A 109,329-nucleotide genomic window follows, 5' to 3' on the forward strand; every position below is an offset into this window, starting at 1 on the left:
CGCGGCCAGGGTGCCGGCGGCCAGCGCCACCCGCGAGGGGTCGGCGCCCTGGGCCTCCACCAGAGGCGGCAGCCCGGCCGGCGGATCGGCCGCCCGGGCGAGGATCTGCGCGCGCACCGCGGCGCTGCCGTCATGGCGCACGGCGATGGAACGGCAGCCGGCATTGGTCCGCACGTCGCGCACCCCGGCAATGTCGCGCACCGCCGCGGCGGCCTGCGCCAGCCGCCTTGGGCCGGCATCCAGCCGGAGCCGCAGGCGGCAGGGAACCTCATGGACGATGCGCAGCACGGGGCGTCTCAGCTCCCGGGGGCGGGGACGGGCGCGGCCTCGGCAGCGTCGGACGGGGGGGCCGCCGCGGGCTCGGCCGGCTCGGCCGCCCTGGCGGCGGCCACTTCCGCCTCGGCGTCGTGCAGGCGCTCCTTCAGTTCCTCCATGCTGCCCTGCAGCAGGGACCACACTTGGACCGCGGTGCGCATGAGGGTGCGCTGGGCGGTCTCGTTGGTGAGCAGATAGGCGGCACCGGCGCCGATGATGAGGCCCTTCACCAGCGAATCCGCGCCCGGGTGGCGGTGCCAGTTGGGGCCGCCGGGGGCCGGCTCTGCCGCGGGCTGGCCGGGGCCGAAGCCGGGAGGGGGCGCAAAGCCGGGGGGTGGGGGCGCGAAGCCCCAGCCGGGCGCGCCCATGGGGGCGTCGTAGGAGACCTGCGGCGCGGGGCCGGCGCCGTAGAAATGATAATGATAATGCTGGCCCCCTTCGGTGCCGTCCCGTTCGGACATGGCGCTCTTCCTCGTATCTGCGTGGTGTCGGCGGGCGCGGCCGTCAGGCCTGCGGCGGCGTTGCGGGGCCGGCGGCCGGCGTATCCGGCGTATCCGGCGCTTGGGGGCCGTGGCCCTTGCTGAAGATGTTGGAGACGGCGGAGCGCACGTCCGGCCGGTTCGCCAGCACCACGAGGCCGGCACCGATGGCGGCGCCTACCCAGAAATTGGAGCCGCTCGCCCGGGCGATGCGGGTGAAGTTGGAGAGGCTGAAGCCGTCGGTGAGCACGCCTTCCAGCACGTCCAGCGCGTCGATGCGTCTCTGGTAGCCCGGCCCGGCCCCGCCGGGGGGCCCACCAGGAGCACCGCCCGGGGGTGGACCCCAGCCGTTGGGCGCCCATTGATAGCCGGCCTGCTGGGGTCCGCTCTGGGTGGGGCCGCCCGGATACGGGCCGTAGGGACCCCATGGCGGGTTGGGATGGGACATGGTGGCTTCCTCGCAATCAATGGGCTGAAGGGGAGGTCAGGCGGCGTGGGCGGTGAGGATGCGCTCCACCTCCTCCGGCGTTCCGGCCAGCAGATGCTGCCAGTCCGCCGGCGGGATGAGCCGGGCGTCGTAGTCCACCACCACGCACAGGGCCGCGGCATTGACCCGGGTGGCGATGACGCCGCGGATGCGCCGCACCAGATCCACGAACGGCGCCGGGTCCACCTTCGGCAGGTGGGCGAGGGCCGCCATGTCGAGCCGCAGCCGGATGCGGCCGGGCACATGGTGGGCGATGCTCACGAAGCGCCGCAGATGAAGGAAGGGGGAGATGTCAGGAAGCATCGCCGCGGCCATCCGGTTCGCCCACCCATTCGTAGATTTCCGGCAACCGGCGCGCCATGGGGCAGCTGCAGCCGCCGGGAATGAAGCACACCCGCCGCTTGGCCCGCCACAGCTCCAGCCGGCTGCGGGCATTGCCCGGCGTGGTGGACAGGTTCACCGCGCGGTCTTCCACGCCGGCGCGGCGGTGGTGCGGCATATTCCGCCGCCCCGCTTTTATGTCGAAGAAGTTCAGCCGTGCCATCGCCGCTTCACAATGCCTCGTTCCCCCTGCGCCCCCCTGGGGAGGCCGGAGGAAAATGACTGTACGAAAACTTTGGCACAGCCTGGACAAGGCGAATTGATTCAGATCACGCTTGGCGCTCCATTGGAATAGGTTGAAATAGATACAAAATTGAACGATTCAAAAGCTATGGTGCGGCGGCCCGGTGGGCGACACCGTGTTCAGCGCGGGGCGCGCTCCCCGGGCGGCAGGCGCGGGGCGAGGGCGAGGAGGCCGTCGGCGAGGGCGCCGCGCCACACCAGATAGTCATGGCCGCCGGCATATTCGCCATAGCTCACGTCATAGCCGCGCGCCCGCAGCACGTCCCGCAGGTGGCGGGAGGTGTCGAGGATGCCGGCCGTGCCCATGTGCCCGGTTTCGAACCGGCCGGCGGACAGGTGGAAGCGCACGCCGGCCGGCGGGGTGCGCGCCACCAGCTCGGCCACATGCCCGGGCCCGTCGGCCGGCGCATCCGGCGCGCGCCACCAGAAGGAGCCGGACAGGGCCAGGGCATTGCCGAACACCTGCGGATGGCGCAGCGCCACGGTGGCGGCGGCCAGGCCGCCATAGCTCGATCCGGCGAGGATGGTGCGTCCCGCCGGCACGCCGGCGCCGGTCATCTGCCGGATGGCCGGCATCAGCTCGTCGGCGAGGAAATCGGCGAAGGCGTCGTTGCCCGGCAGCTCGCGCCCGCGTGTTTCGCCGTCGATGGGTGAGACGAACACCGCCAGCACCGGCGGCAGGCGGCGCTCCGCGATGAGGGCGTCCAGGATGGCGGGCGTGGGCACCTTCGACAGGTAGGCCGGCCCGTCGAACACCACCAGCAGCACCAGGTCCGGGTCGTGCGGGTCGAAGCCGGCGGGCCGGTAGAGGGTGATGGCGCGGCGGTTGCCGAGGCGGGCGCTGGCCATGGGAAAATGGGAGAGGCGGCCGGCCGGCGCCCCGCTCTCCCCCATCCCCGGCTGCACCGGGGCGCCGGACAGCACCAGCGTGGACTCTTGGCTGAAGGCGTCCGGCGCGTCGTCCGGCCAGGGGGCGCGGTTGAAGGGGTCGGCCTGGGCGGTGGCGAGGATGGCCATGCGCTGCGCGCGCGCCGTGCCGGCCACCTCGGGCACGTCCGGCGCCAGCCGGTAGGACAGCCGGGTGTCGCCGGGGATCAGGAAGCTGCGGAAGTAGGTGTCGCTGGTGCCCAGCCGCTGCAGCCATTCATGGTCGCCGGACGGGGCGCCGAGCAGGCGCACATTGTGCTGCGCGCCGCGGGCGAGGAAGGTGGCGAGCACCTACCCCGGCGGCGCGCCCGGCGGCGCCGGCTCGATCAGCGGCGTGCCGCGCCGGGCCATGTCCTGCCAGAAGGCATCAGTGGTGCAGCCGGCATCGAGGCTCAGCGCCAGCGCCGCCACCGCCGGGCTGAGGAGCGGGGCACCGGCGGCCTTCGGCTGTGCCGGCGCCGTCTGGGAGCGCAGGGACAGGCGGGCGGCCGCGTCCGGCTCCAGCGCGGTCACCACCAACTGCGCGCCCGGCGCCGGGGCGATGAAGCGGAAGGTGGCGCGGCCGGCAAGGTCCGCCTCCAGCCGCCGCAGGTGGCGGCCGCCGGCCTCCTTAAGGTCCAGGCGGAAGCGGCCGCGCGCCACCTCCATCTCCCCTTCCACATAGGCGCCGGGCGGGGCGGCGAGGGCAAGGTTCCGGCTGTCCCCGGCGGCGAGGCCCTCCACCGCCACCGGCGCGCCGGCGTCCTCCGGCGCAGCGTGGGTGGCGGTGGCGAGCACGGCGAGCCAGAGCAGCAAGGCGCGCAGCATCACCAGCTGTATTTGAGCGCTCCCGTTACCGAGAGGCCCTCCCCGTAGAAGCAGGCATAGGCATTGGCGCAGGAGGCCACATAGGTGAGGTTGCCGATATTCTTGGCATTGAGCTGGAGTTCCGCGCCCTTCATGCGGGTGTCGAGCACGCCGAGGTCGTATTTCAGCATGGCATCGAACAGAGTATAGGCCGGCACCTCGAAGGTGTTGGCATTGTTGCCCCAGCTGGTGCCGATATAGCGCACGCCGGCACCCAGGGTGAGGCCCTTCGCCATTCCGGTGTCGAAGGCGTAGGTGCCCCACAGGTTGGCCATGTTCTGGGGAATGCGCGAGGGCGTCTTGCCCCACTCGCTCGCCACGCCGGTCTCGGTGATGGTGGAATCGATGTAGGAATAGCTGGCGATCACCGAGAGGTTCTTGTTCACCTCGGCCCGGGCGGACAGCTCGAAGCCGCGATTGTGGATCTCGCCGATCTGCTGGTAGACATAGGTGCCGTAGGATGGAACATAGATGTTCTGCACCACATTCTGCTGCCAGATGTCGTAGAAGGCGGCGGTGAACAGCATTCGCGTGCCTTCGGGCGCGTATTTCACCCCCACCTCGAACTGCTCCGCGGTGGTGGGCTTGAACGGCGCCTCCCCGCTCGGCGGAGCATAGATGGCCGGCTCGAACGAGGTGGAATAGCTGGCATAGGGGGCAAGGCCGTTGGCGAAGCTATAGAGCGCGCCCACCCGGTAGGTGAAGGCGCTGTCGCTGTAGCCGGTGGCGCTCGGCCCCACATATTCGGTGATGGAGGTGTCGGCCCAGTCCTCGCGGATGCCGGCGATGATGTTGAGGTCGCCGATCTTCACCTGGTCCTGCAGGTAGACGCCGAGCTGGCCGGCGCTCAAGTCCTGGTCGGAATAGGGGCTGAGCACGAGGCTGTCGAAATTATAGCCGTAGATGGGGTTGGTGAGGCTGATGGTGGGCACGTCCGACCAATTGTAGCCCCAATTATACTCCCGCGTCCGGTAGCGATAGTCGAGGCCGGCCAGGATGGTGTGCTGGGCCGGGCCGGTGGCGATCTTGAATTCCGCCTGGTTGTCGTTGGTGAAGGTGCCCCAGGTATCGGTGCCGCCGGAGGCGGTGCGGTGGACGACGGTGTTGGCGCCGGTCTTGGGATCGGCGCTGGTCCAGCCCCAGGTCAGGGTCTTCTGGTCGATGTCCACCCAATAATAGCGCAGCTTCTGGCGCAGGGTCAGGGCGTCGCTGGCCTTGTGCTCGAATTCGTAGCCGATCCAGGCCTGGGTGCGCTCCTCGGTCTCGTAATTGGGATCGGAGACGAAGAAATCGCGCGGCACATAGCCATAGCCCTTGATGGGCCACACCGTGCCGGCGGCATCGAGGAAGTTGCGGTAGCCGAAGCTCGGCTCCCATTCGAAGCCGGAGAGGATGGTGAAGGTGGTGCTGTCGCTGGGCGCCCAGGTGAAGGAGGGGGCCACGGCGATGCCCTGCTGCTTGGCGAAATTCTCCTGCAGGTCGGTGGAAAGCCCGGTGCCGACGATGCGGAACGCCATGGTGTCGCTGCCGACGATGCGGTCCGCATAGTCGAACGAGCCCTGGAACATCATGTTGGTGCCGAGCGTCAGCTCCACCTCGCGCAGGGGCGTGAAGGTGGGCTTCTTGCTCACCATGTTGATGAGGCCGCCGGGATTGACCTGGCCGTAAAGCACCGAGGACGGCCCCGACAGAAGTTCCACCCGCTCCAGAAGGTAGGGATAGATCTTGGCATAGTCTTCGTTGCCGCCGACCAGCATGCCGTCAAGATAGCGCGGCACATAGGCGAAGCCGCGCACGATGGTTTCGTCGCGCACGTTGGAGGCGCCGCGATATTCGGAGAAGACGCCGGGGGTGTAGCGCAGCGCCTCGGCGACGGATTCGACCTGCTGGTCGTCCATCTGCTCGCGCGGCACCACAAAGATGGATTGCGGGGTCTCGGCGATGGGGGTGTCGGTCTTGGTGCCGGCGAGGCTCTGGCGGGCCACATAGCCCTCCACCGGGCCGTCGCCGCGCTCTTGCGTCGCCTCCACCTGCACCGTCGGCAGGGCCACACTGTCGCCGGCCTGCTGCGCGACGGCGGCATCGAGCGCGATGAAGCTGGCGGCACCGAGGAGCAGCGGGCGCAGAGCCCGGCGGAAGGGTGACGGGGAGAGGGAATGAAATGCCATCGCAATGCCTTCGAAATGCGCCGCGTCGCGCCTGCGCGCGCCAAACTTGACGGACTGGTCAATGTATAAGATTTAGTAGTGGACCCGTCGATGACGGGAGGCCGGGCTGAAACCGCAAATAGATTTGCGCAAACGGCGGCGTGGCGGGCCGGATGTTGTTTTTAATGCTAAGAGTTCTAAACTGTGGCTCTGGACATGGATATTCCACAGCATTTGTTCGTCGGCACGGTGGATGGCGAACCCAATTGCGCGCCGGATGCGTCCATCTATGAGATCTGGCCGAAATTCGTGGTCATGGTGCTGCTCCAGGGGGCGCAGCATTTCGTCATCGACGACAGCCCGTTCCGCGTGGATGCCGGCTGCGGGGAGGACAACCGCCCGGTGATGCTGGTGCTCAATGTCGCGCGGCACGCGCGGCTGCGCTTCGTCAACGACAGCCGCATTCCGCTGCGCAAGGTGATGATTTCCGCCCCCCATCCGTGGATGGCGTGGCTGATGCGCACCCGCGACGCCTCATCCTCGGCGCTGCGGGATTTCCTCTCCGGCCACCTCTCGCGCCTGAGCCTGCCGGTGAGCGGGCAGATCCGCCAGCTGGCCGAGCAGATCCTCGCGCCCCCGGCCACCATGGAAGGCGAGGTGCGCTCGCTCTACCGCAATTCGCGGGCGCTCGACATCATGTGCCTCGCCTGCATGGCCCTGTCCGAGCAGGTGGAGGAGGAGCCCCGCCGCCCGCTCCTCGCCAGCCGCCGCCGCAGCGAGAAGGTGCGCGACTTCCTGCTGGACAATCTCGACCGCACCTTGACCATCGAGGAGATCGCGGTGGCGGTGGGGGCGAGCGTGTCGTCGGTGCAGCGGCACTTCAAGGACCATTTCGGCATGACGGTGTTCGAGTTCATCCGCCGCGAGCGGCTGGCGCAGGCGTGCCTTTCGCTGGAGCAGGAGGGCGTCACCATCGCCCAGGCCGCCTATGCCGCCGGCTATGCGGACCCCGCCAATTTCACCGTGGCCTTCAAGCGGGTCTACGGGGTGCCCCCCAAGCTCAAGCGCCGGTAGGTCGCGCCTTCGGCGCTCAGGCGCCGGTAGGGGCACGTTCAGCGGTAGTAAGCGGCAAGCCGCATGCCCTCCACCTCGTGGATGGTGACCGCGAGCCCGTAGATGGCCGCCAGCACGTCCGCCTGCATGATGGCCTCCGGCGGGCCGTGGCGCACGATGCGGCCGTCCTTCATGGCGACGATGCGGTCGGCATGGCAGGAGGCGAAATTGATGTCGTGGATCACCACCACCACGGTCTTGCCCAGCTCGTCGGCGGCGCGGCGCAGCAGCCGCATGGTGGCGGCGGCGTGGGTCAGGTCCAGGGCGTTCAGCGGCTCGTCCAGCAGCAGGCAGTCGGTGTCCTGCGCCAGCACCATGGCGATGAAGGCGCGCTGGCGCTGGCCGCCGGACAATTCGTCGAGGAAGCGGTGGGCGAGCGGGCCGAGGTCCACATAGCCGATGGCCTGCGCCACCTTTTCGTGGTCGGCAGCGGTGAGCCGGCCGCGCGAATGGGGAAAGCGGCCGAACGCCACCAGTTCGCCCACCGTGAGGCGCGGGGTGAGGGCGTTGTTCTGCCGCAGGATGGCCATGCGCCGGGCCAGCACCTGCCCCGGCGCGCGCGACACGTCGAGCCCGCCCACATGCACCTGCCCGCTGTCCATGGGCAACAGCCGCGCCACGATGGACAGGAGCGTGGACTTGCCCGCCCCGTTGGGGCCGATGACGGCGGTGAGCCCGCCCGCCGGCAGGCTGAGCGACACGTCGTCCAGCACCCGGGTGGCGCCGTAGGATTTCGATACGTGGGCGATCTCGATCACGACCGGCCGTCCCTCAGAAGCAGCAGGATGAAGACGATGCCGCCGGCGAACTCGATGACCGCACCCAGCGTGCCGTCGAAGCCCAGCACGCGCTCCAGCACGGTCTGCCCGCCGGCCAGGCAGGTGACGGCGATGAGGATGGCGGCGGGCAAAGTGTGGCGGTGGCGCTCGCTGCCCACCACCAGATAGGCGAGGTTGGAGACGATGAGGCCGAAGAACAGCACCGGGCCGGCCAAAGCGGTGGACACCGCCACCAGCACGGCGATGACCGCCACCAGCAGCGTCACCATGCGCCGGTGGTCCACCCCGAGGTTCACCGCCTGCTCGCGCCCCAGCGCCAGCACGTCGAGGGTGGGGGCGAGGCGGAAGGCCAGGGCGCCGGCCGCCAGGATGACGGCGCCGGCGATGGGCAGGAGGGTGAGGTCGGCCATGTTGAAGCGGGCGAACAGCATGCCCTGCAGCACCGAGAAGGCGTTGGGATCGAGCACCCGCTGCAGGAAGCCGGAGAGGCTGCGGCACAGCACCCCGAACACCAGGCCGGACAGCACCACCAGGTGAAAGCCGTGCCGCCCGTCGAACAGCCAGCGGAACAGGGCCAGCGTCACCCCCGCCAGCGCCAGCGCCTCGCCGGCGAAGCGCAGCCGCGGGTCCAGCCCGGCCGCAGCGGTGCCCAGGGCGAAGACGAGGCCGGTCTGCACCGTCACGAACAGGGCGTCGAAGCCCATCACCGCGGGGGTGAGGATGCGGTTTTCGGTCAAGGTCTGGAACAGCACGGTGGAGATGGCCACCGCCGCCGCGGTGAGCACCAGGCCGGCGAGCTTGCCGCCGCGCAGGGAAAGGACGAAGCCCCAATGGCCCTTGGCGCCCACGGTCATGAAGGCGGCCATGGCGCACAAGGCCACCAGGGCGAGCAGGAGGAGGGCGCGGCCCGGCTGCCGCAGGCGCGGTTCAGCCAAGGCGGTAGCGCCGCCCGAGCAGAAGATTGAGGAACACCGCGCTGCCCACCACCCCGGCCACCGTGCCCACCGGGATTTCGTAAGGGTAGCGCACGAGGCGCCCGGCAATGTCGCAGACGAGCAGGAAGCCGGCGCCGGAAAGGGCGATCCACGGCAGGCTGCGGCGCAGGTTCTCGCCCATGATGAGGCCCACCACATTGGCCACGATGAGGCCGAGGAAGGGCACCGTGCCCGCCGTGGCGATGCAGGCCGCGGTGGCCAGCGACACGATGGCGAGGCCCAGCGCCACCACCTTTGCGTGGTCGAGCCCGAGGTTGCGGGCGAAGCCCTCACCGAGGCCGGCCACGGTGAAGCGGTCGGCCACCCCATAGGCGAGGCCGGCCAGAGCCACCGTGAGCCACAGCAGTTCGTAGCGCCCGCGCAGCACGCCGGAGAAATCGCCGGTGGTCCAGGCGGCGAGGGATTGCAGCAAATCGGCGCGATAGGCGATGAAGGTGGCGAGCGCCTCGATGACGCCGCCCAGCATGAGCCCCACCAGCGGCACCATGAGCGCGCCGCGCCAGGCGATGCGATCAATGAGCTTCAGGAACAGGAAGGTGGCGGCCAAAGCAAAGGCGGCGGCGGCCAGCATCTTGCCGATCACCGGCAGGCCGGGGGCCAGCAGCGTGACGGTGAGCAGGCCCAGCCCCGCCGCCTCCGCCGTGCCGGCCGTGGTGGGCTCCACGAAGCGGTTGCGCACCAGCATCTGCATCAGCGCCGCGCACACCCCCATGGACATGCCGGCGAACAGGATGGCGAGGGTGCGTGGCACCCGGCTGGCGAGCAGCAGCAGCAGCGCCTGCCGGTCCGTCCCTTCCGGCGCCGTCAGGGCGGCGAGGAGGGCGGACAGGCCCATCTCGCCCACGCCGATGAACAGGCTGGCACCGGCGACCAGAATGAGCCCGGCCAGCGCCAGGCCGAAGGCGGGGCCGAGGCCGCGCCCCGCCGCCCCGTCGCCGCTGCGATCCGCCATCTAGGGCGCCCGCCCGGCCTCGAAGGCCGCGGCGATCTCCTCGGTGACCAGCGGCAGCGCCGCCCCGCCGCCGCCGATGATGTACCAGCGCACCGCATCCACATAGAAGATGCGGCCGGCCCTGGCGGCGCGGGTGGCGGCGATGAGGTCGTTGTCCAGCGCCGCGCGCGCCGCCTCTCCGGCCCGGCCGACGGCGGCGTCGCGGTCGATGACGAACAGCCAGTCGGGATTGGTCTTCAGGATGAATTCGAAGGAGACGACTTCCCCGTGGGTGGCGGCCTTCACGTCGGCGATGGCCGGCTTCACCCCGAGGTCGTCATGAATCCAGCCGAAGCGCGAGCCCGGCCCGTAGGCGGTGACCTTGCCGCCGTTCACCATCACCACCAGCACGGTGCCGGCGGCCGGGGCATCCGCGCGCACCCGCGCCGCGGCGCCGTCCATATGGGCGAGGAGGGCGGCGGCCTGGGCCTGGCGGTCGAAGATGCGGCCGAGGGTTTCCACATTGCGCCGGGCGCCGGCGAGGAAGTCGGTGTCGGCAATGGTGAGGTCGATGGTGGGGGCGATGCGCGCAAGCTCGGCGCGCCGGACGGCGGAGCGGGCGCCGACGATGATGAGGTCGGGCGCGGCGGCGGCCACCGCCTCGTAATCGGGCTCGAACAGGGTGCCGATCTTCACATGGCGCGGGTCGCGGTATTTGGCGAGGTAATCGGGCAGGTTCGATCCGGGAACGCCGAGCACATCGACGCCGAGGGCGTCCAGCGTGTCGAGGGTGGTGGGGTCGAACACCAGCACCCGCCGCGGGGTGGCGGGCAAAGTGGTCTGCCCGCCGGCATGGGTGACGGTGACGGGGGCCGCCCCGGCGCCCGTCGCCAGCGCCGCGAGGGGGGCGAGCAGGGCGGCGAGCAGCAGGGCGCGCATGGCGGAGCGGAGCAGGGAGCCGCGCCCCGCGCCGCATCCCGCGGGCGGGAGACAAGCGGGCGGGTGATCTGCGGGCGGGTGATCCGCGGACGAGAGGTTGCAGCCGCCGCCGCGCCGGCTCTCAGGGTTGGTGTTCCTCAAGGTCATGTCCCGCAAGTCTGGAATTATTTCAATTAATATATTTCGAGATTGGGCTGGCGTGCCGTTTTCGCAAAGGATCTTGCTGTTTGCGCAAATATTTCATCTTCCCCGTCATGTAATTCACCATCCGGCAGCGGCGGGCGGCCGTCAAGCGTGCGGGGTGCGAAAAGCGGGCGCAGCGGGGCGGGGGGCACCGGCGGCGGGCACAGGCGCCCCCGGCCCGCGCCGGCCGGCTTCAGGCGGCCGTCAGGCCATCACCGGGGCGGCCGTCAGGCCATCACCAGGTGAGGGTCTTGGTGCCGTCCTGGAACAGGGCATTTCCGGTCAGCTCGGGATTGCCGATCTTGAGCCCGGGCAGGAGGTCCTCTTCCTTCACGCCGAACTGCTTCATGCACATGGGGCAGACCAGGATGGTGGCGCCGCTGGCCAGCAGCTCGGCGATGGTCTTCTGCTGCACGGCGAACGCCTCGGCATTGGCCTTGGACGCGGCGCGCACCGCCCGGTCATTCATGAACACCGTGAGCTGGTGGCCGCGCTTGTGCTGGTTGCCGCCGAAGGCGAAGGCCATGTTCACCCGGTGGCCGTCGTCGGATGTCAGGTTGATGAACAGGGGGTCGTTCGCGCCGGCCATGGCGGGCGCCAGGGGGGCAGCGAGAAGGCTGGCGCCAAGCGCGGCGGCCAGCAGGAAATGGCGCGGCTTCATCTGGATATCTCCTCTTTGGGGCGAGGGAACGCAAGGATGCCCGCGCCGTTACGCCCCCGGCGCGGGCCGTTGCGGGACCGCCGCCACCACCGGATGCGGCCGGTGCGCCCCCCTTCCGTCCGCGCTCTTTCTACAACCACGCCGCGGGAATGCGTTGATGTCCCGCAAAGGCGCAGGCTGGCGGATGCGCCGTTCACAGCGCGCCGGCTTTCCGCTAGACGGAAGCAGTGGCGCGCGGACGCCGGGCCGCGGCGCCGGTGCCGGAGGGGCCGGGGCGCCCGGGAGGTTTTCGACCCGTGAACGATCAGGTGAACCGCGATCAGGCGAAGCTCGTTCTGGCCTCCGGCTCTCCGCGCCGGCTCGCGCTCTTGAACCAGGCGGGCATCGAGCCCGACCTGTTGATGCCGGCCGACGTGGACGAAACGCCCGAGCGGGGCGAGCTGCCGCGCCGCCTCGCCCAGCGCCTTGCCGAGGAAAAGGGCAAGGTGGTGGCCAAGAGGGCGCGGGAGGCGGGGCTTTCCGCCTTTGTCCTCTCCGCCGACACGGTGGTGGCGGTGGGCCGGCGTATCCTGCCCAAGCCCGATCTGGTGGAGGAGGCGGAAGGCTGCCTGCGCCTGCTCTCCGGCCGCACTCACCGGGTCTATACCGGGGTCTGCCTGGTGGACCCCAAGGGCCGCGCCCACACCCGCCTGGTGGAAACCCGGGTGCGCTTCAAGCGCCTGTCGCGGGACGAGATGGCGGACTATCTGGCCTGCGGCGAGTGGCGCGGCAAGGCGGGGGGCTATGCCATCCAGGGCATCGCCGGCGCCTTCGTGGTGAAGCTGGTGGGCTCCTACTCCAATGTGGTGGGGCTGCCCCTGGCCGAATCCGTCGCCCTCCTGTCCGGCCAGGGCTACGACGTGCGCGCCGGCTGGGTGGAGCGGGCCGCATGAGCGAAGGTGATCCCAAGGCCCCGCCAGGCCCCCCCAACGCCCCCGCGGCCAAACCGTGCCCCATCTGCGGCAAGCCCCAGGTGGAGCGCTACCGCCCCTTCTGCTCCAAGCGCTGCGCCGACGTGGACCTCAACCGCTGGCTCAGCGGGGCCTATGCCATTCCGGTGGTGGCCGACGAGGACGAGGACGGCGACGGGGGACCGCAGGAGCGGTGAGGGCGGCCGGCGCCGCATGGCGCCCCCGCCCCCCGTTCCCGCCTTGACGCCCCCGTGGCGCCGCGCGACCTTGCCCGCATCAGTGGTGAGGAGCAGATCATGGCGGTGACGGAACGGGTGCCGGACAATCTTCCAGACTTCCGCACCGAGGCCTTCATCGACGGGGCCTTCGTGCCCGCCGCCTCGGGACGCACCTTCGCCACGGTGAACCCCGCCACCGGCAAGGTGCTGGCGCAGGTGGCCGCCTGCGATGAGGCGGACGTGGACCGGGCGGTGGCGGCGGCGCGCGCCGCCTTCGAGGATCGCCGCTGGGCCGGCCGGCGCCCGCTGGACCGCAAGCGCACCCTGCTGCGCTTCGCCGAGCTGATCCGCGCCCATGGCGAGGAACTGGCCCTCACCGAAACCCTCAACATGGGCAAGCCCATTGCCGACGCCCGGGCGGTGGACGTGCGGGCCACCGCCGACTGCTTCGCTTATTACGGCGAGTGCTGCGACAAGATCTATGGCGAGGTGGCGCCCACCACCTCGGACAATCTCGCCCTCATCCTGCGCGAGCCGCTGGGGGTGGTGGGCTGCGTGACGCCCTGGAACTTCCCCATGATCATGGCCGCCTGGAAGGTGGCGCCGGCGCTGGCCATGGGCAATTGCGTGGTGCTGAAGCCGGCGGAGGAATCCTGCCTCACCGCGCTGCGCCTCGCTGAGCTGGCCATGGAGGCGGGGCTGCCCGCCGGCGTGTTCAACGTGGTGCCGGGGCTGGGCACCGAGGCGGGCCGCGCCCTGGGCCTGCATATGGATGTGGACGCCCTCGCCTTCACCGGCTCCACCGAGGTGGGCAAGTATTTCCTGCGCTATTCCGCCGACAGCAACCTCAAGCGGGTGTCGCTGGAATGCGGCGGCAAGACCGCCTTCCTCGTGGCCCATGACGTGCCGGACCTCGACCAGGTGGCGCAGGCGGTGGCCGCGGGCATCTTCTTCAATCAGGGGGAGATGTGCACCGCCGCATCCCGCCTGCTGGTGGACCATCGCATCAAGGACGAATTGGTGGCCCGGGTGACGGCGCTGGCGCCGCGCTGGATGCCGGGCGATCCTTTGGACCCCGCATCCGCCGCCGGCGCGGTGGTGAGCCGCGAGCATCTGGGGCGCATCCTTTCCGCCATCGACCAGGGGCTGAAGGAAGGCGCGCGCCTCGTGGCCGGCGGCACGGCGGTGCACGAGGAGACCGGCGGCGCCTTCGTGGCGCCCACCGTGTTCGATGGGGTGGCGCCCGGATCGTCGCTGGCGCAGAAGGAGATCTTCGGCCCGGTGCTCTCGGTGATCGGCTTCGACGGGCTGGAGGAGGGCGTGGCCATCGCCAACGGCACCATCTACGGCCTCGGCGCCGCGGTGTGGAGCGCAGACCTTGCGGCAGCCCACAAGGTGGCGCGGCGCTTCAAGGCCGGCGTGGTCTATGTGAACTGCTTCGATGCCGACGACATCACCACCCCCTTCGGCGGCGTGAAGCAATCCGGCTTCGGCCGGGACAAGTCCCTGCACGCGCTGGAGAAATATTCGGACCTCAAGACCGTGTGGACGCGGCTTTAGAGCGCGATCCGATCAGCTTGCATCGCAAGCCGATCGGACAACGCGTTCTCTATCCTTAAGTCAGAGGGCGCGCCGTTCAGCCTGCAATGCCGCCGAACGGAGAACGCGTTCTCTCTCTTGGAATTGGAGCGCGGTTCGCCGCGAGCCCGCCGCTGGCGGCCCGCCGCTCAGGGGCGGGCGAGCAGCCAGACATGCTCGGTGGCCGCGCAGCGGCCCCGCAGTCCGCCCTCCACCGGCACGCTTTCCAGGAGCGACACCCCATAGGCCGCGTCATAAAGCGCGTGGGTGTCCCCGGGCGATATGGCGAAGGGCGGGCCTTCCACCTGGGACTGATCGTAATCGAAGCAGATCAGCAGCTGCGGGGCGGCGCCAGTGATGGCCACCAGGTGCGCGCCATAGCGGGCGCGCATGTGGCCGGGCAGGGCCACCAGGGCGGCCCGGTCATAGACCGCATCCACCGGGCCGAGGAGTTGCGGCGACAGGTCGAAGATATCGCCCGCGAAAATGTCGATGCCGGGGGCGCTGAAGCGGGTCAGGGACCCGGCCGGCGTGATGGCGGGGGCGATGTCCAGCTCCGCGAACAGCTGTTCCACCGCAATCCGGCTCAGCTCCGCGCCGGCCACCTGGAAGCCCTGGCCCAGCAGCCAGAAGATGTCCCGGGTCTTGCCGCACAGGGGAACGAAGACGCGCGCGCCGGGTGCCAGGCAGAGGCGCGCCACATGCTTCACCAGGAGGGCATTGGGCTTGCCCTCGTGAAAGCCGATCTGGTTGTTCTCCCACCGGCTGCGCCAGAAATCCGGTTCCATGCCTTCGCCTCTCCTGCGTGATCGGCGCGTGCTCTCACTTAAGGATAGAGAACGCGTTATCCGGTCAGCTTGCGATGCAAGCCGACCGGCGCGTGCTCTAGCAGATCCGCCGCGCCCGCGGTATCGCGCGCGGCGACGGGGCTGCGGGGAGGCAGGCAAGCGCGCGGGCCTTTGATATAAGGGGAGCGTGAGCCTGACCGGCTCTGAAGGAGCACCGCAATCGTGACATCGGCCCCCCTCTCCAATTCCACGGCCCACTGGCGCGCGCTGGACGCGGCCCACCACCTGCACCCCTTTTCCGACACCAAGGCGCTGAACGCCGAGGGGGTGCGGGTCATCACCCGGGCCGAGGGGGTTTATGTCTATGACAGCGAGGGCCACCGCATTCTCGACGGCATGTCGGGCCTGTGGTGCTCCCAGGTGGGGCACGGGCGGCGCGCCATCGTCGATGCCATCGCCCAGCAGCTCCACCAGCTGGACTATTACAACACCTTCTTCAAGACCACCCATCCCGGCGCCGCCGAGCTTTCCGCCGCCATCGCGCAGGTGGCGCCGGCGCACATGAACCATGTGTTCTTCACCTCCGGCGGGTCGGAGGCGGTGGATACGGTGCTGCGCATGGTGCGCCATTATTGGGCGGCGCTGGGGCGGCCGGAGAAGTCCATCTTCATCTCGCGCCGCAACGGCTACCACGGCTCCACCATGGGCGGCGCCTCGCTGGGCGGCATGGGCCCCATGCACGCCCAGGGCGGGCTGCCCATTCCCGGCATCATCCACGTGGCCCAGCCCTATTGGTGGGCCGAGGGCGGCGAGATGAGCCGCGAGGCGTTCGGCCTCCACGCCGCCGGCGAGGTGGCCCGCGCCATCGACGAGGCGGGGCCGGAAAACGTGGCCGCTTTCATCGGCGAGCCGATCCAGGGGGCGGGCGGCGTGGTGATTCCGCCGGCCAATTACTGGCCGGAGGTGGAGAAGATCTGCCGCGAGCGCGACGTTCTTCTGGTGTGCGACGAGGTGATCTGCGGCTTCGGCCGCACCGGCCGCTGGTTCGGCGCCGACTTCATGGGGGTGAAGCCGGACCTCATCACCTTCGCCAAGGGCGTGACCTCCGGCTACTTCCCCCTCGGCGGGGTGATCGTCGGCGATCATTTCGCCGAAGGCTTCATCGAGCATGGCGGCGACTTCAACCACGGCTTCACCTACAGCGGCCATCCCGGCGGCTGCGCGGCGGCGCTGGCCAACCTGAAGATCATGCACGAGGAACAGCTCGTGGACCGGGTGCGCACGGATATCGGCCCCTACCTCAAGGAGCGCTGGCTGAAGCTGGCCGAGCATCCGCTGGTGGGCGAGGCGCGCATGGAGGGGCTCATCGGCGCCATCGAGCTGACGCCGCAGAAGGCCAGCCGGGCGAAATTCGCGGCGGAGGAAGGCACGGTGGGCCTCATCTGCCGCGATTTCTCCTTCCGCGAGGGGCTGGTGATGCGCGCGGTGCGCGACGGCATGATCCTCGCCCCGCCCTTCACCCTCAGCCACGCGGAAGCCGACGAACTGGTGGCCATCGCCTGGCGGGTGCTGGACCTCACCTATGCCGAGCTGCACAGCCGCGGCCTGATGGTGCCGGTGCCGCGGGTGCCGGTTGATCGGTGAATCGCCCCCGCGCTCCCCGATAAAGAGTGCGGTCCGCCCATGCTGAAGCGCCGCGGCGATCCAGCATGGGCGGCCCAGGACAAGGTAGAGGGCGCCCCCCGCGCGCATCTGGCGGGGCGGCTCAGGCCACCGGCTTGCTGGCCTCGAAGCCGGGGCAGCGCAGGGCGAAGGCCTCGTACCACGCCACGAGGCCCGGCCGCCCCTCGCGCCACTTGCCTTCGAAGCGGAAGTCCAGCCAGCCGAGGGCGCAGCCCAAGGCGATCTCACCCACGGTGATGGGGCCGTCGCCCATGGGGGTTGCGGCTTCCAGCGCATCGAGGGCGCGGGTCATCTTCTGGGCCTGGTAGTCCAGCCACTTCGGCTCGTGCCGCTCGGCGGGGCGGAAGCGGGCTTCGTAGAGCACGAGGATGCCCGCATCCATCAGCCCGTCGGCCAGCGCCTCCAGCCGGACGGCGGCGATGCGCGCCCGGGGCTCGGCGGGAAGGATGCGGTCGCCGCCGGCCATATGGTCGAGATAGGCGAGGATCACCGGCGAATCGAACAGCACCTCGCCATCGTCGGTCAGCAGCGCCGGCACCTTGCCCAGCGGATTCTGGCGCCGCAGCGAATCGGACGGGTCCTGGGTGTCGGCGGGCTCGATGTCGAGCGTCTGGCCGAGGATGGCGGCGGCAAGGCGCACCTTGCGCACGAAGGGCGACGTGGGGGAGAAGCGCAGCAGCATGGGAGGTCCGGGGCAGGGAAGGAGCGTTTCTGGATAGCGCGCATCCGGCTGGGGCGAAAGCGGAAATCCCCCGCGTCTGCGCCGCCCGCGTGGCATCTGTATACCCTTTGCCGGCTTCAGTCGGCGGGCGTGAGCCGGCGCCGGCTTCAGCCGGCGGGAGTGAGCCGGCGCCGGCTTCAGCCGGCGGGAGTGAGCCATGAGACGCGGGCGCGGCCCTGCCCGTCGCGGGCGAGGATGGGGGCGAGGGCGTTCAGCACCGTGCGCAACTCGTCGGCCAGGGTGAAGGGCGGGTTCACGATGATGAGGCCCGAGCCCGACAGCACGTCCAGGCTGCGCACCGTGGCGAAATCCAGCTCCACCTTCAGGGTCTTGGGCAGGCCCAGGCGGGCGATGTCGCGGCGGAAGGCGTCCACCGCGCGCAGGTCCTTAATGGGATACCAGAGCATGAAGATGCCGGTGGCGAAGCGCAGGTAGGCGGCTTCCAGCCCGGCCACCATGCGCTGGAACTCCCCCGGCTCCTCGAACGGGGGGTCCACCAGCACCAGGCCGCGCCGCTCCCGCGGCGGCAGGTGGGCGGACAGCGCCTGCCAGCCGTCCTGCGCCAGGATCTTCACCCGCGCATCGGCGCCCACGCGCTTCTCCAGCTTGGCGCGCTCCTCCCGGTTCAGCTCGCAGAACAGGAAGCGGTCCTGCGGGCGCGACAGGGCCAGGGCGAGGGCCGGCGAGCCGGGATAGAGCTGGCGCCCCTCCGCCCGCAGCGTGCGGATGCAATCGAGATAGGGCGCAAGCAGCGCCGCCGCCGGGGCGGGCAGCTTGCCGGCCAGTTCGGCGGCCAGCACCGCCTCGATGCCGCCTTCCGCCTCTCCCGTGCGCTGGGCGCTGGCGCCCGCCAGATCGTAGAGGCCGGCGCCGGCGTGGGTGTCCAGCACGCGGAAGGGGGTGTCCTTGCGTCCCAGATAGGCCAGCACGCGGGCGAGCGCCGCATGCTTCATCACGTCGGCCGGATTGCCGGCGTGGAAGGCGTGGCGATAGTTCATCGGCGGGGTTCCGGCGTCACGGCGTCAGCGCGCGCCCCGCACCGGGGGCATCACCATGCGCGAGAGCCGGCAGGCGCGCCGGTCCACGTCCGGGCAGGCGCGGAATTCCAGTTCGCGGCTGAGGCAGACCCGCACTTCCGTAAGCCGCCGCCGGTCGCATTCCACCGACAACATGTCGGGGGCGAGGCCCGGATTGGCGGCGCGGAAGGCGGCCTCCACCTCCGCCGGGGCCACGGTGCGGTAGTCCATGAGGCGCACGAATTCCGGCGGCACCACCACCTTGTGCCGGGCGGCGCGCACCAGGCCGAAATAGCGCTCGGCCGAGAGGCCGGAGCAGGTGCCGTGCTTCTTCCATTCGTGGATCACGAGCCGCTTGCTCGGCATCACGTCCAGCATGTCGGACACGAGGCGGCCCGGCACGTAGGGGGCCGGGCGCTGGCAGCTCTGCGGGAAGCCGCGCTCATATTGCGGCCACAGGCCGTGCACCACGAAGGCATAGGGCCGGGCGACGCTGCACTGGGGCTCGTCGGCGGCGCCGGCGCCCTTGTCCTCGCAATAGGTGGGCGACCAGGAGAGGGCGAGCACGTAGAAATCGAACGCGCCCGGCTGGTCCTGCTGGGCGTGGGCCGGCGTGCCGGAAAGTGTCGCGGCGGCGGCCGCCAGAAGGACGGCAGCGGCGAAGAGGAAACCCCGGAGGCGTAGGAAGACCGCAGCCGCGCTCACGGACCGGCCATCTTGCAGGACGGCGCGTAGGCATAGTTGCGGTCGAGGCCGACCACGCACCATTCCACGCCCCAGCTTGCGCCGATGAAGCCGCCGTCCTCGATGATGGAATAATAGATGGCGCGCTTGCGCGCATCGTTGGTGTAGACGGTGCCGCGGCAATAGCGGCGCGGCTGGTATTCCGGCCCCCACGGACGGAAGGCGATCTCGTGCACCTTGTCGAATTCCGTGATGGAGAGGGTGGAATTCCAGAAGCGGCGCTCGGTTTCGGCGAAGCGGGAGGCGATGAGGTCCAGCGCCTGCTGCTCGTTACAGGCCGGCACCACGCCTGAATAGTTGGGGCCGGAGAGCCAGAAGTTCTTTTCCAGCAGGCTGGCGGCCACGGCGGGCGCGGCGGCGCCGAGGGACAGGAGGGCGGCGGCGGCCAGGCCGGCGAGCCCGGCCCTCTTCGCACTGCGGCGCGCCATGCCCGCTGCCTTCGCGCCCCGGGCGTTCACCCCCGCGTCCCGCGCACGATCCGCCATGATGCTCTCCACTCCCGCTGCGCCTGTCATGAAGCCTGTCATCAAGCCGGTCATGAGCAGGCGGTATTCCCGCCGGACGATGGGGCGCGCTTTCGGGCCGGTCAAGCGCAGCGGAGCCACACCTTGCCAGAAAATGAACAGCCGGCGGCAGGGGCGGGGCAGGGCCGGGGAGGGGAAGGGGGAGGGGAAGGGGAAGGGGCGCTTCCCCAAGGCGCGGCGGTGTCGGGCCGCAAGGTCTGCCCTCTTCCCAAAAGGTCTGCCCTCTTCCCAACCCTCCCCCGCAGGCGGGAGAGGGCTTTGGATGGTGCCGCGTTCACGCCAGCACCGCGAGGCTGGCGAGATCGAGGCTCGCCTCCGCCCGAGCCCCCTCCGCCCGAGCCCCCTCCGCGCGCAGGCTCCGCAGCGCCAGCACCAGCGCCCGCACCAGCGCCATATGGACGAACAGGGGAAGAAGGATCATCCGCACCGACACGGGCGCCTCCGCCGCCGCGCCTCCGCCCGGCCGGCGGCTCTGGGCGGAACCGCCGGCGCGCCGGTTCGTTCCCGCCCCAGCGGAGACATGCCATGAGCCAGCGCACGGACGCCGGAGCCGAACCCCGGCCCTCGCTTCAGGACCTGCGCCGCCGGGTGGATGCGGGACGCGCGCCGCGGCCGTTCTTCACCCGCATCTCCCAGGCGGTGGCCCGTCATGCGGGCAGGCCCGCCGCCTTCCTCGGCGCCGCGGCGGTGGTCCTGCTGTGGGCGGCGAGCGGCCCCGTGTTCGGCTTCGGCGATACCTGGCAGCTGGTCATCAACACCTCCACCGGCATCGTCACCTTCCTGATGGTGTTCCTGATCCAGAACAGCCAGAACCGCGACACCGCCGCCCTGCAGATCAAGCTCGACGAGCTGATCGCCCGCCTCGACGGCCCGCGCGAGGTGCTGCTGGACCTGGAGGATCTGGACGAGGAGACGCTGGAGCGCCTGCGCCTCCAATATGCCCTGCTGGCCGACGCCGCCCGGGCGGCGGGCGACGCGGGCACGCGGCCGGTTCCCGCCGCCGCGGCGCCGCAGGCGGGGGAGGCTCAGGCCGGCGGCAGCGGCGCCACCGCGAAGGCCGCGGGCGGCGCCCCGGCGCGGTAGCGGGCGATCATCTCCTCATAGGCCCGCTCCAGATGGCGGGCGTAGCGGTCGGTGTCGTAGAGCGGCGAGGCGGCGCGTGCCGCCGCAAGGCGCGCTCTGGCCGCGGCGAGGGCCTCAGGATCGCGGGCGAGGGCGATGGCGGTGGCCTCGAACGCCGCGGCATCGGCGGTGGCGAAGTCGGCAAGGCCCATCTGCGCCATCAGGCTCGCCGCCACCCGCGAGGCGAAGCTGCGGCCGGTTCGGGTCACCATGGGCACCCCCATGCGCAGGGCGTCGCTGGCGGTGGTGTGGGCGGTGTAGGGGAAGGTATCCAGGAAGAGGTCGGCGCGGGCGAGGCGGGCCAGGTGGTCCGCATGGGAGGCGATGGGCGCGAACACGAGGCGGGCGGGGTCCACCCCCCGCGCGGCGGCCTCCCGGCGCAGGTTGTCCGGCCCGCCCTCGCGCCCCGCCAGCATCCACAGCACCGAGCCGGGCACGGCGGCGACGATGCGCATGAAGGCGGAGAAGGTGTCCGGGTCGAGCTTCTCCGGCCCGTTGAAGCAGCAGAACACCACGCCCTCGTCCGGCAGGCCGCAGGCGGCGCGGGTGGGCAGCGGGCCGATGGCCGGGTCGGGGTCGTTGGGCTGGTAGGTGTCCGGCAGGTGGACGATCTTCTCGCTGAAGAAGCCGGCGTCGGCAAACGGCAGCACGGCGGCATCGGCCACCACATAATCGAAATAGGGCGCGCCGCTGGTGGAGGGATAGCCGAGATAGCTCACCTGCACCGGCGCCGGGCGGTGGGCGAAGGCGGCCATGCGCTCGCCCTTGGTGTGGCCCATGAGGTCGATGAAAATGTCGATGCCGAGCCCCGCCACCTCCCGGGCGATGGCCTCGGGGCTGGCCGTCTTTCGGTCGAGGAAGCGGTCCGCCGCCGCCTCCACCGCACGGCGCTGCGGCGAGCCGTCGTCGGGGCCGATGGAGATGGCGGTGACCTCGAACCGGGTGCGGTCGTGGCGCGCCAGCAGCCGGCCCACCAGATGCGTGGTGGCATGGGTGCGGAAATCGGCGGAGAGATAGGCGAGGCGGATCGGCCCGGTGGCGACGCGGCGGGCGGCGTGGTCGAACACGAGGGGGCGCGCCGGGGTCTTCTCCGCCGCCACCATGCGCCGGGCGGCGGCAAGGTGCAGGCCGGGCTCGTCCAGGGAGAGAACGAGGAAGGGCAGGGTGGGCGCGCTCTGGCCCATGGCGCCGGCGCGCAGGCCGGCGAGGAGGGCGGCGTGGTCGCGCCAGTCCCAGCGGGCGCGGCGGGCGGGAAACAGCAGGTTGGCGGCCAGGGGCAGGCCCTTGTCCAGGGCATAGGCCCGGTCCATGGCGGCGATGCAGTCCGCCTCCTGCCCCAGCGCGCCATAAGCGAGGGCGAGATTGTACCAGGCCTTGGCATCGGCCGGCCGGCGCGCCACCACCTGCCGGTAGAGGGTGATGGCCTCCGCCTCGCGGCCCTGCCGGGCGCGCACGATGCCCAGAAGGTGCAGCACCTCGGTCTGCTCCGGCGCCGCCTTCAGGATCTTGCGATAGGCGCGGGCCGCCGCCTCATACTGCTCGCGCAGCTGCAGCTGGTAGCCGTCCTGCAGCAGCCGCGCGAGGGCGGGGGGCAGGGGCGGCGGCATGTCGGGGGGCGGGGAGGCTGGCATGTGCGGCGTGCGGGGGCGCTCGGCCCGGCTCCTGAATGGGTTCGGCCTGCGGCAGGCGCCGCCGCCCGCCCCGCCCTCTAGAGCATTTCCCCGCTTCAGGGAATTGCCAAAGATGCCCCCGGCCGCCGGGTGGCCGGCGGGGGCTATTTTGGGCCGGGCGGACGATTCAGCGATCAAACCGCTTCAATTTCATCGGATCGCGCTCTAGTGGTTCGACCGCGCCAGATGGAACCCATCTGCCGCCGGCGGGTCGAACCACAAGCCTTTGATCTGGTGGATCAACTTTTCGAAACGGATGGGGACCATCCGTTTCGGTTGATCCACCAGGCAGGGGCACCCGCCCGAACGACCAGTGGAGGATCGCTTATGCCCATCTATGCCCTCGATGGCGTCGCCCCCGAGCTTCCCGCCTCCGGCAATTACTGGATCGCGCCGGATGCGGTGCTCATCGGCCGCGTCATCCTCAAGGAGGGGGCCAGCATCTGGTTCGGCAGCGTGCTGCGCGGCGACAACGAGCCCATCGTCGTGGGGGAGGGCTCGAACATCCAGGAAAACTGCGTGCTCCACACCGACCCCGGCTTTCCCATGACCCTGGGCTCGCACGTGACCGTGGGGCACATGGCGACGCTGCACGGCTGCACCGTGGGCGACAACAGCCTGATCGGCATGGGGGCCACGGTGCTCAACGGCGCCAACATCGCCGGCAGCTGCCTGGTGGGCTCCAAGGCGCTGGTGACCGAGGGCAAGGCGTTCGAGCCCTTCTCGCTCATCGTCGGCGCCCCGGCCAAGGTGGTGCGCCAGCTGGACGCGGAGACGACCGCCCGCCTGCGCGGCACGGCGGAGCATTACCAGCGCAATTTCCGGCGCTATGCCAAGGGGCTGGTGCGCATCGACTGATGCCGGCGGCACTTGGACGTGGCGCTTGGGCGCGGCACTTGGGCGCGGCACTTGGACGTGGCGCTTGGGCCGTTCGTCCGCCCGCGCGGCGCCGGAGCAAGGCCCTTTAGCCCGGCCAGGGACCGGGGCCGATGGCATGCGCCGGCCGCAAACGGAACGGGCCGGAATCGCGGCGGCGATCCCGGCCCCTCCCCGTCGTCCGCAGCGGACCGGCGATGTCCGCCCCGGAGCAGAAGCTGATTTCTCAAGGCCCGCCGGCCGGGCCGATGGCGCAGGCGCCTTCCGCCAGGTCTGGCTGCGCTTCAGCGCCCGCCGCCCACCACCGGCGGCACGGCGGTTTCCCCGAGGGAGACCCAGGCCGGGGGCGAAACCTGCGACTGGCGCTTCACGAAGCGGTAGCCGGTATCCTTCCAGGCGCGGATTTCGGTCTCCTGGTTGTCCAGCACCAGATCGCCCTTGTCGGTCACCACGGTGAGCACCGCGTGGCCGTCGCCGGCGTGGTCGCGCACCACGGTGATGAGCAGGACCGAGGTGGGCCAGCCCAGGTTGACGAGGCGGCGGCGCTTTTCCAGCACATAGTCTTCACAATCGCCGCGCCCGTCGTCGGGATAGGTCCAGCGCTCGGTCTCGCCGAAATGGTCGAGGTCGGTCTCGGGCTGGACGGCCTCGTTGACGATGCGGTTGATGCGCTCCAGCTCGGCGCTGCGCTGGGCATCGAGGCGCATGGAAAGGACGCCGCTGCCCATGGGGTCGCATTCCTGCGCATGGGCGGCGCAGAAGCGCACGAAGCCCATGGGGGCGGTGGTGTTGCGCCCGTCCTTCAGGTGGCGGGGGGCGAAGGCGGGAGACAGGTTGGCAAAGCGCGTCTCGCCGCGCGGGTCCTCGGCATGCGCGCCGGAGCCGCCGGCGGCCAGAAGCAGCAGGGCGGCAAGGGCGGACAGCAGGCGCGGGGACAGGGAGCGCGGCGACATGGCGGGGATCCGACCGGGGTTAATGAAAGGATAATGCCCGAAGACCGCCGCAATTGCGCCGTCAACCTTCTATTAACCTTAACGGGTGAGGTTCCAAAATACCTCCAGCGTGTGCGGCTTTTTGTCGGTGCCGCGCCCGCAGGTGATACCTTGACCGTGTCTATCCCGCAGACGGGTCATGTCCCGGTTTGAGAACGCGCCGGCCGCCCGGGCGCGGTGCGGAACCCTCTTTCGCCCGAAGCCGGATGTTTCCGGCTTCGGTGCCTTGAGCCCGATCGCGGCAACAGCCGCGTTCGGGCGGGGCAGGGCCGGGGAGGGGGAAGCGGTGCTTCCTTCCTTGCGCCGGAGCGAGGTGGCGAGGGCCTCCCCTCCACCGCAGGCGGGAGAGGGCGTTCCGGCTCTGCCTTGTTTTCACACCGGGACACGTCCCGCTTTTCCCTTGCCGCGCCGCACCGCTCTGCCTATGTGCAAAGCGTGCCCTATCGCTCTTCCTTTTCCGGCGCGCCGGATCGGCAGCCCGTCTTCAACGTGCCCGGCGCCGTCGCGGTGCTGGCGCTTGCGCTCGTGGGCATCCATGCCCTGCGCACCATCGTGCTTTCGGAAGATGCGGACCTGGAGCTGCTGCTCTATTTCGCCTTCATTCCGGCGCGCTACACCTTGCCGGACACCATCTTCTATTTGCCCGGCGGGTGGGGGCCGAAGGTGTGGTCCGTGGTCACCTACGGCCTGCTCCATGCCAATTGGATGCACCTCATCGTCAATCTGGTCTGGCTTCTGGCCTTCGGCACGCCGGTGGCGCGCCGTTTCGGTTCCGGCCGGTTCATCCTGTTCTGCGCGGTGACGGCGGCGGCGGGGGCGGGGGCGCATTATCTCAGCCATCCCGATGCGCTGGTGCCGCTCATCGGCGCCTCCGCCGCAGTGTCCGGCACCATGGCTGCCGCGGTGCGCTTCGCCTTCGCTCCGGGGGCGGCCCTGTCCGGCCATCGCTCGGTCTTCGCCGATCACCAGCCGGCCGGCTCGCTGCTGGAGAATTTCCGCGACGGGCGGGTGCTGGTGTTCGTGGGCGCCTGGTTCGCCCTCAACCTCCTGTTCGCCTTCGGTATTTCCCTGCCGGGGGCGGACGGCGCGGAAATCGCGTGGCAGGCCCATGTGGGCGGCTTCGTTGCCGGGCTGCTGCTGTTTTCCCTGTTCGATCCGGTGCCGCGCGGGCGCCCCGCCGTGCGGCCGGACTGACGCTGCGGCCGGGGCGCGGCCCGCAGAGGGCGACGCCCCCAGGCGCCCCGGCGGCCCCCTACAAGTTGCGCTCTTGCGTCGCACCGCGGTGCGGGTGATCATTCCCCTTCAGGAACTGTTCCAGACAAGGCCGGCCACATGCGAAGCCCGCCGCCTGGAGTGTAGCGAAGGGAGCGCATGCCTATGACCGTGAGCGTTATTCTCAATCAGAAGGGCAGGGAGATCGTCACGCTCCTGCCGGAGGCCCGCCTCGGCGACGCGGTGGCGAAGCTGGCGGAGAAGCGCATCGGCGCAATCGTGGTGGTGGATGCCGCAATGGCGGTGGAGGGCATCATCTCCGAGCGCGACGTGGTGCGCCTGCTCGGGGAGCGGGGCGTGAGCGCCCTCGACGAGCCGCTGAGCGCGGTGATGACCCATGCGGTGGTGACCTGCACCCCCGAGGAAACCATTCCCGTCATCATGGAGCGCATGACCCGCGGCCGCTTCCGCCACGTGCCCGTGGTGTCCGGCGACAAGCTGGCGGGCATCATCTCCATCGGCGACGTGGTGAAATTCCGCGTGGAGGAGATGGAGCGCGAGAGCGCCCAGCTGCGCGACTACATCATGTCGGCCTGACGATGTCCTCCGGCCGGCGGATGCCGGCCGGGGACAATGCCCGCCGCGAAGGGCGCCGGGCCTTTTCCCGCAGGACGGGACGAGCCCGTAGGCTCACGCCCCCGGCTGGCGCACCACGCGCAGGTAGGGCTTCACCGCCTTCCAGCCCTCGGGGAACTTCTCTTTCGCCGCCTCGTCGGAGAGCGAGGGAACGATGATCACGTCCTCCCCGTGCTTCCAGTCCACCGGGGTGGCCACGGAATGCCTGGCGGTGAGCTGCAGGCTGTCCACCACGCGCAGGATCTCGGAGAAATTGCGGCCGGTGGAGGCCGGGTAGGTGAGGCTGAGCTTGAGCTTCTTGTCCGGCCCGATGATGAACACGGAGCGCACGGTGAGGGTGTCGTTGGCGTTGGGGTGGATGAGGTCGTAGAGGTCGGACACCTTGCGGTCGGCGTCGGCGATCAGCGGGAAATTCAGGGTGGCGCCGGTGGCGTCCTTGATGTCGCCCACCCAGGCCGGGTGGTTGTCGATGCTGTCCACGGAAAGGCCGATCAGCTTCACGCCGCGGGCCTCGAACTCGCCCTTGAGGTGCGAGGCCTGGCCCAGCTCGGTGGTGCAGACGGGGGTGAAGTTCTTCGGGTGGGAGAACAGGATGCCCCAGCTGTCGCCGAGCCACTCATGGAACTTGATGGGGCCCTCGGTGGTCTGGGCCTCGAAATCGGGAACCACGTCGCCAAGTCGCAGGGTTGCCATGTGTCTCTCCAAATTTCACATAATAAACACGTCTATATGTTTATTATAACACATCATTCGTGCGCTTAAAGGCGATTCACGCGACCGCGGGGGCGCGCCCGTCCGCGCCCTTCAGTGCCGGCACAGGCGGTGCCGGTTCTTGATGCCGAAGCCGGCGAATCCGCTGAAGCTCTGGAAGCGCCGGGGCTCACACCACGGTGGTGCGGGCCACCTGCGGGCCCACCTCGAACACCCGCTTGTAGTGCTCGATCTCGGCGGGAGGACCCATGGCCTTGGTGGGATTGTCGGACAATTTTACCGCCGGCCGGCCGTTCGCCGACACCACCTTGCAGACGATGGAGATGGGGTCGAGCACCCCGTCGGGGGCCAGGCCACGGAAATCATTGGTCAAAAGCGTGCCCCAGCCGAACCCCAGGCGGATGCGCCCCTTGAAGGCATGGTGGATGCGCGCCACCTCGTCCGCATCCAGCCCGTCGGAGAAGATGGCCAGTTTCTCCCGCGGGTCCTGCCCGCGTGCCTGCCACCACGCAATGGCCTCCTCTCCCCCCGCCAGCGGCTCCTTGCTGTCGATGCGGATGCCGGTCCAGTGGGTGATCCAGTCGGGGGCATGGGCCAGGAAGCCGGAGGTGCCGTAGGTGTCCGGCAGGATGACGCGCAGGTTGCCGTCATAGTCTTCCTGCCAGTCCGCCAGCACCTGGTAGGGCGCCCAGCGCAGCTCCGGCTCGTTGCGCGCCAGGGCGGCGTAAACCATTGGCAGCTCATGGGCATTCGTGCCCGTGGCCTCCACCTCCCGGCGCATGGCGATGAGGCAGTTGGAGGTGCCGAGGAAGCCCTCGCCCAGCCCCTCCATCAGCGCCTGCACGCACCAGTCCTGCCACAGGAAGCCATGGCGCCGGCGGGTGCCGAAATCGGCAATGTTGATGGGCGCCAGGGTCTTCAGGAACTCCACCTTCTCCCACACCCGCGCCATGGCCCGGGCATAAAGGATCTGCAGCTCGAACTTTCCCATGTCCTTGAGTACAGCGCGCGAGCGCAGCTCGTTGATGATGGCCAGGGCGGGGATCTCCCACATGGTGGTTTCCACCCATGGCCCCTCGAATGTCAGTTCATACTGCCCGTCCCACTTCTCCAGATGGTAGGCGGGAAAGCGGAATGCTTCGAGCCAGGCCACATAGTCCGGCGAAAACATCTGCCGCTTGCCGTAGAACATGTTGCCGCGCAGCCATGTGCTTTCCCCCCGCGTCAGCGAGAGCGAGCGCACATGGTCCAGCTGCTCGCGCAGGGCACCCATGTCGATGATGTCGGCAAGGCGGATGCGGGTGGACCGGTTATGGATGCCGAAGGTGACGCGCGTCGCCCGGTGGCGGTTAAAAATCGTTTGTCCCATCAATAGTTTGTAAAAGTCCGTGTCGAGCACGGACCGCACGATGGGGTCGATCTTCCAAGTGTGGTTGTACACGCGCGTTGCGATGTCGGTCATTGGCGTCCAGGCGGAATCCCCGGTCGGGTGTCCCAAGTGGGCAACACGGCACCTCGTGCCCTGCGCCCCCACGGCCACCCCCGGAACAAGCGGGTCCCCAAGCCTATACCATCGTCGCAGGCAAACGCGATCGGCTCGCAGGTGTGGAATGATTATTTCTTCACGGGCATCAATGTCATTCCATTTCTTCCCATAGAAGCGAAAGCGGCCCGGGGCTATCCCATGTCCCACGACAATAAAAGCAAGGGGAGGAAGCCATGGCCCGCATGCGCGCCGTCGACGCCGCCGTCCGTGTTCTCGAGAAGGAAGGCATCCGCTGCGCCTTCGGGGTTCCCGGCGCGGCCATCAACCCGCTTTATTCCGCCCTGAAGGCGCGCGGCTCCATCCGCCATGTGCTGGCCCGCCACGTGGAAGGCGCCTCCCACATGGCGGAGGGCTACACCCGCGCCGTGGCCGGCAACATCGGCGTGTGCCTGGGCACCTCCGGCCCGGCCGGAACCGACATGATCACAGGGCTTTATTCCGCCTCGGCCGATTCCATCCCGATCCTGTGCGTCACCGGCCAGGCGCCGCGCGCCCGCCTCTACAAGGAGGATTTCCAGGCGGTGGACATCGAATCCATCGCCAAGCCGGTCACCAAGTGGGCGGTGACCGTGCGCGAGCCGGCCCTCGTGCCCATGGTGTTCCAGCAGGCGTTCCACGTCATGCGCTCGGGCCGCCCCGGGCCGGTGCTCATCGACCTGCCGCTGGACGTGCAGCTGGCCGAGATCGAGTTCGACGAGGACACCTACACTCCCCTGCCGGTCTACAAGCCGTCCGCCACCCGGGCGCAGATCGACAAGGCCATGGCGATGATCCTCGGCGCCGACCGGCCGCTGATCGTCGCCGGCGGCGGCATCATCAATGCCGATGCCTCTGATCTGCTGGTGGAATTTGCCGAGCTGACCGGCATCCCGGTCATCCCCACCCTGATGGGCTGGGGCACCATTCCCGACGACCATCCGCTGATGGCCGGCATGTGCGGCCTGCAGACCTCGCACCGCTACGGCAATGCGAACCTGCTCGCCTCCGACTTCGTGGTCGGCATCGGCAACCGCTGGGCCAACCGCCACACCGGATCGGTGGAGGTCTACACCCAGGGCCGCAGGTTCATCCATGTGGACATCGAGCCGACCCAGATCGGCCGGGTGTTCGGGCCGGACTTCGGCATCGTCTCCGACGCCAAGGCGGCGCTGGAATTGTTCGTCGCCGCCGCGCTCGAACTGAAGGCGGCGGGCAAGCTGCCCGACTGGACCCAATGGGCCGACGCATGCCTCGCCCGCAAGCAGACCATGCTGCGCAAGAGCCATTTCGACGCCGTGCCGCTGAAGCCCCAGCGGGTCTATGAGGAGATGAACGAGGCGCTGGGCCGGGACGTCACCTATGTCTCCACCATCGGCCTGTCGCAGATTGCCGGGGCGCAGTTCCTGCACGTCTACAATCCGCGCCACTGGATCAATTGCGGCCAGGCCGGCCCGCTGGGCTGGACCCTGCCGGCCGCTCTCGGCGTGCGCGCCGCGCGGCCCGACGCCAAGATCGTCGCGCTCTCGGGCGACTACGACTTCCAGTTCCTCATCGAGGAGCTGGCGGTGGGCGCCCAGCACAAGCTGCCCTACCTGCATGTGGTGGTGAACAATTCCTACCTCGGCCTCATCCGCCAGGCCCAGCGCGGCTTCGAGATGGACTACGAGGTGAGCCTTGCCTTCGACAACATCAATTCGGAGGACATCGGCGCCTATGGCGTGGACCATGTGGCGGTGGCCGAGGGCCTCGGCTGCAAGGCCATCCGGGTGCGCACGCCGAACGAGTTCAAGGACGCCTTCGCCAAGGCGGAGGCGCTGATGGCCGAGCACCAGGTCCCGGTGGTGCTGGAATTCATCCTGGAGCGGGTCACCAACATCGCCATGGGGCTGGAGATCGACAAGATCAATGAGTTCGAGGAGATCCTCGACATGCCCCTCGCGGAGGTCCGCGCCCTGGAGCCGGCGGAGTGATCCGCGGCCTCCCCTTCCGCTCATAACGATTTAAATTGCCCTGGATGCCCCGGCCCAGCCGGGGCATGACAGTGTGCCAACGACAACGGCTCAGCCCGCGGAGAGACGCATGCCCAAGTTCGCCGCCAACCTCACCATGCTGTGGAACGAGATGGATTTCCTCGACCGCTTCGACAAGGCGGCCCAGGCCGGGTTCACGGGTGTGGAATATCTTTTCCCCTATGCCTACGAGAAGGACGCGTTGGCCGAGAAGCTGGCCCGCAACAACCTCGTCCAGGCGCTGCACAACCTGCCGGCCGGCGACTGGGCGGCGGGCGAGCGCGGCATCGCCTGCCTGCCGGGCCGCGAGGGCGAGTTCCAGGACAGCGTGGCCAAAGGCATCGACTATGCGAAGGCCCTCGGCACCAAGGCCATCAACTGCCTTGCCGGCCTGACCCCCAAGGATGTGCCGGCCGAAAAGGTGCACGAGACGCTGGTGGCCAACCTGAAGTTCGCTGCAGCCGAACTGAAGAAGGCGCGCATTCCCTTTGTGGTGGAAGCCATCAACACCCGCGACATCCCCGGCTTCCATCTGCACAACACCAGGCAGACGCTCACCGTGCTGGATGAGGTCGGCGCCGACGACATCTTCTTCCAGTACGACATCTATCACATGCAGATCATGGAGGGGGATTTGACCCCCACCATCCGCGCCAATATTGCGCGCATCAAGCATATCCAGCTTGCCGACAATCCGGGCCGGGGCGAGCCGGGGACGGGGGAGATCAACTATCCCTTCCTGTTCGAGGCCATCGACGCCACCGGTTATGACGGCTGGATCGGCTGCGAATACAAGCCGAAGACCACCACGGACGAAGGCCTCGGCTGGTTTGCGCCCTACAAGGGCTGAGCGGCACAGCAAACAAGCTGGAACAGTCATCCCGGCCAAAACAACTCTTCAGGAGAAACGCACATGAACGTCGGTTTCATCGGCCTTGGCATCATGGGCACCCCCATGGCCGGCCACCTCATCGCCGCCGGCCACAGCCTGTTCGTCTATGACGTGTTCCGCATCCCGGAGGAACTGGTCGCCAAGGGTGCCACCGCCTGCGCCTCCTCCGCCGAGGTGGCGAAGAATGCCGAGGTGATCATCACCATGGTGCCGGACACCCCCCATGTGGAGGAGGCCCTGTTCGGCGCCGGCGGCGTGGCCGAGGGGCTCTGCGCGGGCAAGATCGTGGTGGACATGAGCTCCATCTCGCCGGTGGCCACCAAGGGTTTCGCCCAGAAGATCAATGCGCTGGGCTGCGATTATCTGGACGCCCCGGTCTCCGGCGGCGAGGTGGGCGCCAAGGCGGCGAGCCTCACCATCATGATCGGCGGGCCGGAAGGTGCGTTCGAGACGGTGAAGCCCCTGTTCGAGAAGATGGGCAAGAACATCACCCTCGTGGGCGGCAATGGCGACGGGCAGACCACCAAAGTCGCCAACCAGATCATCGTGGCCCTCACCATCGAGGCGGTGGGCGAGGCCCTGCTGTTCGCCTCGAAGGCCGGCGCCGACCCGGCCAAGGTGCGCCAGGCCCTCATGGGTGGCTTCGCTTCGTCCAAGATCCTGGAGGTGCACGGCGATCGCATGGTGAAGCGCACCTTCGATCCGGGCTTCCGCATCGAGCTGCACCAGAAGGACCTGAACCTTGCGCTGCAGAGCGCAAAGGCGCTGGGCGTGAGCCTGCCCAACACTGCCACCTGCCAGGAGCTGTTCAACGCCTGCGCCGCGCACGGCGGCTCCAAGTGGGATCACTCGGCTATGGTGAAGGCCCTGGAACTGCTCGCGAATCACGAGATCGCGTGACGCTGGCGGGCGGCGGCCGCCCCGCCGCCCGCCGCCTGCAGGCCGGGCACGGTTCGCCCGTCCCCTCCGGCCGATGCCGGTTCACTTTGACGCGACGTCGCGCCGGATGCCGGCCCGGCTTGAACAGCGGCCGCGCCGGCCGCGCCCGCGGGCCAGCGGCCCGGGAACGGGCATCCCTTGCTGCACACGCCGTGCGGCTGCGCGCCCCGACCGATGCCCGGCGGGCGAGACACAGGCGCCGCGGCCGCGCCGATCCGGCAGCCATGCTGCCGCTTATGCGACTTTATGCGTAGACCAATGCCGGGCATCATGGCCCTAAAGACGCACGACACCGCGTGAGAAACGCGGAGCGGGAGGAGCACCCATGCCCACGAAACGCCATCCCATGCACAAGCGCCAGCGTGCCACCAAGATCGTCGCGACAGTGGGACCCGCCTCCAACAGCGAGGAGAAGCTGAAGGCGCTCTTCCTGGCGGGCGTGGACGTGTTCCGGCTCAATTTCAGCCATGGCACCCAGGACGACCACGGCGCCGTGCTGGCGCGCATCCGCCGGCTGGAAAAGGAGATGAACCGTCCCATCGGCGTCATCGCCGACATGCAGGGCCCCAAGCTGCGCATCGGCAAGTTCAAGGACGGCGCCATCGCCATCAAGGCCGGCGACGTGCTGCACTTCGATGCCGACGTGGAGCGGCTGGGTGACGAGAAGCGCGTTCCCATTCCCCATCCCGACATCCTGGAAGCCCTCACCGTGGGCTCCACCGTGCTGTGCGACGACGGCAAGGTGCGCCTGAAGGTGGTGGAGAAGGGCGCCGGCTTCCTGGAGGCCCAGGTGGTGGCCGGCACCCGGCTTTCCAACAACAAGGGCTTCAACATTCCCGACGTGGTGCTGCCGCTCTCGCCGCTCACCGCCAAGGACCGGCTGGACCTGGAATTCGCCTGCGAGGCGGGGGTGGAGTGGATCGCGCTCTCCTTCGTCCAGCGGCCGGAGGACATCCACGAGGCGCGTGGGCTGGTGAAGGGCCGCGCCGCCATCATGCTGAAGATGGAGAAGCCGGCGGCGGTGGAGCACCTGACCGAACTGGTGGAGCTTTCCGACGCCATCATGGTGGCCCGCGGCGATCTCGGCGTGGAACTCTCTTTGGCCGAGGTGCCGGCGCTGCAGAAGCGGATGATCGCCGAATCCCGCAAGTTCGGCCGGCCGGTGATCGTCGCCACCCAGATGCTGGAATCCATGATCACCGCCCCGGTGCCCACCCGCGCCGAGGTGTCCGACGTGGCCACCGCGGTCTATGAGGGCGCCGACTGCGTGATGCTCTCCGCCGAGACGGCCGCCGGCCAGTTCCCGGTGGAGGCGGTGACCTTCATGGACGACATCATCCGCCACGTGGAGTGCGATCCCGGCTACCGGCAGGTGCTGGACGCCACCCAGGCCGAATGGGGCAAGACCATTGGCGACGCGGTGACCAAGGCCACCTACCAGGCGGCCATGGCGGTGGACGCCGCCGCCTTCGTCGCCTTCACCCTGTCCGGCACCACCGGCCTGCGCGCCGCGCGCGAGCGGCCCGCCATCCCGATCCTGGGCCTCACGCCCAAGATGGAGACGGCGCGCCGCCTCGCCCTGTCCTACGGGGTGCACGCCGTGCACATGAAGGAGGATATCCACTCCTTCGGCGACATGGTGGACACCGCGGTGCGCACGGCGGTGGAGAGCGACCTCGGCAAGCCGGGCGACCGCCTCGCCATCACCGCCGGCGTGCCCTTCGCCAAGCCGGGCACCACCAACATCATGCGCATCACCACCATCGGCGCCGACAACCCGCCCTCGCGCCATGACGTGGACGCCGAGGCGGTGAAGGTGCCCAAGCGCAAAGTACACGCCTGAGGCGAAGCGGTAGGCGGCGGCCAGCAGACATTGCAGGCATGGCCGCTGCCTGTTGACGCAGAATGCGTTGTGAAACCGATTTCGCCCGAAAGATGAGGATGTTGGGGCGCCCGAGGGGCTAGACGGGGCGCCGTTGCGCAGGGATAAACATTCTGCCCAATAGGTAAGCCGGCTGCCCATGCCCCTGGAAATCGAGCGCAAGTTTCTTGTCACTTCAAACACATGGCGGGCAGGCGCGCGGGCCTGCAGCATTCGCCAGGGCTATCTCTGCCTCGGCGACGACACCACGGTGCGCATCCGTATCGCCGGCGTGGATGCCTTCATCACGGTGAAGAGCAAGACCGAAGGGCTGTCCCGCGCCGAGTTCGAATATGCCATTCCGCTCCCTGACGCGGAGACCATGCTGGACACGCTCTGCGCCCGGCCGCTCATCGAGAAGACCCGCTATTCCGTGGAACATGCCGGCAAGGCATGGACCATCGACGTGTTCGAGGGCGAGAACGACGGGCTGGTGGTGGCGGAGGTGGAACTGGAAGGCACCGACGAGCACGTGATCCTGCCCGACTGGGTGGGCGAGGAAGTCACCTATGATCCGCGCTACCGCAATTCCGCGCTGGTGCTCGCGCCGCTGGGGAACGACGGCTAGAACCTGATCCGATCAGGTTGAATCAACCTGATCGGTGAATCAGTCTCTAAATTATTGATAGAGAACGCGTTATCCGACCAGCTTGCGGTGCAGGCTGATCTGCGCGTGCCCTAAGGGCGTGCATCAGGCGCCGCCAAGCGCCGCCTCCACCGCCAGCATGTCGCGCCAGGCAAGGCGCTTGCCGATGGGGGTGCGCAGCAGATAGGCCGGGTGGAAGGTGGCGATGGCCCGGATGCTGCGGCTCCCCGTCTCATACGGCAGGAAGCGCCCGCGCAGCTTGGTGATGCCCTCGCTGGTGGCCAGCAGCGCCTGCGCCGACGGCCCGCCCAGACACACGAGGATGTCCGGGTTCGCCAGCTCGATCTGCCGTGTGATGAAGGGCAGGCACACCGCGGTTTCCTGCGGCGTCGGCGTGCGGTTGCCCGGCGGGCGCCAGGGGATGACGTTGGCGATGTAGGCCCGGGTCCGGTCGAGGCCGATGGCCGCCATCATCAGGTCCAGGAGGCGGCCGGAGCGGCCGACGAAGGGCAGGCCCTGCTGGTCCTCCTCGCGGCCCGGCGCCTCGCCCACGAACATGACCTTTGCCGCGGGATTGCCGTCCGCAAACACCAGCCGGCTTGCGGTGCGCTTCAGCGCACAGCCTTCGAACCCCTCCATGATGGCGCGCAGCTCATCGAGCGAGGCCGCCCCGCGGGCCGCCTCGCGGGCCGTCATCACCGCCGCATCAGGAGGCTGGGTGATCAGCGCCGCGGCGGCCGGGGGCGTAGCCGGCTCGTGCCGGGTCACGCGCGGCGCACCCGCCGGGGCGGCGAGGTTTCGCGGCGGGGCAGGTTCTTGGGCGGCGGCAGGTTTTTGGGCGGGGGCGGAAATTTGGGCGGGGGAAGGCGCGGCCCGTGCGCGCGCGGCGTCTGCAGCGCTCTGGGCGAAACGGTCCACCGGCGCTTCGTCCAGCGCCACGTCCACCCCGGCCTCCAGATGGAAGGCCAGGATGTCGCGCCAAGGGTCGGGGGCCGGATGGGTCATGGCGCCATCCTAGAGCGCGATCCGTGTATAGGGAACCGCCCCGCGGTTTCCCCTGAGGCGTCTATCTCAATATAAATAAATGAAGTTTCATCTTCCATTGAATCGCGCCAGCCAATCAATGGGCCGGCTCCGCCTCTTGTATGCCATGCCGGCGAAAGGGAGTTCGTCGGCGCGCCGGCTGTCCCGACGGCGCCGCTCCTGGAAAGGGCAGGCGGCCGCGCCCGCCTTGGTCAGCATCAAGCGTCAACAAATTACCCTATAGGATAATACGCCATTGTCATTGCGCCCCAACCATGGAAAAAGTCCAGTCAACGGCCAATGGCGCAGATGGGGAGCTGAGGGATGAGCGCGGCGGAACTGCCTGAACGCGAAGGCATGGATTATGACGTGGTGGTGGTCGGCGCCGGCCCGGCCGGCCTTGCCACCGCCATTCGCCTGAAGCAGCAGGCGGCAGAGCGCGGCTCGGACGTGTCCGTGGTGGTGGTGGAGAAGGGCTCCGAGGTGGGCGCCCACATCCTGTCCGGCGCGGTGATCGACCCCATCGGCCTCGACGGCCTGCTGCCCGGCTGGCGCGAGGATGCGGAATGCCCGCTCAGCGTCACGGTCACGGATGACGCCTTCTATCTGCTCGGGCCCGCCGGCGGCTTCCGCCTGCCCAATTTCGCCATGCCGCCTTTGATGAACAATCACGGCAATTATGTCGGCTCCCTGGGCAATGTCTGCCGCTTCCTGGCGAAGAAGGCGGAGGAGCTGGGGGTGGAGATCTATCCCGGCTTCGCCGCCGACGAGATCCTCTATGACGAGAAGGGCGCGGTCACCGGCATCGCCACCGGCGACATGGGCGTGGACCGGCACGGCACGCCCAAGGGCGAGTTCACCCGCGGCATGGAATTGCGCGGGCGCTACACCGTGTTCGCCGAGGGCGCGCGCGGTCACCTCACCAAGCAGATCATCGCCAAATATGCCCTGGACGCCGGCAGCGACGTGCCCAAGTTCGGCATCGGGCTGAAAGAGCTCTGGAAGGTGAAGAAGGAGAAGCACAAGCCCGGCCTGGTGCAGCACGCCTTCGGCTGGCCGCTGGATTCGAAGACCGGCGGCGGCGCCTTCCTCTACCATATCGAGGACGAGCAGGTGGTGGTGGGCTTCGTGGTCCATCTCAACTACCAGAACCCCTGGCTGTCGCCCTTCGACGAATTCCAGCGCTTCAAGACCCACCCCTTCTTCCGCGACACCTTCGAGGGCGGCAAGCGCATTTCCTATGGCGCGCGTGCCATCACCGAGGGGGGCTTTCAGAGCGTGCCCAGGCTCAGCTTCCCCGGCGGCGTGCTGGTGGGCTGCGCGGCGGGCTTCGTGAACGTGCCGCGCATCAAGGGCAGCCACAATGCGGTGCTCTCCGGCATGCTGGCGGCCGACCACCTGCTGGACGCCCTGGGCGCGGGGCGCGGCCAGGACGAGCTTTCCACCTACGAGGCGGCGTGGCGCACCTCGCAGGTGGGCGACGACCTGAAGAGGGTCCGCAACATGAAGCCCCTGTGGTCGAAGTTCGGCACCTTCGTCGGCATCCCGCTGGGGGCGCTGGACATGTGGACCAACACGTTCGGCTTTTCCCTGTTCGGCACCCTGAAGCACGGCAAGACGGATGCGGCCTCGCTGAAGCCCGCCGCGCAGTTCAAGCCCATCGCCTACCCCAAGCCGGACGGGGTGCTGACCTTCGACAAGCTGTCCTCGGTGTTCATCTCCAACACCAACCACGAGGAGGACCAGCAGGTGCATCTCGTGGTGAAGGACATGGCCCTGCAGAAGGCCTCCGAGCACGACGTGTTCGCCGGCCCCTCCAACCGTTATTGCCCGGCGGGCGTTTATGAATGGGTGGAGGAGACGGCGGGTCCGCGCTTCCAGATCAACGCGCAGAACTGCGTCCACTGCAAGACGTGCGACATCAAGGACCCGAACCAGAACATCACCTGGACGGCGCCGGAAGGCGGCGGCGGGCCGAACTATCCCAACATGTGAGCCGCAGTCGCCCGCAGGCCCGGGCCTGCGGGTGCCGGCCGCGCGAAGGCGTGACCCGGCCCTCCCGCGTGGACGGCCGGGACGCGCCCGGCCATCACCGGTGCGCCGGGCGTGGCCGGTGAGGCCGCCGCCCTACGCCGCCAGTTCCCCGGCCAGCGCCTTGCGGATCAGCTCCCGCGTCTCCGCCACCCCGTAGATCGCCACGAACGAGCCGAAGCGCGGGCCGCGGGCGAGGCCCAGAAGCACCTGGTACAGGGTATTGAACCATTCCACCGACACGCCCGGCCGCTCCGGCGTGGCGCCCTTGGCCTTGAGGTCCTGATAGCGCGGGATCGGCCGGGCCACGTCGTAGAGCGCGGACTGGATGTCGTCGCCGCCGGCTCCCTCCGGCAGGGCCGCCAGCGCCGCGTCGAGCTGCTGCAGGGCTGCGCGCTCGATTTCGTCCGGGGCGCGGAACACCTTGTTCGGCTTCACGAAGTCATGGAAATACTTCACCGCATAGCCCACCAGCTCGGCGAGCTTGGGGTGGGTGGCGGCGGACACGCCCGGCACGTGGCGGTTGAGGAAGCCCCATAGCACGCTTTCATCCTCCGTGTTGGAGGCGGAGGCGAGGTTGAGCAGCATGGTGAAGGACACCGGCATGTCGATTTCGGGCGGGTTGCCCGAATGGATGTGCCACACCGGGTTGCCGAGCCGGTTCTTCCAGTCCTGCGACGGATAGCGGGCCAGGAAGTTGAAGTATTCGTCCACCGCCTTCGGGATCACGTCGAAGTGCAGCTTCTTGGCCGAGCGCGGCGACTGGAACATGTAGAGCGCCAGGCTCTCCGGGCTGGCATAGGTCAGCCACTCGTCGATGGTCAGGCCATTGCCCTTGGACTTGGAGATCTTCTGGCCGTTCTCGTCGAGGAAGAGTTCATAGACGAAGTGTTCCGGCGCCATTCCGTCCAGAATGTCGCAGATCCGGTCATAGATGGGTGCGTTGGTCTGGTGGTCCTTGCCGAACATCTCGAAATCCACGCCCAGCGCCGCCCAGCGCGCGCCGAAGTCCGGCTTCCACTGGAGCTTCACCCTGCCACCGGTGACGGGGACGGTCTTGTCCACCCCGTCCTCGTCGGTGAAGGTGATGGTGCCGGCCGCCGCGTCCACCGCCTTCAGCGGCACGTAGAGCACGCGCCCGCTGACGGGGGAGATGGGCAGGAACGGGCTGTAGGTGGCCTGGCGCTCCTCGCCGAGGGTGGGCAGCATCACCTGCATGATGGCCTCGTACCTCTGCGCCACACGCAGCAGCACCGCGTCGAGCTTGCCGCTCTTGTAATAGTCGGTGGCGCTGGCGAATTCGTAATCGAAGCCGAAGGTGTCGAGGAAGCGCCGCAGCATGGCGTTGTTGTGGTCGCCGAAGCTGGGATAGTCCCCGCCGAACGGGTTGGGCACCGCGGTCAGCGGCATCTGCAGATAGGGTTCGAGGGCGGCGCGGTCCGGCACATTTTCCGGGATCTTGCGCATGCCGTCCATGTCGTCCGAGAAGCACAGCAGGCGGGTCTTCACCTTGTCCTCGGTGAGGACATGGAAGGCATGGCGCACCATGGTGGTGCGCGCCACCTCGCCGAAGGTGCCGATGTGCGGCAGGCCGGAGGGGCCGTAGCCGGTCTCGAACAGCACCTCCGCCTTGGGGTGGCGCTTCAGGCGCTCCACCAGCTTGCGGGCTTCCTCGAACGGCCAGGCGCCGGCGGTCTCGGCGGCGCGCTTCATCTCGCCCGCCAGGTCGGCGGTGGGGGCGGGGGTGGGGGCGGGCGCCGTGCTCATACGCATCTCCAGACGATCGGGCGGGCCGGGCGCGCCGGCGCGCGGCCCGGGAACATCGACCTGCTCTAAGGAGCGGCGCGGGGGGCGTCAACGCCCGGCCGCACCCCCTGCGGTCGTCGGCTCCCGCCTCTGACCGGTCCGAGGCGGGTCGCTGAAGCGCCGCGCCGGCCTTGGCATCAGTAGAAGCCGATGGGAAACCAGCGCAGGTAGATGTCCGTGTAGACGCCCTTCTCCCAGATGCGCTGGAGGGCGAAGTCGATGGCGTGGCGCAAGGTGTCGTTGCCCTCGCGCACCGCCACCTGGAAGCCCTCGCCGAAGAAGCGGCTCTCGGTGAAGGGGCCGCCGATGAAGCGGCAGCAGCCGGCGCTTTCGGTGCCGTTGAGCCAGAGGGCGAGGGCGATGCCGTCGGCAAACAGGAGGTCCACCGCGCCGGATGTCAGCGCCTCCTGCGCCGCCTTGAGGTCGGAATAGGGGCGGATGGCGGCCTCGTTGAAGAAGGAGCGCAGGTAGGCCTCGTGGGCGGTGCGGCTCACCACCGCCACCTTCTTGGCGGCCACGCTTTCCGGGGTCGCGCTCGCAAGCGTTTCCTGCTGGCGCCCGGCAAAGCGCGCCGGCGTGCCCAGGTAGCGCTCGGAGAATTCCAGCGTGGCGCGGGTGGCGGGGGTGGCGGCGAGGCCGGCGATGATGGCGTCGGCGCGGCCCTGGTCCACCGCCTCGGCCAGCCCGTTGAAGGCGGCGGTCTGGATGACGCAGGTGACCGCCAGCTCGGCGCAGATGGCCCGGGCGAGGTCCACGTTGAAGCCGGAGAGCACGCCGTTGGCGTTCAGGAAGTTGAAGGGCGGGTAATCGTCGGTGGTGACGAAGCGCAGCTCCCGCGGCAGGCGCGCGGCATCCGGCCGCTCCAGGCGCCGCTCCACGTTCCAGAAGTTGGGAACCACCACCCCCGGGGTGGCGCCATTGCTTTCGCTCCACACCGGCGGGGGCACGCTTTGCCCTTCCCGCCGCTCCTGCGCGGCGGCGCAGAGGGGGAGCAGCAGCGCCGCGCACAGCGCCATCGCCGGGGCGAGGCGGGCGGCGGATGCGCGCAGCACAGCGAAAGGATCTGGTCGAGCCATGGGGACGGGACTACCTTCAGGTTGCGCTTCAGGGGGCGGGGCATGGTGGGGGACGCGCGGTCCGCGGGCAAGAGGCGGGCGGGGCCGCAATCCGGGCGATGGACCAGGTTTCAGCCCCGCTCCGGCCCGGTGCCGGATGAGGCGGGCGCGCTCGCGCCGGCTGGTGGGGAGCGCTCCCTTCCCCTCGTGCCCGAGCTGCGGCCCTTCGCCGGCTGGCTGCCTGAGTCCACCCTCGCCGCGGCGGCCCGCCGGGCCCGCGAGATCGGCATGGGGGCGGACGAGGTGCTGGTGGCCGGGCGGCTGGTGGACGGGGCGGATGCCACCCGCCGCCTTGCCGTCCATCTGGGCCTGGAGGTGGCGGAGCCGGGGCCAGCCGACATTCCCGCCGATGCCGCCATGGCGCGGGCGGCGCTGCGCACCGGCGTGCTGCTGGATGCGGCCGGCGCCCGCCCGCATTTCACCATGGCCGCGCGGGGGCGGCAGGCGCGGCGCCTGTTCCGGGCCCTGAAGGCGGATGCCGGCCTGGCGCGGCGGGTGCGCCTCGTGGCCCCGGCGGCGCTGCGCCGGCATGTGATGGCGGTGGCCGGCCCGGCCCTGGCGGCAGACGCCGTTTCCGCTTTGGCCGAGGCGGCGCCCTTGAAATCGGCCGCCACCCTGCGCCCTGCCCGGGCCTTCGCCGTGGCCGGGCTGGTTGGCGCCCTGCCCGTGGCCCTGCTTCTCGCGCTGGCGCCGGCGGTGGGGCTGCTGCTGGTGCAGGCGCTGCTCTCCCTGGTGTTCCTGTCCTGGATCGCGCTGCGGCTCGCCGGCTGCCTCTATGCCGCGCCCATGGAGCCGGCCCCCAGCAGCGCCGAGCGCGAGTTGCCGCTCTATGCGGTGCTGGTGCCGCTCTATCGCGAGGCGGCGAGCCTGCCGCATCTGGTGAAGGCCTTGGCCGCGCTGGATTATCCGCCGGAGAAGCTGGACATCAAGCTGGTGGTGGAGGCAGACGACGCCGAGACCCGCGCCGCCCTTGCCGCCCTTCACCGGGCCGGGCGGCTGCCGCCCCATATGGAGGAAGTGGCGGTGCCCGCCATCGGCCCGCGCACCAAGCCGAAGGCCCTCGACGTGGCGCTGCCGTTCGCCCGCGGCGCCTTCGTGGCGGTCTATGACGCCGAGGATCTGCCGGAGCCGGACCAGTTGCTGCGCGCCCTCGATGCCTTCCGGCAGGGCGGGCCCAAGGTCGCCTGCGTGCAGGCGCGGCTGTGCGTGGACAATGGCGCCGACAGCTGGATCGCCGGCCATTTCGCCGCCGAATATGCCGGGCAGTTCGACGTGCTGCTGCCGGTGCTTTCCGCCCTCGGCCTGCCGATCCTGCTGGGTGGCACCTCCAACCATTTCCGCCGCGGGGTGCTGGAGCAGGTGGGGGCGTGGGACCCCTACAATGTCACCGAGGATGCGGACCTCGGCATCCGGCTGGCGCGGGCGGGCTTCCTCACCCGCGTCATCGCCGCCACCACCTATGAGGAGGCGCCGGTGACGCGGCGCGCCTGGCTGGGCCAGCGCACCCGCTGGCTGAAGGGTTGGGCGCAGACGCTGATGGTGCACGGCCGCCGCCCCCGCGCGCTGGTGCGCGACCTGGGGCCGGGGGCGAGCCTGGCCCTCTGCGTGCTGGCCGGCGGGCCGTTCGCGGCGGCACTGCTGCATCCCCTGTGCCTGGCGCTGTTCGCGCACGACATCGCCCGCGGCGTGGCCGGCCTGCCCTGCACCACGCCGGCGGAGGTGCTGACCTCGGCCCTGACCTACGCGACCCTGGTTGCGGGCTATGCCGGCACGGCCGCCACCGCCATCATGGGCCTGCGCCGGCGGGAACTGCCGGTGCGCTGGGGCGTCATCCTCTCCATTCCGGCCTACTGGCTGCTGCTTTCGCTGGCGGCCTGGCGGGCGATGGTGGAACTGGTGCGCCGGCCCCATTTCTGGCGCAAGACCGAGCACGGCCTTTCCCCCCGCCGCGCGCCCGGCGCCGCCGCGGGGGATGCGGGCGCGGCGCCGGTCAGAAGTAGCGCTTCAGCTCCGCCGCGGACTCGGCCGGCGGCCGCTTGGAATTGAACGGCGCCACGAAGGTTCCGCTCTTGTCCATGAGATAGACCACCGCCGTGTGGTCCATGGTGTAGTCCCCATCCGAGAGGGGAACCTTGCGGGAATACACGCGGTAATGCTTCTTGATGGCCTCCACCGCCTCGGGTGTGCCGCTGAGGCCATGGATCTGCGGCGCGAAGCTGGAGAGGTAGGATTTCAGCACCGCGGGGGTGTCGCGCTCGGGGTCCACGCTCACGAATATGGCCTGCGCCTTGTCGGCGTCGGGGCCGAGGGCGGCGAAGATCTCCGACATCTCGAACAGGGCGGTGGGGCACACGTCCGGGCAGTGGGTGAAGCCGAAGAAGACGAGGCTCGGCTTGCCCTTGAGCACGGCTTCCGTGACCGGGTTGCCGGTTTCGTCCACCAGGGTGAACGGCCCGCCCACCCGCGCGGTCCCCGATGCAGCTCACCGTGGGCGGGGCGGCGGGCATCAGCATGGTGACGGCGGCGACGAGGACCACGGCGCCGGCGGCGAACGCCGCGAACAGAAGGATGATGCCGCGCCGCGCCGCGCTGCTGCCGGCGGTCCGGCTGGCGGGAGGCGTCTTCTTGCCTTTGGTGGGATCAGCCATGTGCGGGGTCAACCCTGGTTTTTCCGGCGCCGCTGCGGGCGCGCGGGCCGTCGGTCACAGGCAGGAGCCGATGCCCGCATTCATGATGTCGAAGAAGAGGGTGGCGCCGTCCCGGGCCCACAGCAGCGCCGCCGCGGCAAACAGGGCGCCGGCGGCAAGGGCGGTCGCCAGCACCACGGCGCGTTCCGCTTTGCCCGAAGCCGCGGGGGCAACACCGGACGGCGCCGCGTCCTCGGGGACGTGCGCGGGCGGCTGGCTGTCGAGCACGTGGGCCATGGGGTCTCCGTCGGAACGGCACTGTGAACGCCGGCAAGAATAGCGCCAAAGCCCCGGCTCCGCCAACCGGCGCCGCCCTCAAGGCCGCGTGACCCACCGCCGCGGGCCGGATGGCGGCGGGTCGAGGCTGGCGTTCTAAACCGATTAACGCCGGCGTTGACGGAACCCGGCTGCCGGGCCTAGTTTCGCGCCATGCTTCCTTCCGGAAACAGACAGCCGGGCCTTCTGCCGGCGCAACGGCGAATTCGTCGCCCGGTCGAGCTCCTCGGCCGGGTGATCTGACGCGTCGTTCGAAGCTGGAGCACGCGCCGATCGGCTTGCATCGCAAGCGGATCGGACAATGCGTTCTCTGTCTTGAGTGTAGAGGGCGATTCACCGAGCAAATGGATTCCATTTGCTCGGATCGCACTTTAATGCCGGCGGCGCGCATTTTCGAGGGGCCGCAGCCCGGCCCCGCCTCGCACTGCTCGCGCCTTCTGCCGCGCGTTCCCGTTTCGGAAGCATCCCATGGCCCCCACCCGTTCCCCCGCCGCCGACGCGTCCGCCGTTGATTGCCACCGTCTTGTGGTGGAGGCGGAGCCCGGTGCGAACATGCTGCTGCGCCTGCTCGAACCCTTCGTGATCCACGATGTGCTGCCCGTCCGCACCCACGGCGCCGCCGATGCGGACGGGTTGAGGGTGGACGTGACCTTCCGCGCCCCGGCCGCGCTTGCCCTCCGCCTGCACGGGCGGCTGGCCGCCATCGTGGGGGTGCGCGCGGCCCGGCTGGAGCCGGTGCAGGCGGGCGACGCCCGCGTCAAGGCCGCGTGAGGAAAGGCCCATGCTGCACACCCTTGCCGACATCGCGGTCATCGTCCTGCCGGTCTTCGGCATGGTGGCGGTGGGCTATCTTGCGGCCCGGGTCGGCCTCGTCAGCGAGCGCGCCACGGACGGGCTGGCGGAATTCGTGTTCTCGCTTTCGGTGCCGGTCCTCATCTTCCGCACCCTTAGCGAATCGCAGCTGCCGCAAGCCCAGCCCTGGGGCTATTGGATCGCTTATTTCGCCGGCGCCTTCTTCGTCTTCGGCCTCGCCATGCTGGCGGCGCAGAAACTGTTCGGCCGCACCCGGCAGGAGGCCGTGATCCACGGCTTCGCCGCCGGGCAGGCCAACACCGTGTTCGTCGGCGTGCCCTTGATCCTGAAGGCCTATGGCGAGGAAGGGGCGGTGCCTTTGTTCCTGCTCATCGCCGTGCACCTGCCGGTGATGCTGGTGGCCGCCACCGTGCTGCTGGAAGGCAGCGCCGGCTTTTCCCGCGCCACCGTGCTCAAGCTGGTGAAGGCGCTGGCGCTCAACCCCATCCTCATCGGCATCTATGCCGGGGGGCTGGCGCGGGTGGCCGGAGTGCAGGCGGTGGGCATCCCCAAGCAGATGGTGGACCTGCTGGCCGCCGCCGCCACGCCCTGCGCCCTCATTTCGCTGGGGCTCTCGCTGAAGCGCTACGGCATGGCCGGCGGCGATTTCGGCCCCTCGGTGGTCATCTGCGCGCTCAAGCTGCTGGTGCATCCGGCGGCGGTGTTCGCGCTCACCTTCGTGTTCGCCATGCCGCCGGTGTGGGCGGGGGTGGCGGTGCTGTTCGCGGCCATGCCCAGCGGCATCAACGGCTATCTCCTGGCCCAGCGCTACGGCATTGCGGTGGGCACCTCCACCAGCGCGGTGTCGCTCTCCACCGGTCTGGCGGTGTTCACGGTGGCCATCTGGCTCTATGTGCTCGGGGTGGGCTGAAGGCGGGCGCGGATGTCCTGCGGGCGCACCCCGGCCGCGCGCAGGGCCGCGAGGCTGGTGGCGGCATTGCTCTTGGAGAGCTTGCGGCCGCTGTCGTCGTGGATCAGCCGGTGGTGATGGTAGAGCGGCGTCGGCAGGCCGAGCAGGCGTTGCAGCAGCACATGCACCGAGGTGGCGTGGAACAGGTCCATGCCGCGGATGACGTGGGTGATGCCCTGCGCCGCGTCATCCACCACCACGGAAAGATGGTAGCTGGTGGGCACGTCCTTGCGGGCCAGCACCACGTCGCCCCAGCGGGTGGGATCGGCGGGCACGGGAGCACGCGGCCCTTCCGGCACGCCCTGCGCCTCGGTCCAGCCCAGCGGCCCGCCGGGCAGGGCTTCGGCCGCAGCCAGGGCGGCGGCCATGTCCAGCCGCAGCACGAAGGGCGCGCCTTCGGCCCGGCGGGCGTCGCGCTCGGCCTCGCTCATGGCGCTGCGGGCGAAGGGGAAGAGCGGGGCGCCGTCGGGGTCGCGCAGGGCGGGACGGCCCGTGGCCGCCTCGCGGGCGATGACGGCGCGGGCGATGTCGGCCCGGCTCTCGAACGCCGCATAAATGAGCCCCATGGCGCTGAGGCGCTCCAGCGCCGCGGCATAATCGGCGAAATGTTCCGACTGGCGCCGCGGCGGGGCATCGGGAGCGATGCCGAGCCAGGCGAGGTCCTGGAGAATGGCTGCCTCATGGTCCGGGCGGCATCGGGTGGCGTCGATATCCTCCATGCGCAACAGGAAGGTGCCGCCCATGCGGCGCGCGGCCGCTTCATTGACGAGGGCGGAGAAGGCATGGCCGAGATGGAGCCGGCCGTTGGGGCTGGGCGCGAAGCGGCAGACGAATGGCGCGGCGGCGGATGGCAGGGGGCGCGGCATGGGACCCAGCATTAGAGCGCGAACCCGCCGGAGGGAAACGGAACGTGCGCCGGGCTGGGCCGGCCGCGACTGAGGGGAGGGGCAAGTGGAGGAACCGCATCTGGCCGACCAGGCCGCATTCGACCAGGCCCTGGACGTGTTGCTGCGCCTGGATCCGCGCCTCGGGCCGCTGGTGGCGGTGGCGGGCCGGCCGAGCCTGCGCCGGCGCCCGCCCGGCTTTGCCGGCCTCGCGGCGGTGGTGGTGGCGCAGCAATTGTCCGTGGCGGCGGCGCGGTCCATCTCGGCGCGGCTGGAGGCGGCGCTTGGCGGCCCACCCACGGCCGCCGCCCTCCTTGCCGCCGATGCGGCGACCCTGCGCGCCGCCGGGCTCTCGGCGCCCAAGATCCGCACCCTCACCGGCATCGCCCGGGCGTTGGCGGCGGGGGAGGCGGACCTCGACGCCCTGGCGCGCCTGCCGGCCGATGCGGCGGCCGCCGCGCTCACCCGCCTGCCGGGCATCGGCCTGTGGACCGCCGACATCTACCTCCTGTTCTGCCTCGGGCGCGCCGATGCCTTCCCCCATGGCGACCTTGCCCTGCAGGTGGCGGCGGGGGAGGCGCTGCAGCTGGGCGGGCGCTGCACCCCCATCGGCCTGAAAGCCATAGCGGAAGATTGGCGGCCCTTGCGCGGCGTGGCGGCGCATCTGCTCTGGGCGTATTATGGCGCGCGGCGCGCCCGGCCGGGTGCGCCGGCCTGAGGGCTGCTGCCCGCTTGCAACCCGGTGGACCGCCATGCGCTTTCCTCTCGACGGCGTTTCCCTCGACGATCCCATCCTGGAAGGCCCGCGCCTGCCCCCGCGCGACGGCGGCGACCCCGATGCGCTGGTGGTGCTGCTGCACGGCTACGGTGCCGACGGGCGCGACCTGATCGACATCGGCGCCGCATGGGCGGATCTTTTGCCGCGCGCCGCCTTCGTGGCCCCCCATGCGCCGGACCCGTGCGCGGAGGCGCCGGTGGGGCGGCAGTGGTTTCCCCTCACCTTCCGCGACCCCCACGAACTGACCCGCGGCGCCGAGATGGCGGCGCCCCTGCTGCGGGCCTTCCTGGAGGCGGAACTGGAGAAATATGCGCTGCCGCCGCAGCGGCTGGCCCTGGTGGGCTTCAGCCAGGGGGCGATGATGGCGCTGAAGCTCGCCACCACCGCGGTGACGGCACCTGCGGCCGTGGTGGCCTATTCCGGCATGTGGGCGGAGGCCGGGGGCGCGGCCGGCGGCACCACCACGGTTTCGGCCCGTCCGCCGGTGCTGCTGGTGCATGGCACCGACGACGAGGTGATTCCGGTCGGCGCCCTGTTCGCTTCGGCGCAGGCGCTCGCCGCGGCGGGGGTGCCGGCGGAATGGCACCTGTGCCACGGGCTCGGCCACGGCATCGACGAGGCGGGGCTGGAGCGGGGCGGCGCCTTCCTCGCCCAGTTCCTCGGCCCGCCGTCGCGGCGCTGAGGCTGTGGCGGTGCCGGGCTGCAGACTTTCGGGCCGGCGAGTCTTGGCGCAATAACCGCAGCGTATGCAGAGTCGTTTGCCGGCAGCTTCACAAGAATGACATGGTGCATATAGAGTATCGCACCGCATCCGGGTCGTCAGGCGCGATTCGGCTGCACCAGACGAGGAGCTCGGTCCTTGACCACTGCTTTGTCACCAGGTGCCTGGCCAGCGCTCGTGCTCAATGCGGACTACCGTCCCTTGAGCTATTACCCGCTGTCGGTCTGGAGCTGGCAGGACGCCATCAAGGCCGTCTTCCTGGATCGGGTGAACATCGTCGAATATTACGACAAGGCGGTGCGAAGTCCCGGGTTCGAGATCCGGCTGCCGAGCGTAGTGTCGCTGCGAACCTTCGTGAAGCCGACACGGCAACCCGCCTTCACCCGCTTCAACGTCTTCCTGCGCGACCGCTTCTCCTGCCAATATTGCGGCTCCCGCGAGGATCTCACCTTCGATCACCTCATTCCCCGTTCCAAGGGCGGGCAGACCACCTGGGAAAACGTGGTCGCCGCCTGCTCTCCCTGCAACCTGCGCAAGGGCGGGCACATGCCGGGAGACGTGGGAATGTGGCCGGCGCAGATGCCGTTCCAGCCGTCCGTGCACGATCTGCACCAGAACGGCCGCCACTTCCCGCCCAACTATTTGCACGAAAGCTGGATGGACTATCTCTACTGGGATACCGAGCTCGACCCCTGAGCTCACGCCCCGGCTTTGCGACCGGTTGTCGCGCTCTCACTTAAGGATAGAGAACGCGTTATCCGATCCGCTTGCGGTGCAAGCTGATCGGCGCGGGCTCTAAGGCCGCCCCGCCGAGGCCCACCGCCGCCAGCGCCGCGGCGATCAGCGCATTCCACCCCGCCATGGACAGGCCGAGCAGGCGCCACGCCGCCTCATCGCAGCGCGGCACCCGCGCGCCCTTGAGGGCGGAGAGGATGTCGCCGGTCAGCACCGGCGCGCCGGTGCAGGCGGCGGGGCCGGGCCAGAAGGCCCATTCGACGCCTGCGTGATACATGGCGAGCCCCATGTTGGCGAGCATGGCGAGGCCGAGCACGGCCAGCAGCGCGCGGGCAAGGCCCGGCCGGCCGGCGCGCGCCGCAAGCAGCGTGGCCAACCCCACGGGAATCGCAAAGTAATAGGCCAGCCGCTGGTCGAGGCAGAGCGGGCAGGGGGCCAGCCCCACCACCAGCTGGAAGTACCAGGCGGCGGCGAGGGCGAACGCCGAGCCGGCCAGCAGGACAAGGGCGGCGGCTTGCGCCAGGGACCCCGCCGGATAGGACAGGGCGCGCTCGGACACGGGTCGCACGGACAAGGGACGCCTCGCACATGGGGGAGCCCGGGCAGGGCACGCCATGGCGATACGCCCGGGACGGCGCCCTTGTCCATGCCCCCGGCAGCCCGGTGCCGTGCATGTGAGCGCAGCCGGGGCCGTGGCACGGACCCGCGGGGAGGTGCCAAAACACCTTGGAACTGTTCTTACTCAGGGGCACCCGTATGGCGCTGCAGCGCGGCATGGGTTATAAATTTGCTAGTCGTCTTCGGAGGCATTCGCATTGCGTTTCGTCTGAAGCGGCATATTTTGGTGATAGCTCATAAAGATTGCAGCCGAAATGAACGAGATGCCCCGCTCCCGCTCCACCTTCGGTGCCCCCATGCCGCAGGGCCACGAGGCTTCCGACGATCCCGTGTTGCCCGTTGCCCAGCTGCGGGACATCAACACCACGCGTCGTACCGGCTGCCCCTTCCACGACGTGCGGGAGATGCTGCGGGAGGTTGGCCTGCGCCCCACCCGCCAGCGTCTGGCTCTCGGCTGGTTGCTATTCGCCAAGGGCGACCGGCATGTGACAGCGGAAATCCTCCACGAGGAGGCCATCAAGGCCCGCTTCCCGGTGTCCCTCGCCACGGTCTACAACACCCTGCACCAGTTCACCGAGGCGAGCCTGCTGCGCGAAGTGGCGGTGGATGGGTCCAAGACTTATTTCGACACCAATTCCTCCGACCACCACCATTTCTTCATGGAGGGGCACAACGACCTGGTGGATATCCCCGCCGCGGACGTGAGCGTGAACCTCCTGCCGGAGCCGCCGGAAGGCTATGAAGTGGCCCGTATCGACGTGGTGGTGCGGCTGCGCCGCAAGGGCAGCAATCGCGGCTGACCCCAAGGGCGGCTGACCCCAAGGGCGGCCGCCCCCAAGTGCGGCTGACCCCAAGTGCGGCTGACCCCAAGTGCGGCTGACCCCAAGTGCGGCTGACCCCAAGTGCGGCGCGGGCTTTGAGCGCCGCCGATGCCGGACGTTGACGACGCCTTGTGCGTTGGGTCCCGATTTCATCGCGGACCGCATGTGAAGCCTACGCCCCGCAGCCTTTGACGCCGCGCACGACGCGGGCTCCCGGTGCCGGGTCGCAGCAGCTCCCGCCCAGCCGGTTGAGCGCCGACACCGCAGGCCAGCGCACTGGCCCCCACATCATCCCTTCCGTTTCGTGTCTCGAACAGCCCCTGTGGCTGCAGAGCTGCGCCTTTGGCGCCGTTCCGGCTTTCGGCGCGCCACATCCGCCACGGCCCGGCGCGCGCAGGCGCTGATCCGCAGGCGGGCTTCCGCTGCCGGGAACAGCCGGGGAGCCTGCGTCGTGCGCGGCGGCAAAGGCTGCGGCGCTGGTGCAGGTCGTCCGGCAGATGCGCGCGCACCGGAACCGCGAATCGGCGGCGCGGTCACACGCTCTGCAGCGGCTTTTCCAATACGGCCAGCACGCGGGGCAGGTCGTGGCCGCGTTTCAGGATGAGGCCGGTTTGCGAGACCACGCAGAACATGCCCTGCTTGCGGGCAAGGCGCGGGTCCTTCTCGATTCGGTAGAGCGGCACGTCCATGGACCGCCGGAAGATGGCGAACACGGCCTTGTCGCGCTGGAAATCCATGGCGTAGTCCCGCCACTCCCCGGCCGCCACCATGCGCCCGTAGAGATCCAGAATGCGGTCAAGCTCCCGGCGGTCGAAGGTGATCTTCACCGGGGCCGGTGCCGGAGGGGCGCTCTGGGCCGCCACGGTCCGGCGCGAAAGGAATATGGGTTCAACGTCTCCCATCGGGCCTCCTTGCAGGGGGTGTCCCGCCGCCGATGGCCGCCCCGGGGGCCGGAATCGGTGGCCCAAGGCGCGGTCTCGCAGTCGCTCGGCCATGATCGCCATCGGCGCCCCGCCTTTCAAGAGCGTTCCGTAGCCGGCTGCTGCTTTCGCAGGCTGCCGGGTGCGGTGCCCTGCCGCCGGCGGAGGCGACTGCGCCGGTGTCCTGCGTCGTGTGCCGGGGCAATTGGTGTTTTGGTACCTATCACGCCAACGTCAATGGAATCACAGTCTCGCCGGAATTCGGTCAACGGGGTGCCGCGGCCCGGCGCGATCTTCATTTGCGTAGCAGGGCCGGTTCGCGAGGCGCTCCGGTCTATCCCAGCCCCCCAGCCCCCCGGGGTGCGCGTGGACCGGCCACTGCTACGCACCGACTTCAGACCCCCATTAGGCCATCCCCCGGATGGCCTTTTTTTTGGCTTGGCCGGCGCGCGGCGCCGGGGGCCGGCCATGCGCCGGCTCCAGGGGCCTTGCGGTCAGTCCAGGGGGATGAGGCTGGCGCCGAAGATGCGGCCGGGGGCGATGTTGGTTCCGGCCTGCAGCAGCACCGCCACAGCATCGACGCCGTCGCGGTGAAGGTCCTTCAGGAGCACGCGATAATGCCCCTCCTGTCCCTGCCACGGGCCGACGCGCACCCAGCCGCGCACCACATTGGCATAAGTGACATTGCGGCCGCCGTTCTCGCCGCGGCCGATGGCGACATTCTGCGTGCGGGACACCGGGCAGGCCCAGACTTCGGCGCCCTCCGCCCCCGGATCGCCCTTCGGCAGGTGGATCTCGATGGCGTCGCCATCGCGCCGCACGTCGAGGGTCAGAGGCAGGCCGCCGCCCTGGCGCGCGGCCATGAGCGCCCGCTGCACCGCAGCACGGTCGCTGCCCTTGGTGGAGTGGTTGCCGTCCACCACCATCTGCGGGGTGTAGACCTTCCGGTCGGGGCGCTGGTCGGCATAGGCCTTCTGGCGCAGGGAATGGCCGTGCAGCGCCAGCGTGTCCTTCCAGCCGATATAGTCCCAATAATCCACCGCAAGGGTGAGGGCGATCACCTGCGGGTCCTTCGCCAGCTCGTTGAGGAGGGCATCCGCCGGCGGGCAGGAGGCGCAGCCCTGGCTGGTGAACAGCTCCACCACGGCCTTTGGCTGGCTCTGCCCCGACGCCGGACCAAAGGCGAGGGCGAAGGCGAGCGCGAGGGCGGTGCGAGGAAGCATCATGAGCCGAAAGGGTCTGGCCGGTAGGAAATTGCAATTCCGGGATAAACGAGGCGGGCGGGCGGCACCAGTCACAATGGGGTGTCGAGGGAGGTAAAAAAATGCCGCGACATCAAAAAGGCCGGCCCGGGGCAACCGGGCCGGCCTTTCTGTGTCAGCAGGGGACCGGCGGCGCGGGCCGCCGGGAGGCTCAGGCCGCGAGCGAGCGCAGCACGTAGGGCAGGATGCCGCCGTTGCGGAAGTAGTCGAGCTCGTCGAGGGTGTCGATCCGGCAGATGAGCTCCACGTTCTTCACGCTGCCATCGGCGAACTTGATCTCGGCGGTCAGCGTCTGGCGCGGCTTCAGGTCGCCCTCGATGCCCTTCAGGGTGACGATCTCGTCGCCCTTGAGGCCGAGGGTCTGCCAGCTCTCGCCGTCCTTGAACACCAGCGGCACGATGCCCATGCCCACCAGGTTGGAGCGATGGATGCGCTCGAAGGACTGGGCCACCACGGCGCGCACGCCGAGCAGCTTGGTGCCCTTGGCCGCCCAGTCGCGGGACGAGCCGGTGCCGTATTCCTTGCCGGCAAACACCACCAGCGGCACGCCCTCGGCCTTGTACTTCATGGCCGCGTCATAGATGGGCAGCTGCGCGCCGTCCGGGTAATGGATGGTCACGCCGCCTTCCACGCCCGGCACCATCTGGTTCTTGATGCGGATGTTGGCAAAGGTGCCGCGCATCATCACTTCATGGTTGCCGCGGCGGGTGCCGTACTGGTTGAAGTCCACCGGGCGGACCTGATGCTCGATCAGGTACTGGCCCGCCGGGGACGCCTGCTTGATGGAGCCGGCCGGCGAGATGTGGTCGGTGGTGATGGAATCCAGGAACAGGCCCATGACCCGGGCGTCGAGGATGTCGGTGACCGGCACCGGCTCCTTGGTCATGCCCACGAAATAGGGCGGGTTCTGCACGTAGGTGGACGTATCCTGCCAGGCGTAGGTCTGGCCGGTGGGAATGGCGATCTTCTGCCAGTTCTCGTCGCCCTTGAAGACGTCGGAATACTTTTCCTTGAACATCTTCTTGGTGACATTCTCGCGGATATACTGGGCGACTTCCTTGTTGGAAGGCCAGATGTCCTTGAGGTAGACAGGGTTGCCGTCCTTGTCGGTGCCCAGCGGCTCGGTGGTGAGGTCCACCTGCAGCGAGCCGGCCAAGGCGTAGGCCACCACCAGAGGCGGGGAGGCGAGGTAGTTCGCCTTCACGTCCGGGTTCACACGGCCTTCGAAGTTGCGGTTGCCGGAGATGACGGCGCCGGCCACGAGGTCGTTCTTGTTGATGGCCTCGGAGATGGCTTCCGGCAGCGGGCCGGAATTGCCGATGCAGGTGGTGCAGCCGAAGCCCACCAGGTTGAAGCCCAGCTTGTCCAGGTCGTCCTGCAGGCCGGCGGCCTTCAGATAGCCTTCCACCACCTGCGAGCCGGGCGCCAGCGAGGTCTTCACCCACGGCTTGGAGGTCAGGCCCTTCTTCACCGCCGCCTTGGCGAGGAGGCCGGCGGCGATGAGCACGGAGGGGTTGGACGTGTTGGTGCAGGAGGTGATGGCGGCGATCACCACGTCGCCATGGCCGACGGAATAGTCGGTGCCGGCCACGGGCACGCGCTTGGCGGCCTCACCGGGCTTCTTGAACTCGCCTTCCAGGGCGGCGAGGAAGCCAGCCTTGGATTCGGAGAGCAGCACGCGGTCCTGCGGGCGCTTGGGGCCGGCCATGGAGGGCAGAACGGTGTCGAGGTCCAGCTCCAGCGTGTCGGTGAACACCGGGTCCGGGGTGTCCTTCTTGCGCCACATGCCCTGGGCCTTGGAGTATTTCTCCACCAGATCGTAGCGGCTTTCCTTGCGGCCGGTCTCTTCCAGATAGTCGATGGTCTCGCGGTCCACCGGGAAGAAGCCGCAGGTGGCGCCGTATTCCGGCGCCATGTTGGCGATGGTGGCGCGGTCGGCGAGGGAGAGATGCTCCAGGCCCGGGCCGTAGAATTCCACGAACTTGCCCACCACGCCCTTCTTGCGGAGCATCTGGGTGACGGTGAGCACGAGGTCGGTGGCGGTGATGCCTTCCTTGAGCTTGCCGGAGAGCTTGAAGCCGATCACCTCGGGGATGAGCATGGAGATGGGCTGGCCGAGCATGGCCGCCTCGGCCTCGATGCCGCCCACGCCCCAGCCGAGCACGCCCAGGCCGTTGACCATGGTGGTGTGCGAGTCGGTGCCCACCAGGGTGTCCGGGTAGGCGACGGTGACCGTCTTGCCGTCCAGCTCTTCCTTGCGGGTCCACACTGTCTGGGCGAGGTATTCCAGGTTCACCTGGTGGCAGATGCCGGTGCCGGGGGGCACGACGCGGAAATTGTCGAACGCGCTCTGGCCCCACTTCAGGAAGCGGTAGCGCTCCTGGTTCTGCTTGTATTCCTCATCCACGTTCTTCTTCAGCGCGTTGTCCGTGCCGAAATAGTTCACGATCACCGAGTGGTCGATGACGAGGTCCACGGGAACCAGCGGGTTGATGCGGGCCGGGTCGCCGCCCAGCGCCACCATGGCGTCGCGCATGGCGGCAAGGTCCACCACGGCGGGAACGCCGGTGAAATCCTGCATCAGCACGCGGGCCGGACGGTAGGCGATTTCCTTTTCCGCCTTGCCGCGATTGTTCAGCCATTCGGCGACGGAGATCACGTCGTCCTTGGTGACCGAGCGGCCGTCTTCGAAGCGCAGCAGGTTTTCCAGCAGCACCTTCATCGAGAACGGCAGAGCCGAAACGCCGGGAAGGCCGTTCTTCTCAGCGACTTCAAGGCTGTAATAGACGTATTCCTTGTCGTCCACTTCCAGGGTGGTGCGGCACTTGAAGCTGTCAAGGGAAGTCACGGCGCGTTCTCTCCGGTTCGATGATCGACCGAGGCCGCAGGGGCCGAGAGGCAGGAGGGGCACTCCGCCACCTTGGACGGTGCGGTTCAGCGGCTTTATAGAGCCATTTCAAAGCGCGGTCATGCGATAAGAGCGATCAATGTGCAATGCATCAAAAGCAGGGGTCGCGCCAATGGCTGCCGTGTCTGCGCTGTTTGGGGAAAAGTTGGCCTGTCGGCGGGGATACAAGCTGCTGTTCGAGGGGCTTGACGTTACGGCGCGGGGTGGACGGGCCCTGCTGGTGGTGGGACCCAACGGCGCCGGCAAATCCTCGCTGCTGCGCATTCTTTCCGGCCTCATGGCGGCAACCGACGGCGCCGTGCGCCTCGACGGGGCCGGGGCCGCGCTGGCGGAGCATATCCATTATCTTGGACACGAGGATGCGGTGAAGGGGGCGCTCACGGTCGCGGCCAATCTGGGCTTCTGGCGCCAGGTGCTGGGACCCGACGGGCTGGATGTGGAGGAGGCGCTGGAGGAGGTCGGGCTCGGCGGCCTCGGCCGGCTGCGGGCGCAGGTGCTCTCCGCCGGCCAGAAGCGGCGCCTCGCCATCGCCCGGCTGCTGGTGTCGCGGCGCCCGGTGTGGGTGCTGGACGAGCCCACCACCGCCCTGGACGTGAAGGCGCAGGCCCGCTTTGCGGCGTTCGGCCGGGCGCACCTGGCCGCCGGCGGCATTCTCATTGCCGCCACCCATGCGCCCATCGACCTCGGCGACGCCGACGAACTCAGGCTCGGGGGGGCTGCGCGATGATCGCCGCCTTCCTCGCCATCGTCCGTCGCGATCTGGCGCTGTCCCTGGGCTCGGGCGGCGGCGCCGGGCTGGGGGTGGTCTTCTTCCTCTCGGTGGTCACGGTGATGCCCTTTGCCGTGGGGCCGGACCTGGTCCTGCTCGCCCGCATCGGCCCGGCGATCCTGTGGATCGGCGCGCTGCTGGCGAGCCTCATCGGGCTGGAGCGCCTGTTTGCCGCCGATGCGGAAGACGGCTCCCTCGACGGGCTGACCCTCTCCGCCTTGCCGCTGGAACTCACCTGCGCCGCCAAGGGCCTCGCCCACTGGCTGGCCACCGGCCTGCCCCTGGTGCTGGCGGCGCCGGTGCTGGCGCTGATGCTGAACCTGGAGCCGGCGGCCATCGGCGCGGCGGTGCTGACGCTGCTGGTGGGCACGCCGGCGGTCACCTTCCTCGGGCTGGTGGGCGCGGCCTTTGCCGGAGCGTTCCGGCGGGGCGGGCTGCTCATCGCCGTGCTGGTGATTCCACTCGCCATCCCCGTGCTCATCTTCGCCGTGTCGGCGACTCAGGCGGCGGTGGTGGGGCCGGTGCCCTTCGGCACGCCGTTCCGGGTGCTGGCGGGGCTGGCGCTGTTCTCCCTGGTGCTGGGGCCGGTCGCGGCCGCCGCGGCGCTGCGGGCAGCACGCAGCTGAGGGGCGGCGGCGCGGCGCCTCATTCGGCCGCTGTCGGCAGGGGGGCCAGTTCGGCCTCAAGCTCGGCGAGCTGCTGACGGGTGGCGGCCGTGGCCGCCTGCTCGATGGCCCGGTAGCTGGCCACGACGGCATGGCCCAGGGGGGTAAGGGCGGTGCCGCCGCCCTGCCGGCCCCCGGTGCGGGCCGAAACCAGCGGGCCGGCGAACAGGCCGTTCATCTCCTCCACCAGTTCCCAGGCCCGGCGATAGGACATGCTCATGGCCCGTCCCGCCGCGGAGATGGAGCCGGCGGCGTCGATCCGCTCCAGAAGCTCGATCTTGCCGGGGCCGATCCGGTGCGGTCCAAGGTCGATGCGCAGGCTGAGCGAGGCCATGGGAGAACTCGTGTTCGAACGGACCGGCCGGCTTCGGTGCTGCAAAGCGGCCCAGGCAAAGCGGGCGGGGAATGGAACGGGCGGGGAAGGGAACCAGTCTATCAAACGGTCCGGCGCCCTGTCGTTATTCCTAACTGTATATAACGTCATCTGCGTTCGCAATGACGGACGGGGACTAGGCGGAAAACGGCAGAGAGGGGGCGCCATGTCCATGCGGCAACTCCAGTATCTGCTCGCGGTGTCGCGCGAAGGGCATTTCGGGCGTGCCGCGGAAGCCTGCGGCGTGTCGCAGCCGCCCCTTTCCGTCGGCATCCGGCGGCTGGAGGATCTGGCGGGCCGTCGCCACCCCCCAAAAACAAACTGGCACCGGGGGCGCAAGCCTCCGGTGCCGCCGTTTCGAGATGCCAGCGAGAGTTCGGGGATGGGGTTGGTCGCTCGGAAAACGTCTGCGCCGGAATTAGGAGGGCAGGGTCAGTTGAAGGTGGTGGCGGTGTCCGTGCGCCGCGATACGGTGGCGTAGGCCGTGGCCAGGGTCTGCAACTGGCCGCTGCCGAGGGCGAAGGACACCTCGAAGCCGTCGGTGGTGGCCAGCGTGAGGATGAGGGTGGAGGGGTCGGACGCCTGTTCCACGCGCAGCCGCTGGGTGGGGTAGACGAGGCGCAGGCTCTCATCCTGGTGGCGGGCGCGCAGCACCTCGGCCATCATCCGCGGCAGGGTCATCACCATGGCCTGGAGGCAGTCGGCGGGAAGGTTCAGGGCGGCGGCGGAGCCGTCCGGGCGGCTGAAGCGCATGCGGAAGCGGCTGCCATCGGTGGCCACGTCGAAGGAGAGGATGTCCTGTCCGAAGATATCCTGTCCGGCAATGTCTTGCCCGCAGGGCGCCTGCCCGGAGATGTCGTCGCGCTTCATCGTCCCGTCCCTTTGCTGGCAAGGCGCCGCGTCCCTGCCGGCCAACCTATATTCGTTTGGATATAACGTATGTCAAGGGAGGCGTCGCCCGCGGGGCTGCGACACAGATTCACCTCACCGCAATGTGCTTCCCTCCGGCGCCGGGGCGTTTTAGAACCGCTGCATGGCGTTGCTCGACCTTGCAAACCCGGTTCGTTTCCTCAGTTTCTCCGCCCGCCTCCTGCCGTGGATCGCGGCCGCGGCGGCGGCTACGCTGGCCGTCGGCTTCGGGCTCGCCTTCTGGGCCCCGGAGGACTACCAGCAGGGCGAGACGGTACGGATCATGTACATCCACGTCCCGTTCGCCTGGCTGGGGTTGTTCGGCTATTCCATGATGGCCGCCTCCTCCATCGGCATCCTGGTGTGGCGCCACCCCCTGGCGGACGTGGCGCACAAGGCCGCCGCGCCGGTGGGCGCCACCTTCACCGCCTTGTGCCTCGTCACCGGCGCCCTGTGGGGCCGGCCCATGTGGGGCACCTATTGGGTGTGGGATGCGCGGCTCACCTCCATGCTGGTGCTGCTGCTGCTCTATCTCGGCCTGATGGCGCTGCGCGCCGCCATCGAGGAACCGAACCGCGCCGGGCGCGCCGCCGCCGTGCTCACTTTGGTGGGCTTCATCAACGTGCCCATCGTGAAATTCTCGGTGGACTGGTGGAACACCCTGCACCAGCCCGCCTCCGTCTTCCGCATGGGCGGGTCCACCATCGACGCGAGCCTCCTGTGGCCGCTGATGATCTGCGCCCTCGGCTTCACCCTGCTGTTCGTCGCGCTGCACATGCTGGGCATGCGCACCGAGATCCTCCGGCGGCGGGTGCAGGCCCTGGAGGCGCGGGCGGCGGCCGAGGCCATGGCTTGAGCAGGCACGCAACACCATGAGCCATTTCGCCTTCATCGCCGCCTCCTACGGCGTCTCCCTTCTCGGCCTGGGGCTGCTCGCCGCCTGGCTGCTGGCGGACTATGCCCGCCAGCGCCGCGCCCTTGACGAACTGGAGGCCCGCGGCCTGCGCCGCCGGGCCCGCACGGGAGGCGAGGCATGAGCCCGAACGACGGTGCCCCGGCGCAGCGTCCCCGCCGCCGGCTCTGGCTGGTGGCGCTTCCGCTTGTCATCTTCCTTGCCCTCGCCGGCCTGTTCTTCTCGCGCCTGGAAACCGGCGGCGATCCCTCCCGCGTGCCCTCCCCCCTGGTGGGGCGGCCCGCCCCGGTGGTCAGCCTGCCGCCGCTGGAGGGGCTGAAGCTGGCGGACGGCACGGCGGTGCCCGGCATCGACACCGCCGCCCTCGCCGGCAAGCCGGCTCTGGTGAATGTGTGGGCCTCCTGGTGCGTGCCCTGCCGCGATGAGCACCCCATCCTGATGCAGCTGGCCAAGGACGGGCGCTTCACCCTGGTGGGCATCAATTACAAGGACGCCCCCGACAATGCCCGCCGCTTCCTCGGGCAATACGGCATGCCCTTCGCCGCCGTCGGCGTGGATGGGAAGGGCCGTGCCGCCATCGACTGGGGCGTGTATGGGGTGCCGGAAACCTTCGTGCTCGCCAGGGACGGCACCATTGTCCACAAGTTCGTGGGTCCGCTGACGCCGGAGGCGGTTTCGGGCACCCTCCTGCCGCTGATGGCGCGCCTTTCCGGGAACTGACGGCCGGCCCGCGCGGGAGCGGTCCGGGGCCGGCGGTGTGCTTCGGCGGTCTCTTCGGCGGTGTCCTGCGGGGTGACGGGCCGGCCGGTTGGGATTATGGATTCCCCCATGGCCTTCACTTCCGACGAGATCGAACGCTACGCCCGCCATATCGTGCTGCACGACGTGGGCGGGCCGGGCCAGCAGAAGCTCAAGGCGGCCACCGTCCTGGTGGTGGGCGCCGGCGGGCTCGGCGCGCCGGTGCTGCTCTATCTCGCCGCGGCGGGGGTGGGGCGGCTGGTGCTGGTGGAGGACGACACGGTGTCCCTCTCCAATCTCCAGCGCCAGGTGATCCACCGCACCCAGGACGTGGGCCGGCCCAAGACCGAGAGCGCGCGCGACGCCGTGGCCGCCCTCAACCCCCATGTGGAACTGGTGACCCACGCGGTGCGCCTGGATGCCGACAATGCGCTCGGCCTCATCGCCGGGGCCGACGTGGTGGTGGACGGCTCCGACAATTTCTCCACCCGCTACCTCGTCTCCGACGCCTGCGTGCTGGCGGCGCGGCCGCTGGTGACGGCGGCGCTGGGCACCTTCGATGCCACCGTCACCACCATCCGCGCCCATGAGGCCGGGCCGGACGGGACGCCCAACCCCACCTATCGCTGCCTGTTCCCCGAGCCGCCGCCCCCCGGCACCGTGCCGGCCTGCGCCGAGGCCGGGGTGTTGGGCGCGCTGGCGGGCCTTGCCGGCTCCATCGCCGCGCTGGAGGCGATCCGCGCGGTGGTGGGCTTCGGCGAGGGGCTGGTGGGCCGCCTGCTGATGATCGACGCCCGCGCCATGCGCTTCGAGACCCTGAGCTACGGCTGGGACCCCGAGAACCCGCTGACGGGGGAGGGCGCGCGCATCACCGACCTGTCGGCCCATCGCAAGGGCGCGGCGGCTTGAGCGGCCCGCGGCCGGCGCAGCGCGCCTGCGTCTACACCTGCCTGTTCGGCGGCTACGAGCGGCTGAACGAACAGGAGGTGGCGGCCGATTCCGCCCTCGATTTCATCTGTTTCACCGACAATCCGGCGCTGACCAGCCGCAGCTGGCGCATGGTGGTGGTGGAGCCGGTGCTGCCGCTCGACCTGCCGCGCAGCCAGCGAATCATCAAGCTCTCGCCCCATGCGATGGTGCCGGACTACGATGTCTCCCTTTATCTGGACAATTCCGTCATCCTCACCGCGCCGCCGGAGGCGGTGATCGCGCGCTACCTCGGCCCATCCAGCCTCGCCGCCATTCCCGCGCACAGCTTCCGGGCGACGGTGGCCGACGAGTTCCTGGAGATCCTGAGACTCGGCTTCGACGACGGCGCGCGCATCCTGGAGCAGCTGAATCATTACCGCCTGACCGAACCCGAGGTGCTCGATACGGCGCCCTACTGGTCCGCCATCATGATCCGCCGCCACCACCATCCGCAGGTGATCGCGGCCATGGAGCTGTGGCTCACCCATGTGCTGCGCTATTGCCGGCGCGATCAGGTTTCCGCGCCGGTGGCCTTCCGGCGGGCCGGGCTCGCGGTGGAGCGCATCGCCATCGACAACGGGCAATCCTGGTTCCACCGCTGGCCCGTAGCGCTGGGGCGGAACCGCGACGCCTTTCCGTTCGCCCCGGGCCTCGGACAGCTTCCGGCAGAGATGCTGGCGGGCGAGTGGCTGCGGCGGAAGGGCGAACTGGAAGGGCGGATCGCCGAGCTTGAGGCGGCGCTGGAAGCGGCGCAGGCCGCCGCGGCGAGAGCCGGCAGGGATGAGGCAGCGGCCGCCTGCAGCGAGGGGGCGGAGCGCGCAATTCCCGTTGCTGATCCCGCCGGGGAGCTGCCTCAGGCCGCCCCACCCCGGGGGGCTGAGCCTGTCGATGCACCGGCGCCTGCGCCGACAAGCGCCTGCGAAGGCTTCCCGCCGGTTGAGCCGGCGCCGGTGGAAAGGACCGCCGGGGCGGCGGCCCGCGGCGGCGGCTCAGGTGTCCGCCGCGCCCTCGGCGCCCTCACCGGAGGGCGCTGGCGCGGGGGGCCGGCGCGGCCGTGATCTGCGCCCGCCTCACAGCATGGCGGGCAGCACGCGGTCCGGCGGACGGTGGCCGTCCATGAAGGTCTTGATGTTGACGATGACCTTCTCGCCCATGTCCACGCGGCCTTCCAGGGTGGCCGAGCCGAGATGCGGCAGCAGCACCACCTTGCCCTGCCGGGCGAGGCGGATGAGCTTGGGGTTCACCGCCGGCTCGTGCTCGAACACGTCGAGGCCGGCGCCGGCCAGCTCGCCGGCTTCCAGCTGGCGGGTGAGGGCGTTCTCGTCGATCACCTCGCCGCGGGCGGTGTTCACCACATAGGCGTCCGGCTTCAGCAGCTTGAGGCGGCGGGCGGACAGCAGGTGGTAGGTGGCCGGCGTGTGCGGGCAGTTCACCGACACGATGTCCATGCGCGCCAGCATCTGGTCCAGGCTGTCCCAATAGGTGGCGTCCAGCATCTCCTCGATGCCGGAGGGCAGGCGGCGGCGGTTGTGATAGTGGATCTGCAGGCCGAACGCCTTGGCGCGGCGCGCCACCGCCTGGCCGATGCGGCCCATGCCGATGATGCCGAGGCGCTTGCCCCAGATGCGCCGGCCCAGCATCCATGTGGGCGACCAGCCGGGCCATTCCTCCTTGTCGGAGATCATCACCTGCGCGCCTTCCGCAAGGCGGCGCGGCACGGCGAGGATGAGCGCCATGGTCATGTCCGCCGTGTCCTCGGTGAGGACACCGGGGGTGTTGGTGACGGTGATGCCACGGTTGAGCGCGCTGGAAACGTCAATGTGATCGACGCCGTTGGAGAAGGAGGCGATCAGCCGCAGGTTCTCGCCGGCCTGGGAGAGCACCGCCGAATCGATGCGGTCGGTGACGGTGGGCACCAGCACATCCGCCGTCTTGACCGCCTCGACCAGGGCAGCCTGGTCCATGGGCACGTCGTCGATGTTCAGTTTCGCGTCGAACAGCTCGCGCATCCTGGTCTCGACTGAGTCGGGCAGCTTGCGCGTGACGACGACGAGGGGTTTGCGACGCACCATCGTTACTCCCCATTCCCCAATTCTTAACCCTTCGGGTCCCCTCTACCAGACAGGCGGGGAAACACAAGGCGCGCCGAGACGCATGGCCTTGACGGGCGGGGCGCCGCGGCGCACTCCGTTGCCGCCCGCGGCGCCGGAAGACGGCAGGGGCCGGCCCGCGGCGGCGGTGCAACGGCCCTCTAACCTTTAGGTGCGACACCGGGTCTGCGCTCCGGCGGGGGCGCGACGCAAAGCCGCCACGGGCGGCGCGATCCTGGTGCGATGTGAAAGGACGAGCCCATCATGCCCGAGATGCGACCTGACCGGATGCGACACCGTGCGAGCCCCCTGGTGGCCCTGGTGCTGGCGGCGGCGGCGGGCTGGGCGGCATTGGCGGCGGGCGCTGTTCCCGCACAGGCGGCGGAAGACGGCACCTCCGGCCTGCCGGTGCCGCGCTTCGTCTCGCTGAAGGCGGACAAGGTGAATGTGCGCAACGGCCCGAACAAGGACCATGACGTGTCCTGGGTGTTCAACCGCGCCGGCCTGCCGGTGGAGGTGACCGCCGAGTTCGAGACCTGGCGGCGCATCCGCGATGCGGACGGCGCGGAAGGCTGGGTCTATCATTCCATGGTGTCCCTGCGCCGCACCGCTCTGGTGGCGCCCTGGATGAAGGGCGAGACGGTGGCCATGCGCGATGCGCCGAGCAGCGATGCGCGCGTGGTGGCGCGGCTGGAGCCCAGCGTTCTCGGCGTGGTGAAATCCTGCGACGGCAAGTTCTGCCGCCTGGTGGGCGACGGCTTCGACGGCTTCGTGCAGCAATCGCAGCTGTTCGGCGTCTATCCCGGCGAGAAGCTGGAGTAGGGGCGCGCCGGCGCCAGGGCGCGCGCGTCTTCGGCGTTGCCGGTGCCGCCGCCGGCACTTGTCGCCCTCGGTCCCCTCGGGCATCGTGCACGCAACTTTTTGCGGAACGCGCACCCCTGCGCGAGGAATGCGATGTCCCCCTCTCCCCGTCCCATCAAGCCCGGCGACCGCGTCTTTCTGGTGGACGGGTCGTCCTTCGTGTTCCGGGCCTATTTCCAGTCCATCAACCAGGACCGGAAATACAATTTCCGCTCGGACCGCCTGCCCACCGGCGCGGTGCGGCTGTTCTGCACCAAGCTGCTGCAGTTCGTGCGCGACGGGGCGGTGGGGGTCAGGCCCACCCACCTCGCCATCATCTTCGACAAGTCGGAGGACAGCTTCCGCAAGGCGCTCTACCCCGCCTACAAGGCCAACCGCTCCGAGCCGCCGGAGGAATTGATTCCCCAGTTCCCGCTCATGCGCGAGGCGGTGCGCGCCTTCGGCCTCATCCCGGTGGAGCAGGCGCGCTATGAGGCGGACGACCTCATCGCCACCTATACGGACCAGGCGGTGGCGGCGGGGGCGGAGGTGCTCATCGTTTCCGCCGACAAGGACCTGATGCAGCTCATCGGCCCCAAGGTCGCCATGTACGATCCGGCCTCGGGCGAGAGCGGCGGGCGCGGCGCACGGCCGGAGCGGCGCATCGGGGTGGGCGAGGTGGTGGAATATTTCGGCGTGCCGCCGGAAAAGGTGGTGGACGTTCAGGCGCTGGCCGGCGACAGCACCGACAACGTGCCGGGCGTGCCGGGAATCGGCATCAAGACCGCCGCCCAGCTCATCAATGAATATGGGGACCTCGACACCCTCCTCGCCCGCGCCGGCGAGATCAAGCAGCCCAAGCGGCGCGAATCCCTGCTCGGCAACCAGGAGGCCGCGCGCATCTCCCGCCAGCTGGTGGCGCTGGTGCGCGACGTGGCGGTGGAGGTGCCGCTGCAGGACCTCGTGCTGGAGGAGCCGGACGCAAGGCGCCTCATCGCCTTCCTGAAGGCCATGGAGTTCACCACCATCACCCGCCGGGTGGCCGAGGCCTATGGGGTGGAGGCCGGCGAGGTGGAGGCGGACCCGCGCCTTGCGCCTTCCGGCGACCTGTTCGCGCCCGGCGGCGAGAGCCCGGCCCAAGCTGCGAGTGAGACCGCTGCGAGTGAGACCGCACCCGGCGCGACCGCGGCGGGCGCGCCGGGCGCGGATGGCCCGGAAGCCGGCGCGCCGCAAAAGGGCGGCGAAGCCACGCTCGCGCCGGCGGACCTCGCCCATGCCCGGGCCCAGGAGGCCCGCGCCACGGCGGTGGACCGCAAGGCCTACCGCACCATCCTCGACCTCGCCGAGCTGAAGGACTGGTGCGCCCGCGCCGCGGAGCAGGGGCTCGTCGCCTTCGACACCGAGACCACCTCGCTCGACCCCATGCAGGCCGACCTGGTGGGCGTGTCCCTGGCCCTCGGCCCCAACGTCGCCTGCTACATTCCCCTCACCCACCGGGGCGCCGGCGACGGCCTGTTCAGCGAGGGCCTGCTGGAGGGCCAGATTCCCCTCGCCGAGGCCATAGGGGTGCTGAAGCCCCTTTTGGAGGACGCCGGCACGCTGAAGGTGGGGCACAATGTGAAGTATGATGCCCTGGTGCTCGCCCGCCATGGCATCACGGTGGCGCCCATCGACTGCACCATGTGCATGTCCTATGCGCTGGATGCCGGCCGCAACGGCCATGGCATGGACGAGCTTTCGGTCCTGCATCTCGGCCACCAGCCCATCCCCTTCGTGGAGGTGGCGGGCAAGGGCAAGGCGCAGATCACCTTCGACAAGGTGGCGCTGGAGCCGGCCACGGCCTATGCGGCCGAGGATGCGGACGTGACGCTGCGCCTGTGGCGGGTGCTGAAGCCGCGCCTGCCGGCGGAGGGCCGCACCACCGTCTACGAGACCCTGGAGCGCCCGCTCATTCCCGTGCTGGCGCGCATGGAGAGCCGGGGCATCTCCATCGACAAGGCCATGCTGGCGCGCCTCTCCTCCGAATTCGCCCAGGGCGCGGCGCGCATCGAGGACGAGATTGCCGACCTCGCCGGCGAACGGCTGAACGTGGGCAGCCCCAAGCAGATGGGCGACATCCTGTTCGGCAAGATGGGGCTTCCCGGCGGCACCAAGACCGCCACCGGCATGTGGTCCACCAAGGCCACGGCGCTGGAGGAACTGGCCGAGGCCGGCCACAAGCTGCCGCAGAAGATCCTGGAATGGCGCCAGCTCTCCAAGCTGCGCTCCACCTATACGGACGCCCTGCCCAATTTCGTGAATCCCGAGACGAAGCGCGTCCACACCTCCTATGCGCTGGCGGCCACCACCACCGGGCGGCTGTCCTCCTCCGACCCCAATCTGCAGAACATCCCCATCCGCACCGAGGAGGGCCGGCGCATCCGCCGCGCCTTCGTGGCGCAGGAGGGCAACCTTCTCGTCTCCGCCGATTATTCGCAGATCGAGCTGCGGCTGCTGGCCGAGATCGCCGAGATCCCGGCGCTGCGGCAGGCCTTCACCGAGGGCCTGGACATCCACGCCATGACCGCCTCCGAAATGTTCGGCGTGCCGGTGAAGGACATGCCGGCGGAGGTCCGCCGCCGGGCCAAGGCCATCAATTTCGGCATCATCTACGGCATTTCCGCCTTCGGACTCGCCAACCAGCTGGGCATCCCGCGGGACGAGGCCGGGCAGTATATCAAGCGCTATTTCGAGCGCTTCCCGGGCATCCGCGACTATATGGAGGCCACCAAGGCCTTCTGCCGCGAGCATGGCTATGTGGAGACCCTGTTCGGCCGGCGCTGCCATTACCCGGACATTGCCGCCAAGAACCCCTCCATCCGCGCGTTCAACGAGCGCGCCGCCATCAATGCCCGCCTCCAGGGCACGGCGGCGGACATCATCCGCCGCGCCATGATCCGCATGGAGCCGGCGCTGGCCAAGGCCCGCCTGCCGGCGCAGATGCTGCTGCAGGTGCACGACGAACTGGTGTTCGAGGTGCCCGAGGGCGACGCGCAGGCGGCCATTCCCGTGGTGCGCGCCGTGATGGAGGCGGCGGCGGCTCCCGCGGTGCAGCTTGCCGTGCCGCTGAAGGTGGATGCGCGGGCGGCAAAGAATTGGGAAGAGGCGCATTGAGGGGCCTTGCCTCCCGAAACCGCCGTCGTCCTCCGGCTTGACCGGAGGACCCATCTTTCTGCTGGCGCAAACGTCGAAACGGGCCTTCCGGTCAAGCCGGAGGGCGACGGCCGGGGAGGGTTGGCGCCCCCGCCCGCTCACTTGAGGATAGAGAACGCGTTATCCGGTCCGCTTGCGTTGCAGGCTGACCGGCGCGTGCTCTAAACACCCCCCATCCCCACTGAAAGGACCAGTCCATGAGCATCGAGAGGCTCGACAAGGGCCGCCGCATGAGCGAAGCCGTCATCCACGGCAACACTGTCTATCTCGCCGGCCAGGTGGCCGAGGGCGCGGACGTGGCCAGCCAGACGAGCGCCGTGCTCGCCTCCATCGACAGCCTGCTGGCCCGCGCCGGCACCGACAAGTCGCGCATCCTCACCGCCACCATCTGGCTGTCCGACATCGCCAATTTCGCCGCCATGAACGCCGTGTGGGACGCCTGGGTGGACCAGGAGAACCCGCCCGCCCGCGCCACCAGCGAGGGCAAGCTCGCGGCGCCCAAGTATCTGGTGGAGATCATCGTCGTCGCCGCGCGCGGCTGAGCGGCGGCCGGCGGCCCTGGCGCCGCCCTGCTTCTCCCGGCGCTGCCGCTCTGCGCGCAGGCCCTGCGTTGATCCGCGGGCCTGCGCGCCTTACGTTGCAGGATCAGAGCCTTCAGGAGCACCTTTCCCATGGCCGCCGGCCCCGATACCCCTTCCGCCCGCGCCCCGCGCCGCACCGGCCATGCGCGCATGGAGAAGCTGGCGCGACTGCCGGTCTTCTTCGGGCTGGAAGGCCGCCGCGTGCTGGTGGCCGGCGGCGGCGAGCCGGCGGCGTGGAAGGCGGAGCTGTTGTCCGCCGCGGGTGCGCGGGTGGAGGTGATCGCCCCCCGCATCTGCGAGGATCTGTGGCGGCTTGCCGGCGCGGCGCCCGGCGGCCCGGTGGCCATCCATGTGCGCCCCTGGCACGCGGACGACCTCGCCGGCGCCGCCCTCGCTTTGGCCGAGTGCGAGGATGCGGCGGAGGGCGAGCGCTTCGCCGCCGCCGCCCGCGCCGCCGGGGTGCCGGTGAACGTCATCGACCGGCCCGCCCTGTGCGATTTCACCTTCGGCGCCATCGTCAACCGCTCGCCGCTGGTGGTGGGCATCTCCACCGACGGCGCCGCCCCGGTGTTCGGCCAGGCGGTGCGCGCCAAGATCGAGGCGCTGCTGCCGGCGGGCTTTCGCGCCTGGGCGGAGGCGGCGAAGACGTGGCGCGCCGCCGTGGCCGCCCGCGACCTGTCCCACCAGGCCCGCCGCGCCTTCTGGGAACGGTTCGCCGCCACCGCCCTCGCCGCGCCCAACCGTGCCCCCGCCGAGGCCGACCGCGCCGCCCTGTTCGCCGCCATCGAGGCCCGGGCGCAGGCGCCCCATGGCGGGTCTGTGGTGCTGGTGGGCGCGGGGCCGGGCGATCCCGAGTTGCTGACGCTGAAGGCGGTGCGCGCCCTGCAATCGGCGGACGTGGTGCTCTATGACGATCTGGTCTCCGCCGCCATCCTCGATTTCGCCCGCCGCGAGGCGAAGAAGATGCTGGTGGGCAAGACCGGCTACGGCCCCTCCTGCAAGCAGGACGACATCAACGCCCTGATGGTGGAGCTTGCGAAGGAAGGCCGCCGGGTGGTGCGCCTGAAGGGCGGGGAGCCCATGATCTTCGGCCGCGCGGGGGAGGAGATCGCCTTCTGCCGCGCCGCCGGGGTGGAGGTGGAGGTGATCCCCGGCATCTCCGCGCCGCAGGGGGCGGCGAGCCGCCTCGTCACCTCCCTCACCCATCGCGACCATGCGCGCCGGCTGCAGTTCGTCACCGCCCATGCCCGCGACGGCAAGCTGCCGAAGGATCTCGATTTCAAAGCGCTGAGCGATCCGGCGGCCACCACCGTGGTCTACATGCCCCGCCGCACCCTGCCGGACCTCGTGGGCAAGCTGATGGCCGCCGGCATCGATCCGGCCACCCCGGCGGTGGCGGTGTTTTCGGTGACGCGGCCGGAAGAGCAGGTGGTCGTCTCCCGCCTCGCCGCCCTTGCGCAGGATGTGGCCCGCGCCGCCGAGGCGGGGGCGGAAGGCCCGTGCCTGGTGCTCTACGGCCATGCCTTGGCCGAGGTGGGGGTGGAGGCGCTTGCGCGCACGCCGGGGGCGGCTGCGCAGGGGTGAGGGTGTCGGCCGCCCTGCGCAATCCTCCCGGTCCGAGCCTGCCGTCATCCCCTGCCGTGCCTCGCCACCCCTCTCCCCCGGCTTGCCCAACCAACTGCCCGCGCACTTGCCCAAACCCCCGTCATCCCCCGGCTTGACCGGGGGATCCATCGCGGGCTGGAAACGATGTGGGGGCGGAGAGATGGGCCCTCCGGTCGAGCCGGAGGGCGACGGGCGGGAAGGTGAACGTGCGGCAGGCGGTAGGGAGGTGCCCTCACGCCGGCATCTGGAAGTCCATCATCCGGCCCTGCGGGAAGTCATAGAGCCGGCCGGTGTCGGTGCAGGCGGGCAGGCACAGGGGCAGGATGGCCAGCGCGGCCGCTTCCGGGGTGGGCAGCGTCTCGGGATTCTCGCCGGGGAAGGCCTTGGCCCGCATGCGGGTGCGGATGGGGCCGGGATTGAACAGGTTCACCTTGAGATTGCCCGATGCGCTCTCCGCCGCCCAGGTGCGCGCCATGGCCTCCAGTCCGGCCTTGGTGATGGCGTAGGGCCCCCAATAGGCGCGGGCCTTGTGCGCCGCGCCGGAGGTGACCACCACCGCCCGGGCCTCCGGCGAGAGGCGCAGCAGCGGATCGAAGGAGCGCACGCAGCGCCAGTTGGCGGTGAGGTTCACCGCGACGATCTCGTCCCAGTCCTTGGGGAAGACATGCCCCAGCGGCGACAGCGGGCCAAGCACGCCGGCATTGGCCACGAACACGTCGAGCCGGCCGTACCGCTCGTAGAGCGCGCCGCCCAGCCGGTCGATGCCCTCGGAATCCTTGAGGTCGAGGGGCACCAGGGTGGCGGTGCCGCCCACGGCGCGGATGTTGTCGTCAATGTCCTGGAGGCCGCCTTCCGAGCGGCCCACGGCCACCACATGGGCGCCGGCCCGGGCCAGTTCCACGGCGGTGGCCGCCCCGATGCCGCGGGTGGCGCCGGTGACGAGGGCGATCTTGTCGGCGAGCGGCCGTTGGGCGGTCATGCAGCTTCCGTGGGCTTGAGAGGGCGGCGTCTTTCCTCTCCCGCCGGGCGGGAGGGGTGGGCGGCAAAGGCGAAGCCGCGATGCGGCGACGGCACGCGGCCCGGCGTCCGGGTGTGTTCCGGCGGTGCGCACCGGCCGCCCGGGGCCGGAGGCACCCGGCTTCGGGCAGGAGGGGCTTTCGCCCCGTCCTCAGCTGGCCTCGGCCAACAGGGACAATTGCTGCTGGCCCACCGATCCGGCCCGGTCGGTGAGCGGGGTGGGATAGTCGCCGGTGAAGCAATGGTCGGTGAATTGCGGCTTCGCCGGGTCGCGGCCCTCATAGCCCATGGCGCGATAGACGCCGTTGACCGAGAGGAAGGCGAGGCTGTCCGCGCCGATATAGCGGCGCATGCCTTCCAGGTCGTGGGTGGCGGCGAGCAGCTTGTCCCGGTCCGGCGTGTCGATGCCGTAATAATCCGGGTGGGTGATGGGCGGGGAGGCGATGCGGAAATGCACCTCCTTGGCGCCGGCGTCGCGCATCATCTGCACGATCTTCACCGATGTGGTGCCGCGCACCAGGCTGTCGTCCACCAGCACGATGGAGCGGCCTTCCACCACCGACCGGTTGGCGGAATGCTTCATGCGCACGCCCTGGTCGCGGATGGACTGGGTGGGCTGGATGAAGGTGCGCCCCACATAATGGTTGCGGATGATGCCGAGTTCGTAGGGGATGCCGGAGGCCTGGGAGAAGCCGATGGCCGCCGGCACGCCGGAATCCGGCACGGGCACCACCACGTCGGCGACGGTGGGCATCTCTTCCGCCAGCACCTGCCCCATCTTCTTGCGCACCTGGTAGACGGAGCGCCCGCCCACCACGCTGTCGGGCCGGGCGAAGTAGATATATTCGAAGATGCAGGGCCGCGGCGCCATTTCCGGGAACGGCTTGAAGGAGGTCACGCCGTCCTCGTCGATGACGATGACCTCGCCGTTCTCCACGTCGCGCACATAGCGCGCGCCGATGATGTCGAGGGCGCAGGTCTCCGAAGCGAGGATGGGCGAGCCATCCAGCGAACCCAGCACCAGCGGGCGGATGCCGAGGGGGTCGCGGGCGCCGATGAGCTTCTTGTTGGTGAGGGCGACGAGGGAATAGGCGCCTTCCAGGGCACGGATCGCGTCGATGAAGCGGTCGATGAAGCGCGGCTTGCGCGAGCGCGCCACGAGGTGAAGGATCACCTCGGTATCGGTGGTGGACTGGGTGATGGCCCCCTCGCGCACCAGCTGCTTGCGCAGGGTGAGGCCGTTGGTGAGGTTGCCGTTGTGGCCCACCGCGAAGCCGCCGGCGTCCAGCTCGGCGAACAGCGGCTGCACGTTGCGCAGCAGGGTTTCGCCGGTGGTGGAATAGCGCACGTGGCCCACCGCCATCTCGCCCGGCAGGCGGGCGATGACGTTGGCGTCGGAGAAGGCGTCGCCCACGAGGCCGAGGCGGCGTTCCGAATGGAAGCGACGGCCGTCGTAGGAGACGATGCCGGCGGCTTCCTGCCCGCGGTGCTGCAGCGCGTGCAGGCCGATGGCGGTGATGGCCGCCGCCTCCGGGTGATTGTAGATGCCGAAGACCCCGCATTCCTCGCGCAGGCGGTCACCATTGAGATCCAGATCGAGATCCGGATGCCGTGTCGTCCCGAGGATGCGCTGCTCGTGCGCGCCGTCCCCGCCCTCGCTCTCGAAGTCCATCATGCACCTCCGCCCGGTCGGCTTACTGGCCGGCGCCGCGCGTGCTGGCGAGCAACTGGTCCATGCCCTGGCGATCCGTACGCCTGTACGCAGCGTTTGTCGCGCCGGATCCCTGGGCCGTGCCGGCCGCTCCTGTGGTGCCCCCCAAATCCGAACGCTGCCCGCCCGCCGGGGCAGCCGGAGCGGCGGGCGCGTCGCCCTCCTCAGCGGCGGGCGGCTTCTTTAGGGGATTAAGAATGGTGTTTCCAGGGTCATCCGGCAACTGCGCCTGCAGCCATTCCCCCGCGTTCTTGAGGGCGGGGAGCGACTTGGCGTTCGCCACCCACGGCGGAACCTGCTCCGGCTTCACCAGCCAGTTGAAGAAGATGAGCGCGATCACCATGAGCAGCAGGCCGCGGGCGAGGCCGAACAGGAAGCCCAGGGTGCGGTCCAGCGCGCCGATTCGGCTGTCCAGCACCAGGTCGGAAATCCGTGCCGTGATGATGGAGGCGATAAGCAGTGTGCCCAGGAACAGGATTGCAATGGTGGTGGCGAGTGCCGCCGTGTCCTGCGCTATGTATTGCTTCACATAGGGCAGGGCCTGCTTGTGGAAATACAGGGTCACGCCTGCGGCGACGACCCAGGACAGGATGCTGAAGATTTCGCGCAGGAAACCGCGAACCATGGCCAGTAGGCCGGAAATCAGCATCACCGACAGGACTATAATGTCGAGCAAGGTCACAGGCATCGGCGCTTAGATCCGTGATGAGCGCACCGCGATGCGCGCAATCGCGCGGCATGCCGCCCCCCATGGACCCCGCCGCGAGGGTGATATAGCCCGCGCGCCGCGTCGCGTCACCCTTCCTCGTCGTCACCCCATCCGGCGTGCTCCACCGCCCGGGGCGGGGCCTTGCGCGCGCCCTCGCCCCGCGTTTCGCGCATGGCTGGCCGGCGAGGGGCGCAGGCGGCGATGGCCGCAACCAGCTCCGCGAGGGATGAGATGGGCTGCAGGGCCACCGCTGCGTCCACCGCTTCGAGCCCGCCGCCGGGGATCACCGCCCGGGCGAAGCCGAGCTTGGCGGCCTCCTTCAGCCGGGCCGGCGCCTGCGCCACCTGCCGCACCGCGCCGGTGAGGCTGGCCTCGCCGAAATAGACCGCATCCGCCGGCAGGGGCGCCCCGGTGAGCGAAGAGACGAGGGCCGCGGCCACGGCAAGGTCGGCGGCCGGCTCGCCGATCCTGAGGCCGCCGGCCACGTTGAGATAGACGTCATGCCCGCCCAGCCGCACGCCGCAGCGCGCATCCAGCACCGCCAGAACCATGGACAGGCGGTTGGGGTCCCAGCCCACCACGGCGCGGCGTGGCGTGCCCAGCGAGGAGGGGGCCACCAGCGCCTGGATCTCCACCAGCACCGGCCGCGTGCCCTCCATGCCGGCGAACACGGCGGTGCCGGGGGCCCCGGCGTCGCGGTTGGACAGGAACAGCTCGGAGGGGTTGGCCACCTCGGCGAGGCCGCGGCCGGTCATCTCGAACACGCCGATCTCGTCGGTGGGGCCGAAGCGGTTCTTCTGCGCGCGCAGGATGCGGAACTGGTGGCCGCCGTCGCCCTCGAAGGAGAAGACGGCATCCACCATGTGCTCCACCACCCGCGGGCCGGCGATCTGCCCGTCCTTGGTCACATGGCCCACCAGGATCACGCAGGCCCCGGTCTGCTTGGCATAACGCACCAGCAACTGGGCCGAGGTGCGCACCTGCGTGACCGTCCCCGGCGCGGAATCCACGCTGTCCGACCACATGGTCTGGATGGAATCGATCACGACCATGTGAACCGGCGGGCCGCCGGACAACGTGGCGATGATGTTCTCGGCATTGGTTTCGGCGGCAAGCCCCACCTCCGCCTTGTCGAGGCCGAGGCGCTGGGCGCGCAGGCGCACCTGGTCCACCGCCTCCTCGCCGGAGACATAGACCACCCGCTGGCCGCGCGCCGCCAGCGCGGCCGAGGCCTGCACCAGCAGCGTGGACTTGCCGATGCCGGGGTCGCCGCCGATGAGCACGATGGAGCCGGGCACGAAGCCGCCGCCGGCCACCCGGTCCAGCTCGCCGATGCCGCAGACGAGCCGGGGGGCGGGCTTGGCGGTGCCCTGGAGGGTTTCCAGCACCACGGCGCGGCCCTTGCGGCCGGCGCGCTGGGCGGCGGGAACGCTGGCCGCCACCGCCACTTCCTCGGAAATGGTGTTCCAGCCGCCGCAGGCCTCGCACTTGCCCTGCCAGCGCGAATAGACCGCGCCGCAGGCCTGGCAGATGAAGCTGGTGTCGCGCCGCGCCATGCCGGTTCCCCCTGCCGCCGCGCGAATCCCGGCAGGCAGGGCGCAAGTCTAGAGCGCGCGCCGATCAGCTTGCAACGCAAGCTGATCGGATAACGCGTTCTCTATCCATAAGTTAGAGGGCGATCGGCCGCTCGCCGATTGAAGAGTGGCCGCCGCCGCGCCGGTGCCGATCAGGCCGCCTGCTGCTTCGGGCGCACTTCCGCGGAATAGGAATCCATCAGCTGGTGCGTGATGCCGGACGGCGCGAAGGTCCAGTCGGCGATGGCGCCCACGGGGGTGACCTCCGCCGCGGTGCCGGTGATGAAGCATTCGGTGAAGTTCGAAAGCTCTTCCGGCAGGATGTGGCGCTCCACCACCTCGATGCCGTGGCGGCGGGCGATCTCGATCACCGTGCGGCGGGTGATGCCGTCCAGGAAGCAGTCGGGCTTGGGGGTGTGGATGACGCCGTCCTTCACGAAGAAGATGTTGGCGCCGGTGCACTCGGCCACATAGCCGCGATAGTCCAGCATCAGCGCATCGGCAAAGCCGCGGCGCTCGGCGCGGTGCTTGGAGATGGTGCAGATCATGTAGAGGCCCGCCGCCTTCGCCCGGCAGGGGATGGTCGCCGGGTCGGGCCGGCGCCATTCGGACATGTCGAGCCGCAGGCCCTTCAGCCGCTGCTCGGGATCGAAATAGCTCGGCCATTCCCACACGCCGATGGCGAGGTGGATGGTGTTGTTCTGGGCGGCGACGCCCATCATCTCGCTGCCGCGCCACGCCACCGGGCGGATATAGGCATCCACCAGGTTGTTCTTCTCCAGCGTCGCCTTCTTGGCGGCGTCGATCTCGCCGATGGTGTAGGGAATGGTGAAGTCCAGCATCTCCGCCGAGAGGCGCAGGCGCTCGGAATGCTCCGCGCTCTTGAAGATCTTGCCGCCATAGGCGCGTTCACCCTCGAACACGGTGCTGCCATAGTGCAGGCCGTGGGACAGGACATGCAGCTTGGCATCGGCCCACGGCACGAAGACGCCGTCGTACCAGATCCAGCCGTCGCGCTGATCGAAGGGAACACTGTGGGCGCTCATGATCTTCAACTCCTTATTCATTCAACCGCGTCGTCCGCGCGGCTTCCCCCCGATTGCACCGACGCGGCCTTGCAGCCGGCGCACATGGGGATATCTTTACGCCTGCTAAGGATGCTGGCAAACCCGCGAAACGAATGACCGCCATGCTACGGCGTGGCGACCGATCATTTCGTGGAGCAGGTTCTTTGGGTAACGATCAAAACGAAAAAAGTCAACATGGCTGACATAAACACCCTTCTCGTATCCGAGCCTGCCATCGCGCGCGCCGCCCCTTCCGAGGACGCGGACAGCCTGCCGCTGGTGGATTTCATCGAGCTTCTGTTCTTCGCCTACCGGGATTTCGTGGGCGACCCGGACCAGATTCTCGCACCCATCGGCTTCGGCCGGGCGCACCACCGGGTGGTTCACTTCGTGAACCGGCATCCCGGCATGCGCGTCACCGATCTTCTGGACATCCTGCGCATCACCAAGCAGAGCCTGGGCCGGGTGCTGCGCGAGCTGGTGGACGAAGGCTTCGTGGAGAGCCGCGCCGGCGCGGCCGACCGGCGCCAGCGCCTGCTGTTTCCCACCGCCAAGGGCGAGGCGCTGGCGCGCCAGTTCGTTTCCATCCAGGGCAAGCGGCTGGCCGGTGCGCTGGAGGCCAGCGGGCCGGATGGCCGCGAGGCGGTGCGCCGCTTTCTTCTCGCCATGATCGACCCGGAGGATCGCACGGCGGTGGAGCGGCTGATCCAGCGCGCGGACCGCGCGGCGCGCGCCCGGCCGGCGTGATCCCGGCGCCGCAGCCTCTGGCCGCCGCCCGCAACCCGTGCGAAGACGAGGCCATGCAGACCCTTCGGACCGAACGCCCCCACCCTGCGCGCGCCCGCCCCCGGGAGCGCCACCATGGCTGACGCCCCCGCCCCGGCGATGCTGCCGGACGATGCGCCCCACCTTTTGGTGGTGGATGACGACAGCCGCATCCGCACCCTGCTTTCCCGCTTCCTGATCGAGAACGGCTATCGCGTCTCCACCGCGGCCTCGGCGGCCGAGGCGCGCAGCCGGCTGGAGGGCCTGGCCTTCGACCTTCTGGTGCTGGACGTGATGATGCCGGGGGAGAGCGGCCTCGACCTCGCCCGCGACCTGCGCCGTTCCTCCGCCGTGCCCATCCTGATGCTCACCGCCCGCTCCGAGACGGCAGACCGCATCACCGGCCTGGAGGCGGGGGTGGACGATTATCTCGCCAAGCCGTTCGAGCCGCGCGAGCTGCTTCTGCGCATCGGCTCCATCCTGAAGCGGGCGCTGCCGCCGCCGCAGAAGGCCATAGAGAGCGTGCGCTTCGGCGATTTCAGCTTCCACCTGGAGCGCGGCGAGCTGTCCCGCAACGGCGAACTTGTGCGCATCACCGAGCGCGAGCGCGACATGCTGCGCGCCCTGGCCGAGGAGCCGGGCGAAACCGTTCCGCGCCTCGCTTTGGCCGGCGGGGGGGCCGCCAGCGAGCGGGCGGTGGACGTGCAGGTGAACCGCCTGCGCCGCAAGCTGGAGCGCGACCCGGCCAATCCCATGCACCTGCAGACCGTGCGGGGGATCGGCTATCGCCTCGTGGTGACCCCTTGAGCGTGGCGGACAGCGGCCCTTCGGGACTGAAGACCTTCGCCGGCTGGCTGCGGACCGCCAATGCCCGCTTCGCCGCCTGGTTCAACCGGGTGACGCCCAAGGGCCTCTACCCGCGCTCGCTGCTCATCATCGTCACCCCCATGGTGATCCTGCAGTCGGTGGTGGCCTTCGTGTTCATGGAGCGCCACTACAATACGGTGACGCGCCGCCTCTCCGCCGCCGTCAGCCAGGACATCTCCGCCGTCGTCGCCCTCTACGACGTGCTGCCGAAGGACAAGGAGCTTTCCGCGCTGCGCCGCATCGCATGGCGCAACCTGGGCCTCAACGTGGCGGTGCTGCCGCCGGACCCGCTGCCCCCGCCCGGGCCCAAGCCCTTCTTCTCGGTGCTGGACAGCGCCCTCTCCCGCGAGATCGGCCGGCGGGTGAAGGCGCCGTTCTGGATCGACACGGTGGGCCGCTCCAACCTCATCGAGGTGCGGGTGAAGATGGATGATGCGGTGCTGCGCATCTTCGCCCAGCGCAATGCCGCTTATGCCTCCAACTCGCATATCTTCCTGTTGTGGATGGTGGGGACGAGCCTGGTGCTGCTGACCGTCGCCATCCTGTTCCTGCGCAACCAGATCCGCCCCATCGAGAACCTGGCCGACGCGGCCGAGGCCTTCGGCAAGGGGCGGGACGTGGAGAATTTCCGCCCCCGCGGCGCCCGCGAGGTGCGGCGCGCCGCCGTGGCCTTCCTGGAGATGAAGCGGCGCATCGAGCGGCAGATCGAGCAGCGCACCACCATGCTGGCCGGCGTTTCCCACGACATGCGCACCATCCTCACCCGCTTCAAGCTGGAACTGGCCTTCCTGCCGGAGGGCGAGAGCGAGGCGCTGAAGAAGGACGTGGACGAGCTGCAGGGCATGCTGGAAGCCTACCTCGCCTTCGCCCGCGGCGACCCGGGCGAGCAGGCGGCGCTGACCGACATGAGCGAGCTGATCGAGGATCTGCGCCTCAATGCCGAGCGCGACGGCGCCACCGCCACCGCCAGCTTCATGGGCCCGCCTTTGGTGGAGGTGAAGGCCGACCAGCTCAAGCGCTGCATCGGCAATCTCGTGAACAATGCGGTGCGCCACGCCGGAACGGTGGCCATTTCCGGCAACCGCGATGCGCGCTGGCTGATCGTGACCGTGGACGACGACGGGCCGGGCATTCCCGAGGAGAAGCGCGAGGAGGTGTTCCGCCCCTTCCTGCGCCTCGACGATGCGCGCAACCAGGATGCCGGCGGCTCCGGCCTCGGCCTGTCCATCGCCCGCGACGTGGCCCGCGCCCATGGCGGCGATGTCACCCTGGCCGACAGCCCCATGGGCGGGCTCAGGGCCACCGTGCGCATTCCGGTTTAGCTCATAGTTTAGGCATGCCTAGAGCTTGGGCTTGCCCCGCTTCGCCGGCTGATGATCCTATGCGCCATGGACAAGACGCCGGCTTCCCTTCCCTTCGATCTGGTGCAGACCCATCCGGGCCTCGCGCTGCTGCGCCTCGCGGCGCTGATGGCCGAGGGCGGGGCGGCGGACGACGACACCCTCGACCTCATGTTCGAGCAGATGGAGGTGGGTGCGCTGGACGGCCTTTCCGGCGCCGAGATCTGGGCCGAGCTGGCGCGCGGGCTGATGGGAGCGCGGCCGGGCGCCATGGTGAAGGCGCTGCGCGAATGCGGCGTGCTGGACATCATCCTGCCGGAGGTTGCCGCCGTGTTCGGCGTGCCGCAGATCACCGATACGGCGGACGAGATCGACCTCGGGGTGCTCCTGGTGGCCGCGCTGGACGCCGCGGCCGGGCGCGGCGCGCCCCTGGAGGTGCGCTTCGCCCTCATGGTGATGCATGCGGGCAAGTCGGATTCCCCGCGCGAGCACCTGCCGGTGCACTACCGCCACATGGAGCGGGCCATTCCGCGCATCGAGGCCATCTGCGATCGCCTCGCCCCGCCGCAGCTGTGCCGCGACCTGGCGCTGCTGGCGCTGAACGAGTGCGAGCGGGTGCACCGCACCTCGCCGGTGCGCGCCGGCCCGGTGGCGGCCATGCTGGAGCGCACCGGCGCCTTCCGCGATCCCGAATTGTTCGAGAAGCTGCTGCTGGTGGCCACCTGCGATTACTTCGGCTACGGCGACAAGGAGGGCGACACCCACCCCAAGGCGGAACTCTTGCGTGCGGCCCGCGACGCCTGCGCCGGCGTGGACGCGGAGGTGGACGACCCCGGCATGGCCCGCGCCCAGGCCATCGCCACCGCCTTCAGGTCGGAGCGGTGGGCGCAGGCCTGAGCGCCCCCCTCAGAACAACCGCCCGCCGTCCGGCACCTTCACGCTGGGGGAGATGAGCACCACCGCGCCATTCTCATCGGGAAAGCCCAGGGTGAGCACCTGCGACATGAACGGCCCGATCTGCCGCGGCGGAAAATTCACCACCGCCGCCACCTGCCGGCCCACCAGCTCCTCCAGGGCGTAGTGCACCGTGATCTGGGCGGAGGAGCGCTTCACCCCGATATCCGGCCCGAAATCAATGGTGAGCTTGAAGGCGGGCTTCTTCGCCTGCGGGAACGGCTCCGCTGCCACGATGGTGCCGACGCGGATGTCCACTTTCAGGAAGTCGTCGAAGGTGATGGCGGGGGATGCGCGCTCGTCGGACATGATGGCCTTCCGCTGGGGATGCCCTTTTATAGCAAGGACCGCGGCACCGCGCCTGGCCTGAGCTTGACAGTAGCAGTGCGGAAAAATATCAACCTTGTGTTAACCATACGGGTCGGGGGGCGGCGCGGTGTCCATCAGGTCTTCCATCATCGCTGGGTTTGTTGCTCTCGCCGCCCTTGGGGCGACCCTTCCCGCCGCGGCGCAGGAGACGGCCTATGACCGCTCCGGCCGCTGGAAGATTACCGCGGTGTTCGCCAACAACCAGTTCGGCTATTGCGCGGCGGATCTCGACAACGGCAAGGCGGAGCTGCGCATCGGCACGGACGGGCGCTCGTGGCAGATCGGCGTGCCCTTCTATGACAAGACCGGGCCGGTGGAGGTCTATTACGGCTTCGGCGGCGCGGCGGAGGTCGGCACCTTCCATGCGGAGGGGGACGGCTGGGCTTCCATGATGATCAATAACGATCAGCTCAACGCCTTCCGCACCCTGCCGGACTTCTCCGTGAACCTCGACCGGGGCGAGCAGACCTTCAATCTGAACGGCGCCGCGGCCGCCCTCGACAAGGCCCGCGAATGCGCCCGCAACCGCGGCCAGAAGCCCTCCCCGCCGCCGCAGCAGACCACCGGCAGGAACTGCCCGGTCCCCGGCAGCGTGCGCTCGCTGAACAGCAATGCGCCGGTGACGGTGAACTTTGTCAATCTCTCCAAGATCCCGCTGAACATCATGTGGATCGACTTCAACGGCGAGTGGAAGAAATACCACACGCTGGCGCCCGACTCCCACAAGATCCAGAAGACCTTCGGCACCCACCCCTGGATCGCCGTGGACGCCCGCGGCAATTGCCACGGCGGGGTGATGTACGGCAATCCCGCGTCGCGGGACGAAGGCGACAACATGTTCCAGATCTGGGAGTGAGGGGGCGGGCGTACCGGCCCTCACCGCCGTCATGCTCCGGCTCGACCGGAGCATCCACCCCTCCACCCCGCGCCGGCCCCGGCCGGACCATGGGCCCTCCGGTCAAGCCGGAGGGTGACGGCGGGAGAGGCGGGCGGACGCCGGGACTTCCGCGCCGCTGTCCATGGATATGTTCGCCGCGGCCATGATCCGATACCGCCGTCATGCTCCGGCTTGACCGGAGCATCCCTCCCTCCGCCCCGCACCGGCCCCGGCCGGACCATGGACCCTCCGGTCAAGCCGGAGGGCGACGGCGGGAGAGGCGGGCGGACGTCGGGGGCAAACGCATGCGCCTGCACCGATCCCGCATCCTGGCCGACTGCAGCGCAGCGCAGTGGAGGGAGAGCCGGGGTCCAGCGCCAGGACTCCCGCGCAGCGGGGCAAAACCTTCCGTCGCCGGGTTCGGCACCGCCTTGAAGCCTTGGACATGCCCCCCTCACCCCTCAAACCGCTCCATGAACCCCGCCACGGTCCGGTCCACCCGCACATCCCGGCCGGTAATCGCCCGCACCAGCGAAAGCCCCTCCAGCGTGCGCGCCCGCGACAGCGCCACATAGGCCTGTCCTGGCGCAAAGGCGCCGTCGGCGAAGTCGATGCGCACGTCGTCCAGCGTCAGGCCCTGCGCCTTGTGCATGGTGAGGGCCCAGGCGGGGGCTAAGGGCAATTGGGTGTAGGTGCCCACCACCTGCGCCTCGATGCGGCCGCCCGGCTCGTCCCAGCCGTAGCGGATGCGCTCCCAGGTGAAGGCGTCGATCTCCACAATGGGGCCGGAATCCAGCTTCACCACCGCCGAATGGGGGCCGAGGTCCTTCACCGTGCCCACCGAGCCGTTGACCCAGCGCCGCGCCGGATCGTTGCGCAGGGCCATCACCCGCGCGCCGCGCTTCAGCACCAGCTTTTCCGCCACCGGCAGGCGGTCGCCCTCCAGCCCGAACTCGCCCTTGAGCTGACCGCCGAACTCGCGCCCCGCGTCCGGCAGGGCCGCAAGGCCGCGGGCGTTGTAGGCGTCGGCGCGGGCATTGGTGGGGGTGAGCAGCACCGGCTGGGCACCGTCCCGGTGGGGCCGCACGCAGGCCGCGTTCAGCGCCTCGGCGGCCTCGCGCGCGCCGCGCCCGCGCCGCAGCGCGTCCAGCATGGCGATGAAGGCGCGGTCGGTCTGGCGGTGCACATGGGTGAAGGGCACGCCCACCACGTCGCGCCCGTCCAGCGCCTTGGCGTGGAAGGCGAACGGCCCCTCGTACCCCATCCGCCCCAGCATCTCCTGCTCGGCAAACGGCACCACGGGGGGCAATTGCAGGAAATCCCCCACCAGCACCATCTGCACCCCGCCGAACGGCTCGGACGTGTCGCGGGCGATGCGCAGCGAAATGTCGATGGCGTCCATGAGGTCGGCGCGGACCATGGAAATCTCGTCGATCACCACCCGGTCCAGCTTCTTCAGAAGCCGGCGCACCTGCACCCGGGGCTTCACCTCGTCCGGGTTCATCAGGCGCGGGGGAATGCCGAAGAAGGAATGGATGGTCTGCCCGCCCACCTGCAGCGCCGCCACCCCGGTGGGGGCGAGGAACACCTGTCGCCCCCGCGGCGTCTTGCGCAATTCGTGCAGGAAGGTGGTCTTGCCCGTGCCCGCCCCGCCCAGCACCATCAACAGCGGCGTGCGCGCGTCGATGGCGGCGAGCGCCCGGGCGCTCGCGTCGTCCGGCTCGATCGGGGCGGGCAGGCCGGTGTCGCTCACAGGATCAGGCCGGCCTCGCGGGCGAGGTCGAGGAGGGGCCGCTGGGGCCGCGCGCCCATCTGGCCGATGATCTCCCCCGCCGCCAGCGCGCCGAGGCGGAGCGCGGTGGCCGGGTCGAGGCCGCGCGTGTAGGCGGAAAGGAAGCCGGCGGCGAACAGGTCGCCCGCCCCGGTGGTGTCCACCACCCGCTCCACCGGATGGGCCGGCACGCTCACCACCGCGCCGGCGGTGACGAAGGAGGCGCCCTTCTCCGAGCGCGTCACCACCGCCTCCCGCGCCTCGCCGCGCAGGGCCACCAGGGCGGCGTCGAAATCGGCGGTCGCATAGAGGGATTTCAGCTCGCCCTCGTTGCAGAACACGAGGTCCACCGTGCCGTCCTTCACCAAGGCGCGGAATTCGGCCCGGTAGCGGTCCACGCAGAAGGCATCCGAGAGGGAGAGCGCCACCTTGCGTCCCGCGCCATGGGCCAGCCGCGCCGCGGCAAGGAAGGCCTCCTTGGCCGGCGGCGGGTCCCACAGATAGCCTTCCAGATAGGTGACGGCGGCGCTCTCCACCGCTGCCTGGTCGATGTCGGCGACGGTGAGGTTCTGCGCCGCGCCCAGATAGGTGTTCATGGTGCGCTCGCCGTCCGGCGTCACCAGGATGAGGCAGCGGGCGGTGGCCGGCCCGTCGGTGGCGGCGGGGGTGGAATAGGCGACGCCGGCGGCGCGGATGTCGTGGCCGAACACGGTGCCCAGTGCGTCCGCTTTCACCCGGCCGATGAAGCCCGCCCGCCCGCCGAGGGAGGCGATGCCCGCCGCGGTGTTGGCGGCCGAGCCGCCGGAGGCTTCCGTTCCCGGCCCCATGGCGGCATAGACCGCTTCCGCCCGCGCCTCGTCGATGAGCGCCATGCCGCCCTTGGCCATGCCGTTCTGGGCGAGGAAGTCCTCCTCGGCGCGGGAAAGGACATCGACAATGGCATTGCCGATGGCGAGGACGTCGAGGGCGGTGGCGGTCACGGGCGATGCGTCTCCGTAGAAAGATCGGCGGAGCGGTAGCATTGCCGCGGGCTTGCGCGCAATCATGCCATGGCGCCGCGCGGTCCACACCGGCCCTTAACCGTGGCCGTGGAAGATGCCCCGGCCGGCGGCGCAAGGTCGTCCGCGCCCTTCGCGCGGTTGCGCTGGTCGAGCATTTTCAACGGGTCGTGCCGCGTTTGCGCTGCGTCTTCGTGTCGGTGCGGTCACGAGAAGTGATCGCAAGGCCGGCGCGGGAGTGCTAAAGGCCACCGAACCCTCGTGGAATCATGGGACGAGAGGGATTATGTCGCGCAGATATTTCGGAACGGACGGGGTGCGCGGGCGGGCCAATGCGTCGCTCACCGCAGACCTCGCGCTTCGCGTGGGCATGGCGGCGGGGCTTGTCTTCCGCCGGGGCGAGTATCGCCACCGGGTGGTGATCGGCAAGGACACCCGCCTGTCCGGCTATATGATTGAAAATGCGCTGGTGGCGGGCTTCACCTCGGTGGGCATGGATGTGCTGCTGCTCGGCCCCATGCCGACCCCGGCGGTGGGCATGCTCACCCGCTCCATGCGCGCCGACCTGGGCGTGATGATCTCCGCCTCGCACAATCCGTATGACGACAACGGCATCAAGCTGTTCGGCCCGGACGGCTTCAAGCTCTCCGACGAGGTGGAGCGCGAGATCGAGGCGCTGATCGACGAGGACCTCTCCCGCCAGCTCGCCAAGCCCGCCGAGATCGGCCGCGCCCGCCGGTTGGAAGGCGTGCATGCCCGCTATATCGAATATGCCAAGCGCACTTTGCCGCGGAACCAGTCGTTCGACGGCATGCGGGTGGTGGTGGATTGCGCCCACGGCGCCGGCTACCGCGTGGCGCCCGAGGCGCTGTGGGAGCTGGGAGCCGAAGTGATCGCCATCGGCGTCGAGCCGGATGGCATGAACATCAACCGCGACGTGGGCTCCACCTCGCCCGCCGCCCTGGCCGCCAAGGTGCACGAAGTGCGCGCCGACATCGGCATCGCGCTGGACGGCGACGCCGACCGGGTGATGATCGTGGACGAGAAGGGCCACACGGTGGACGGCGACCAGCTCATGGCCGTGGTGGCCGAGAGCTTCAAGGAGGACGGCCGCCTCGCCCGCGACGGGCTGGTGGCCACCGTCATGTCCAATCTGGGCCTGGAGCGGCACCTGGCGGGGGAGGGCATCACCATGGCCCGCACCGCGGTGGGCGACCGCTACGTGCTGGAGCGCATGCGGGCCGACGGCTACAATGTGGGCGGCGAGCAATCCGGCCATATCATCCTGTCCGATTATTCCACCACCGGCGACGGCCTGGTGGCGGCGCTGCAGGTGCTGGCCGTGGTGGCGCGGCAGGGCAGGCCGGTGTCGGAAGTGTGCCACCGCTTCGATCCCTTGCCGCAGATCCTCAAGAACGTGCGCTATGCCAGCGGCCGGCCGCTGGAGGACGAGGGCGTGAAGACCGCCATCGCCGATGCCGAGCGGCGCCTCGCCAATCACGGCCGCCTCATCATCCGCCCCTCGGGCACCGAGCCGGTGATCCGGGTGATGGGGGAGGGCGACGACCGCGACCTGGTGGAGGATGTGGTGGACGAGGTGATCGGCGCCCTGCAGAAGGCGGCGGCCTGACCGCCCGCGTGACGATGCCACCCCCCGGGGGATGCGCGCAGCGTCCTTCGGTCCGTTTCAGCCTCCGGGCCGGGTATGCCCCGGCCGGGGGCGGGCCGGCCTTCCGCCCGGGCGCAGGCGGTTCGGCGTGGATGGCCGGCGCCTGCAGGCCCCGCGCTTCGCCCTTGAAGCCGCGCACGGGGGGCGCGGCGCGCCCCGCCGGCTTAACCGCTTGTCAGGGTTAAGCCGGCCTTAAGCATCCCGTGACAAGGTGCCCGCAGGCGGGTTCTTGCTCGGGTTGCTGCAATGTTGCGTGGTGGAGTGGCGGCAGGGTGGTGGATGGCCGGTGTGGCCGCGGTACTGCTTCTGTGCGCCTCGGGCGAGGGGCGGGCGGCGGACCCGGCGACGGAGCCGGCCATCGACCTGAGCCGGCTGGGCAAGGCCGGCGACTTCACCCTGACGCCCCCCGATGTCTCCGAGGACGCGCCCAGCGGCTGGTATCTGCGCGGCGACGCCGGCTTTGCGGCCGCCACCGGCGGCGCCATCGCCCTTGCCGGCGTGCCCACGGGCCTTGACCTGGACGGCTCGGGCTGGTCGGTGGGCGCCGGCCTCGGCTATCGCCTCGCCACCTTCCTGCGGGCCGAGGCGAGCCTGGACTATCTGGCCCTCGGCGCGGCGGATTCGGCCTTCGGCCGGCTGCGCTCCAGCGCCACCGTGGCGCTGGCGAGCCTTTATTGGGACGTGATCACCATCTCCGGCTTCACGCCCTATCTCTCGGCCGGCGCGGGCTTTGCCATCAACAGCCTGGATGTGCCGGCCGCCCTTGCGCCCGCGGGCAACGACTGGTCGTTCGCCTGGTCGGCCGGGGCCGGCGTGTCCTATGCCCTCAATCCCCGCCTGAGCCTCGATCTCGGCTACCGCTATGCGAGCCTGGGCGCCCCCGGCTATGCGGGCGGCGTTTCGGCCGGCGAACTGGGCGCCCATCAACTGCGCCTCGGCGTGCGCTACATGCTGCAGTGAGCGGCCCGGGCCGGCATCCAAGCCGGCCTCCAAGCCGGCCTCAGGGCCGGTGGCGGTCGCGACGGGCCATGAGCCAGCGGATGCGGTCCACCACCTGCTGCGGCTGGTAGGGCTTGCCCACCTGCGGGCCGTCGTCGCACAGCGCGCTGGCCTGGGCTGCCGCCATCACCGGCGCGCCGGCCAGAACGATCTTGATGCGCGGATGGGCCTGGCGCAGCCAGTGGGCGAGGGCGAAGCCTTCGAACGCGCCCTGCGCCCCGGCGTCGGCGAGAACCACGTCGATGCGCGCCGCCTCCGTCGCAAGGAGCGCGCGCGCCTCCTCCCCGCTCGCCGCCTCCAGCACGGTGTAGCCGCAGCTGCGCAGATAATCGGCGATGACGTGGCGTACCAGGATGTCGCCATCCACCACGAGGATGGTCGCGGCCGGGGTGGGATCGCTCATGCCGGATGCCTGCCCGGGCGGCCGAGGGGCGGGCGCGGCGCCTGCCCGCCACCCGCCCGGCACCGGGTGAAGGCCGGGGGCGGTGGCCTCATGCGGTGCGCGCCGCGCCCAGCTGGTGGCGGATGAGCTGGATCACCGTCTCGATCCGGTAGGGCTTGGCCAGGAAGGGCGCCACCAGGGCGGCCACCGCCCCGTCGAGATGGCCGGAAGTGAGGATCACCGGCAGGGCCGGACGCTCCGCCCGCAGCCGGCGGGCGAATTCGTAGCCGTCCAGGGTGCCCTCGGTGCGCACGTCGGTGAACACCACGTCCACTGCGAGGCCGGCGCGGATCGCGTCATAGGCCTCCCCGGCGGAGGCAGCCTCGATCACCGTGAGCCCCGCCTCGCGCAGCTCGCCGGCGGTGACCATGCGCACCAGCGCGTCGTCCTCCACGAGGAGCACGGTGCGGGTGGCGGCCGCGGGGATTTGGGACGGGCGCAGGGAGGACATGAGCGGTGCGATCCTGCAGGTTCGTGCCGCGGACAACGCACAGGCCGGGCACCGGTTCCCCGCCGGCGCGGAATCGGAAAAGCCGATGCGCGCCATTTTCATTTTCGATTGGCCGGGCGCCGGCGCGCGGGTCACAGTCAAAAGCCGCACCCTTGCTGGCCGGGATGGACATGGTGGCCCTGACGCTCTTCTTCCTCAATGGACCCAACGCCAACCTCTACGGGCTCGATCCGTCCGGCACCTATGGCAGCGAGAGCTTCGCCGCCATCCGCGCCCGCTGCCTCGCCCATGCGGCGAGCCTGGGCGTCGCCCTGGATTTCCGCCAGTCCAACCATGAGGGCGTGATCGTGGACTGGATCCAGGAGGCCCGGGGCAAGGCGGATGCCATCGTCATCAATGCGGCGGGCCTCACCTATACGTCCATCGCCATCCTCGATGCCTTGCTGGCCTTCGACGGGCCCATCATCGAGGCGCACATGAGCAACATCTGGAAGCGGGAAGCCTTCCGCCACCATTCCTTCGTGTCGCGGGCCGCCACCGGGGTGGTGGCGGGGCTCGGCGCGCTGGGCTACGAACTCGCCATCGGCGCCGCCGCGCAGCTTGCGGCGCAAGGGGCGCAGGCCGGGGTGGCGGAGGGATGAGCGTGGGCGGGGCACTGGTGTTTTACAGCGCGTTCGACGCGCCGGGCGAATGGACCGCGGCGCTTAAGGCGGCAATGCCTGGCCTCGACGTGCGGGTGGCGCGGGTGCCCGACGGGGCGGTGGAGGGCGATCCGGCGCAGGTGGAAACCGCCCTCGTCTGGAAGCCGCCGCACGGCTTCTTCAGCGCCTTTCCCAACCTCTCCCTGGTCATCAACCTGGGCGCGGGGGTGGATGCGCTGGTGGCGCGGGACGACCTGCCGGACGTGCCCGTCACCCGCCTGTCGGACCCGCACATGGCGCAGATGATGGCCTCCTTCGTGCTGTTCGCGGTGCTGCGCCACGCCCGCGACATTCCCGCCTTCGAGAAGGCCCAGCGCGAGCGCCGCTGGCATTACCTGCACCCGCGCGTCGCCGGCGAGATCCGGGTGGGGGTGTTGGGCCTGGGCGAGCTGGGCGCAGCCGCGGCGCTGGAGATCGCCCGCCACGGCTTCGACGTGCGCGGCTGGTCGCGCAGCCCGAAGACGCTGCCCGGCATCGCCTGCGCGTCCGGCATCAAGGCCCTGCCGGGCTTCCTCGCCGCCGCCGACATCCTGGTGGTGATGCTGCCCCTGACGCCGCAGACCCGCGGGCTCCTGGACGCGGAGCGGCTGGCCCTGCTGCCCGAGGGGGCGGCATTCATCAACGTCGCCCGCGGGCCGGTGGTGGACGAGGCGGCGCTGATCGGCGCGCTGCGCGCGGGCCGGATCGGCGCGGCCACCCTCGACGTGTTCGAGGTGGAGCCCCTGCCGGCGGAAAGCCCGCTCTGGGGCATGGAGAACGTGCTCGTCACCCCGCATCTGGCCTCGGTGGCGATCCCCGCGAGCGCCGCCGCCCAGATCGCCGAGAACATCCGGCGGGTGAAGGCGGGCGAGGCGGTGCTCAACCGGGTGGACCCCGGCCGGGGCTATTAGCCGGGGCCGGCCTCAGCGCCCGGCGATGATGTCCCGGGCGCGCTCGTGCGGGGCGAGGGAGGCCTCGGTCACGGCGTCGCCGAAATCGTCCATCTCGTAGAGCGGGCGGATCTCGATCTCGCTCGGGCCGGGCATGGGGTTGGGGCAGCGCTTCACCCAGGCCACCGCCTCGTCCATGTCGCGGACCTGCCACAGCCAGTAGCCGGCGATCAGCTCCTTGGTCTCGGCGAAGGGGCCGTCCATGACGATGCGTGCGGCGCCGTCGAAGGCCACGCGCCGGCCGTGGGCGGAGGGCTTCAGCCCGTCGCCGGAGAGCATGATGCCGGCCTTGGCCAGCTCCTCGTTATATTGGCCCATGGCCTCCATCAGCTCGGCGGAGGGCATCACGCCCGCCTCGCTGTCGGCCGTCGCCTTTACGATCACCATCACGCGCATGGTCGCTCTCCTGCGTGCCGGGCCACCGGCCCCATGCCCCAAGGACGCAGCCTGCCTTGGGGTTCCGACACGGGGGGCGCGAATTTTCCGGCCCGTGCCAACCGCCCGTGCCGTCAGTCCATGTCGGGGGCGATGGAGCCGGGCGCGAACATGCCGCCGGGGGAGAAGGCATCGGACAGGAAGCGGGCGAACACCTCCACCGCCGGGCGCATGGGCTGGCGGCGCAGGGACAGGCGCATGACGCGCACCGGCGGCAGGCGCTCCTTCAGCGGGCGCACCGCAACGCGGCTGCCGTCATAGGCCATGGTGGTGCGCGGCGAGGCATTGTGCAGCGTGTAGCCCCGCTTCTGCCCCACCAGGCCGCGGATCAGCTCGTAGGAGCGCGAGCGGTAGGCGATGCGCGGGGAGATGCCGAGGGCGTCGAACAGGGAGAAGAAATAGTCGCGGGTATGGGGCAGGTCGTAGAGCAGGAAGGGTTCGTCCGCCACCTCCTTCAGCGCCACCGCACGCTGCGCGGCGAGGGGATGGTCGGCGGCGAGCACCAGGAGCGGCGGCAGATCGATGAGGATCTCGCCGGCCAGTTCCTCCGGCACCGCATAGCCGTAGGACACGGCCAGCTCCAGGCGGCCGGAGAGGATGCCGTCGATGATTTCGCGCTGGTCGCCCTCTTCGAGCTTCACGGTGATGCCCGGCTGCACCTGCGCGAAGCGGGCCAGCAGGGCCGGCATGAAGCGGGGCGCGATGGTGAGGAAGCAGCCCAGCGAGATTTCCCCGCGCAGGGTATCGCCGAGGGACTGGGCGCTCTGGGTGAAGTCGCGGGCATGGGCCAGCAGGTGCCGCGCCTCGTTCACATAGCGCTGGCCGGCCGGGGTGAGGGAGATGCCGCGGGCGTGGTGGCGGATGAACAGGTTCACGCCCAGCTCCTGCTCGGTCTGGGCGATGGCGGCGGAGACGGAGGGCTGGGAGACGTTGAGCAGGCGGGCCGCCTCGGTGACGTTGCCGCAATCCGCCGCAGCCACCACGTAGCGCAGGGCACGCAGGGAGAGGTTCATGGCCGGCGTGCGGGAATGGCCGGCAATGCCTTGAACGGACGAATATTTCCGGCAATGAGGCAGGGGGCGGGCAAAGGCACGTCGCAAGGGCTCCAGTGAGGCCATACTGTGCCGCATTGATCTGGATCAGAAAAGCCGATCCTTTCGCCAGAGAGAAAATATTTTATCAATCCGTCGCGCTGCCCCACCTTTGGGCATGACCAATTCGGGAGCAGGCGCGAGATGATCAGGACCGGTGCGGCCTATAAGGAGGGCCTGCGCGACGGGCGCGAGATCTGGATCGACGGCGAGCGCGTGGGCGACGTCACCACCCACCCCGCCTTCAAGCCCATCGTGGATATCAAGGCGCGCATGTACGACCTGCACCACGAGGAGGCGAGCGCGCCGGCGCTCACCTATGTGGACGAGAATGCCGTCCATTCCATCTTTCACCAGCCGCCCACCGAGACCGCCCATTGGGAGGCCAAGCGCAAGGGCGTGGACATCCTTCTGAAGGACGTGGGCGGCGTCGTCACCCGCGTGGGCGACGAAACCATCGGCGAGATGTGGTCGCTGCAGGACGGCCGCGACATGCTGGCCGAGATCGACCCCCGCTTCGCCGACAATATCGACCGCCACATCAAGCGGGTGGTGGAGGAGGACCCGTTCCACGTCTCCGCCAACACCGATCCCAAGGGCGACCGCTCCCGCCACATCTCCGAGCGCGACCCGGACATGATGGTGCATGTGACCCGGGAGACGGACGCCGGAATCATCATCCGCGGCGCCAAATACGAGACCGCCGCCGCTTACGCCGACCAGGCCTATCTGAAGCCCACCGTGGGCGCCTGGACCGACGAGAAGGAAAGCGACTACGCGCTGGGCTGCATCGTGAAGATGGGCGCGCCGGGCGTGAAGCACATCTGCCGCTCTTCCTTCGCAGGGCGCAGCAACCCCGCCGATTATCCCCTCGCCAACCGTTATGACGAGGTGGATACGCTGGTGATCTTCGACGACGTGCTGATCCCCTGGGAAGATGTGTTCTTCTATCGCTACACCAGGGCGGCGCAGTTCGTGCGCGGCACGCTGCACCGCTATTCGGCCTATCCTTATGTCCTGCGCCTGCTCTACGTGGCCGACATGATGATCGGCGCGGCGCTGTGGAACGCCAAGCAGACCGGCCTCGACAAGCTGCAGTCGGTGCAGGAGAAGCTGGCGGACCTCGCCGTGTACCGCGAGGGCGTCAACGCCCACCTCGTCGCCTCCATCGCCTTGGCGGAGAAGAGCCCGGCGGGCCTGCTGATGCCCAACCAGTCCATCCTTTATGCCGGCCGCGTGCTGGCCTGCTCCCAGCTGCCGACGATGATGCACGCCACCCGCGAGCTGATCGGCGGCCAGATCTGCGTCACGCCCAATATTGCGGCGTTCGAGGCGGAGGGCACCAGGGACTGGCTGAAGAAGTTCTACACCCTGAACGACAATTGGGAATCGGAAGACCGGCGCAAGCTGCTCGCCTTTGCCCGCGATCTGGTGTCGTCCGACTATGCCGGCCACCGCCTCGCCTTCGTGCAGTTCGCCCAGGCGCCGCACTTCAACCATCTGGCGGCGGTGTACAAGAGCTTCGACTTCTCCGGGCCGCTGGATTTCGTGCGCCGGACGGCGGGCCTCTCCGACACTGTGATGGGCTCGCTGAAATGAGCGCGCCCGGTGACATCTTCCCGGTCGATGCCGGCCTGTTCCGCGAGGCCATGCGCCGCATGGCGTCCGGCGTCGCGGTGATCGCCACCGACGGACCGGCGGGCCGCGCGGGATTGACCGTCTCCTCCCTCGCCTCTTTGTGCATGGAGCCGCCTTCGGTGATCCTGTGCATCCATGAGCAGAGCGGCGCCCTGAAGGTGATCGAGGCGAACGGCGTGTTCGTCGCCAACGTGCTGGCGCATCATCAGGCAGGGGTGTCGGACGCCTTCGCCGGACAGGTGCCGCAATTCCGCGAGGACCGGTTCGCCTGCGCCGCATGGCGCGCGGCGGCGAGCGGGGCGCCGGTGCTCGACGGCGCGCTGATGAGCTTCGACTGCCGCCTCGCCACCCACCATGCCTACGGCACCCACCGCATCGTCGTCGGCGCGGTGACCGCCGTGCACGGCCTTGAGGGCGAGGCCGAGCCGCTGCTCTACGCCAACCGCGCCTACCGGCGCCTGACCGCTGCATGAGGCCAACAACCGTGCCGACCCACACCCGCATCCGCCCGTTCAACACCAAGGACGCCTACCCCGAGCAGAAGCTCGACAACGACGTGTGCATGGCCGTCCGCGCCGGCAATACCGTGTATCTGCGCGGCCAGACCGCCATGGACCTTGACGGCAACATCGTCGGCATCGGCGATGCCGCCGCCCAGACGGAAAACGCCATGGCCTGCGCCAAGGTGCTGCTGGAGGAGGCCGGGGCGCGGCTGGAGGACGTGGTGAAGATCGTCATCTACATCACCGACCGGGCCTATCGCGAGCCGGTCTACCGGGTGGTGGGCGCGTGGCTGAAGGGGGTCTATCCCGTCTCCACCGGCCTCATCGTGCAGGGCCTCGCCAAGCCGGAATATCTGATGGAGATCGACATCACCGCCGAGATCCCGGCCGGGCCCGCGTAAGGCCGCGGGGCTGCCGCCGGACGGGCGGTGCAGCCCGATGCCCCGCCACGGCGGGCGCGCCGAAGCCGCTGCGGCCGGGTCCTTCTCCTCGCATCCCCTGCGGTGCGGGGAGCGCATCTGTTGCCGCAAGTATAAAATGATTGATCAGATAAAAATACTTGGAACTATCGAATTTACTGTTCCATCCCTGTGCAGATATACGTAGATTTACGTAATGCGCCCGATGCCGCATGTGCGGGGCGCCAGCCAAAAGCAGCCGCCGCAAAGGCGGTTCCAGAGGAGAGACGAATGAAAGCCAAACTGGTTGCGCTCGGCCTTGCGCTGGCCGCCCTTGCGGCGGGTCCGGCGAGCGCCGCGGAAAAGCTGGTGGTGAGCACGTGGGGCGGCAGCTTCCGCGACCTCATCGCCGAGACCATCGCCAAGCAATTCACCGCCGACACCGGCGTCGAGGTGGAATACATCACCGGTGGAACCATCGACCGCCTGAACAAGGCGAAGCTCGCGAAGGGTTCGCCGGAGAGCGACATCACTTTCACAACGGCGCACGTGGGTTGGCTCTATGCCACCGACGGCCTGTTTGAGGAGCTGGACCTGTCGAAGGTGCCGAATGTCGCGAAGCTCGTGCCTCAGGCGAAGGTGAGCCCATACCACATCGGCGCCTGGGCCTATGTCTACACCATCGGCTACCGGCCGGACCTGACCCCGAAGGCCATCACCTTCGGCTCCTGGGCGGACCTGTGGAATCCCGAGTTGAAGGGCATGGTCGCCGCCCCCGATTTCGACCCCAGCCACATCATCGCAGTGGCGGCATTGCTGGCCGGCGGCTCCCCGGCGGACTGGCAGAAGGGCGAGCAGAAGCTCCTCGCGCTCAAGCCCAACTTCAAGGCCTTCTACACCAACGACGCCAACTCCCAGCAGCTCATCGCCACCGGCGAGACGCCGGTCCAGATCATGCTGTCCATGAACGCCTATTACATGATCGGCCAGGGCGTCCCGATCAAGCTGGTCATCCCCAAGGAAGGCGGCGTTCTGGGCATCGACACCATGGCCATCATGAAGGGCTCCAAGAAGCAGGAGCTGGCGCAGAAGTTCATCAACACCGCCCTCGATCCCGTGGTCCAGGGCCAGATCGCCGAACTGAAGAAGGGCTCGCCCACCGTCCTCGGCGCCAAGGTGAGCGCGGAGACGGCCAGGCTTCCGGGCGTATTCACCACGGCCGAGCAGTGGGAGAAGCAGACCATCATCATCGACCACAAGCTGCGCGCGGAGAAGACCGCCGAGTGGCGCAAGTGGTTTTCGGAGAACATGATCGCCAGGTGAGGACCCGCCGGGGCGAAACCTTCGCCCCGCAGGACCCCTTCACCCGGCGATGATGGAGCGCGGCGCGCGGCCGCTTCCGTTAGACTGCCCTGACCCGGAAGCGGTCAAAGCACCGCGGCGGATGGGGAGGGCGGGCCCCCTGCCTACCCTCCCCACCGTCCCGGAGCCGTGCCGGGACGGCCTCAAGACCGGTCGAGATCCATGAACAAGCGCCCCTTCCTTGCCCTGTTCGTCACGCCCGCCGCGCTGGCCGCGCTGGCCTCCGCTGCGGCGCTGGCGGCGATCCTGCAATATGCCTTCCGCGCCTACGTGCCCGGCTCGCTCGATCCCGGCGGCTTCTCCCTCGCCAATTTCGCGGCTCTGCTGCGTCCGCTCTACGGGCAGGTGTTCCTGCAGACCGTCTGGATCTGCCTTTTGACGGCGCTCATCACCCTGGTGGTGGCCTATCCCCTGGCCTTCGCGCTGGTGCGCGCCCGCAACGCCTTCCTGAAGTCCTTCCTTCTGATCACCGCGGTGACGCCGCTCTTCCTGGGCGAGGTGGTGCGCACCTATTCGTGGATCATCGTGCTGGGCAACACCGGCTTCCTGAACTCCATCCTGAAGGGTGCCGGCCTCATCGACCGGCCGCTGCAGATGATGTTCACCACCTTCGGGGTGGTGGTGGCGCTGGTGCATGTGACGCTGCCGGTGATGGTGATCATGCTGGCCGCCGCCCTCTCCCACATCGACCGGGACTATGAGAAGGCGGCCATCTCGCTGGGCGCCGGGCCGGTGAAGGCGTTCCTGACGGTGACGCTGCCGCTCTCCATGCCCGGGGTGGTGGCGGGGCTTTCCACCGCCTTCGCCTGGACCTTCTCGGCCTTCGCCACCCCGCAGATGATCGGCGGGGGGCGGGTGAGCATGGTGTCCACGCTGGTCTACCAGCTGGGATTCGCCTCCTTCAACTTCCCTTTCGCCGCGGCGCTGTCGGTCACCGGCCTTGCCCTCACCTTTGCGGTGCTGGCCATGGCGCGGCAGGCCATCCGCCCGCTTGAGAAGATCGGAGCGCACTGATGCCGGGGCCTTCCTCCTCCCGCCTCATTCCCGCGCGCCTGGGCGAGCGGCTGTTGAAGATCGCCGGCTGGGTGGTGGTGTCGCTCATCGTCGCCTTCATCATCCTGCCGGCGGCGGTGGTGGCCATCTCCGCCTTCAACGATCGCGCCATCCTGTCCTTCCCGCCGCAGGCCTTTTCGCTGCGCTGGTTCCAGCGCGCCTTTTCCTACCGGGACTTCGCCGAGGGCTTCCGCCACGGCCTCATCATCACCGCCTTTGCCTCCACCATCGCCCTGTTCGTGGGGGCGGGCTTTGCCTTCGCGCTGGACCGCTACAGCTTTCGCGGCAAGGCGGCGCTGGAGGCGATCCTGGCCTCGCCGCTGGTGATCCCGCACTTCACCATCGGCCTCGGCTTCCTCATCCTCGCCGCGCAGATCCATGCCACGCGCACCTTCGCCCTGGTGATCGTCTGCCATGTGGTGCTGGTGCTGCCGTTCGTGATGCGCTCGGTCTATGTGTCCCTGCACAATCTCGATGGACGGCTGGAACTGGCGGCCGCCAGCCTGGGAGCGCGGCCGGGCATGGCGCTGGTGACGGTGACGCTGCCGCTGCTGCTGCCGGGGCTGTTCTCCGGCTGGCTGTTCGCGGCCATCCTCTCCTTCAACGAATTCACCGCCTCCCTGTTCGTCACCGCCCAGGCGACCCAGACCCTGCCGGTGGCCATGTACAATTACGTCCGCGAATATGCCGATCCCACCCTCGCGGCGCTCTGCGTCATCTACATCGTGGTGACGGCGGGTCTTCTCACCATCGCCAACATGTTTCTCGGCCTCGGAAAGGTGCTGAACGTTGAGCATGCCCGCTGAACGCCGCGAACCGGAGGATCGCGCCTCCATGTCCTCTCCCGCCTCCTCTCCCGCCTCTTCCCCCGCGCCTGCGCCCGCCCGCCGGGTGGGGGTGCAGATCGACGGCATCACCAAGAGCTTCGGCGACGCCACCGCCCTCCATGAGGCGTGGCTGAAGATTGCGGACGGCGAGTTCATGACGCTGCTGGGTCCCTCCGGCTGCGGCAAGACCACCCTGCTCAATCTCATCGCCGGCTTCCTGGAGGCGGACGGCGGCGAGATCTTCGTCGGCGGGCGCCTGATGACCGAGACGCCGCCCTATGAGCGCGAGATCGGCGTCGTGTTCCAGAATTATGCCCTGTTCCCCCACATGAGCGTGGCGAAGAACGTGGGCTATGGCCTGCGCATGCGCGGCGTGCCGAAGCGCGAGATCGCGGCGCGGGTGGCGCAGGCGCTGGCGCTGGTGAAGCTTTCCGATTTCGGCGACAGGAAGCCGCGCCAGCTGTCCGGCGGCCAGCAGCAGCGCGTGGCGCTGGCCCGCGCCCTCGTCATCCGTCCGAAGGTGCTGCTGCTCGACGAGCCGTTCTCGGCGCTGGACAAGAATTTGCGCGGCGCCATGCAGGTGGAGCTGAAGGAGATCCAGCGCCAGCTTGGCGTCACCACCATCTTCGTCACTCACGATCAAAGCGAGGCCCTGTCCATGTCTGACCGCATCGCGGTCATGTCGCAGGGGCGCATCCGCCAGGTGGGCACGCCCGACGAAATCTACCGGCGGCCGGCCGATCCCTTCGTCGCCTCCTTCGTGGGGGATGTGAACGTGCTGCCCGGCCGGCTGGAGCGGCGCATCGGCGAGGTGGCCAGCGTCATCGTGGCGGACGGGCGGATGCAGGTGGCGGCGCAGACCCTGGAGGGCGTGGCTCCCGGCGCGGCGGTGGACCTGTTCGTGCGCCCGGACGCGGTGCGCATCGCCGAGGGCGACGGGCTCATCACCGGAACCGTGGCGACCCATGTCTACCAGGGCTCCCACGTGGATGTGCTGGTGGACGTGCCGGCGGCGCGGGGCGGGCGTGTCACCGTGCGGGTGCCGGGCCATGATGCGACCACCCGCTGGCCCGCCGGCGTGCGCGTGGGCCTCGACATGGCGGCCGGGGATGCGGTCGCCTTCGCCAGCGATGCGCCCTGAGGCACCGGCCCGTGGCGGCCGGCACGGGCCTTCGGAAGCCGGGCGCCGTGGCCGGCGCGCGTCCTTAGAAGCCGGGCGCCGTGGCCGGCGCGGGTCCTTAGAAACCGGGCGCCGTGGCCGGCGCGGGTCCTTAGAAACCGGGCGCCGTGGCCGGCGACCGGGCGCGGCTTTCGAAGGCCGCCTGCTCGGGGGCGTAGCGGTCCCAAAGGGTGCGCAGGGCAAGGATGGGGGCTTCGTTCCAGTCCACCCGCAGGTCCACCACCGGCCAGTCGTGGGTGCGGGCCACGTGGAGGCCCGCCGCGTGCTCGTCCCCCGTCTCCCCGCCGGCGGCAAGGCCGGCCTCCAGGGCGCGCATCAGGCGTTCCGCCAGCGGCAGGCCGGCATGGGCAAGGAAGGTGTCGCGCATGGCCTCCGGCACCGCCGCATTGGCCAGCAGGTTGCCCAGCGCGATGCAGTCCGGCCCCGTTGCCACGGCAGCAATGGGCAGGGCTTCATCGCCGGAATGCCACGCCACCTGCCCGTAGCGGTCGATGACGCTGGCCTGCCGATATGCGGGGTCCGCCGTTCCCGCCAGCAGCGTGGCGAGCACGCCGCCCGCGCCCACTCCCTGCCGCAGCAGCGCCAGGCCGGCCGGGCCCAGCGCCGGATCGGTCACATTCTGCGTGGTGACCAGCCCCAGCGGGCTCACCCACGCGCACCGGCTGGCGACGCAGATGGAGGACGAGGTGATGGCAACGCCGAAGGCGCCGGTCTGCCCGCAGCGGGCGGCGATGGAATAGGTCATTTCCTTCTCCTTTTCCCGTATTTCTAGCGAGTGAAAACAACAATGCAAGTCACTGTGGAAGAAATACTTGGAAAGTTGATATCTGTTTCATCTATTGCAGATACGCCCAATGAAGAGATCGTCGCCCGCATTGCGGCGATGGCGGCGCCCTTCGCCCGCGTGCGCCGCCTGCCCGATGCCGTCGGCAGGAAGACCGCGCTGCTACTCTCCATCGGCCCGGACGATCGGCCCGGCATCGTCCTGTCCGCCCACACCGACGTGGTGGCGGTGGAGGGGCAGCCCTGGACCAGCGATCCCTTCGCCCTCACCGCGCGCGGCGAGCGCCTTTTTGGCCGCGGCACCAGCGACATGAAGGGCTTTGTCGCCTGCGTGCTGGGCGCCCTGCCGGCCTTCGCCGCGGCGGCGGGCGCAACGCCGGTGCATGTGGCCCTCTCCTATGACGAGGAGATCGGCTGCAAGGGCGCCGCGGACCTGGTGGCGGCGGTGGCCGCGCTGCCGGCGCGCCCGCTCCTGTGCATCGTGGGCGAGCCCACCGGCATGAAGGTGAAGCGGGCCCACAAGGGCAAGGGCGCATGGCGGCTGACGGCGCTGGGGCGCACCGGCCATTCCGCCTTGCCCCACCAGGCGGCCAATGCGGTGACCGCGCTGGCCCGCCTCGCCGCCCGCCTCGCCGATCTTGCGGACGCGCTGAAGGACGGTCCGCAGGACGCCGCCTTCGATCCCCCCTACGCCACCCTGCACCTGGGCTCGCTGCATGGCGGCGGCGCGCTCAATGTGGTGGCGGACCGCGCGGTGCTGGAATTCGAGCTTCGCTCCATCCCGGGCGGCGATGCGGCGGGGGTGTTCCGGCACATCGAGGCGCTGGTGGCGCAGGCGCGCGCCGGGCTGAAGGCGCAGGCGGAGGAGGCGGACATCCTCCTTGAGGAGCTGTGCGCCTATCCCGCCCTCGCGACGCCCGCCGATGCGCCCGCGGCCGCCGCGGTCGCCCGCCTGTGCGGTGACAATGACGCGCCCGGCACCCTCGCCTTCGGCACCGAGGCCGGGCTCTATGCGCAGGCCGGCATTCCCACCCTCGTCTGCGGGCCCGGCGACATCGCCCGCGCCCACAAGGCGGATGAATGGATCGGCCGCGACGAGCTGGCCGCGTGCACGGGCATGCTTGCCCGCCTCGCCGAGGCCATCCGCCGCCCCGCCCCCGAATGGATCGTGCGCTGAGAGGACAAGATGGACCAAAGCAGGATGGACCCGCCCCCGCTGACCCGCCCCGCCGTGAAGCTGACCCATGCGGGCGCGCTGGTGGCGCTGGGCGCCGCCGTCGCCAGGGCGCAGGAGATGGGGGTTGCGCAGAACATCTCCATCGTGGACGAAGGCGGCAACCTCCTCGCCTTCGTGCGCATGGACGGGGCCAAGCTCCTGTCGCGCGAGACCTCGCTCTCCAAGGCCATCAGCGCCGCCTCCCACCGCCAGCCCACCAGCCGGCTTGATCCGGCGCTGGAGCTGAAGCTGGCCATCGCCGCGGGCGGGCGGCTCACCAATCTGGAAGGCGGCTTCCCCATCATCCTGGACGGGGTGTGCGTGGGCGGCATCGGCGTGGGCTCCGGCAAGGGCAGCGAGGATGTGGAGGTGGCCAAGGCCGCGCTGGCCGCGCTGGGCGCGCAGATGTGAGGCGCGGGGCGTGAGGGTCTTCCCCCCCCCCCGGGGGCGTTGAGGTTGGCGCCGCAGGATGCGGGGCGGTGCGTCCTTTGCCGCCTCGCCGTTGCCGCGCCCTTGCTTCGGACCCAAAGCTGCGGCACACCGGGCGCGCCATCACCCGGGGACCTGCCCATGTCGTCCACCATCTCCCCCCTCGCGCCCAAGTTTGTGCCCGAGTTGCAGCCCGTGCCGGGCGTCGGCTTCACCACCGCGGCCGCCGGCATCCGCTACCAGGGGCGCACCGACGTGCTGGTCATGTCGTTCGTGCCGGGAACCACGGTGGCGGGGGTCACCACGAAATCCCTGTGCCCCTCGGCCCCGGTGGAGTGGTGCCGCGAACTGCTGAAGAAGGGCAAGGCGCGGGCGCTGGTGGTCAATTCCGGCAATGCCAACGCCTTCACCGGCAAGAAGGGCCGCGAGGCCACGCAACTCACCGCCGAGATCGCCGCCACCGTGCTGCGCTGCAAGCCCACGGAGGTGTTCCTCGCCTCCACCGGCGTCATCGGCGAGCCGCTGGACGCCACCAAGTTCGAGGGCGCCCTCACCGAGGCGGCCGGCCGCCTCGTGGACTGGCCGTGGCTGGATGCCGCCCGCGCCATCATGACCACGGACACCTTCCCCAAGCTCGCCACCGCCTCGGTGCTGCTGGGCGACGTGCCGGTGACCATCAACGGCATCGCCAAGGGCGCGGGCATGATCGCCCCCGACATGGCCACCATGCTCTCCTTCGTCTTCACCGACGCGCCCATCGCCGCGGACGTGCTGCAGGCACTGCTCTCCAAGGGCGTGAAGAGCAGCTTCAACGCGGTGACCATCGACGGCGACACCTCCACCTCGGACACGCTGCTGCTGTTTGCCACCGGCGTCGCCAAGAGCCGTGGCGCGGCCCAGGTGAAGACGCTGGACGATCCGCGCCTCGTCGCCTTCCGCCGCGCGCTCCAGGACGTGCTGGCCGACCTTGCCGAGCAGGTGGCCCGGGACGGGGAGGGGGCGCGCAAGCTCATCCGCATCCATGTGACCGGGGCGGTTTCCAAGAAGTCGGCGCGCCGCATCGCCATGTCGATTGCCAACTCGCCGCTGGTGAAGACCGCGGTGGCCGGCGAGGACGCCAACTGGGGCCGGGTGGTGATGGCGGTGGGCAAGGCCGGCGAGCCGGCGGACCGCGACCGCCTCACCATCTCCTTCGGCGACATCCGCGTCGCCCACGAAGGCGCCCGCGATCCGGACTATGACGAGGCCGCCGTCTCCGCCTACATGAAGAACGACGTGATCGACCTCACCGTGGACCTCGGCCTGGGGCGCAGTTCCGACCGGGTGCTCACCTGCGACCTGACCAAGGAATACGTGGCGATCAACGGGGATTATCGCTCGTGAGGGCGGTTGTCCTGGCTCTCCTGCTCGGTGCCGCGCCCGTCTCGGCAGTGCTCGCGCAACCGGTGGCTCCGCCGACGTCTGCGGCCAACCCGCAAACCCTCATCGAGGCGCAGGGAGCCGGGGCTGTCACGTTGGTCCCGGACATCGCCACAGTGTTTCTCGCCATTGTCACTCGGGCAGAGACGCTTGTGACTGCACTGGACGAGAATTCCGCCGAGATGAAGCGGCTCATCGCCTTCTGCAAGGCGTTCGGCATCGCTCCGGCGGATATACGCTCCGGTTCGGTCCGGATCATTCCACGGCCCAAACCCGCGGGCGAGAAACCCGATACGGCGCTCCCGCAAGAGAGCTACGAGGCGACCAACGGGCTCAACATTACCGTTCGCGAGCTGGATCGCCTCGGCGCGTTTGTCCGAGACGCGATCGACCATGGCGCGAATCGCATCAGCGCCGTTCAGTTCGGCCTCGCCGACGATGAGAAGGCGACCGACCTCGCGCGCGAGGCGGCCTTTGCCGACGCCCGCCGAAAGGCGGAACACCTTGCGGGCCTCGCGCATGTGAAACTGGGGCGCGTGGTCCGGGTCACTTATCCGCCCGCATCCAGGGGCGCGCAGGGCTATGCGGACCTCGCCGCGCCCACGCCATTGAATGTCCCAGTCGAACGGGGCACCATCACCGTCAACGCCGAAGTGGCCGTCGCCTGGGCCGCCGAATGAACGCCCCGCCCCTTCCCCTCAAGATCACCCTCGTCGCCGCCTGCGCCCTGGTGGATGCGGACAACCGTGTCCTCGTGGCCCAGCGGCCGCAGGGCAAGGCGCTGGCCGGCCTGTGGGAATTTCCCGGCGGCAAGGTGGAGCCCGGCGAGCGGCCGGAGCAGACGCTGATCCGCGAGCTTGACGAGGAACTGGGCATCACGGTGAAGGAGGCGTGCCTCGCGCCCCTCACCTTCGCCAGCCACCCCTACGAGACCTTCCATCTGCTGATGCCCTTGTGGATCTGCCGCCGCTGGGAGGGGGTGATCCAGCAGAAGGAGCATCAGGCGCTGCAATGGCTGCGGCCGGCCCGTCTGCGGGACATTCCCATGCCGCCGGCCGACGAGCCGCTCATTCCCGCCCTCATCGACCTGCTGGGTCCCTGACCCGCCCATGTCGCCCGCCGTCGCCACGCGCACCGGCCTCCTCGCCATCGCCCTGTGGGCGACCCTTGCCGTGTTCACGGCGGCGACCGGGCAGGTGCCGCCCTTCCTGCTCACCGCCCTCACCTTCGCCATCGGTGGCGCGGTGGGGGTGGCGGCGGCCCTGGCCGGGCCGGGGCTCGGCGTGCTGGTGCAGCGCCCGCTGGCCTATCTGCACGGGGTGGGCGGGCTGTTCGGCTACCATTTCCTTTATTTCGCCGCGCTGAAATGGGCGCCACCGGCGGAAGCCGGCCTCATCAACTATCTGTGGCCGCTGCTCATCGTGCTCTTGTCGGCACTGCTGCCGGGCGGGGGGCTGAAGCGCGGCCATGTGGTCGGCGCCCTATTGGGCTTTGCCGGCACGGTGGTGCTGCTGCTGGGCAAGGGGGGCTTCGCCGGCATCGAGGCGCGCTATGCGCCGGGCTATCTGGCCGCCTTCGCCTGCGCCTTCATCTGGTCGTCCTATTCGGTGGCCTCGCGCCATTTTGCCGATGTGCCCACGCAGGCGGTGGCCGGCTTCTGCCTGGTCACCGCGCTCCTGGCCGGCCTGTGCCACCTTGCCTGGGAAGACACGCTGTGGCCGGCCGGCGCGGGCGAGTGGGCGGCGGTGGCGGCGCTGGGGGTGGGGCCGGTGGGCATCGCCTTCTATGCCTGGGACATCGGCATGAAGCGGGGCGACGTGCGGCTTTTGGGGGTCGCCTCCTATGCGGCGCCGGTGCTCTCCACCCTTCTCCTGGTGGCCACCGGGTTTGCCGCCGCCAGCTGGTCGCTCGCCGCTGCCTGCGTGCTCATCGTCGGTGGCGCCTATGTGGCCACGCGCCGCTGAGGCGCCGCGCCTGTTGGAGGAAACCGTGATGCCTCAAACCGTCCTCGCGCCGGAACGTGTCGCCGTGGTCACCGGCGGCGCCTCCGGCATCGGTCTTGCCGCCGCCGCCCGCTGCGCCGGCCGGGGCCTGGACGGCGGAGGAGACGGTGGACCTCATGCTGGGGCGGCTCGTCGCCGGCGATTTCTACATCCTGTGCCTGGATAACGACGTGCCGCGGGCGCTGGACGAAAAGCGCATCCGCTGGGCCGCCGGCGACGTGGTGGAGAACCGTCCGCCGCTGTCGCGCTGGCACCCGGATTTCGCGGAAGCCTTCGCTGCCTTCGTGAAGGCCGGATGAGGCCGGGCCGCGCCGGTAGACAATATTCCAGCCGCACCCTTGCCTTCGCCCCGGCGACGCCTTAGAGCACGCGCCGATCGGCCTGCATCGCAGGCGGATCGGACACCGCGTTCTCGATGCTGAAGTAAGAAGGCGCACGCGCCGATCGGCCTGCATCGCAGGCGGATCGGACACCGCGTTCTCGATGCTGAAGTAAGAAGGCGCACGCGCCGATCGGCCTGCATCGCGGGCGGATCGGACATTGCGTTCTCGATGCTGAAACGAGAGGGCCGTTCACGGGGCAGGGGATGCTGCCTGGTGGGCTCCGGCCCTCGCCCGCCGCGCCCGGCCCCGAAGCTGCCGCCTGCCGGGCGGTTCAACCGCAAGACGGCCCGCGAGGCCGCTTTCCCCAAGGATACCCGCCATGGCCACCCACAAGCTTCTCCTCCTCGCCGGCGACGGCATCGGCCCCGAAGTGATGGCGGAGGTGAAACGGGTGGTGAAGTGGCTGGAGCAGGCCGGCCTTGCCTCCTTCGCCCTCGAAGAGGATCTGGTGGGCGGCTGCGCCTATGATGCCTACGGCGCCGCCATCTCGGATGCCGCCATGGAGCGCGCCAAGGCGGCGGATGCGGTGCTGCTGGGCGCCGTGGGCGGCCCGAAGTGGGCGAGCGTGCCTTATGAGGGGCGCCCCGAGGCGGGCCTGCTGCGCCTGCGCAAGGACCTGCAGCTGTTTGCCAATCTGCGCCCGGCCATCTGCTACCCGGCGCTGGCGGATGCCTCCTCCCTCAAGCGCGAGGTGGTGGAGGGGCTCGACATCCTCATCGTCCGCGAGCTGACCGGCGGTGTCTATTTCGGCGAGCCCAAGACCATCCTCGATTTGGGCAACGGCCAGAAGCGCGCCATCGACACGCAGGTCTACGACACCTACGAGATCGAGCGGATCGCCTCCGTCGCCTTCGAGCTGGCGCGCACCCGGCGCAACAAGGTGACCTCCTCCGAGAAGCACAATGTCATGAAGTCCGGCGTGCTCTGGAAGGAAGTGGTCACCGCCTTGCACGAGCGGTCCTACAAGGATGTGGAGCTGGAGCACAATCTGGCCGATTCGCTGGCCATGCAGCTGGTGCGCTGGCCCAAGCAGTATGACGTGATCGTCACCGACAACCTGTTCGGCGACGTGCTCTCCGACATTGCCGCCATGCTCACCGGATCGCTGGGAATGCTGCCCTCCGCCTCCCTGGGCGCCATGGACCCGGCCACCGGCAAGCGCGCTGCGATGTATGAGCCGGTGCACGGCTCGGCCCCGGACATCGCCGGCAAGGGCGTGGCCAACCCCATCGCCATGATCGGCTCGCTGGCCATGGCGCTGCGCTATTCGTTCAACCAGGGCGAGGTGGCCGACCGCATCGAGCAGGCGATTGCGGGCGTGCTGGCCTCGGGCAAGCGCACCGGCGACATCGCCGGTCCGGGCACCGAAACCATCGGCACCGCCGCCATGGGCGAGGCCATCGTGGCGGAACTGGACGCCCAGTCGGCGTAATTTTCCGCCCGCAGCCCCTGAAATGAAAGACGCGCCGCCCGGGCTTGCGGGCGGCGCGTGTCTTTGTGCGGCGGGTGGGGGCGCGGCCTCAGCCGCGCTCCACGTCGAAACCGGCCTGCCGCCAGGCGATGATGCCGCCCTGCATGTGCTCCTCATAGGGCAGCCCCGCCCGCTGGGCGACGGCCGCCGCCTGCTGGGAGCGCTGGCCGGAGCGGCAGGAGAACACCAGGCGCTTGCCCTTCGGGTCGGGCAGGGCGGCCGGATCGAAGCGGCTGAGTGGAAGGGTCTGCGCGCCGGGAATGCGCTCGGCATGAAGCTCGTTCGGCTCGCGCACGTCCACGAGGAGCATGGTCCCGTCGGCGAGGCCCTTCTGGACCTCCGCCGGCGAGAGGTGCGAGATGGTCCCGCCGAAGGGGTTGCGTTCGCTCATGAATGACATCCTGAAAGGTGAAGCTGGACCCTGCACCAGAGGCCTGCTGCGATGCAAGAGGCGTTCCTCGCGCCGTTCCTTGCGCAGTGCCGTCGCGGGCAGCCCGGCGCCGAGCCGCCAGACCAATTTCCAAGCTGCATGCATGCCTAACAATGTGCTCATCTGGCGTTCATGTTGGCCTTGCTAGAACCAAACCCATGGACAGCACGCCTGCGGCGCATGCCGGGGCTGCGGAAAGGAAGGACATGACCATCCGTTCGGGCCTCGTCGCTCTTGCGCTCGCCACCTCCACCGTCGCCGGCATGGCCGGCGTGGCGCAGGCGCAGAACAACACCGCGGCCGGCGCGATCATCGGCGGCACGGCTGGCGCGCTCATCGGCGGCGCTGCCACGGGCACGGCCGGCGGCGTGGCTGCGGGCGCGATCATCGGCGGCACCACGGGCGCCATCATCGGTTCGCAGAACGACCGCAACCAGGCCTATTATTTCTGGGCGAATGACGGCCGCTGCTATCTGCACCAGAACAACGGCAACGTGGTTCGCGTCTCGCGCAGCAACTGCCGCTGAGCTTCGAATTTCAGGGCTGTTGATCGGTTCCGTTCCCCCGCACGGTTCCGATCAGCGGAGAAGGCGTCGGCGCAAGCCGGCGCCTTTTTCCGTTCGGGCCTGCTCTTAGCGCGATCCGATCAAACTGATTCAATTTGATCGCATCGCACGCTAGATTGGCGCCGATGCCACCCCTTCCAGCCGAACCTGCCCCCGGCGCCCAGGCGCGCGACCCGCTCGATCTCGCAACCGTGCGGACCGGGGGGAAGCGCGCCGTGGCGCGCGCCCTCGCTTATGTGGAAACCGCCCGCGGCCGGCCCGACCTGGTGGCGCTGCTGGATGCCGCCGCCCGCTCCGGCCGGGCGCATGTGCTGGGCCTCACCGGCCCGCCCGGCGTCGGCAAGTCCACCCTCACCAACGCTTTGGTGCAGCGGGCCCGCGCCGCGGGGCAGACCGTGGCGGTGCTGGCGGTGGACCCCTCCTCCCGCCGCACCGGTGGCGCCCTTCTGGGCGATCGCGCCCGCATGAAGACCGATCCCGACGACCGCGGCGTGTTCGTGCGCTCCATGGCGGCGCGCGACCGTCTTGGCGGCTTGTCGGACGATTCCATCGCCGCGGTGGTGCTGCTGCGGGCCGTTTACGATCTTGTGATCGTGGAAACGGTGGGGGTGGGCCAGTCCGAGGCGGACATCTCCCTCGTCGCCGACACGGTGGTGCTGTGCATCCAGCCGGCATCGGGCGACAGTCTGCAGTTCATGAAGGCGGGCGTCATGGAACTGCCCGACATCATCGTCGTCACCAAGGCCGACATGGCGGAAGTGGCGCGGCGGGCCGCGTCCGAGGTGGCCGGGGCACTGTCCCTGTCCGGCTCGGGCGCCCACGGCTGGACCGTTCCGGTGATTCGCCTTTCGGCGGCCACCGGGGAGGGGCTGGCCGCCTTCGAAGCGGCCTGCGCCAGCCACCGCGCCCATCTTGATGCCGACGGCCGGCGCGCGGCGCTGCGGGCGGAGCAGGAAGAGAAGTGGGTGGAGGAGGCCATACGCGTGCGCTTCGGCACCCACGGCCTGGCGCGCGCCCGCCGGCTGATGCCCGGCGCCACCACCCCCTTCGCCCGGGAAGCCGAGGTGGCGGCGCGGTTAACCTCCGGGCAAGACTGATCGGACAATGCTCTTGCGTGTCGCCGGCAAGCCACGGCCGGCACGGGTTGCGTCAAGGGCAAGGTCATGGCTGCTGGAATGATGCGGAGGCGGGCGCGCGGGCTGATGCGCCCGGCGCGGCCGCTGGTGGTTGCGGCGCTGGTCCTGGGGCTGCCCATAAGCGGCGCCGGAGCCGACGGCACGCCCGCGCGGGTGCCCGCAGCCGCCGCGGCCATGGCGCCGGGCCTGCTGGGCGCGCCGCTGCGGGCCCTCAAGGTGGCGACCCTGGACCTGCCGCGCCCCATCGGCACCGGCGTGCCGGGGGACGGGGTGGAGGGCCGGCCGCCGGACACGCCCGTTGTGGCCGGAGCGCCATTTGCGGCGCCCGGGCAGGAGGTCGCCAATACGCTACTTCCGCCTCCCGCCCCGCCGCGGGCGCATCTGGAACTGGCGCTCGACATGCTGCTGGAACTGCCGCTGATCGAGGACAGCGCGTGGCCGGTGGCGGAAGGCGCCGCCTTCGGTCCCGACCTCGGCGCGGTGCAGGAACTGGCGGAGCCGGAAGATGCGGTCGCCGCCGCCGCCCCGCCGGTCGAGGCGGAGCCCGGTGCCATCTTCCTTGATCCCGCCATCGTCTTCGGCGTCGAGGCCGCCCCCCGCCTCGCCTTCGGGGCCGCAATGGACGATGCGCCCGCCGCCACAAGCGCCTCACTGCCGGGGCCGGACGACGCCCTGCCCGAGGGCGCGCTGGAGGAGGGCGCCGTCGCCGCCGCCGATGAGGATAGGCCCGACCGTATCTGGCCGAGCCCCGCCGAGCGGCTGGACCTTGCCGGCGAGAAGCGGGCGCGGGCGCAGAAGTGCCTGGCCGAGGCCATCTATTTCGAGAGCCGCGGCGAGCCCCGGCGCGGCCAGATCGCGGTGGCGCAGGTGGTGGTGAACCGGGTGTTCTCCGGCTATTACCCCAACGACGTGTGCGGCGCGGTCTATCAGAACGCCCACCGCCACCTCGCCTGCCAGTTCACCTTTGCCTGCGACAATGTGCGCGACGTGGTGCGCGAGCCCGACATGTGGGTGCAGGCCAAGGAGATTGCCGCCGACATGCTGGACGGCAAGCTGTGGCTCGCCAGCGTGGGGCGGGCCACCCATTACCATGCCTATTGGGTGCGCCCGAACTGGGTGCGCGAGATGCGCAAGCTCGACCGCATCGGCGTGCACACCTTCTATCGCCCCCGCCGCTGGGGCGAAGGCTGAGGCGCCGGCGGCTCAGGCGTGGCCGGCGTCGCTGGACAGCATGCCCGGGTCGATGCCCAGCTTGCGCAGGGCGAGGTCGTATTTGGATTCCACGCTCGCGCCGAACACCAGTTCCGCATCGGCCGGGCAGTGCAGCCAGCCATTGGCCTGGATCTCGGTTTCCAGCTGCCCCGGGGCCCAGCCGGCATAGCCCAGCGCCAGCACCGCGCTGCTCGGGCCGCGCCCGCCGGCAATGGCCTTCAGGATGTCCAGCGTGGCGGTGAGGCAGATGCCGTCGTCTATGGGCAAAGTGGAATTCTCGACGAAATAATCCGCCGAGTGCAGCACGAAGCCGCGCCCGGTCTCCACCGGCCCGCCCCGCAGCACTTTCACCGTTCCGGCGCTCTTGGGCAAAAGGATGCGCTCGGCGGAGGGAATGACATCCAGCTGCACCAGCAGGTCGGTGAAGTCGATGTGACTGGCCGGCTGGTTCACCACGATGCCCATGGCCCCCTCGGCGGAGTGGGCGCACAGATAGATGAGGGTGCGTGCGAACTGCTCGTCGCGCATGGTCGGCATGGCGATGAGCATCTGCCCGTCGAGAAAGTTCAGCTCCCTATCCGGGCCGCCGGGTTTCTGGCTCGCGATCATGTGGGAAAGGGTACTGCGCATCCGGGCTTTTGGGAATGCGCTTGGCGCTGCGGGAGCCGCCGGCGGATGGCGCAATTGCGGGCATTGCCCGCCGGGTCTCACACGCTTGTGCACGCGGAGGGCTTTGCGCTCGCGGCCCGGAGAGGCTACCCGCTGGGCATGATGATGATGCGCCAGCTTCGCGCGGCCGGGCTCTGGGCCTTCGCCGCCTTCACCCTTTCGAGCGCCGCCGCGGCGGCCGGCGAAGCGCCCCGGGCCAGCCTGGCCGGCGCCGAGGTGCAGCTCATCGCCGGTGCGGTGGAGGGGGATCAGGCACAGGCGGGCATCGAGATCCGCCTCGCCCCCGGCTGGAAGACCTACTGGCGCTACCCCGGCGACAGCGGCGTCCCGCCCGCCCTCACCTTCGAAGGCTCGCGCAACGTGCTGGCCGTGGAGATGGCCTGGCCGGCGCCGCGGCGCTTCTCCGACGGCGCCGGCGGCTTTTCCATCGGCTACAAGGGCAACGTGCTGCTTCCGCTCAAGGTGCGGCTGGCGGAGCCCGGCAAGGGCGCGCACCTCGCCATCACCCTCGACTTCGCCGTGTGCGAGGCCCTGTGCATGCCGGCGCGGGCGGACCTCGCCGTGGATCTTCCCGGCGACGGGGCGGGGCAGGCGCGAATCACTGCGGCGGGGGCAGGCGTGCCGGAGCCGCGCCCCCTCGGCGCAGAGGGGCTGGCCGTCACCGCGGTGGCGCTGGATTCCACCACCACGCCCGCCCGGCTGGTCATTGATGTGCGCACAGCCACCGCCAAGGCCGACCTGTTCGCGGAAGGGCCGGATGCGCGCTGGGCCCTGCCGCTGCCGCAGAAGACGGCCTTGCCGGACGGCATGGCCCGCTTCTCGCTGCCGCTGGAGGGCGTGCCGCCGGGCGTGGACCCGCGCGGGGCGCAGCTGGAATTGACCCTGGTGGACGGGGCGCAGGCCGTTGCCACCAGGGTTGCCGTTCCCGCCCCCTGATGCGTGGCGCCGGCCGCCCGCGGCCCGCTTTCCTGTGGCGTGAAACCCCGTATTGTTCGCCCGGGCCGCAGCGGCCCGAAGAATGCGGAGACACAGATGCCCATCTCGGTCGGCGATCGTCTGCCCAACGCCACCTTTCGCGTGTCCACGGAGGATGGACCCGTGCCCAAGACCACGGACGAGGTCTTCAAGGGCAAGAAGGTGGTGCTGTTCGCAGTGCCCGGGGCCTTCACGCCCACCTGCCACAAG

Annotated in this window: 110 protein-coding genes and 4 pseudogenes (2 of these 114 cut by a window edge); 63 read left to right on the forward strand and 51 right to left on the reverse strand. The window is 69.7% G+C overall.

The window, feature by feature from the left end:
* The 8 genes from ACI7BZ_RS09440 to ACI7BZ_RS09475 all read right to left on the reverse strand — a co-directional run.
* A protein-coding gene (locus ACI7BZ_RS09440; protein ID WP_414116904.1) for a heavy metal translocating P-type ATPase crosses the window boundary here: on the reverse strand, positions 1–288 show its 5' portion. It extends 1,767 nt beyond the left edge of the window; the window shows 288 of its 2,055 coding nt (coding positions 1–288); it begins with the start codon at positions 286–288; its stop codon lies beyond the left edge, outside the window.
* Positions 289–296: 8 nt separating this feature from the next.
* On the reverse strand, positions 297–776 hold the full coding sequence (locus tag ACI7BZ_RS09445; protein ID WP_414116905.1) for a hypothetical protein: 480 nt from the start codon (positions 774–776) through the stop codon (positions 297–299).
* A gap of 43 nt (positions 777–819) precedes the next feature.
* Positions 820–1,242 (reverse strand): hypothetical protein, encoded by a 423-nt coding sequence (locus ACI7BZ_RS09450; RefSeq protein ID WP_414116906.1) that lies wholly within the window; start codon positions 1,240–1,242, stop codon positions 820–822.
* A 36-nt stretch (positions 1,243–1,278) separates the two neighbouring features.
* A complete protein-coding gene (locus ACI7BZ_RS09455; RefSeq protein ID WP_414116907.1) occupies positions 1,279–1,584 on the reverse strand; it encodes a hypothetical protein in 306 nt (101 codons plus the stop codon).
* Positions 1,574–1,780: a hypothetical protein gene (locus tag ACI7BZ_RS09460; RefSeq protein ID WP_414116908.1), complete on the reverse strand. Its 207-nt coding sequence runs from the start codon at positions 1,778–1,780 to the stop codon at positions 1,574–1,576. Before ACI7BZ_RS09460 ends, ACI7BZ_RS09455 begins: the two co-directional genes overlap by 11 nt.
* 245 nt (positions 1,781–2,025) lie before the next feature.
* Complete coding sequence (locus ACI7BZ_RS09465) at positions 2,026–3,123, reverse strand: alpha/beta hydrolase (RefSeq protein ID WP_414116909.1); 1,098 nt, start codon at positions 3,121–3,123, stop codon at positions 2,026–2,028.
* Positions 3,124–3,639 (reverse strand): hypothetical protein, encoded by a 516-nt coding sequence (locus ACI7BZ_RS09470; RefSeq protein ID WP_414116910.1) that lies wholly within the window; start codon positions 3,637–3,639, stop codon positions 3,124–3,126.
* A complete protein-coding gene (locus tag ACI7BZ_RS09475; protein ID WP_414116912.1) occupies positions 3,639–5,846 on the reverse strand; it encodes a TonB-dependent siderophore receptor in 2,208 nt (735 codons plus the stop codon). The genes ACI7BZ_RS09470 and ACI7BZ_RS09475 overlap by 1 nt, the downstream gene beginning before the upstream one ends.
* 195 nt (positions 5,847–6,041) lie before the next feature.
* Here ACI7BZ_RS09475 and ACI7BZ_RS09480 point away from each other — a divergent pair, with 195 nt between their 5' ends.
* A complete protein-coding gene (locus ACI7BZ_RS09480) occupies positions 6,042–6,899 on the forward strand; it encodes a helix-turn-helix domain-containing protein (protein WP_414116913.1) in 858 nt (285 codons plus the stop codon).
* A gap of 38 nt (positions 6,900–6,937) precedes the next feature.
* On the opposite strand, the gene ACI7BZ_RS09485 is transcribed toward ACI7BZ_RS09480, so the two are convergent.
* The 5 genes from ACI7BZ_RS09485 to ACI7BZ_RS09505 all read right to left on the reverse strand — a co-directional run bounded on the left by ACI7BZ_RS09485 (position 6,938) and on the right by ACI7BZ_RS09505 (position 11,426).
* Positions 6,938–7,696, reverse strand: coding sequence for an iron ABC transporter ATP-binding protein (locus ACI7BZ_RS09485; RefSeq protein WP_414116915.1), 759 nt, complete (start codon positions 7,694–7,696; stop codon positions 6,938–6,940).
* Positions 7,693–8,583, reverse strand: a complete 891-nt coding sequence (locus tag ACI7BZ_RS09490) for an iron chelate uptake ABC transporter family permease subunit (RefSeq protein WP_414119128.1) — start codon at positions 8,581–8,583, stop codon at positions 7,693–7,695. Before ACI7BZ_RS09490 ends, ACI7BZ_RS09485 begins: the two co-directional genes overlap by 4 nt.
* A 61-nt stretch (positions 8,584–8,644) precedes the next feature.
* Complete coding sequence (locus ACI7BZ_RS09495; RefSeq protein ID WP_414116916.1) at positions 8,645–9,664, reverse strand: ABC transporter permease; 1,020 nt, start codon at positions 9,662–9,664, stop codon at positions 8,645–8,647.
* Positions 9,665–10,582 carry a siderophore ABC transporter substrate-binding protein gene (locus ACI7BZ_RS09500; protein WP_414116918.1) on the reverse strand — a complete coding sequence of 306 codons (918 nt, stop codon included), beginning with the start codon at positions 10,580–10,582 and terminating at the stop codon, positions 9,665–9,667.
* A gap of 418 nt (positions 10,583–11,000) precedes the next feature.
* Positions 11,001–11,426 (reverse strand): DsrE family protein, encoded by a 426-nt coding sequence (locus ACI7BZ_RS09505; protein ID WP_414116919.1) that lies wholly within the window; start codon positions 11,424–11,426, stop codon positions 11,001–11,003.
* Positions 11,427–11,722: 296 nt separating this feature from the next.
* Here ACI7BZ_RS09505 and ACI7BZ_RS09510 point away from each other — a divergent pair, with 296 nt between their 5' ends.
* The 3 genes from ACI7BZ_RS09510 (at position 11,723) to ACI7BZ_RS09520 (ending at position 14,154) form a co-directional block, all read left to right on the forward strand.
* Positions 11,723–12,358 (forward strand): Maf-like protein, encoded by a 636-nt coding sequence (locus ACI7BZ_RS09510; RefSeq protein ID WP_414116920.1) that lies wholly within the window; start codon positions 11,723–11,725, stop codon positions 12,356–12,358.
* Complete coding sequence (gene yacG / locus ACI7BZ_RS09515; RefSeq protein WP_414116921.1) at positions 12,355–12,573, forward strand: DNA gyrase inhibitor YacG; 219 nt, start codon at positions 12,355–12,357, stop codon at positions 12,571–12,573. The genes ACI7BZ_RS09510 and yacG overlap by 4 nt, the downstream gene beginning before the upstream one ends.
* 99 nt (positions 12,574–12,672) lie before the next feature.
* Positions 12,673–14,154, forward strand: a complete 1,482-nt coding sequence (locus tag ACI7BZ_RS09520) for an aldehyde dehydrogenase (RefSeq protein WP_414116923.1) — start codon at positions 12,673–12,675, stop codon at positions 14,152–14,154.
* A gap of 167 nt (positions 14,155–14,321) precedes the next feature.
* Here ACI7BZ_RS09520 and tmpT read toward each other — a convergent pair whose 3' ends face one another.
* On the reverse strand, positions 14,322–14,960 hold the full coding sequence (gene tmpT, locus ACI7BZ_RS09525) for a thiopurine S-methyltransferase (RefSeq protein ID WP_414116924.1): 639 nt from the start codon (positions 14,958–14,960) through the stop codon (positions 14,322–14,324).
* A gap of 222 nt (positions 14,961–15,182) precedes the next feature.
* Between tmpT and ACI7BZ_RS09530 the strand changes: the two genes are divergently transcribed.
* Positions 15,183–16,604, forward strand: coding sequence for an aspartate aminotransferase family protein (locus ACI7BZ_RS09530; protein WP_414116925.1), 1,422 nt, complete (start codon positions 15,183–15,185; stop codon positions 16,602–16,604).
* 121 nt (positions 16,605–16,725) lie between these two features.
* Here ACI7BZ_RS09530 and ACI7BZ_RS09535 read toward each other — a convergent pair whose 3' ends face one another.
* The 5 genes from ACI7BZ_RS09535 to ACI7BZ_RS09555 all read right to left on the reverse strand — a co-directional run bounded on the left by ACI7BZ_RS09535 (position 16,726) and on the right by ACI7BZ_RS09555 (position 20,081).
* Entirely contained in the window at positions 16,726–17,325 is a 600-nt protein-coding gene (locus tag ACI7BZ_RS09535; protein WP_414116926.1) for a glutathione S-transferase N-terminal domain-containing protein, read from the reverse strand.
* A gap of 176 nt (positions 17,326–17,501) precedes the next feature.
* Positions 17,502–18,362 (reverse strand): 23S rRNA (adenine(2030)-N(6))-methyltransferase RlmJ, encoded by an 861-nt coding sequence (locus ACI7BZ_RS09540; protein ID WP_414116927.1) that lies wholly within the window; start codon positions 18,360–18,362, stop codon positions 17,502–17,504.
* A 24-nt stretch (positions 18,363–18,386) separates the two neighbouring features.
* Complete coding sequence (locus ACI7BZ_RS09545; RefSeq protein ID WP_414116928.1) at positions 18,387–19,085, reverse strand: ribonuclease T2 family protein; 699 nt, start codon at positions 19,083–19,085, stop codon at positions 18,387–18,389.
* Complete coding sequence (locus ACI7BZ_RS09550; protein ID WP_414119129.1) at positions 19,082–19,552, reverse strand: hypothetical protein; 471 nt, start codon at positions 19,550–19,552, stop codon at positions 19,082–19,084. Before ACI7BZ_RS09550 ends, ACI7BZ_RS09545 begins: the two co-directional genes overlap by 4 nt.
* 370 nt (positions 19,553–19,922) lie before the next feature.
* A complete protein-coding gene (locus ACI7BZ_RS09555) occupies positions 19,923–20,081 on the reverse strand; it encodes a hypothetical protein (RefSeq protein ID WP_414116929.1) in 159 nt (52 codons plus the stop codon).
* 92 nt (positions 20,082–20,173) lie between these two features.
* On the opposite strand from ACI7BZ_RS09555, the gene ACI7BZ_RS09560 reads away from it, so the two are divergent.
* On the forward strand, positions 20,174–20,731 hold the full coding sequence (locus tag ACI7BZ_RS09560) for a low affinity iron permease family protein (RefSeq protein ID WP_414116930.1): 558 nt from the start codon (positions 20,174–20,176) through the stop codon (positions 20,729–20,731).
* On the opposite strand, the gene ACI7BZ_RS09565 is transcribed toward ACI7BZ_RS09560, so the two are convergent.
* Positions 20,674–22,401, reverse strand: coding sequence for an O-linked N-acetylglucosamine transferase, SPINDLY family protein (locus ACI7BZ_RS09565; RefSeq protein ID WP_414116931.1), 1,728 nt, complete (start codon positions 22,399–22,401; stop codon positions 20,674–20,676). The two genes, ACI7BZ_RS09560 and ACI7BZ_RS09565, sit on opposite strands and share 58 nt — an antisense overlap.
* 366 nt (positions 22,402–22,767) lie before the next feature.
* Here ACI7BZ_RS09565 and ACI7BZ_RS09570 point away from each other — a divergent pair, with 366 nt between their 5' ends.
* Positions 22,768–23,298 (forward strand): gamma carbonic anhydrase family protein, encoded by a 531-nt coding sequence (locus tag ACI7BZ_RS09570; RefSeq protein ID WP_414116932.1) that lies wholly within the window; start codon positions 22,768–22,770, stop codon positions 23,296–23,298.
* A gap of 302 nt (positions 23,299–23,600) precedes the next feature.
* Here ACI7BZ_RS09570 and ACI7BZ_RS09575 read toward each other — a convergent pair whose 3' ends face one another.
* Positions 23,601–24,269 (reverse strand): transglutaminase-like cysteine peptidase, encoded by a 669-nt coding sequence (locus ACI7BZ_RS09575; protein WP_414116933.1) that lies wholly within the window; start codon positions 24,267–24,269, stop codon positions 23,601–23,603.
* A 474-nt stretch (positions 24,270–24,743) separates the two neighbouring features.
* Here ACI7BZ_RS09575 and ACI7BZ_RS09580 point away from each other — a divergent pair, with 474 nt between their 5' ends.
* Both ACI7BZ_RS09580 and ACI7BZ_RS09585 read left to right on the forward strand, forming a co-directional pair.
* The gene (locus tag ACI7BZ_RS09580; RefSeq protein WP_414116934.1) at positions 24,744–25,502 is read left to right on the forward strand and encodes a rhomboid family intramembrane serine protease; all 759 of its coding nucleotides are present in this window, start codon (positions 24,744–24,746) and stop codon (positions 25,500–25,502) included.
* A gap of 183 nt (positions 25,503–25,685) precedes the next feature.
* Positions 25,686–26,117, forward strand: coding sequence for a CBS domain-containing protein (locus ACI7BZ_RS09585; RefSeq protein WP_414116935.1), 432 nt, complete (start codon positions 25,686–25,688; stop codon positions 26,115–26,117).
* A gap of 93 nt (positions 26,118–26,210) precedes the next feature.
* On the opposite strand, the gene ACI7BZ_RS09590 is transcribed toward ACI7BZ_RS09585, so the two are convergent.
* Complete coding sequence (locus ACI7BZ_RS09590) at positions 26,211–26,849, reverse strand: peroxiredoxin (protein WP_414116936.1); 639 nt, start codon at positions 26,847–26,849, stop codon at positions 26,211–26,213.
* A 187-nt stretch (positions 26,850–27,036) separates the two neighbouring features.
* Entirely contained in the window at positions 27,037–28,329 is a 1,293-nt protein-coding gene (gene pncB / locus ACI7BZ_RS09595; RefSeq protein ID WP_414116937.1) for a nicotinate phosphoribosyltransferase, read from the reverse strand.
* Positions 28,330–28,586: 257 nt separating this feature from the next.
* On the opposite strand from pncB, the gene gcl reads away from it, so the two are divergent.
* The 5 genes and pseudogenes from gcl to ACI7BZ_RS09620 all read left to right on the forward strand — a co-directional run bounded on the left by gcl (position 28,587) and on the right by ACI7BZ_RS09620 (position 34,721).
* A complete protein-coding gene (gene gcl, locus ACI7BZ_RS09600; protein WP_414116938.1) occupies positions 28,587–30,362 on the forward strand; it encodes a glyoxylate carboligase in 1,776 nt (591 codons plus the stop codon).
* Positions 30,363–30,471: 109 nt separating this feature from the next.
* Entirely contained in the window at positions 30,472–31,251 is a 780-nt protein-coding gene (gene hyi, locus ACI7BZ_RS09605; RefSeq protein WP_414116939.1) for a hydroxypyruvate isomerase, read from the forward strand.
* A gap of 18 nt (positions 31,252–31,269) precedes the next feature.
* A pseudogene (gene glxR, locus ACI7BZ_RS09610) lies at positions 31,270–32,193 on the forward strand (2-hydroxy-3-oxopropionate reductase); the annotation flags it as partial.
* Between the two features lie 364 nt (positions 32,194–32,557).
* Positions 32,558–34,075: a pyruvate kinase gene (gene pyk / locus ACI7BZ_RS09615; protein WP_414116941.1), complete on the forward strand. Its 1,518-nt coding sequence runs from the start codon at positions 32,558–32,560 to the stop codon at positions 34,073–34,075.
* Between the two features lie 178 nt (positions 34,076–34,253).
* Positions 34,254–34,721: a CYTH domain-containing protein gene (locus ACI7BZ_RS09620; RefSeq protein ID WP_414116942.1), complete on the forward strand. Its 468-nt coding sequence runs from the start codon at positions 34,254–34,256 to the stop codon at positions 34,719–34,721.
* A 123-nt stretch (positions 34,722–34,844) separates the two neighbouring features.
* Here the strand turns inward: ACI7BZ_RS09620 and ACI7BZ_RS09625 are convergent, their stop codons facing one another.
* Positions 34,845–35,744, reverse strand: coding sequence for a uracil-DNA glycosylase (locus tag ACI7BZ_RS09625; RefSeq protein WP_414116943.1), 900 nt, complete (start codon positions 35,742–35,744; stop codon positions 34,845–34,847).
* A 342-nt stretch (positions 35,745–36,086) separates the two neighbouring features.
* Here ACI7BZ_RS09625 and ACI7BZ_RS09630 point away from each other — a divergent pair, with 342 nt between their 5' ends.
* Positions 36,087–37,757: an electron transfer flavoprotein-ubiquinone oxidoreductase gene (locus ACI7BZ_RS09630; RefSeq protein WP_414116944.1), complete on the forward strand. Its 1,671-nt coding sequence runs from the start codon at positions 36,087–36,089 to the stop codon at positions 37,755–37,757.
* 132 nt (positions 37,758–37,889) lie between these two features.
* Here the strand turns inward: ACI7BZ_RS09630 and ACI7BZ_RS09635 are convergent, their stop codons facing one another.
* Together ACI7BZ_RS09635 and ACI7BZ_RS09640 are read right to left on the reverse strand one after the other, a co-directional pair.
* Positions 37,890–39,506 carry a lysine--tRNA ligase gene (locus tag ACI7BZ_RS09635; protein ID WP_414119130.1) on the reverse strand — a complete coding sequence of 539 codons (1,617 nt, stop codon included), beginning with the start codon at positions 39,504–39,506 and terminating at the stop codon, positions 37,890–37,892.
* 230 nt (positions 39,507–39,736) lie between these two features.
* A complete protein-coding gene (locus ACI7BZ_RS09640; protein WP_414116945.1) occupies positions 39,737–40,651 on the reverse strand; it encodes a transporter substrate-binding domain-containing protein in 915 nt (304 codons plus the stop codon).
* Positions 40,652–40,861: 210 nt separating this feature from the next.
* Here ACI7BZ_RS09640 and ACI7BZ_RS09645 point away from each other — a divergent pair, with 210 nt between their 5' ends.
* Entirely contained in the window at positions 40,862–42,760 is a 1,899-nt protein-coding gene (locus tag ACI7BZ_RS09645; protein ID WP_414116946.1) for a glycosyltransferase, read from the forward strand.
* Here the strand turns inward: ACI7BZ_RS09645 and ACI7BZ_RS09650 are convergent.
* A pseudogene (locus ACI7BZ_RS09650) lies at positions 42,705–43,251 on the reverse strand (SCO family protein). The gene ACI7BZ_RS09645 and the pseudogene ACI7BZ_RS09650 overlap by 56 nt on opposite strands.
* 165 nt (positions 43,252–43,416) lie before the next feature.
* A complete protein-coding gene (locus ACI7BZ_RS09655) occupies positions 43,417–43,638 on the reverse strand; it encodes a hypothetical protein (protein WP_414116947.1) in 222 nt (73 codons plus the stop codon).
* A 507-nt stretch (positions 43,639–44,145) separates the two neighbouring features.
* On the opposite strand from ACI7BZ_RS09655, the gene ACI7BZ_RS09660 reads away from it, so the two are divergent.
* Both ACI7BZ_RS09660 and ACI7BZ_RS09665 read left to right on the forward strand, forming a co-directional pair.
* Positions 44,146–44,448 (forward strand): hypothetical protein, encoded by a 303-nt coding sequence (locus ACI7BZ_RS09660; protein WP_414116948.1) that lies wholly within the window; start codon positions 44,146–44,148, stop codon positions 44,446–44,448.
* Positions 44,449–44,458: 10 nt separating this feature from the next.
* Positions 44,459–45,400, forward strand: a complete 942-nt coding sequence (locus tag ACI7BZ_RS09665) for an AEC family transporter (protein ID WP_414116949.1) — start codon at positions 44,459–44,461, stop codon at positions 45,398–45,400.
* On the opposite strand, the gene gluQRS is transcribed toward ACI7BZ_RS09665, so the two are convergent.
* The gene (gene gluQRS, locus ACI7BZ_RS09670; RefSeq protein WP_414116950.1) at positions 45,379–46,305 is read right to left on the reverse strand and encodes a tRNA glutamyl-Q(34) synthetase GluQRS; all 927 of its coding nucleotides are present in this window, start codon (positions 46,303–46,305) and stop codon (positions 45,379–45,381) included. The two genes, ACI7BZ_RS09665 and gluQRS, sit on opposite strands and share 22 nt — an antisense overlap.
* An 85-nt stretch (positions 46,306–46,390) precedes the next feature.
* On the opposite strand from gluQRS, the gene ACI7BZ_RS09675 reads away from it, so the two are divergent.
* The 3 genes from ACI7BZ_RS09675 to ACI7BZ_RS09685 all read left to right on the forward strand — a co-directional run bounded on the left by ACI7BZ_RS09675 (position 46,391) and on the right by ACI7BZ_RS09685 (position 48,518).
* Positions 46,391–47,041: a DNA-3-methyladenine glycosylase family protein gene (locus tag ACI7BZ_RS09675; protein ID WP_414116951.1), complete on the forward strand. Its 651-nt coding sequence runs from the start codon at positions 46,391–46,393 to the stop codon at positions 47,039–47,041.
* Between the two features lie 34 nt (positions 47,042–47,075).
* A complete protein-coding gene (locus tag ACI7BZ_RS09680) occupies positions 47,076–47,783 on the forward strand; it encodes an alpha/beta hydrolase (protein ID WP_414116952.1) in 708 nt (235 codons plus the stop codon).
* Positions 47,784–47,960: 177 nt separating this feature from the next.
* Entirely contained in the window at positions 47,961–48,518 is a 558-nt protein-coding gene (locus ACI7BZ_RS09685; RefSeq protein WP_414116953.1) for an HNH endonuclease, read from the forward strand.
* A gap of 58 nt (positions 48,519–48,576) precedes the next feature.
* On the opposite strand, the gene ACI7BZ_RS09690 is transcribed toward ACI7BZ_RS09685, so the two are convergent.
* Positions 48,577–49,125: a disulfide bond formation protein B gene (locus tag ACI7BZ_RS09690; RefSeq protein ID WP_414119131.1), complete on the reverse strand. Its 549-nt coding sequence runs from the start codon at positions 49,123–49,125 to the stop codon at positions 48,577–48,579.
* Positions 49,126–49,438: 313 nt separating this feature from the next.
* Between ACI7BZ_RS09690 and irrA the strand changes: the two genes are divergently transcribed.
* Positions 49,439–49,975, forward strand: coding sequence for an iron response transcriptional regulator IrrA (gene irrA, locus ACI7BZ_RS09695; RefSeq protein ID WP_414119132.1), 537 nt, complete (start codon positions 49,439–49,441; stop codon positions 49,973–49,975).
* Positions 49,976–50,529: 554 nt separating this feature from the next.
* Here irrA and ACI7BZ_RS09700 read toward each other — a convergent pair.
* The 3 genes from ACI7BZ_RS09700 to acnA all read right to left on the reverse strand — a co-directional run bounded on the left by ACI7BZ_RS09700 (position 50,530) and on the right by acnA (position 55,026).
* On the reverse strand, positions 50,530–50,898 hold the full coding sequence (locus ACI7BZ_RS09700; protein WP_414116954.1) for a DUF2794 domain-containing protein: 369 nt from the start codon (positions 50,896–50,898) through the stop codon (positions 50,530–50,532).
* 512 nt (positions 50,899–51,410) lie between these two features.
* Entirely contained in the window at positions 51,411–52,142 is a 732-nt protein-coding gene (locus ACI7BZ_RS09705; RefSeq protein WP_414116955.1) for a DUF1223 domain-containing protein, read from the reverse strand.
* Positions 52,143–52,329: 187 nt separating this feature from the next.
* Positions 52,330–55,026 carry an aconitate hydratase AcnA gene (acnA, locus tag ACI7BZ_RS09710; protein WP_414116956.1) on the reverse strand — a complete coding sequence of 899 codons (2,697 nt, stop codon included), beginning with the start codon at positions 55,024–55,026 and terminating at the stop codon, positions 52,330–52,332.
* A 172-nt stretch (positions 55,027–55,198) separates the two neighbouring features.
* Here acnA and ccmA point away from each other — a divergent pair, with 172 nt between their 5' ends.
* Together ccmA and ccmB are read left to right on the forward strand one after the other, a co-directional pair.
* Entirely contained in the window at positions 55,199–55,813 is a 615-nt protein-coding gene (gene ccmA / locus ACI7BZ_RS09715) for a heme ABC exporter ATP-binding protein CcmA (protein WP_414116957.1), read from the forward strand.
* The gene (gene ccmB / locus ACI7BZ_RS09720) at positions 55,810–56,481 is read left to right on the forward strand and encodes a heme exporter protein CcmB (RefSeq protein ID WP_414116958.1); all 672 of its coding nucleotides are present in this window, start codon (positions 55,810–55,812) and stop codon (positions 56,479–56,481) included. Before ccmA ends, ccmB begins: the two co-directional genes overlap by 4 nt.
* Positions 56,482–56,500: 19 nt before the next feature.
* On the opposite strand, the gene ACI7BZ_RS09725 is transcribed toward ccmB, so the two are convergent.
* Positions 56,501–56,854, reverse strand: a complete 354-nt coding sequence (locus ACI7BZ_RS09725; protein ID WP_414116959.1) for a winged helix-turn-helix domain-containing protein — start codon at positions 56,852–56,854, stop codon at positions 56,501–56,503.
* Between the two features lie 205 nt (positions 56,855–57,059).
* Here ACI7BZ_RS09725 and ACI7BZ_RS09730 point away from each other — a divergent pair.
* Positions 57,060–57,191, forward strand: a pseudogene (locus ACI7BZ_RS09730) (LysR family transcriptional regulator); the annotation flags it as partial.
* A gap of 134 nt (positions 57,192–57,325) precedes the next feature.
* On the opposite strand, the gene ACI7BZ_RS09735 reads toward ACI7BZ_RS09730, so the two are convergent.
* Entirely contained in the window at positions 57,326–57,763 is a 438-nt protein-coding gene (locus tag ACI7BZ_RS09735) for a hypothetical protein (RefSeq protein ID WP_414116960.1), read from the reverse strand.
* Between the two features lie 163 nt (positions 57,764–57,926).
* On the opposite strand from ACI7BZ_RS09735, the gene ACI7BZ_RS09740 reads away from it, so the two are divergent.
* The 5 genes from ACI7BZ_RS09740 to ACI7BZ_RS09760 all read left to right on the forward strand — a co-directional run bounded on the left by ACI7BZ_RS09740 (position 57,927) and on the right by ACI7BZ_RS09760 (position 61,480).
* Positions 57,927–58,658 carry a heme ABC transporter permease gene (locus tag ACI7BZ_RS09740; RefSeq protein WP_414116961.1) on the forward strand — a complete coding sequence of 244 codons (732 nt, stop codon included), beginning with the start codon at positions 57,927–57,929 and terminating at the stop codon, positions 58,656–58,658.
* Positions 58,659–58,674: 16 nt separating this feature from the next.
* Positions 58,675–58,839 (forward strand): heme exporter protein CcmD, encoded by a 165-nt coding sequence (gene ccmD / locus ACI7BZ_RS09745; RefSeq protein ID WP_414116962.1) that lies wholly within the window; start codon positions 58,675–58,677, stop codon positions 58,837–58,839.
* Positions 58,836–59,435: a DsbE family thiol:disulfide interchange protein gene (locus ACI7BZ_RS09750; protein ID WP_414116963.1), complete on the forward strand. Its 600-nt coding sequence runs from the start codon at positions 58,836–58,838 to the stop codon at positions 59,433–59,435. The genes ccmD and ACI7BZ_RS09750 overlap by 4 nt, the downstream gene beginning before the upstream one ends.
* A 108-nt stretch (positions 59,436–59,543) precedes the next feature.
* Entirely contained in the window at positions 59,544–60,362 is an 819-nt protein-coding gene (locus ACI7BZ_RS09755; RefSeq protein ID WP_414116964.1) for a HesA/MoeB/ThiF family protein, read from the forward strand.
* A complete protein-coding gene (locus ACI7BZ_RS09760) occupies positions 60,359–61,480 on the forward strand; it encodes a glycosyltransferase domain-containing protein (RefSeq protein ID WP_414116965.1) in 1,122 nt (373 codons plus the stop codon). The genes ACI7BZ_RS09755 and ACI7BZ_RS09760 overlap by 4 nt, the downstream gene beginning before the upstream one ends.
* A 12-nt stretch (positions 61,481–61,492) precedes the next feature.
* Here ACI7BZ_RS09760 and ACI7BZ_RS09765 read toward each other — a convergent pair whose 3' ends face one another.
* Positions 61,493–62,494, reverse strand: coding sequence for a 2-hydroxyacid dehydrogenase (locus tag ACI7BZ_RS09765; protein WP_414116966.1), 1,002 nt, complete (start codon positions 62,492–62,494; stop codon positions 61,493–61,495).
* Between the two features lie 282 nt (positions 62,495–62,776).
* Here ACI7BZ_RS09765 and ACI7BZ_RS09770 point away from each other — a divergent pair, with 282 nt between their 5' ends.
* The 4 genes from ACI7BZ_RS09770 to cysG all read left to right on the forward strand — a co-directional run bounded on the left by ACI7BZ_RS09770 (position 62,777) and on the right by cysG (position 68,709).
* A complete protein-coding gene (locus ACI7BZ_RS09770; protein ID WP_414116967.1) occupies positions 62,777–63,334 on the forward strand; it encodes an SH3 domain-containing protein in 558 nt (185 codons plus the stop codon).
* A gap of 132 nt (positions 63,335–63,466) precedes the next feature.
* On the forward strand, positions 63,467–66,505 hold the full coding sequence (gene polA, locus ACI7BZ_RS09775) for a DNA polymerase I (protein ID WP_414116968.1): 3,039 nt from the start codon (positions 63,467–63,469) through the stop codon (positions 66,503–66,505).
* A gap of 236 nt (positions 66,506–66,741) precedes the next feature.
* Positions 66,742–67,086 carry a RidA family protein gene (locus ACI7BZ_RS09780; protein WP_414116969.1) on the forward strand — a complete coding sequence of 115 codons (345 nt, stop codon included), beginning with the start codon at positions 66,742–66,744 and terminating at the stop codon, positions 67,084–67,086.
* A 129-nt stretch (positions 67,087–67,215) separates the two neighbouring features.
* Entirely contained in the window at positions 67,216–68,709 is a 1,494-nt protein-coding gene (gene cysG, locus ACI7BZ_RS09785; protein ID WP_414116970.1) for a siroheme synthase CysG, read from the forward strand.
* 253 nt (positions 68,710–68,962) lie between these two features.
* Here cysG and ACI7BZ_RS09790 read toward each other — a convergent pair whose 3' ends face one another.
* The 5 genes from ACI7BZ_RS09790 to ACI7BZ_RS09810 all read right to left on the reverse strand — a co-directional run bounded on the left by ACI7BZ_RS09790 (position 68,963) and on the right by ACI7BZ_RS09810 (position 74,787).
* Positions 68,963–69,709, reverse strand: a complete 747-nt coding sequence (locus ACI7BZ_RS09790; RefSeq protein WP_414116971.1) for an SDR family NAD(P)-dependent oxidoreductase — start codon at positions 69,707–69,709, stop codon at positions 68,963–68,965.
* 189 nt (positions 69,710–69,898) lie between these two features.
* On the reverse strand, positions 69,899–71,419 hold the full coding sequence (purF, locus tag ACI7BZ_RS09795; RefSeq protein ID WP_414116972.1) for an amidophosphoribosyltransferase: 1,521 nt from the start codon (positions 71,417–71,419) through the stop codon (positions 69,899–69,901).
* Between the two features lie 22 nt (positions 71,420–71,441).
* Complete coding sequence (locus tag ACI7BZ_RS09800; RefSeq protein WP_414116973.1) at positions 71,442–72,146, reverse strand: CvpA family protein; 705 nt, start codon at positions 72,144–72,146, stop codon at positions 71,442–71,444.
* Positions 72,147–72,253: 107 nt separating this feature from the next.
* A complete protein-coding gene (gene radA, locus ACI7BZ_RS09805) occupies positions 72,254–73,723 on the reverse strand; it encodes a DNA repair protein RadA (RefSeq protein ID WP_414116974.1) in 1,470 nt (489 codons plus the stop codon).
* A 170-nt stretch (positions 73,724–73,893) separates the two neighbouring features.
* The gene (locus ACI7BZ_RS09810) at positions 73,894–74,787 is read right to left on the reverse strand and encodes a branched-chain amino acid aminotransferase (protein ID WP_414116975.1); all 894 of its coding nucleotides are present in this window, start codon (positions 74,785–74,787) and stop codon (positions 73,894–73,896) included.
* A 216-nt stretch (positions 74,788–75,003) separates the two neighbouring features.
* Here ACI7BZ_RS09810 and ACI7BZ_RS09815 point away from each other — a divergent pair, with 216 nt between their 5' ends.
* The 4 genes from ACI7BZ_RS09815 to ACI7BZ_RS09830 all read left to right on the forward strand — a co-directional run bounded on the left by ACI7BZ_RS09815 (position 75,004) and on the right by ACI7BZ_RS09830 (position 78,677).
* Positions 75,004–75,555: a MarR family winged helix-turn-helix transcriptional regulator gene (locus ACI7BZ_RS09815; RefSeq protein ID WP_414116977.1), complete on the forward strand. Its 552-nt coding sequence runs from the start codon at positions 75,004–75,006 to the stop codon at positions 75,553–75,555.
* Between the two features lie 114 nt (positions 75,556–75,669).
* The gene (locus tag ACI7BZ_RS09820) at positions 75,670–76,380 is read left to right on the forward strand and encodes a response regulator (protein ID WP_414116978.1); all 711 of its coding nucleotides are present in this window, start codon (positions 75,670–75,672) and stop codon (positions 76,378–76,380) included.
* On the forward strand, positions 76,377–77,762 hold the full coding sequence (locus ACI7BZ_RS09825) for an ATP-binding protein (RefSeq protein ID WP_414116979.1): 1,386 nt from the start codon (positions 76,377–76,379) through the stop codon (positions 77,760–77,762). Before ACI7BZ_RS09820 ends, ACI7BZ_RS09825 begins: the two co-directional genes overlap by 4 nt.
* Before the next feature lie 66 nt (positions 77,763–77,828).
* A complete protein-coding gene (locus ACI7BZ_RS09830) occupies positions 77,829–78,677 on the forward strand; it encodes a tRNA nucleotidyltransferase (RefSeq protein ID WP_414116980.1) in 849 nt (282 codons plus the stop codon).
* A 9-nt stretch (positions 78,678–78,686) separates the two neighbouring features.
* Here ACI7BZ_RS09830 and ACI7BZ_RS09835 read toward each other — a convergent pair whose 3' ends face one another.
* A complete protein-coding gene (locus tag ACI7BZ_RS09835; protein WP_414116981.1) occupies positions 78,687–79,043 on the reverse strand; it encodes a tRNA-binding protein in 357 nt (118 codons plus the stop codon).
* A 127-nt stretch (positions 79,044–79,170) separates the two neighbouring features.
* Between ACI7BZ_RS09835 and ACI7BZ_RS09840 the strand changes: the two genes are divergently transcribed.
* Positions 79,171–79,959: a VHL beta domain-containing protein gene (locus tag ACI7BZ_RS09840; RefSeq protein WP_414116982.1), complete on the forward strand. Its 789-nt coding sequence runs from the start codon at positions 79,171–79,173 to the stop codon at positions 79,957–79,959.
* 475 nt (positions 79,960–80,434) lie between these two features.
* Here ACI7BZ_RS09840 and ACI7BZ_RS09845 read toward each other — a convergent pair whose 3' ends face one another.
* Together ACI7BZ_RS09845 and ACI7BZ_RS09850 are read right to left on the reverse strand one after the other, a co-directional pair.
* Entirely contained in the window at positions 80,435–81,733 is a 1,299-nt protein-coding gene (locus ACI7BZ_RS09845; RefSeq protein ID WP_414116983.1) for an ATP-dependent DNA helicase, read from the reverse strand.
* Positions 81,730–82,731 carry an adenosine kinase gene (locus ACI7BZ_RS09850; RefSeq protein ID WP_414116984.1) on the reverse strand — a complete coding sequence of 334 codons (1,002 nt, stop codon included), beginning with the start codon at positions 82,729–82,731 and terminating at the stop codon, positions 81,730–81,732. Before ACI7BZ_RS09850 ends, ACI7BZ_RS09845 begins: the two co-directional genes overlap by 4 nt.
* Before the next feature lie 304 nt (positions 82,732–83,035).
* Here ACI7BZ_RS09850 and glmM point away from each other — a divergent pair, with 304 nt between their 5' ends.
* Both glmM and ACI7BZ_RS09860 read left to right on the forward strand, forming a co-directional pair.
* Positions 83,036–84,379 (forward strand): phosphoglucosamine mutase, encoded by a 1,344-nt coding sequence (glmM, locus tag ACI7BZ_RS09855; RefSeq protein ID WP_414116985.1) that lies wholly within the window; start codon positions 83,036–83,038, stop codon positions 84,377–84,379.
* Positions 84,380–84,697: 318 nt separating this feature from the next.
* Positions 84,698–85,378: an outer membrane protein gene (locus ACI7BZ_RS09860; protein WP_414116986.1), complete on the forward strand. Its 681-nt coding sequence runs from the start codon at positions 84,698–84,700 to the stop codon at positions 85,376–85,378.
* Between the two features lie 40 nt (positions 85,379–85,418).
* On the opposite strand, the gene ACI7BZ_RS09865 is transcribed toward ACI7BZ_RS09860, so the two are convergent.
* Complete coding sequence (locus ACI7BZ_RS09865) at positions 85,419–85,820, reverse strand: response regulator transcription factor (RefSeq protein WP_414116987.1); 402 nt, start codon at positions 85,818–85,820, stop codon at positions 85,419–85,421.
* A gap of 88 nt (positions 85,821–85,908) precedes the next feature.
* A complete protein-coding gene (locus ACI7BZ_RS09870) occupies positions 85,909–86,310 on the reverse strand; it encodes a response regulator (RefSeq protein WP_414116988.1) in 402 nt (133 codons plus the stop codon).
* A 164-nt stretch (positions 86,311–86,474) separates the two neighbouring features.
* On the opposite strand from ACI7BZ_RS09870, the gene ACI7BZ_RS09875 reads away from it, so the two are divergent.
* Both ACI7BZ_RS09875 and ACI7BZ_RS09880 read left to right on the forward strand, forming a co-directional pair.
* Positions 86,475–86,951, forward strand: coding sequence for a type II 3-dehydroquinate dehydratase (locus ACI7BZ_RS09875; protein WP_414119133.1), 477 nt, complete (start codon positions 86,475–86,477; stop codon positions 86,949–86,951).
* Positions 86,948–87,901: a 2-hydroxyacid dehydrogenase gene (locus ACI7BZ_RS09880; RefSeq protein WP_414116989.1), complete on the forward strand. Its 954-nt coding sequence runs from the start codon at positions 86,948–86,950 to the stop codon at positions 87,899–87,901. Before ACI7BZ_RS09875 ends, ACI7BZ_RS09880 begins: the two co-directional genes overlap by 4 nt.
* 12 nt (positions 87,902–87,913) lie before the next feature.
* Here the strand turns inward: ACI7BZ_RS09880 and ACI7BZ_RS09885 are convergent, their stop codons facing one another.
* The gene (locus ACI7BZ_RS09885) at positions 87,914–88,336 is read right to left on the reverse strand and encodes a YciI family protein (RefSeq protein ID WP_414116990.1); all 423 of its coding nucleotides are present in this window, start codon (positions 88,334–88,336) and stop codon (positions 87,914–87,916) included.
* Between the two features lie 113 nt (positions 88,337–88,449).
* Positions 88,450–89,388, reverse strand: a complete 939-nt coding sequence (locus tag ACI7BZ_RS09890) for a LysR family transcriptional regulator (RefSeq protein ID WP_414116992.1) — start codon at positions 89,386–89,388, stop codon at positions 88,450–88,452.
* A 222-nt stretch (positions 89,389–89,610) separates the two neighbouring features.
* On the opposite strand from ACI7BZ_RS09890, the gene ACI7BZ_RS09895 reads away from it, so the two are divergent.
* From ACI7BZ_RS09895 to ACI7BZ_RS09925, 7 genes are all read left to right on the forward strand, one after another.
* On the forward strand, positions 89,611–91,065 hold the full coding sequence (locus tag ACI7BZ_RS09895; protein WP_414116993.1) for a 4-hydroxyphenylacetate 3-hydroxylase family protein: 1,455 nt from the start codon (positions 89,611–89,613) through the stop codon (positions 91,063–91,065).
* Positions 91,062–91,577, forward strand: a complete 516-nt coding sequence (locus ACI7BZ_RS09900; protein WP_414116994.1) for a flavin reductase family protein — start codon at positions 91,062–91,064, stop codon at positions 91,575–91,577. Before ACI7BZ_RS09895 ends, ACI7BZ_RS09900 begins: the two co-directional genes overlap by 4 nt.
* Positions 91,578–91,588: 11 nt before the next feature.
* Positions 91,589–92,008, forward strand: a complete 420-nt coding sequence (locus tag ACI7BZ_RS09905) for a RidA family protein (protein ID WP_414116995.1) — start codon at positions 91,589–91,591, stop codon at positions 92,006–92,008.
* 288 nt (positions 92,009–92,296) lie between these two features.
* Entirely contained in the window at positions 92,297–93,328 is a 1,032-nt protein-coding gene (locus tag ACI7BZ_RS09910; RefSeq protein ID WP_414116996.1) for an ABC transporter substrate-binding protein, read from the forward strand.
* 201 nt (positions 93,329–93,529) lie between these two features.
* On the forward strand, positions 93,530–94,381 hold the full coding sequence (locus ACI7BZ_RS09915) for an ABC transporter permease (protein ID WP_414116997.1): 852 nt from the start codon (positions 93,530–93,532) through the stop codon (positions 94,379–94,381).
* Positions 94,381–95,226: an ABC transporter permease gene (locus ACI7BZ_RS09920; protein WP_414116998.1), complete on the forward strand. Its 846-nt coding sequence runs from the start codon at positions 94,381–94,383 to the stop codon at positions 95,224–95,226. Before ACI7BZ_RS09915 ends, ACI7BZ_RS09920 begins: the two co-directional genes overlap by 1 nt.
* A 28-nt stretch (positions 95,227–95,254) precedes the next feature.
* Positions 95,255–96,388 (forward strand): ABC transporter ATP-binding protein, encoded by a 1,134-nt coding sequence (locus ACI7BZ_RS09925; RefSeq protein WP_414116999.1) that lies wholly within the window; start codon positions 95,255–95,257, stop codon positions 96,386–96,388.
* A 130-nt stretch (positions 96,389–96,518) separates the two neighbouring features.
* On the opposite strand, the gene ACI7BZ_RS09930 is transcribed toward ACI7BZ_RS09925, so the two are convergent.
* A complete protein-coding gene (locus tag ACI7BZ_RS09930; protein WP_414117000.1) occupies positions 96,519–97,172 on the reverse strand; it encodes a DUF1028 domain-containing protein in 654 nt (217 codons plus the stop codon).
* A gap of 42 nt (positions 97,173–97,214) precedes the next feature.
* On the opposite strand from ACI7BZ_RS09930, the gene argE reads away from it, so the two are divergent.
* From argE to leuB, 8 genes and pseudogenes are all read left to right on the forward strand, one after another.
* Positions 97,215–98,387 carry an acetylornithine deacetylase gene (argE, locus tag ACI7BZ_RS09935; protein ID WP_414117001.1) on the forward strand — a complete coding sequence of 391 codons (1,173 nt, stop codon included), beginning with the start codon at positions 97,215–97,217 and terminating at the stop codon, positions 98,385–98,387.
* Positions 98,388–98,396: 9 nt separating this feature from the next.
* Positions 98,397–98,837, forward strand: coding sequence for a GlcG/HbpS family heme-binding protein (locus tag ACI7BZ_RS09940; protein WP_414117002.1), 441 nt, complete (start codon positions 98,397–98,399; stop codon positions 98,835–98,837).
* Between the two features lie 159 nt (positions 98,838–98,996).
* Positions 98,997–100,238, forward strand: coding sequence for a bifunctional glutamate N-acetyltransferase/amino-acid acetyltransferase ArgJ (gene argJ / locus ACI7BZ_RS09945; RefSeq protein ID WP_414117003.1), 1,242 nt, complete (start codon positions 98,997–98,999; stop codon positions 100,236–100,238).
* Positions 100,235–100,954, forward strand: a complete 720-nt coding sequence (locus tag ACI7BZ_RS09950; protein ID WP_414117004.1) for an SIMPL domain-containing protein — start codon at positions 100,235–100,237, stop codon at positions 100,952–100,954. The genes argJ and ACI7BZ_RS09950 overlap by 4 nt, the downstream gene beginning before the upstream one ends.
* Positions 100,951–101,376, forward strand: coding sequence for a (deoxy)nucleoside triphosphate pyrophosphohydrolase (locus tag ACI7BZ_RS09955; protein ID WP_414117005.1), 426 nt, complete (start codon positions 100,951–100,953; stop codon positions 101,374–101,376). Before ACI7BZ_RS09950 ends, ACI7BZ_RS09955 begins: the two co-directional genes overlap by 4 nt.
* A gap of 7 nt (positions 101,377–101,383) precedes the next feature.
* Positions 101,384–102,238, forward strand: a complete 855-nt coding sequence (yddG, locus tag ACI7BZ_RS09960) for an aromatic amino acid exporter YddG (protein WP_414117006.1) — start codon at positions 101,384–101,386, stop codon at positions 102,236–102,238.
* A gap of 116 nt (positions 102,239–102,354) precedes the next feature.
* Positions 102,355–102,576: pseudogene (locus tag ACI7BZ_RS09965) on the forward strand (short-chain dehydrogenase); the annotation flags it as partial.
* Positions 102,577–102,979: 403 nt separating this feature from the next.
* Positions 102,980–104,092, forward strand: a complete 1,113-nt coding sequence (gene leuB, locus ACI7BZ_RS09970) for a 3-isopropylmalate dehydrogenase (protein WP_414117007.1) — start codon at positions 102,980–102,982, stop codon at positions 104,090–104,092.
* Between the two features lie 88 nt (positions 104,093–104,180).
* On the opposite strand, the gene ACI7BZ_RS09975 is transcribed toward leuB, so the two are convergent.
* Complete coding sequence (locus tag ACI7BZ_RS09975) at positions 104,181–104,522, reverse strand: rhodanese-like domain-containing protein (RefSeq protein ID WP_414117008.1); 342 nt, start codon at positions 104,520–104,522, stop codon at positions 104,181–104,183.
* A gap of 245 nt (positions 104,523–104,767) precedes the next feature.
* Here ACI7BZ_RS09975 and ACI7BZ_RS09980 point away from each other — a divergent pair, with 245 nt between their 5' ends.
* The 3 genes from ACI7BZ_RS09980 to ACI7BZ_RS09990 all read left to right on the forward strand — a co-directional run bounded on the left by ACI7BZ_RS09980 (position 104,768) and on the right by ACI7BZ_RS09990 (position 107,454).
* Positions 104,768–105,088: a YMGG-like glycine zipper-containing protein gene (locus ACI7BZ_RS09980; protein WP_414117009.1), complete on the forward strand. Its 321-nt coding sequence runs from the start codon at positions 104,768–104,770 to the stop codon at positions 105,086–105,088.
* A 164-nt stretch (positions 105,089–105,252) separates the two neighbouring features.
* Positions 105,253–106,224 carry a methylmalonyl Co-A mutase-associated GTPase MeaB gene (meaB, locus tag ACI7BZ_RS09985; RefSeq protein WP_414117010.1) on the forward strand — a complete coding sequence of 324 codons (972 nt, stop codon included), beginning with the start codon at positions 105,253–105,255 and terminating at the stop codon, positions 106,222–106,224.
* Positions 106,225–106,302: 78 nt separating this feature from the next.
* On the forward strand, positions 106,303–107,454 hold the full coding sequence (locus ACI7BZ_RS09990) for a cell wall hydrolase (RefSeq protein ID WP_414117011.1): 1,152 nt from the start codon (positions 106,303–106,305) through the stop codon (positions 107,452–107,454).
* Between the two features lie 12 nt (positions 107,455–107,466).
* Here the strand turns inward: ACI7BZ_RS09990 and ACI7BZ_RS09995 are convergent, their stop codons facing one another.
* Entirely contained in the window at positions 107,467–108,084 is a 618-nt protein-coding gene (locus tag ACI7BZ_RS09995; protein WP_414119134.1) for a YqgE/AlgH family protein, read from the reverse strand.
* 168 nt (positions 108,085–108,252) lie between these two features.
* On the opposite strand from ACI7BZ_RS09995, the gene ACI7BZ_RS10000 reads away from it, so the two are divergent.
* Positions 108,253–109,080: a protein-disulfide reductase DsbD domain-containing protein gene (locus tag ACI7BZ_RS10000; protein WP_414117012.1), complete on the forward strand. Its 828-nt coding sequence runs from the start codon at positions 108,253–108,255 to the stop codon at positions 109,078–109,080.
* A gap of 96 nt (positions 109,081–109,176) precedes the next feature.
* Positions 109,177–109,329: the 5' end (the start) of a peroxiredoxin gene (locus ACI7BZ_RS10005; RefSeq protein WP_414117013.1), read on the forward strand. The gene runs 333 nt beyond the window's last position; 153 of the gene's 486 nt are visible here — the first part of the coding sequence; the start codon lies at positions 109,177–109,179; the stop codon falls past the right edge of the window.

The sequence above is a fragment of the Xanthobacter sp. AM11 genome, assembly GCF_047444035.1.
Taxonomy (GTDB): domain Bacteria; phylum Pseudomonadota; class Alphaproteobacteria; order Rhizobiales; family Xanthobacteraceae; genus Xanthobacter.

Coding starts and splice junctions, on each gene's coding strand:
- ACI7BZ_RS09445 (WP_414116905.1), bottom strand. CDS start 776: ATGTCCGAACGGGACGGCACCGAAGGGGGCCAGCATTATCATTATCAT.
- ACI7BZ_RS09450 (WP_414116906.1), bottom strand. CDS start 1,242: ATGTCCCATCCCAACCCGCCATGGGGTCCCTACGGCCCGTATCCGGGC.
- ACI7BZ_RS09455 (WP_414116907.1), bottom strand. CDS start 1,584: ATGCTTCCTGACATCTCCCCCTTCCTTCATCTGCGGCGCTTCGTGAGC.
- ACI7BZ_RS09460 (WP_414116908.1), bottom strand. CDS start 1,780: ATGCCGCACCACCGCCGCGCCGGCGTGGAAGACCGCGCGGTGAACCTG.
- ACI7BZ_RS09470 (WP_414116910.1), bottom strand. CDS start 3,639: ATGCTGCGCGCCTTGCTGCTCTGGCTCGCCGTGCTCGCCACCGCCACC.
- ACI7BZ_RS09475 (WP_414116912.1), bottom strand. CDS start 5,846: ATGGCATTTCATTCCCTCTCCCCGTCACCCTTCCGCCGGGCTCTGCGC.
- ACI7BZ_RS09480 (WP_414116913.1), top strand. CDS start 6,042: ATGGATATTCCACAGCATTTGTTCGTCGGCACGGTGGATGGCGAACCC.
- ACI7BZ_RS09490 (WP_414119128.1), bottom strand. CDS start 8,583: ATGGCCGCCTTCATGACCGTGGGCGCCAAGGGCCATTGGGGCTTCGTC.
- ACI7BZ_RS09495 (WP_414116916.1), bottom strand. CDS start 9,664: ATGGCGGATCGCAGCGGCGACGGGGCGGCGGGGCGCGGCCTCGGCCCC.
- ACI7BZ_RS09500 (WP_414116918.1), bottom strand. CDS start 10,582: ATGCGCGCCCTGCTGCTCGCCGCCCTGCTCGCCCCCCTCGCGGCGCTG.
- ACI7BZ_RS09505 (WP_414116919.1), bottom strand. CDS start 11,426: ATGAAGCCGCGCCATTTCCTGCTGGCCGCCGCGCTTGGCGCCAGCCTT.
- yacG (WP_414116921.1), top strand. CDS start 12,355: ATGAGCGAAGGTGATCCCAAGGCCCCGCCAGGCCCCCCCAACGCCCCC.
- ACI7BZ_RS09520 (WP_414116923.1), top strand. CDS start 12,673: ATGGCGGTGACGGAACGGGTGCCGGACAATCTTCCAGACTTCCGCACC.
- tmpT (WP_414116924.1), bottom strand. CDS start 14,960: ATGGAACCGGATTTCTGGCGCAGCCGGTGGGAGAACAACCAGATCGGC.
- ACI7BZ_RS09535 (WP_414116926.1), bottom strand. CDS start 17,325: ATGCTGCTGCGCTTCTCCCCCACGTCGCCCTTCGTGCGCAAGGTGCGC.
- ACI7BZ_RS09540 (WP_414116927.1), bottom strand. CDS start 18,362: ATGAACTATCGCCACGCCTTCCACGCCGGCAATCCGGCCGACGTGATG.
- ACI7BZ_RS09550 (WP_414119129.1), bottom strand. CDS start 19,552: ATGGCGCGCCGCAGTGCGAAGAGGGCCGGGCTCGCCGGCCTGGCCGCC.
- ACI7BZ_RS09560 (WP_414116930.1), top strand. CDS start 20,174: ATGAGCCAGCGCACGGACGCCGGAGCCGAACCCCGGCCCTCGCTTCAG.
- ACI7BZ_RS09565 (WP_414116931.1), bottom strand. CDS start 22,401: ATGCCAGCCTCCCCGCCCCCCGACATGCCGCCGCCCCTGCCCCCCGCC.
- ACI7BZ_RS09570 (WP_414116932.1), top strand. CDS start 22,768: ATGCCCATCTATGCCCTCGATGGCGTCGCCCCCGAGCTTCCCGCCTCC.
- ACI7BZ_RS09575 (WP_414116933.1), bottom strand. CDS start 24,269: ATGTCGCCGCGCTCCCTGTCCCCGCGCCTGCTGTCCGCCCTTGCCGCC.
- ACI7BZ_RS09585 (WP_414116935.1), top strand. CDS start 25,686: ATGACCGTGAGCGTTATTCTCAATCAGAAGGGCAGGGAGATCGTCACG.
- ACI7BZ_RS09590 (WP_414116936.1), bottom strand. CDS start 26,849: ATGGCAACCCTGCGACTTGGCGACGTGGTTCCCGATTTCGAGGCCCAG.
- pncB (WP_414116937.1), bottom strand. CDS start 28,329: ATGACCGACATCGCAACGCGCGTGTACAACCACACTTGGAAGATCGAC.
- gcl (WP_414116938.1), top strand. CDS start 28,587: ATGGCCCGCATGCGCGCCGTCGACGCCGCCGTCCGTGTTCTCGAGAAG.
- hyi (WP_414116939.1), top strand. CDS start 30,472: ATGCCCAAGTTCGCCGCCAACCTCACCATGCTGTGGAACGAGATGGAT.
- pyk (WP_414116941.1), top strand. CDS start 32,558: ATGCCCACGAAACGCCATCCCATGCACAAGCGCCAGCGTGCCACCAAG.
- ACI7BZ_RS09620 (WP_414116942.1), top strand. CDS start 34,254: ATGCCCCTGGAAATCGAGCGCAAGTTTCTTGTCACTTCAAACACATGG.
- ACI7BZ_RS09625 (WP_414116943.1), bottom strand. CDS start 35,744: ATGACCCATCCGGCCCCCGACCCTTGGCGCGACATCCTGGCCTTCCAT.
- ACI7BZ_RS09630 (WP_414116944.1), top strand. CDS start 36,087: ATGAGCGCGGCGGAACTGCCTGAACGCGAAGGCATGGATTATGACGTG.
- ACI7BZ_RS09635 (WP_414119130.1), bottom strand. CDS start 39,506: ATGAAGCGCGCCGCCGAGACCGCCGGCGCCTGGCCGTTCGAGGAAGCC.
- ACI7BZ_RS09655 (WP_414116947.1), bottom strand. CDS start 43,638: ATGGCCCACGTGCTCGACAGCCAGCCGCCCGCGCACGTCCCCGAGGAC.
- ACI7BZ_RS09660 (WP_414116948.1), top strand. CDS start 44,146: ATGGCCCCCACCCGTTCCCCCGCCGCCGACGCGTCCGCCGTTGATTGC.
- ACI7BZ_RS09665 (WP_414116949.1), top strand. CDS start 44,459: ATGCTGCACACCCTTGCCGACATCGCGGTCATCGTCCTGCCGGTCTTC.
- gluQRS (WP_414116950.1), bottom strand. CDS start 46,305: ATGCCGCGCCCCCTGCCATCCGCCGCCGCGCCATTCGTCTGCCGCTTC.
- ACI7BZ_RS09680 (WP_414116952.1), top strand. CDS start 47,076: ATGCGCTTTCCTCTCGACGGCGTTTCCCTCGACGATCCCATCCTGGAA.
- irrA (WP_414119132.1), top strand. CDS start 49,439: ATGCCCCGCTCCCGCTCCACCTTCGGTGCCCCCATGCCGCAGGGCCAC.
- ACI7BZ_RS09700 (WP_414116954.1), bottom strand. CDS start 50,898: ATGGGAGACGTTGAACCCATATTCCTTTCGCGCCGGACCGTGGCGGCC.
- ACI7BZ_RS09705 (WP_414116955.1), bottom strand. CDS start 52,142: ATGATGCTTCCTCGCACCGCCCTCGCGCTCGCCTTCGCCCTCGCCTTT.
- ccmA (WP_414116957.1), top strand. CDS start 55,199: ATGGCTGCCGTGTCTGCGCTGTTTGGGGAAAAGTTGGCCTGTCGGCGG.
- ccmB (WP_414116958.1), top strand. CDS start 55,810: ATGATCGCCGCCTTCCTCGCCATCGTCCGTCGCGATCTGGCGCTGTCC.
- ACI7BZ_RS09725 (WP_414116959.1), bottom strand. CDS start 56,854: ATGGCCTCGCTCAGCCTGCGCATCGACCTTGGACCGCACCGGATCGGC.
- ACI7BZ_RS09735 (WP_414116960.1), bottom strand. CDS start 57,763: ATGAAGCGCGACGACATCTCCGGGCAGGCGCCCTGCGGGCAAGACATT.
- ACI7BZ_RS09740 (WP_414116961.1), top strand. CDS start 57,927: ATGGCGTTGCTCGACCTTGCAAACCCGGTTCGTTTCCTCAGTTTCTCC.
- ccmD (WP_414116962.1), top strand. CDS start 58,675: ATGAGCCATTTCGCCTTCATCGCCGCCTCCTACGGCGTCTCCCTTCTC.
- ACI7BZ_RS09750 (WP_414116963.1), top strand. CDS start 58,836: ATGAGCCCGAACGACGGTGCCCCGGCGCAGCGTCCCCGCCGCCGGCTC.
- ACI7BZ_RS09755 (WP_414116964.1), top strand. CDS start 59,544: ATGGCCTTCACTTCCGACGAGATCGAACGCTACGCCCGCCATATCGTG.
- ACI7BZ_RS09765 (WP_414116966.1), bottom strand. CDS start 62,494: ATGGTGCGTCGCAAACCCCTCGTCGTCGTCACGCGCAAGCTGCCCGAC.
- ACI7BZ_RS09770 (WP_414116967.1), top strand. CDS start 62,777: ATGCCCGAGATGCGACCTGACCGGATGCGACACCGTGCGAGCCCCCTG.
- polA (WP_414116968.1), top strand. CDS start 63,467: ATGTCCCCCTCTCCCCGTCCCATCAAGCCCGGCGACCGCGTCTTTCTG.
- ACI7BZ_RS09780 (WP_414116969.1), top strand. CDS start 66,742: ATGAGCATCGAGAGGCTCGACAAGGGCCGCCGCATGAGCGAAGCCGTC.
- cysG (WP_414116970.1), top strand. CDS start 67,216: ATGGCCGCCGGCCCCGATACCCCTTCCGCCCGCGCCCCGCGCCGCACC.
- ACI7BZ_RS09790 (WP_414116971.1), bottom strand. CDS start 69,709: ATGACCGCCCAACGGCCGCTCGCCGACAAGATCGCCCTCGTCACCGGC.
- purF (WP_414116972.1), bottom strand. CDS start 71,419: ATGGACTTCGAGAGCGAGGGCGGGGACGGCGCGCACGAGCAGCGCATC.
- ACI7BZ_RS09800 (WP_414116973.1), bottom strand. CDS start 72,146: ATGCCTGTGACCTTGCTCGACATTATAGTCCTGTCGGTGATGCTGATT.
- radA (WP_414116974.1), bottom strand. CDS start 73,723: ATGGCGCGGCGCGACACCAGCTTCATCTGCCAGGCCTGCGGCGCGGTC.
- ACI7BZ_RS09810 (WP_414116975.1), bottom strand. CDS start 74,787: ATGAGCGCCCACAGTGTTCCCTTCGATCAGCGCGACGGCTGGATCTGG.
- ACI7BZ_RS09815 (WP_414116977.1), top strand. CDS start 75,004: ATGGCTGACATAAACACCCTTCTCGTATCCGAGCCTGCCATCGCGCGC.
- ACI7BZ_RS09820 (WP_414116978.1), top strand. CDS start 75,670: ATGGCTGACGCCCCCGCCCCGGCGATGCTGCCGGACGATGCGCCCCAC.
- ACI7BZ_RS09830 (WP_414116980.1), top strand. CDS start 77,829: ATGGACAAGACGCCGGCTTCCCTTCCCTTCGATCTGGTGCAGACCCAT.
- ACI7BZ_RS09835 (WP_414116981.1), bottom strand. CDS start 79,043: ATGTCCGACGAGCGCGCATCCCCCGCCATCACCTTCGACGACTTCCTG.
- glmM (WP_414116985.1), top strand. CDS start 83,036: ATGTCGCGCAGATATTTCGGAACGGACGGGGTGCGCGGGCGGGCCAAT.
- ACI7BZ_RS09860 (WP_414116986.1), top strand. CDS start 84,698: ATGGCCGGTGTGGCCGCGGTACTGCTTCTGTGCGCCTCGGGCGAGGGG.
- ACI7BZ_RS09865 (WP_414116987.1), bottom strand. CDS start 85,820: ATGAGCGATCCCACCCCGGCCGCGACCATCCTCGTGGTGGATGGCGAC.
- ACI7BZ_RS09870 (WP_414116988.1), bottom strand. CDS start 86,310: ATGTCCTCCCTGCGCCCGTCCCAAATCCCCGCGGCCGCCACCCGCACC.
- ACI7BZ_RS09875 (WP_414119133.1), top strand. CDS start 86,475: ATGGACATGGTGGCCCTGACGCTCTTCTTCCTCAATGGACCCAACGCC.
- ACI7BZ_RS09880 (WP_414116989.1), top strand. CDS start 86,948: ATGAGCGTGGGCGGGGCACTGGTGTTTTACAGCGCGTTCGACGCGCCG.
- ACI7BZ_RS09885 (WP_414116990.1), bottom strand. CDS start 88,336: ATGCGCGTGATGGTGATCGTAAAGGCGACGGCCGACAGCGAGGCGGGC.
- ACI7BZ_RS09890 (WP_414116992.1), bottom strand. CDS start 89,388: ATGAACCTCTCCCTGCGTGCCCTGCGCTACGTGGTGGCTGCGGCGGAT.
- ACI7BZ_RS09895 (WP_414116993.1), top strand. CDS start 89,611: ATGATCAGGACCGGTGCGGCCTATAAGGAGGGCCTGCGCGACGGGCGC.
- ACI7BZ_RS09900 (WP_414116994.1), top strand. CDS start 91,062: ATGAGCGCGCCCGGTGACATCTTCCCGGTCGATGCCGGCCTGTTCCGC.
- ACI7BZ_RS09910 (WP_414116996.1), top strand. CDS start 92,297: ATGAAAGCCAAACTGGTTGCGCTCGGCCTTGCGCTGGCCGCCCTTGCG.
- ACI7BZ_RS09915 (WP_414116997.1), top strand. CDS start 93,530: ATGAACAAGCGCCCCTTCCTTGCCCTGTTCGTCACGCCCGCCGCGCTG.
- ACI7BZ_RS09920 (WP_414116998.1), top strand. CDS start 94,381: ATGCCGGGGCCTTCCTCCTCCCGCCTCATTCCCGCGCGCCTGGGCGAG.
- ACI7BZ_RS09925 (WP_414116999.1), top strand. CDS start 95,255: ATGTCCTCTCCCGCCTCCTCTCCCGCCTCTTCCCCCGCGCCTGCGCCC.
- ACI7BZ_RS09930 (WP_414117000.1), bottom strand. CDS start 97,172: ATGACCTATTCCATCGCCGCCCGCTGCGGGCAGACCGGCGCCTTCGGC.
- argE (WP_414117001.1), top strand. CDS start 97,215: ATGCAAGTCACTGTGGAAGAAATACTTGGAAAGTTGATATCTGTTTCA.
- ACI7BZ_RS09940 (WP_414117002.1), top strand. CDS start 98,397: ATGGACCAAAGCAGGATGGACCCGCCCCCGCTGACCCGCCCCGCCGTG.
- argJ (WP_414117003.1), top strand. CDS start 98,997: ATGTCGTCCACCATCTCCCCCCTCGCGCCCAAGTTTGTGCCCGAGTTG.
- ACI7BZ_RS09955 (WP_414117005.1), top strand. CDS start 100,951: ATGAACGCCCCGCCCCTTCCCCTCAAGATCACCCTCGTCGCCGCCTGC.
- yddG (WP_414117006.1), top strand. CDS start 101,384: ATGTCGCCCGCCGTCGCCACGCGCACCGGCCTCCTCGCCATCGCCCTG.
- leuB (WP_414117007.1), top strand. CDS start 102,980: ATGGCCACCCACAAGCTTCTCCTCCTCGCCGGCGACGGCATCGGCCCC.
- ACI7BZ_RS09975 (WP_414117008.1), bottom strand. CDS start 104,522: ATGAGCGAACGCAACCCCTTCGGCGGGACCATCTCGCACCTCTCGCCG.
- ACI7BZ_RS09980 (WP_414117009.1), top strand. CDS start 104,768: ATGACCATCCGTTCGGGCCTCGTCGCTCTTGCGCTCGCCACCTCCACC.
- meaB (WP_414117010.1), top strand. CDS start 105,253: ATGCCACCCCTTCCAGCCGAACCTGCCCCCGGCGCCCAGGCGCGCGAC.
- ACI7BZ_RS09990 (WP_414117011.1), top strand. CDS start 106,303: ATGATGCGGAGGCGGGCGCGCGGGCTGATGCGCCCGGCGCGGCCGCTG.
- ACI7BZ_RS09995 (WP_414119134.1), bottom strand. CDS start 108,084: ATGATCGCGAGCCAGAAACCCGGCGGCCCGGATAGGGAGCTGAACTTT.
- ACI7BZ_RS10000 (WP_414117012.1), top strand. CDS start 108,253: ATGCGCCAGCTTCGCGCGGCCGGGCTCTGGGCCTTCGCCGCCTTCACC.